General features: G+C 70.2%; 96 protein-coding genes, 2 tRNA genes and 2 pseudogenes (2 of these 100 running past the window's edge). 51 read left to right on the top strand and 49 right to left on the bottom strand.

Going from position 1 to position 115,343, the window contains the following annotated elements:
* From ABZS58_RS03385 to ABZS58_RS03365, 5 genes are all read right to left on the bottom strand, one after another.
* Positions 1–319, bottom strand: the 5' end (the start) of a protein-coding gene (locus ABZS58_RS03385) for a hypothetical protein (protein ID WP_354777087.1). 347 nt of this gene lie to the left of the window's left edge; only the first 319 of its 666 coding nucleotides appear in the window; it begins with the start codon at positions 317–319; its stop codon lies beyond the left edge, outside the window.
* Between the two features lie 69 nt (positions 320–388).
* Positions 389–757 carry a hypothetical protein gene (locus ABZS58_RS03380; RefSeq protein ID WP_354777085.1) on the bottom strand — a complete coding sequence of 123 codons (369 nt, stop codon included), beginning with the start codon at positions 755–757 and terminating at the stop codon, positions 389–391.
* 11 nt (positions 758–768) lie between these two features.
* Positions 769–3,363 carry an ATP-dependent chaperone ClpB gene (gene clpB / locus ABZS58_RS03375; RefSeq protein WP_354777428.1) on the bottom strand — a complete coding sequence of 865 codons (2,595 nt, stop codon included), beginning with the start codon at positions 3,361–3,363 and terminating at the stop codon, positions 769–771.
* Positions 3,364–3,436: 73 nt separating this feature from the next.
* Positions 3,437–4,591 (bottom strand): sialidase family protein, encoded by a 1,155-nt coding sequence (locus ABZS58_RS03370; protein ID WP_354777083.1) that lies wholly within the window; start codon positions 4,589–4,591, stop codon positions 3,437–3,439.
* Complete coding sequence (locus tag ABZS58_RS03365) at positions 4,579–5,133, bottom strand: DUF1707 domain-containing protein (RefSeq protein ID WP_354777081.1); 555 nt, start codon at positions 5,131–5,133, stop codon at positions 4,579–4,581. The genes ABZS58_RS03370 and ABZS58_RS03365 overlap by 13 nt, the downstream gene beginning before the upstream one ends.
* A gap of 202 nt (positions 5,134–5,335) precedes the next feature.
* Here ABZS58_RS03365 and ABZS58_RS03360 point away from each other — a divergent pair, with 202 nt between their 5' ends.
* Complete coding sequence (locus ABZS58_RS03360) at positions 5,336–5,767, top strand: hypothetical protein (protein ID WP_354777079.1); 432 nt, start codon at positions 5,336–5,338, stop codon at positions 5,765–5,767.
* A 124-nt stretch (positions 5,768–5,891) separates the two neighbouring features.
* On the opposite strand, the gene ABZS58_RS03355 is transcribed toward ABZS58_RS03360, so the two are convergent.
* From ABZS58_RS03355 to dnaK, 4 genes are all read right to left on the bottom strand, one after another.
* The gene (locus tag ABZS58_RS03355; protein WP_354777077.1) at positions 5,892–6,329 is read right to left on the bottom strand and encodes a helix-turn-helix transcriptional regulator; all 438 of its coding nucleotides are present in this window, start codon (positions 6,327–6,329) and stop codon (positions 5,892–5,894) included.
* A 150-nt stretch (positions 6,330–6,479) separates the two neighbouring features.
* Positions 6,480–7,718, bottom strand: coding sequence for a molecular chaperone DnaJ (gene dnaJ, locus ABZS58_RS03350; protein WP_354777075.1), 1,239 nt, complete (start codon positions 7,716–7,718; stop codon positions 6,480–6,482).
* 24 nt (positions 7,719–7,742) lie between these two features.
* A complete protein-coding gene (gene grpE, locus ABZS58_RS03345) occupies positions 7,743–8,486 on the bottom strand; it encodes a nucleotide exchange factor GrpE (protein WP_354777073.1) in 744 nt (247 codons plus the stop codon).
* A complete protein-coding gene (gene dnaK, locus ABZS58_RS03340) occupies positions 8,483–10,360 on the bottom strand; it encodes a molecular chaperone DnaK (RefSeq protein WP_354777071.1) in 1,878 nt (625 codons plus the stop codon). The genes grpE and dnaK overlap by 4 nt, the downstream gene beginning before the upstream one ends.
* A gap of 239 nt (positions 10,361–10,599) precedes the next feature.
* On the opposite strand from dnaK, the gene ABZS58_RS03335 reads away from it, so the two are divergent.
* The 10 genes from ABZS58_RS03335 to ABZS58_RS03290 all read left to right on the top strand — a co-directional run bounded on the left by ABZS58_RS03335 (position 10,600) and on the right by ABZS58_RS03290 (position 24,136).
* Positions 10,600–12,420, top strand: coding sequence for an ABC transporter (locus ABZS58_RS03335; RefSeq protein WP_354777069.1), 1,821 nt, complete (start codon positions 10,600–10,602; stop codon positions 12,418–12,420).
* A 58-nt stretch (positions 12,421–12,478) separates the two neighbouring features.
* On the top strand, positions 12,479–14,137 hold the full coding sequence (locus ABZS58_RS03330) for a GTPase (RefSeq protein ID WP_354777067.1): 1,659 nt from the start codon (positions 12,479–12,481) through the stop codon (positions 14,135–14,137).
* Entirely contained in the window at positions 14,100–14,543 is a 444-nt protein-coding gene (locus ABZS58_RS03325; protein WP_354777065.1) for a hypothetical protein, read from the top strand. The genes ABZS58_RS03330 and ABZS58_RS03325 overlap by 38 nt, the downstream gene beginning before the upstream one ends.
* Complete coding sequence (locus ABZS58_RS03320) at positions 14,543–15,409, top strand: fructosamine kinase family protein (protein WP_354777063.1); 867 nt, start codon at positions 14,543–14,545, stop codon at positions 15,407–15,409. The genes ABZS58_RS03325 and ABZS58_RS03320 overlap by 1 nt, the downstream gene beginning before the upstream one ends.
* Positions 15,410–15,440: 31 nt before the next feature.
* On the top strand, positions 15,441–16,472 hold the full coding sequence (moaA, locus tag ABZS58_RS03315; RefSeq protein ID WP_354777061.1) for a GTP 3',8-cyclase MoaA: 1,032 nt from the start codon (positions 15,441–15,443) through the stop codon (positions 16,470–16,472).
* A 225-nt stretch (positions 16,473–16,697) separates the two neighbouring features.
* Positions 16,698–16,943, top strand: coding sequence for a MoaD/ThiS family protein (locus tag ABZS58_RS03310; RefSeq protein ID WP_354777059.1), 246 nt, complete (start codon positions 16,698–16,700; stop codon positions 16,941–16,943).
* A 4-nt stretch (positions 16,944–16,947) separates the two neighbouring features.
* Entirely contained in the window at positions 16,948–18,471 is a 1,524-nt protein-coding gene (locus tag ABZS58_RS03305) for a metallophosphoesterase (protein WP_354777057.1), read from the top strand.
* A gap of 36 nt (positions 18,472–18,507) precedes the next feature.
* On the top strand, positions 18,508–21,726 hold the full coding sequence (locus ABZS58_RS03300; RefSeq protein WP_354777056.1) for a UvrD-helicase domain-containing protein: 3,219 nt from the start codon (positions 18,508–18,510) through the stop codon (positions 21,724–21,726).
* A 458-nt stretch (positions 21,727–22,184) separates the two neighbouring features.
* Positions 22,185–22,619 (top strand): hypothetical protein, encoded by a 435-nt coding sequence (locus ABZS58_RS03295; protein ID WP_354777054.1) that lies wholly within the window; start codon positions 22,185–22,187, stop codon positions 22,617–22,619.
* A 308-nt stretch (positions 22,620–22,927) separates the two neighbouring features.
* Positions 22,928–24,136: an ATP-binding protein gene (locus tag ABZS58_RS03290; protein ID WP_354777052.1), complete on the top strand. Its 1,209-nt coding sequence runs from the start codon at positions 22,928–22,930 to the stop codon at positions 24,134–24,136.
* Here the strand turns inward: ABZS58_RS03290 and ABZS58_RS03285 are convergent.
* The 5 genes from ABZS58_RS03285 to ABZS58_RS03265 all read right to left on the bottom strand — a co-directional run bounded on the left by ABZS58_RS03285 (position 24,133) and on the right by ABZS58_RS03265 (position 32,093).
* Entirely contained in the window at positions 24,133–25,290 is a 1,158-nt protein-coding gene (locus ABZS58_RS03285; RefSeq protein WP_354777050.1) for a VWA domain-containing protein, read from the bottom strand. The two genes, ABZS58_RS03290 and ABZS58_RS03285, sit on opposite strands and share 4 nt — an antisense overlap.
* A complete protein-coding gene (locus ABZS58_RS03280) occupies positions 25,283–28,021 on the bottom strand; it encodes a DUF5682 family protein (RefSeq protein ID WP_354777048.1) in 2,739 nt (912 codons plus the stop codon). Before ABZS58_RS03280 ends, ABZS58_RS03285 begins: the two co-directional genes overlap by 8 nt.
* Positions 28,014–29,111, bottom strand: a complete 1,098-nt coding sequence (locus ABZS58_RS03275; RefSeq protein ID WP_354777046.1) for an AAA family ATPase — start codon at positions 29,109–29,111, stop codon at positions 28,014–28,016. The genes ABZS58_RS03280 and ABZS58_RS03275 overlap by 8 nt, the downstream gene beginning before the upstream one ends.
* A complete protein-coding gene (locus ABZS58_RS03270) occupies positions 29,108–30,628 on the bottom strand; it encodes a DUF5691 domain-containing protein (RefSeq protein ID WP_354777044.1) in 1,521 nt (506 codons plus the stop codon). Before ABZS58_RS03270 ends, ABZS58_RS03275 begins: the two co-directional genes overlap by 4 nt.
* Before the next feature lie 106 nt (positions 30,629–30,734).
* The gene (locus tag ABZS58_RS03265) at positions 30,735–32,093 is read right to left on the bottom strand and encodes an SWIM zinc finger family protein (protein ID WP_354777042.1); all 1,359 of its coding nucleotides are present in this window, start codon (positions 32,091–32,093) and stop codon (positions 30,735–30,737) included.
* A 54-nt stretch (positions 32,094–32,147) separates the two neighbouring features.
* Here ABZS58_RS03265 and ABZS58_RS03260 point away from each other — a divergent pair, with 54 nt between their 5' ends.
* Entirely contained in the window at positions 32,148–32,711 is a 564-nt protein-coding gene (locus ABZS58_RS03260; protein WP_354777040.1) for a DoxX family protein, read from the top strand.
* A 60-nt stretch (positions 32,712–32,771) separates the two neighbouring features.
* Here the strand turns inward: ABZS58_RS03260 and ABZS58_RS03255 are convergent, their stop codons facing one another.
* The 4 genes from ABZS58_RS03255 to moaC are packed head-to-tail and all read right to left on the bottom strand — an operon-like array spanning position 32,772 to position 35,351.
* Entirely contained in the window at positions 32,772–33,194 is a 423-nt protein-coding gene (locus ABZS58_RS03255; protein ID WP_354777038.1) for a molybdenum cofactor biosynthesis protein MoaE, read from the bottom strand.
* Positions 33,191–34,393, bottom strand: a complete 1,203-nt coding sequence (locus tag ABZS58_RS03250; RefSeq protein WP_354777036.1) for a molybdopterin molybdotransferase MoeA — start codon at positions 34,391–34,393, stop codon at positions 33,191–33,193. Before ABZS58_RS03250 ends, ABZS58_RS03255 begins: the two co-directional genes overlap by 4 nt.
* Before the next feature lie 17 nt (positions 34,394–34,410).
* Positions 34,411–34,893, bottom strand: a complete 483-nt coding sequence (locus ABZS58_RS03245) for a MogA/MoaB family molybdenum cofactor biosynthesis protein (protein WP_354777426.1) — start codon at positions 34,891–34,893, stop codon at positions 34,411–34,413.
* On the bottom strand, positions 34,875–35,351 hold the full coding sequence (moaC, locus tag ABZS58_RS03240) for a cyclic pyranopterin monophosphate synthase MoaC (RefSeq protein ID WP_354777034.1): 477 nt from the start codon (positions 35,349–35,351) through the stop codon (positions 34,875–34,877). Before moaC ends, ABZS58_RS03245 begins: the two co-directional genes overlap by 19 nt.
* Before the next feature lie 351 nt (positions 35,352–35,702).
* Between moaC and ABZS58_RS03235 the strand changes: the two genes are divergently transcribed.
* From ABZS58_RS03235 to ABZS58_RS03225, 3 genes are read left to right on the top strand one after another with little or no spacing between them, the layout of a single operon-like run.
* Complete coding sequence (locus ABZS58_RS03235; RefSeq protein ID WP_354777032.1) at positions 35,703–38,231, top strand: bifunctional diguanylate cyclase/phosphodiesterase; 2,529 nt, start codon at positions 35,703–35,705, stop codon at positions 38,229–38,231.
* Complete coding sequence (locus ABZS58_RS03230) at positions 38,219–39,847, top strand: glycosyltransferase 87 family protein (protein WP_354777030.1); 1,629 nt, start codon at positions 38,219–38,221, stop codon at positions 39,845–39,847. Before ABZS58_RS03235 ends, ABZS58_RS03230 begins: the two co-directional genes overlap by 13 nt.
* A gap of 9 nt (positions 39,848–39,856) precedes the next feature.
* Positions 39,857–40,486, top strand: a complete 630-nt coding sequence (locus ABZS58_RS03225; protein ID WP_354777028.1) for a phosphoribosyltransferase family protein — start codon at positions 39,857–39,859, stop codon at positions 40,484–40,486.
* Positions 40,487–40,868: 382 nt separating this feature from the next.
* Here ABZS58_RS03225 and dnaB read toward each other — a convergent pair whose 3' ends face one another.
* Positions 40,869–43,601, bottom strand: coding sequence for a replicative DNA helicase (dnaB, locus tag ABZS58_RS03220; protein ID WP_354777026.1), 2,733 nt, complete (start codon positions 43,599–43,601; stop codon positions 40,869–40,871).
* Positions 43,602–43,887: 286 nt separating this feature from the next.
* Between dnaB and ABZS58_RS03215 the strand changes: the two genes are divergently transcribed.
* Complete coding sequence (locus ABZS58_RS03215) at positions 43,888–44,364, top strand: hypothetical protein (RefSeq protein ID WP_354777024.1); 477 nt, start codon at positions 43,888–43,890, stop codon at positions 44,362–44,364.
* Positions 44,365–44,508: 144 nt separating this feature from the next.
* Positions 44,509–46,011, top strand: a complete 1,503-nt coding sequence (locus ABZS58_RS03210) for a von Willebrand factor type A domain-containing protein (protein WP_354777022.1) — start codon at positions 44,509–44,511, stop codon at positions 46,009–46,011.
* Positions 46,012–46,066: 55 nt separating this feature from the next.
* Here ABZS58_RS03210 and rplI read toward each other — a convergent pair whose 3' ends face one another.
* From rplI to ABZS58_RS03185, 5 genes are all read right to left on the bottom strand, one after another.
* Positions 46,067–46,516: a 50S ribosomal protein L9 gene (gene rplI, locus ABZS58_RS03205; RefSeq protein WP_354777020.1), complete on the bottom strand. Its 450-nt coding sequence runs from the start codon at positions 46,514–46,516 to the stop codon at positions 46,067–46,069.
* A 12-nt stretch (positions 46,517–46,528) separates the two neighbouring features.
* A complete protein-coding gene (gene rpsR / locus ABZS58_RS03200; RefSeq protein ID WP_033359945.1) occupies positions 46,529–46,768 on the bottom strand; it encodes a 30S ribosomal protein S18 in 240 nt (79 codons plus the stop codon).
* Positions 46,769–46,788: 20 nt separating this feature from the next.
* Positions 46,789–47,328: a single-stranded DNA-binding protein gene (locus tag ABZS58_RS03195; protein WP_354777018.1), complete on the bottom strand. Its 540-nt coding sequence runs from the start codon at positions 47,326–47,328 to the stop codon at positions 46,789–46,791.
* A 111-nt stretch (positions 47,329–47,439) separates the two neighbouring features.
* Positions 47,440–47,730 (bottom strand): 30S ribosomal protein S6, encoded by a 291-nt coding sequence (rpsF, locus tag ABZS58_RS03190; RefSeq protein ID WP_033359943.1) that lies wholly within the window; start codon positions 47,728–47,730, stop codon positions 47,440–47,442.
* Between the two features lie 222 nt (positions 47,731–47,952).
* Positions 47,953–48,747: a hypothetical protein gene (locus ABZS58_RS03185; protein WP_354777016.1), complete on the bottom strand. Its 795-nt coding sequence runs from the start codon at positions 48,745–48,747 to the stop codon at positions 47,953–47,955.
* 223 nt (positions 48,748–48,970) lie between these two features.
* Here ABZS58_RS03185 and ABZS58_RS03180 point away from each other — a divergent pair, with 223 nt between their 5' ends.
* Both ABZS58_RS03180 and ABZS58_RS03175 read left to right on the top strand, forming a co-directional pair.
* Positions 48,971–49,744, top strand: coding sequence for a deoxyribonuclease IV (locus tag ABZS58_RS03180; protein ID WP_354777014.1), 774 nt, complete (start codon positions 48,971–48,973; stop codon positions 49,742–49,744).
* Positions 49,741–52,002, top strand: coding sequence for a hypothetical protein (locus ABZS58_RS03175; protein WP_354777012.1), 2,262 nt, complete (start codon positions 49,741–49,743; stop codon positions 52,000–52,002). Before ABZS58_RS03180 ends, ABZS58_RS03175 begins: the two co-directional genes overlap by 4 nt.
* A 74-nt stretch (positions 52,003–52,076) precedes the next feature.
* Here the strand turns inward: ABZS58_RS03175 and ABZS58_RS03170 are convergent, their stop codons facing one another.
* The 4 genes from ABZS58_RS03170 to ABZS58_RS03155 all read right to left on the bottom strand — a co-directional run bounded on the left by ABZS58_RS03170 (position 52,077) and on the right by ABZS58_RS03155 (position 58,267).
* Positions 52,077–53,531: a glycosyltransferase 87 family protein gene (locus ABZS58_RS03170; RefSeq protein ID WP_354777010.1), complete on the bottom strand. Its 1,455-nt coding sequence runs from the start codon at positions 53,529–53,531 to the stop codon at positions 52,077–52,079.
* Positions 53,532–53,535: 4 nt separating this feature from the next.
* The gene (locus ABZS58_RS03165; protein ID WP_354777008.1) at positions 53,536–54,729 is read right to left on the bottom strand and encodes a glycosyltransferase 87 family protein; all 1,194 of its coding nucleotides are present in this window, start codon (positions 54,727–54,729) and stop codon (positions 53,536–53,538) included.
* A gap of 81 nt (positions 54,730–54,810) precedes the next feature.
* Positions 54,811–57,384 (bottom strand): transglycosylase domain-containing protein, encoded by a 2,574-nt coding sequence (locus ABZS58_RS03160; protein WP_354777006.1) that lies wholly within the window; start codon positions 57,382–57,384, stop codon positions 54,811–54,813.
* Positions 57,385–57,832: 448 nt separating this feature from the next.
* The gene (locus ABZS58_RS03155; RefSeq protein WP_354777004.1) at positions 57,833–58,267 is read right to left on the bottom strand and encodes a DUF5318 domain-containing protein; all 435 of its coding nucleotides are present in this window, start codon (positions 58,265–58,267) and stop codon (positions 57,833–57,835) included.
* Positions 58,268–58,451: 184 nt separating this feature from the next.
* Here ABZS58_RS03155 and ABZS58_RS03150 point away from each other — a divergent pair, with 184 nt between their 5' ends.
* Both ABZS58_RS03150 and ABZS58_RS03145 read left to right on the top strand, forming a co-directional pair.
* The gene (locus tag ABZS58_RS03150) at positions 58,452–59,051 is read left to right on the top strand and encodes a PadR family transcriptional regulator (RefSeq protein WP_354777002.1); all 600 of its coding nucleotides are present in this window, start codon (positions 58,452–58,454) and stop codon (positions 59,049–59,051) included.
* A 23-nt stretch (positions 59,052–59,074) separates the two neighbouring features.
* On the top strand, positions 59,075–60,154 hold the full coding sequence (locus ABZS58_RS03145) for an inositol-3-phosphate synthase (protein WP_354777424.1): 1,080 nt from the start codon (positions 59,075–59,077) through the stop codon (positions 60,152–60,154).
* A 53-nt stretch (positions 60,155–60,207) separates the two neighbouring features.
* Here the strand turns inward: ABZS58_RS03145 and ABZS58_RS03140 are convergent, their stop codons facing one another.
* Positions 60,208–60,690 carry a methylated-DNA--[protein]-cysteine S-methyltransferase gene (locus ABZS58_RS03140; RefSeq protein ID WP_354777000.1) on the bottom strand — a complete coding sequence of 161 codons (483 nt, stop codon included), beginning with the start codon at positions 60,688–60,690 and terminating at the stop codon, positions 60,208–60,210.
* A gap of 90 nt (positions 60,691–60,780) precedes the next feature.
* Between ABZS58_RS03140 and ABZS58_RS03135 the strand changes: the two genes are divergently transcribed.
* From ABZS58_RS03135 to ABZS58_RS03125, 3 genes are all read left to right on the top strand, one after another.
* A complete protein-coding gene (locus tag ABZS58_RS03135; RefSeq protein ID WP_354776998.1) occupies positions 60,781–61,287 on the top strand; it encodes an NfeD family protein in 507 nt (168 codons plus the stop codon).
* A gap of 12 nt (positions 61,288–61,299) precedes the next feature.
* Positions 61,300–62,817: an SPFH domain-containing protein gene (locus tag ABZS58_RS03130; RefSeq protein WP_354776997.1), complete on the top strand. Its 1,518-nt coding sequence runs from the start codon at positions 61,300–61,302 to the stop codon at positions 62,815–62,817.
* A gap of 67 nt (positions 62,818–62,884) precedes the next feature.
* Complete coding sequence (locus ABZS58_RS03125; RefSeq protein WP_354776995.1) at positions 62,885–64,252, top strand: MFS transporter; 1,368 nt, start codon at positions 62,885–62,887, stop codon at positions 64,250–64,252.
* 5 nt (positions 64,253–64,257) lie between these two features.
* On the opposite strand, the gene ABZS58_RS03120 is transcribed toward ABZS58_RS03125, so the two are convergent.
* Entirely contained in the window at positions 64,258–65,190 is a 933-nt protein-coding gene (locus ABZS58_RS03120; protein ID WP_354776993.1) for a hypothetical protein, read from the bottom strand.
* A 182-nt stretch (positions 65,191–65,372) separates the two neighbouring features.
* Between ABZS58_RS03120 and ABZS58_RS03115 the strand changes: the two genes are divergently transcribed.
* Positions 65,373–66,512 carry a glycosyltransferase gene (locus ABZS58_RS03115; RefSeq protein ID WP_354776991.1) on the top strand — a complete coding sequence of 380 codons (1,140 nt, stop codon included), beginning with the start codon at positions 65,373–65,375 and terminating at the stop codon, positions 66,510–66,512.
* Between the two features lie 131 nt (positions 66,513–66,643).
* On the top strand, positions 66,644–67,921 hold the full coding sequence (locus ABZS58_RS03110) for a peptidylprolyl isomerase (RefSeq protein ID WP_354776989.1): 1,278 nt from the start codon (positions 66,644–66,646) through the stop codon (positions 67,919–67,921).
* Here ABZS58_RS03110 and ABZS58_RS03105 read toward each other — a convergent pair.
* On the bottom strand, positions 67,908–69,410 hold the full coding sequence (locus tag ABZS58_RS03105; RefSeq protein WP_354776987.1) for a CCA tRNA nucleotidyltransferase: 1,503 nt from the start codon (positions 69,408–69,410) through the stop codon (positions 67,908–67,910). The genes ABZS58_RS03110 and ABZS58_RS03105 overlap by 14 nt on opposite strands.
* Before the next feature lie 181 nt (positions 69,411–69,591).
* Here ABZS58_RS03105 and murJ point away from each other — a divergent pair, with 181 nt between their 5' ends.
* The 7 genes from murJ (at position 69,592) to ABZS58_RS03070 (ending at position 77,542) form a co-directional block, all read left to right on the top strand.
* On the top strand, positions 69,592–71,406 hold the full coding sequence (gene murJ / locus ABZS58_RS03100; RefSeq protein WP_354776985.1) for a murein biosynthesis integral membrane protein MurJ: 1,815 nt from the start codon (positions 69,592–69,594) through the stop codon (positions 71,404–71,406).
* A 338-nt stretch (positions 71,407–71,744) separates the two neighbouring features.
* Complete coding sequence (locus ABZS58_RS03095; RefSeq protein WP_354776983.1) at positions 71,745–73,280, top strand: protein kinase family protein; 1,536 nt, start codon at positions 71,745–71,747, stop codon at positions 73,278–73,280.
* A gap of 37 nt (positions 73,281–73,317) precedes the next feature.
* Complete coding sequence (sigM, locus tag ABZS58_RS03090; protein WP_354776981.1) at positions 73,318–73,950, top strand: RNA polymerase sigma factor SigM; 633 nt, start codon at positions 73,318–73,320, stop codon at positions 73,948–73,950.
* Positions 73,947–74,858 carry a hypothetical protein gene (locus ABZS58_RS03085; RefSeq protein ID WP_354776979.1) on the top strand — a complete coding sequence of 304 codons (912 nt, stop codon included), beginning with the start codon at positions 73,947–73,949 and terminating at the stop codon, positions 74,856–74,858. The genes sigM and ABZS58_RS03085 overlap by 4 nt, the downstream gene beginning before the upstream one ends.
* A gap of 98 nt (positions 74,859–74,956) precedes the next feature.
* Positions 74,957–75,883 carry a thioredoxin-disulfide reductase gene (gene trxB, locus ABZS58_RS03080; RefSeq protein WP_354776977.1) on the top strand — a complete coding sequence of 309 codons (927 nt, stop codon included), beginning with the start codon at positions 74,957–74,959 and terminating at the stop codon, positions 75,881–75,883.
* Between the two features lie 32 nt (positions 75,884–75,915).
* A complete protein-coding gene (gene trxA, locus ABZS58_RS03075; RefSeq protein WP_354776975.1) occupies positions 75,916–76,251 on the top strand; it encodes a thioredoxin in 336 nt (111 codons plus the stop codon).
* Positions 76,252–76,387: 136 nt separating this feature from the next.
* On the top strand, positions 76,388–77,542 hold the full coding sequence (locus tag ABZS58_RS03070; RefSeq protein ID WP_354776973.1) for an N-acetylmuramoyl-L-alanine amidase: 1,155 nt from the start codon (positions 76,388–76,390) through the stop codon (positions 77,540–77,542).
* Between the two features lie 87 nt (positions 77,543–77,629).
* On the opposite strand, the gene ABZS58_RS03065 is transcribed toward ABZS58_RS03070, so the two are convergent.
* The 11 genes and pseudogenes from ABZS58_RS03065 to rpmH all read right to left on the bottom strand — a co-directional run bounded on the left by ABZS58_RS03065 (position 77,630) and on the right by rpmH (position 88,084).
* Positions 77,630–78,307 (bottom strand): GNAT family N-acetyltransferase, encoded by a 678-nt coding sequence (locus tag ABZS58_RS03065; RefSeq protein WP_203848189.1) that lies wholly within the window; start codon positions 78,305–78,307, stop codon positions 77,630–77,632.
* A 137-nt stretch (positions 78,308–78,444) separates the two neighbouring features.
* Positions 78,445–79,218 carry a hypothetical protein gene (locus ABZS58_RS03060; RefSeq protein WP_354776970.1) on the bottom strand — a complete coding sequence of 258 codons (774 nt, stop codon included), beginning with the start codon at positions 79,216–79,218 and terminating at the stop codon, positions 78,445–78,447.
* A 399-nt stretch (positions 79,219–79,617) separates the two neighbouring features.
* Entirely contained in the window at positions 79,618–80,667 is a 1,050-nt protein-coding gene (locus tag ABZS58_RS03055) for a ParB/RepB/Spo0J family partition protein (RefSeq protein WP_354776968.1), read from the bottom strand.
* Entirely contained in the window at positions 80,664–81,926 is a 1,263-nt protein-coding gene (locus tag ABZS58_RS03050) for an AAA family ATPase (RefSeq protein WP_354777422.1), read from the bottom strand. Before ABZS58_RS03050 ends, ABZS58_RS03055 begins: the two co-directional genes overlap by 4 nt.
* A 430-nt stretch (positions 81,927–82,356) precedes the next feature.
* A pseudogene (gene rsmG / locus ABZS58_RS03045) lies at positions 82,357–83,034 on the bottom strand (16S rRNA (guanine(527)-N(7))-methyltransferase RsmG); the annotation flags it as partial.
* A 156-nt stretch (positions 83,035–83,190) separates the two neighbouring features.
* On the bottom strand, positions 83,191–84,057 hold the full coding sequence (locus ABZS58_RS03040; protein WP_354776966.1) for a tetrahydrofolate dehydrogenase/cyclohydrolase catalytic domain-containing protein: 867 nt from the start codon (positions 84,055–84,057) through the stop codon (positions 83,191–83,193).
* A gap of 1,241 nt (positions 84,058–85,298) precedes the next feature.
* The gene (locus tag ABZS58_RS03035) at positions 85,299–85,958 is read right to left on the bottom strand and encodes a R3H domain-containing nucleic acid-binding protein (protein WP_354776963.1); all 660 of its coding nucleotides are present in this window, start codon (positions 85,956–85,958) and stop codon (positions 85,299–85,301) included.
* Positions 85,959–86,069: 111 nt separating this feature from the next.
* Positions 86,070–87,113, bottom strand: coding sequence for a membrane protein insertase YidC (gene yidC / locus ABZS58_RS03030; protein WP_354777420.1), 1,044 nt, complete (start codon positions 87,111–87,113; stop codon positions 86,070–86,072).
* Positions 87,114–87,124: 11 nt separating this feature from the next.
* Positions 87,125–87,396: pseudogene (gene yidD, locus ABZS58_RS03025) on the bottom strand (membrane protein insertion efficiency factor YidD).
* Positions 87,393–87,911, bottom strand: a complete 519-nt coding sequence (gene rnpA / locus ABZS58_RS03020) for a ribonuclease P protein component (RefSeq protein WP_354776961.1) — start codon at positions 87,909–87,911, stop codon at positions 87,393–87,395. Before rnpA ends, yidD begins: the two are co-directional and overlap by 4 nt.
* A 26-nt stretch (positions 87,912–87,937) precedes the next feature.
* Positions 87,938–88,084, bottom strand: a complete 147-nt coding sequence (gene rpmH / locus ABZS58_RS03015; RefSeq protein ID WP_203849339.1) for a 50S ribosomal protein L34 — start codon at positions 88,082–88,084, stop codon at positions 87,938–87,940.
* Between the two features lie 475 nt (positions 88,085–88,559).
* On the opposite strand from rpmH, the gene dnaA reads away from it, so the two are divergent.
* From dnaA to ABZS58_RS02990, 5 genes are all read left to right on the top strand, one after another.
* Positions 88,560–90,260: a chromosomal replication initiator protein DnaA gene (gene dnaA / locus ABZS58_RS03010; RefSeq protein WP_354776959.1), complete on the top strand. Its 1,701-nt coding sequence runs from the start codon at positions 88,560–88,562 to the stop codon at positions 90,258–90,260.
* 918 nt (positions 90,261–91,178) lie between these two features.
* Positions 91,179–92,309 (top strand): DNA polymerase III subunit beta, encoded by a 1,131-nt coding sequence (gene dnaN / locus ABZS58_RS03005; RefSeq protein WP_354776957.1) that lies wholly within the window; start codon positions 91,179–91,181, stop codon positions 92,307–92,309.
* 18 nt (positions 92,310–92,327) lie between these two features.
* On the top strand, positions 92,328–93,200 hold the full coding sequence (gene gnd, locus ABZS58_RS03000) for a phosphogluconate dehydrogenase (NAD(+)-dependent, decarboxylating) (RefSeq protein WP_354776955.1): 873 nt from the start codon (positions 92,328–92,330) through the stop codon (positions 93,198–93,200).
* A gap of 2 nt (positions 93,201–93,202) precedes the next feature.
* Positions 93,203–94,333: a DNA replication/repair protein RecF gene (gene recF / locus ABZS58_RS02995; protein ID WP_354776953.1), complete on the top strand. Its 1,131-nt coding sequence runs from the start codon at positions 93,203–93,205 to the stop codon at positions 94,331–94,333.
* Between the two features lie 163 nt (positions 94,334–94,496).
* Complete coding sequence (locus ABZS58_RS02990; RefSeq protein ID WP_354777418.1) at positions 94,497–94,973, top strand: DciA family protein; 477 nt, start codon at positions 94,497–94,499, stop codon at positions 94,971–94,973.
* Here the strand turns inward: ABZS58_RS02990 and ABZS58_RS02985 are convergent, their stop codons facing one another.
* Positions 94,974–95,531, bottom strand: coding sequence for a hypothetical protein (locus ABZS58_RS02985; RefSeq protein ID WP_354776951.1), 558 nt, complete (start codon positions 95,529–95,531; stop codon positions 94,974–94,976).
* Positions 95,532–95,982: 451 nt separating this feature from the next.
* Here ABZS58_RS02985 and gyrB point away from each other — a divergent pair, with 451 nt between their 5' ends.
* From gyrB to ABZS58_RS02955, 6 genes are all read left to right on the top strand, one after another.
* The gene (gyrB, locus tag ABZS58_RS02980) at positions 95,983–97,926 is read left to right on the top strand and encodes a DNA topoisomerase (ATP-hydrolyzing) subunit B (protein WP_354776949.1); all 1,944 of its coding nucleotides are present in this window, start codon (positions 95,983–95,985) and stop codon (positions 97,924–97,926) included.
* Between the two features lie 29 nt (positions 97,927–97,955).
* The gene (gene gyrA / locus ABZS58_RS02975; RefSeq protein WP_354776947.1) at positions 97,956–100,466 is read left to right on the top strand and encodes a DNA gyrase subunit A; all 2,511 of its coding nucleotides are present in this window, start codon (positions 97,956–97,958) and stop codon (positions 100,464–100,466) included.
* A gap of 3 nt (positions 100,467–100,469) precedes the next feature.
* On the top strand, positions 100,470–101,330 hold the full coding sequence (locus ABZS58_RS02970; protein ID WP_354776945.1) for a DUF3566 domain-containing protein: 861 nt from the start codon (positions 100,470–100,472) through the stop codon (positions 101,328–101,330).
* Positions 101,331–101,448: 118 nt separating this feature from the next.
* Positions 101,449–101,522, top strand: a tRNA-Ile gene (locus ABZS58_RS02965).
* A gap of 1 nt (position 101,523) precedes the next feature.
* Positions 101,524–101,652, top strand: a complete 129-nt coding sequence (locus ABZS58_RS02960) for a DLW-39 family protein (RefSeq protein WP_239136238.1) — start codon at positions 101,524–101,526, stop codon at positions 101,650–101,652.
* A gap of 29 nt (positions 101,653–101,681) precedes the next feature.
* Positions 101,682–101,757 (top strand) — tRNA-Ala (locus tag ABZS58_RS02955).
* A gap of 357 nt (positions 101,758–102,114) precedes the next feature.
* On the opposite strand, the gene ABZS58_RS02950 is transcribed toward ABZS58_RS02955, so the two are convergent.
* Positions 102,115–102,840, bottom strand: a complete 726-nt coding sequence (locus ABZS58_RS02950; RefSeq protein ID WP_354776943.1) for a DUF4184 family protein — start codon at positions 102,838–102,840, stop codon at positions 102,115–102,117.
* A gap of 369 nt (positions 102,841–103,209) precedes the next feature.
* On the opposite strand from ABZS58_RS02950, the gene ABZS58_RS02945 reads away from it, so the two are divergent.
* The 3 genes from ABZS58_RS02945 to ABZS58_RS02935 all read left to right on the top strand — a co-directional run bounded on the left by ABZS58_RS02945 (position 103,210) and on the right by ABZS58_RS02935 (position 106,215).
* Positions 103,210–103,902: an arginase family protein gene (locus tag ABZS58_RS02945; protein WP_354776941.1), complete on the top strand. Its 693-nt coding sequence runs from the start codon at positions 103,210–103,212 to the stop codon at positions 103,900–103,902.
* Positions 103,903–103,993: 91 nt separating this feature from the next.
* On the top strand, positions 103,994–105,700 hold the full coding sequence (locus ABZS58_RS02940; RefSeq protein WP_354776939.1) for a substrate-binding domain-containing protein: 1,707 nt from the start codon (positions 103,994–103,996) through the stop codon (positions 105,698–105,700).
* Positions 105,700–106,215, top strand: a complete 516-nt coding sequence (locus ABZS58_RS02935; protein ID WP_354777416.1) for a YbaK/EbsC family protein — start codon at positions 105,700–105,702, stop codon at positions 106,213–106,215. Before ABZS58_RS02940 ends, ABZS58_RS02935 begins: the two co-directional genes overlap by 1 nt.
* 125 nt (positions 106,216–106,340) lie before the next feature.
* Here the strand turns inward: ABZS58_RS02935 and ABZS58_RS02930 are convergent, their stop codons facing one another.
* Both ABZS58_RS02930 and ABZS58_RS02925 read right to left on the bottom strand, forming a co-directional pair.
* On the bottom strand, positions 106,341–106,769 hold the full coding sequence (locus ABZS58_RS02930; protein ID WP_354776937.1) for a SufE family protein: 429 nt from the start codon (positions 106,767–106,769) through the stop codon (positions 106,341–106,343).
* Positions 106,770–106,778: 9 nt separating this feature from the next.
* Positions 106,779–107,204, bottom strand: coding sequence for a CBS domain-containing protein (locus ABZS58_RS02925; RefSeq protein WP_354776935.1), 426 nt, complete (start codon positions 107,202–107,204; stop codon positions 106,779–106,781).
* 14 nt (positions 107,205–107,218) lie between these two features.
* Between ABZS58_RS02925 and ABZS58_RS02920 the strand changes: the two genes are divergently transcribed.
* Both ABZS58_RS02920 and ABZS58_RS02915 read left to right on the top strand, forming a co-directional pair.
* The gene (locus ABZS58_RS02920) at positions 107,219–108,118 is read left to right on the top strand and encodes an SGNH/GDSL hydrolase family protein (RefSeq protein ID WP_354776933.1); all 900 of its coding nucleotides are present in this window, start codon (positions 107,219–107,221) and stop codon (positions 108,116–108,118) included.
* Between the two features lie 4 nt (positions 108,119–108,122).
* Complete coding sequence (locus tag ABZS58_RS02915) at positions 108,123–108,962, top strand: sulfurtransferase (protein WP_354776931.1); 840 nt, start codon at positions 108,123–108,125, stop codon at positions 108,960–108,962.
* 60 nt (positions 108,963–109,022) lie between these two features.
* Here the strand turns inward: ABZS58_RS02915 and ABZS58_RS02910 are convergent, their stop codons facing one another.
* From ABZS58_RS02910 to ABZS58_RS02900, 3 genes are all read right to left on the bottom strand, one after another.
* Positions 109,023–109,973: a hypothetical protein gene (locus ABZS58_RS02910; RefSeq protein ID WP_354776929.1), complete on the bottom strand. Its 951-nt coding sequence runs from the start codon at positions 109,971–109,973 to the stop codon at positions 109,023–109,025.
* Positions 109,963–112,416, bottom strand: coding sequence for a glycosyltransferase (locus ABZS58_RS02905; RefSeq protein WP_354776927.1), 2,454 nt, complete (start codon positions 112,414–112,416; stop codon positions 109,963–109,965). Before ABZS58_RS02905 ends, ABZS58_RS02910 begins: the two co-directional genes overlap by 11 nt.
* 149 nt (positions 112,417–112,565) lie before the next feature.
* A complete protein-coding gene (locus ABZS58_RS02900; protein WP_354776925.1) occupies positions 112,566–113,516 on the bottom strand; it encodes an ADP-ribosylglycohydrolase family protein in 951 nt (316 codons plus the stop codon).
* On the opposite strand from ABZS58_RS02900, the gene ABZS58_RS02895 reads away from it, so the two are divergent.
* Positions 113,515–114,744, top strand: a complete 1,230-nt coding sequence (locus tag ABZS58_RS02895; RefSeq protein ID WP_354776923.1) for a hypothetical protein — start codon at positions 113,515–113,517, stop codon at positions 114,742–114,744. The genes ABZS58_RS02900 and ABZS58_RS02895 overlap by 2 nt on opposite strands.
* A gap of 43 nt (positions 114,745–114,787) precedes the next feature.
* Positions 114,788–115,343, top strand: partial view of an HSP90 family protein gene (locus ABZS58_RS02890; protein WP_354776921.1) — the start only. It continues 1,211 nt past the right edge of the window; 556 of the gene's 1,767 nt are visible here — the first part of the coding sequence; the start codon lies at positions 114,788–114,790; its stop codon lies off the right edge, out of view.

Genomic DNA, 115,343 nt, shown 5'->3' with positions numbered 1-115,343 from the left:
GCCCACCGAGGACCCAGGTGAGGATGCGGGCGATCTGCTTGCCCTTGCCGATGAAGACTGCCAGCACCACGAACAGCGCGATGAGCAGCACCCCGACGACGAGGCTGATCGTCCCGTTGAGGGCCTGGTTGTCGGCCGAGCCCGCCTGGGACGTGCCGGCCACGGCCTTCTTCGCGCCCTCGGTGATCTTGCTCGAGTAGACAAGGCCGATGATGACGTTGATCAGTTCGATCGCGGCCGCCGCGTAGAGCAGGTAGACGGCCAGGTTGACGGTGGACGGTCGGGCACGCGGCCCAGACGCTGGGTCGGCGAATGCCATCGGATCTCCTCCCAGGAAACCTTGGGGACCAACCGTATCGACGTCGGGGCGTTGCCGCAGGACAAGGGCTCAGGTGTTGAGCCGATCTTGCGAGTACCGGGTGAGCGTGGTGCTGCCCATCATGCAGCCGCTGAAGGTCGTGACCTCGGCGTCCTGCCTGGCGAGGCGCTGCCAGGCGGCCCGGCCCGCCTCGGCGTCGATGTGGGTCAGCAGCTCGGCCGCGTAGAGCCGGCCGGCGGGCTTGGCGTGGTCGAGGAGCCGCTCCAGCTTGGGCCGCAGCTCGGCCCCGTGCTGGCGCAGACCCTCCTCGACCGCGAAATACGCCTTGGTGGCCGGCAGGAGCGTGCCGGCGATGCCGACCCCGCCGAACGCCAGTGTCTCGGCGTCGGCGAGCTGGCGCAGGTCCTCATCGAACGCACCGCTCTTCTTCCACAGCATCGCCCACGTCCCTATCCGGCGCTGACAGTGAGCGCCTTCTTGTCGTCCGCCAGGTCCACCACGACGCGGTCGCCGTCGCGGATCGTGCCGGCCAGCAGTGCCTTGGCGAGTTGGTCGCCGATCGACGTCTGGACCAGGCGCCGCAGGGGTCGGGCGCCATACACCGAGTCATACCCAAGACTGGCGAGCCAGTCACGTGCCGCATCGGTGACCTCGAGCGTCAGCCGCCGGTCCGCCAGGCGCCGGCCCAGGGCCTGGAGCTGGATGTCGACGATCAGGCGCAGGTCGGCGGGCGACAGGGCGTCGAACACGACCATGTCGTCGAGCCGGTTGACGAACTCGGGCTTGAAGTGGCCCCGCACGGAGGCGATCACGGCGTCGCGCCGCTGCTCCGCGGTCAGCGTCGGGTCGTCCGCGAGCACCTCGGAGCCCAGGTTGGAGGTCAGGATGAGGATGGCGTTGCGGAAGTCGACCGTGCGGCCCTGCCCGTCGGTGAGCCGGCCGTCGTCGAGCACCGCCAGCAGCACGTCGAACACGTCGGGGTGCGCCTTCTCGACCTCGTCGAGCAGCACCACCGAGTAGGGCCGGCGGCGGACGGCCTCGGTGAGCTGGCCGCCCTCCTCGTAGCCCACGTATCCGGGCGGCGCGCCGACGAGCCGGGCGACCGTGTGCTTCTCGCCATACTCGCTCATGTCGATACGGACCATGGCTCGCTCGTCGTCGAAGAGGAACTCCGCGAGCGCCTTGGCCAGCTCGGTCTTGCCGACGCCGGTCGGGCCGAGGAAGAGGAAGCTGCCCGTGGGCCGGTCGGGGTCGGCGACCCCGGCGCGGGCGCGGCGCACCGCGTCGGAGACGGCCTGCACCGCGGCCTCCTGCCCGACGACCCGGCTGCGCAGCGACTCCTCCATCCGCAGCAGCTTCGCCGTCTCGCCCTCCATGAGGCGGCCGGCGGGGATCCCGGTCCACGAGGCGACCACCGCGGCGATGTCGTCGGCGGAGACCTCCTCCTTCAGCATCGACCCGGAGGACTGGAGCTCCTCCAGCTCCACCTCCGCCGTGCGCAGCTCCTGCTCGAGGTCGCGGATCCGCCCGTACCGCAGCTCGGAGGCCTTCGCGAGGTCGAGGTCGCGTTCGGCGCGGTCGGCCTCGCCGCGCAGCTGCTCCAGCTGCTCCTTGATCGAGGAGACGGCGGAGATGTGCTGCTTCTCGTTCTGCCAGCGCTCGGTCAGGGCGGTCAGGTGCTCGCGGCGGTCGGCCAGCTCGGCGCGCAGCCGCTGCAGCCGCTCCGCGGAGGCGGCGTCGGGCTCCTTCGCCAGCGCCATCTCCTCGATCTCCAGCCGGCGCACGATCCGCTCGACCTCGTCGACCTCGACGGGCCGCGAGTCGATCTCCATCCGCAGCCGGGACGCGGACTCGTCGACCAGGTCGATGGCCTTGTCCGGCAGGAAGCGGTCGGCGATGTACCGGTCGGAGAGCGTCGCCGCCGCGACCAGGGCCGCGTCGGTGATCCGCACGCCGTGGTGCACCTCGTAGCGCTCCTTGAGGCCGCGCAGGATGCCGATGGTGTCCTCGATCGAGGGCTCGCCGACCACGACGGGCTGGAAGCGGCGCTCCAGCGCCGGGTCCTTCTCGATGTGCTCGCGGTATTCGTCGAGGGTGGTCGCTCCGACCATCCGCAGCTCGCCGCGGGCCAGCATGGGCTTGAGCATGTTGCCCGCGTCCATGGAGCCCTCGCCCTTGCCGGCGCCGACGATCGTGTGCAGCTCGTCGAGGAACGTGATGACCTGCCCGTCGGAGCTCTTGATCTCCTCCAGGACGGACTTGAGCCGCTCCTCGAACTGGCCGCGATACTGCGCGCCGGCGACCATGGCCGCCAGGTCGAGGCTGACCAGCCGCTTGCCGCGCAGCGACTCGGGCACGTCGCCGGCCACGACCCGCTGGGCGAGGCCCTCGACGATCGCGGTCTTGCCGACGCCGGGCTCGCCGATCAGCACGGGGTTGTTCTTGGTGCGGCGCGACAGCACCTGGATCACCCGGCGGATCTCGGAGTCCCGGCCGATGACCGGGTCGACCTTGCCGTCGCGGGCGGCCTGGGTGAGGTCGACGCCATACTTCTCCAGCGCCTGGAAGGTCTGCTCCGGGTCGGCCGTCGTGACGCGCCGGTCACCGCCGCGGACCTGCGGGAACGCGGCGACGAGCGTCTGCTCGGTGGCCCCGGAGTCCTTGAGGCGGGTGGCGACCGCGCCGCCGACGCGGGCGAGGCCGGCCAGCAGGTGCTCGGTCGAGGTGTATTCGTCGCCGAGCGGGCGGGCGATCTGCTCCGCGGCCGCGATCGCGTTGGCGAACTCGCGGGCGACATTGGGCTCGACGACACTGGACCCCTTAGCGCTGGGCAGTCTCTCGACGGCGTGCAGCGCCGCGCGGCGGATGTCGGCCGGGTTGGCTCCGACGGCGCGCAGCAGGCCCGCGGCGGTCGAGCCGCCCGTGTCCAGCAATGCCAGCAGCAGGTGCCATGGCTCGACGGTCGCGTGTCCGCGCTGGCTCGCCGCGTCAACGGCGGCCTTGATGACCTCGCGACTCTTGGTGGTCAGGCGTTCGGCGTTCATCGGCTCCTCGTTCCGGTCCATACCTGTGCACCAGGTACGACACTCCCGAGGTTGAGTCTATTCCACTCAAGTCTTATCGCGCAGAGACAGCGACCCTCGACCACTCACAAATCTTGTCTTTCACCTCGCACAGCCACACCTCACCCGACTGCTGCGCCGGATAGCCGAGGATCATCGTGTCCGAGAGCCTGCGGAGCCGGAAGACCAGCCGGCCGCCCTGGTCGCGGGCGCGCCGGTCCTCGTCGACCATCAGGACGCCCTGGCCGGTGGCCGCCAGCAGAGTGCCTCCGGGCAGCACCTCGGCGCTGTACACATCGGCGATCTCGCGCATCGCGGTGGCCTCGACCCACGCCCCACCGGCGTTGCGGCGGGCGGCGAACTGGTTGGCGGCGAGCCACACGTCGGAGCCGTCGGGGGCCACCACCACGTGCGGCTCGACACCGCTGTGCTGCGGCAGCCGGGCCGAGCCCTCGGCGCGCCAGGCCCGGCCGTGATCGACGCTGCTCCACACCGAGACCGTGATCGTCGGCGACGCGGAGCCGGAGGTCTCGACGGCCTGCGCGGTCAGCCACAGCTTGCCGTCCGGCTGCGCGACCAGGCTCGTGAAGCGCTGGTTGCCGGCGGGCTGGCTGGGCAGCGCCACCCGCTTGCCCTCGTCGGTGACCTCCATCGGCCGCCGGGCCGCGCAGTCGACCGAGCCGTCGAGGCAGCCGATGCTGAAGCGCGGCTCGGTGAGGTTGAGCTCCGGCGGCGCGGGCAGGATCGGAAACTGCTTGAAGGTGTGGCCGGTGTCGCGGGAGATGTACCAACCGCCTGGCACCGTGCGCAGCAGCAGCACGTTGCCCCGGCCGAGGCGCATCTCGACCTCGGTGGCGTCGTCGAAGGGCACCTTGCGGGGCACCCACGACTGCCCGCCGTCCAGGGTGATGACCAGGCCGACCTGGCAGGCCAGCCCGCTGACGCACGAGCTGAAGAGGGCATAGCCGGTGTCGGCGTCGGCGAACTCGACCGCGCGCGGCGAGGTGCCCTTCGGCACCTGGACCACCGACACCCGGTTGCGCGGGTCCTCCGGGCCGGGCGGCGCGGGCGGCGGCTCCTCCTGGTAGGACACGTCCGAGGTGGGCTCCGCCACCGGCTCCTCATCGGGCTTGCAGGACCCGGCGGTCAGCGTCATGGTCAGCGTCACGGCCAGAGCGGACGCGAGCGCGCGGCGCCTCACCAGTGCCACCGCCAGAACCTCCGCTGATAGCGCACCTTGACGCTGCTGCTCTTGACCTGGCCACCGATGTGGAAGGTGACCCCCTGGCCCGACGGCTCGACCCGCGACCGCACGTTGCTCGCGTAGGCGTCGATGCTGTCGAGGTCGGCGGTGGCGCCCGCGGGCAGGATGAGCTCGACCGAGCTGGACTGCGCGTCGAGCGCGACGTCCACGACGGTCGCGGCGAAGACCGCCTCGGTGAAGTCGATCTTCACGGATCCGGATCTGGTCGTGATCGACAGCACGCGGGGGACCGTCCAGCGACCCTGGCGCTTCAGCGACGACGACCGGTTACGGATCTCGACGACCTTGGGCGCCGTGATCTGCTGCACCGGCAGGTCCATCACATACGGCTCGATCTCGCCGAACGTGCGGGACCGCAGGACGCCGTCGACGCGCTCCTCGAACTCCGCAAGGGTGAGCCGACCCTCGGAGACCGCCGTGTTCAGCTGTGCGACCACCCGCTCGCGCTCCGCGTCGGAAATGCGCATGCCGCGATGGTCCGTGCTCACGACGACACTGTAGACCCAGCCGGGAACCCATTGATATAAGCCCAGATCCAGGGGGACTTATCACCTTAAAGACACCCGTATGGCGGTATCCGGAGAGTAACCGGTCCCTTCGGCTCTTCCGCTGTCGCCAGGTGGCGGGCTAAGTTGTCGCCGACTCCAGGACCTCTGGCGATCACATACCCGCTGGCCACGGGAGCTGACGGTGAGCGTGCAACAAGCGGGATTCCGAGGCTTTGCGAATCCGGTTGACCCTACTCCAGCAGAGCTGCGTGCGTGGGCCTACCACCCCGATGCGTCAGTGCTGCAGACCATGCCGCCCGACTGGGACCTCCTGGTCGCCGGTGACCGGCTGATCGGCACGCTGTTCGACCTGGCGATGGACCCGGCCTGCCCGGCCCGCCGGTTCGCTCTGCACTGCCTGTACATCTACGCCGCCGATGGGATCCGCACGCACTTCCGCGCGCACCCGAAGCGGCGGCTCCGCAAGTTCGTCGAGCAGGCCGAGGAGCACGGCGACGACCAGTTGACCACCTGGGCGCACAACGCCCGGATGCTGCTGGCCCGGCCGGAGCTCTTCGAGTATCACGACTGGTGTGAAGGCGGCCTTACCCGCGCACCACGCAGAATCAGCTGAGAGGGCGCCGTCAGTGACGGCGCCCTCTCGACTTGACCACACCCTGCGAACATCCGGTCAGCCCTCCGGATGACCACACCATTCCCTGCGCACCTGATGCCCTGTGGCGCGCCGCGGCAAACGCCTATTTCTGGGTCGGCCGCCACACCACGAGCGCGGTCGGGTGCTGATGGGTCGGCACCAGGTCGCGGCGCGGGAAGCCGGTCGCTTCCATCTGCGCCAGCCGGTGCCGGGTGCGGATCAGCTCGTCCTCCAGGTCCGCGACGCGCTGTCGCAGGTCGCCGACCTGGCCCTCGAGCTCGATGATCCGTTTGATACCGGCGAGGTTGACGCCTTCCTCCTGGCTGAGCCGCTGCACCTCGCGCAGCAGGGCCACGTCGCGCTCGCTGTAGCGGCGGCCGCCACCGGAGGTCCGGCCGGGCTGCACCAGCCCCATGCGGTCATACTGCCGCAGGGTCTGCGGGTGCATCCCGGCCAGCCGGGCAGCGATCGAGATGATCAGCACCTTGGCGTCCGAGACCGCCTCGAAGCTGATGAAGATCTCGTGCTCCTCATCCTTCATGGCTGCGCTCCCGTGCGACGTGCTTGCTCATCGTTCATGGCTGCTGCGCTCCTGTGCGATGTGCCTGCTCATCGTTCATGGCTGCCGCGCTTCCATGCGACGCGCTCCCTCGTCGTTCATCGCTGCCGCGCTCCCGTGCGACGCGCTCCCTCATCGTTCATAGCTGCTGCGCTCCCGTGCGATCGCGTCGAGCCGCTCTCTCGGCGCCGGCGGCGCCGCGGCCGCGAAATCGGACAGTGCCTGCCGGGCGGCCTCGGACAGCTCCGCCGGCACGTGGACGTCGATCGTGACGAGCAGGTCGCCGACCTTCCCGTCGCGCCGGGCGACCCCCTTGCCGCGCACCCGCAGCGTCCGCCCGCTCGGCGTGCCCGGGGGCACCCGCAGCGTCACGGCCGCGTCGAGGGTCGGCACCCGCAGGTCGGCGCCGAGCGCCGCCTCCGCGAAGGACACCGGCACCGTCAGGGTCAGATCGTCGCCGCTGCGGCCGAAGACCGAGTCGGGACGCACCCTGATCAACACGAACAGGTCGCCGGCCGCGCCACCACGCGTGCCCGGCTCACCGCGACCGCTCAACCGGATCCGCTGACCCTCGGCGACCCCCGCGGGGATGCGGACGTTGATCGTGCGGGTCTTGGTCACGCCGCCACTGCCCACGCACTCCGGGCACTTCTCGTCGACGATCGTGCCCACGCCCTGGCACTCGCGGCACGGCTCGGTGAAGCTGAACGAGCCCTGGTTGCTGCTGACCACGCCCTGACCCCGGCAGTTGGGGCAGGTCCGCGGCGTGGAGCCGGGGGCGGCGCCGTTGCCGTGGCAGGTCTCGCAGGTGCCGGGCGTGCGCAGCGTGATCGGCAGCGTCGCGCCCTGCACCGCGTCGGCGAAGTTGAGGACAACCTCGGTCTCGACGTCGCGGCCGCGGCCGCGGCGCCCGGGAGCCGCGCCCGGAGCACCCGCGCCGGGTCCGCCACCACCGGAGAAGATCGAGCTGAACAGGTCCGAGAAACCCGCGCCGCCGAAGCGGCGGTCACCACCGGCGCCGGCACCGGGACCGGCCCCGCCGCCCTGCGCACCATTGGCGAACAGGTCGGAGAAGTCGAAGCCGGGACCTGCTCCGTGGTTGCCGGCCCGCGCGTTGCGCCGGAACGCACCCGCGCTGAAGAGCGACCGCATCTCGTCGTATTCCTTGCGCCGGCCGGCGTCCGACAGCACGTCATATGCCTCCGACACCGACTTGAACCGCTCCTCGGCCGCCGCGTTGTTGGGGTTGCGGTCGGGGTGCAGCTCACGCGCGAGTTTGCGGTACGCCTTCTTGATCTCGTCGGTGGAAGCGGATTTGGTGACGCCCAGAACCGCGTAGAAATCCTTTTCCAACCAGTCCTTCGAACTCATTGCGCCACCTCCTCCAGGCGTCTCTTACTCCGGGTCGGCAACGGCGACCAGAGCCGGTCGCAGCAGCCGCTCGCCGAGGAGATAGCCGCGCCGCATCACGTCGATGCAGGTCGGCTCGGTCACCTCGGCCGAGGTCAGGTGGGCCACCGCCTCGTGACGGGTCGGGTCGAACGCGTCGCCCTTCGCCCCGAACACGGTCAGCCCGAACTTGGTCAGCGCCCCGGTCAGCTGCTCCGCGACCGCGCCGAACGCCCCGACCAGGTCGCCGTGGTCACGGGCCCGGTCGAGGTCGTCGAGCACCGGCAGCAGAGCGCCGAGCACGTTGGCGCTGGCCTGCTCCACCACCTGCGCCCGGTCACGGTCGACCCGCTTGCGGTAGTTGGCGTATTCGGCGGTGACCCGCTGCAGGTCCCGGGTGCGCTCTTCGAGGTCGGTGCGCAGCGCGGCCAGCTCGGCGCCGAGGCCGTGCTGGTGCGCGTCGTCGGTGGTGCCCTGCGCGGCGGCCTCGCCCGGTGCCCCGCTCGAGGGCGCGTGGACCGTGAACGCCTCGTCCACGATCTCGCCCTCGACCGGCTCCTCTTCGGTCGCCACCCCGGCCTGTTCGGCTACGGTCTCGGTCTCCTCGACCTCCACGTCCGCCTCCTCCGCGGTGTGTCCGGCGTCAGGTGTGCCGGCCGGCTTGCCATTGGCCGACACCTTCCGCTTGTCCTTGATCACAACGCGCTCCGCCGGCCCTTCCGGGCCGGCGGCGCGGGCTTCGTCGGTCACTTCTTGTTGTCCTCGTCGATGATCTCGGCGTCGACGACGTCATCCGGGCCGTTGCCCGTGGCGGCACCGGCCTGCGCGCCGGCCGTGTCGCCGCCGGCGAACCCGGCACCCGGGGCCTCGCCACCGGCACTCTGCTGCCGCTGCTGCTCATAGAGCGCGCTGCCGGCCTGCTGCGAGACCTGCGCCAGCTTCTCGTGCGCCGCCTTGATCCGCTCGGTGTCGTTGCCGCCGAGCGCGCTGCGCAGGTCGCCCAGCGCCTCGTTCATCTGGTCCTTGGCGTCGGCCGGGATCTTGTCGCCGCTCTCGGCGAGGAACTTCTCGGTCTGCCACTGCAGCGCCTCGGCCAGGTTGCGGGTCTCGGCCTCCTCGCGGCGACGCTTGTCGTCGTCGGCGTGGTCCTGCGCGTCGCGCATCATCCGCTCGATGTCGTCCTTCGGCAGCGACGAGCCGCCGGTGATCGTCATCGACTGCTCCTTGCCCGTGCCGAGGTCCTTGGCGGACACGTGCACGATGCCGTTGGCGTCGATGTCGAAGGTGACCTCGATCTGCGGCACGCCGCGCGGCGCCGGCGGCAGGCCCGTCAGCTCGAAGGTGCCGAGGCGCTTGTTGCCCGCGGCCATGTCCCGCTCACCCTGGAAGACCTGGATGAGCACCGAGGGCTGGTTGTCGTCGGCGGTGGTGTAGACCTCGGAGCGCTTGGTCGGGATGGTCGTGTTGCGCTCGACCAGCTTGTGCATGATGCCGCCCTTGGTCTCGATGCCCAGCGACAGCGGGGTGACATCGAGCAGCAGGACGTCCTTGACCTCGCCCTTGAGGACGCCGGCCTGCAGGGCGGCGCCGACGGCGACGACCTCGTCCGGGTTGACGCCCTTGTTGGGCTCCTTGCCCGTGAGCTGCTTGACCAGCTCGGTCACGGCGGGCATACGGGTGGAGCCACCGACGAGGATGACGTGGTCGAGCGCGCCGACCTTGATGCCGGCGTCGCGGATCGCGCTCTCGAACGGCACCTTGGTGCGGTCGAGCAGGTCCTGCGTCATCCGCTGGAACTCCGCGCGCGACAGCTGGGTGTCCAGGTGCAGCGGGCCGTCGGCACCGGCCGTGATGTAGGGCAGGTTGATCGAGGTGGTGGTCGCGGCCGACAGCTCGATCTTGGCCTTCTCGGAGGCCTCGCGCAGCCGCTGCATCGCCATCTTGTCGGCGGACAGGTCGATGCCGTGCTGGCCGCGGAACGTCTTGACCAGGTGGTCGATGACCCGCTCGTCCCAGTCGTCGCCACCGAGGTGGTTGTCACCGGAGGTCGACTTGACCTCGACGACGCCCTCGGCGAGCTCCAGGACCGACACGTCGAACGTGCCGCCGCCGAGGTCGAAGACCAGGATGGTCTGCTCCTTCGGGCCCTTGTCCAGGCCATAGGCCAGGGCGGCCGCGGTCGGCTCGTTGACGATGCGCAGCACGTTGAACCCGGCGATCTCGCCGGCCTCCTTCGTGGCGGTGCGCTGCGAGTCGTTGAAATATGCCGGCACGGTGATGACCGCGTCGGTGATCTGCTCGCCCAGGTAGGCCTCGGCGTCGCGCTTGAGCTTCATGAGCACCCGCGCGGAGATCTCCTGCGGGGTGTACTTCTTGCTGTCGATGTCGATGGCCCAGTTGGTGCCCATCTCACGCTTGACGGAGCGGATGGTCCTGTCCGGGTTGGTGACCGCCTGGCGCTTGGCGACCTCGCCCACCAGCACCTCGCCGTTGCGGGCGAACGCGACGATGGACGGCGTCGTGCGCGCACCCTCGGCGTTGGCGATGACGCTGGGCTCGCCGCCCTCCAGGACACTGACCACCGAGTTGGTGGTTCCGAGGTCGATGCCGACCGCACGTGCCATAGCTGCTTGACCTCCAGGATGCAGTCGGTGCGAAACGCCCCGACTGCGAAGTTGAGTGAATGTCACTCAATAGTGCCACGCAAGTCTCGATCGTCAAGTCCAACCTTGAGTGAGCCCGGCGCAACTTGTCACACCCGTGGGCGTCCCTGTGGTAGGTCCTGGGTGAGATTGCGCTGGTTGACATCGATGCTTCCGGCCATTGCATGGCGCTGGACAGCGACATCGTGCACGCTTTACCCGTGACCACACAGGGCGAGTCGGTGTCCGCCCGGTCGGCGGCCGCCAGCCCTTCAGCTGATGGCCCGTCCACCGGTCGGCCCCCGCGCGCCCGGGAGCCGGAGCGGTCCCCGGTCGCCGACCTCGTCACCGCGCTGGTCGATCTGCGCGATCTCGGCAAGGCGACCCGCTTCGCACTGCCGCTGCCCAGCGCCGAGCGGGCCGCCACGGTCGCCGCGGCCATGGTCGACCAGCTCGACGACTATCTGCTGCCCCGGCTCGACCGGCTCGACGCGCCGCTGCTGGTCGTCGTCGGCGGCTCGACCGGCGCCGGCAAGTCGACCCTGGTCAACAGCCTGATCCGGACCCCGGTCAGCCCGGCGGGTGTGCTGCGGCCCACCACCCGCGCACCGGTCCTGGTCTGCCACCCCACCGACATGTCCTGGTTCTCCAAGGCCAACGTGCTGCCGTCGCTCATGCGCACCAGCGGCGCGAGCAGCGACACCGGCACCCTGCAGGTGGTGTCCGCTCAGGCGCTCACCGCCGGGCTGGCGCTGCTCGACGCGCCCGACATCGACTCCGTCGTGGACGCCAACCGGCAGCTCGCCTCGCAGCTGCTCGCCGCCGCCGACCTGTGGCTCTTCGTCACCACCGCCGCCCGCTACGCCGACGCCGTCCCGTGGGGGATGCTGCGCACGGCCCGCAGCCGGGGCACCGCCATCGCACTGGTGCTCGACCGGGTGCCCGGCGGCGGCGCGGCCGACGAGATCGGCCCGCACCTGACCTCCATGCTGCAGGAGCAGGAGCTCGGCGGGGTGCCGCTGTTCATCCTTCCCGAGGCCCGTCTCGACAGTCAGGGGCTGCTCAGCGAGGCGCAGGTCGCGCCGCTGCGGGACTGGTTCGGCAAGCTGGCCCGCTCCGCCGAGGCCCGCGCCGCGGTGGTCCGCCAGACCGTCGGCGGCGCCGTCGACGCGCTGACCATGGACGTGGGTGTGCTCGCCTCGGCGGCCGAGGACCAGGTCACCGCCGGCAAGTCGCTCGACGACGCCGTCCGCGGGTCCTATCGGGCCGCCACCTCCTCGGTGGAGCAGGGCATCCACGACGGCGCGCTGCTGCGCGGCGAGGTGCTCGCCCGCTGGCAGGAGCTCGTCGGCACCGGCGACATCATGCGCGCGCTGCAGGCCCGCGTCGGGCGGGCCCGGGACCGGATCGTCGCCGCGATCACCGGCCGACCGGCGCCCGGCGAGCGCTTCAAGGAGGCGATCGGGTCCGGTCTGGCGATCCTGCTCAAGAGCGCCGCGACCGACGCCGCCGAGCGGGCGGGCCTCGCCTGGAAGGCACACCCCGCCGGCGCCGCGCTGCTCGCCGCCGCGCCCAACCTGACCCGCCCCTCCGAGGACCTCGACGAGCGGATCGCCCGGCTCACCCGCGACTGGCAGCGCTCGGTCCTCGACCTGGTGCGCACCGAGGCGGGCGACAAGCGGGTCCTCGCCCGGGCCAGCGCCTATGCGGTCAACGCGACCGGCCTGCTGGTGATGGTCTCGGTCTTCGCCGCCACCGCCTTCATCCCGACCGGCCTGGAGATCGTGGTCGCCGGCGGCACGACGGTCACCGCGCAGAAGGTCCTCGAAGCGATCTTCGGCGACCAGGCGGTGCGGTCGCTCGCCGAGCGGGCCAGGCAGGATCTGCTGGAGCGGGTCGCCGCCCTCTTCGAGGAGGAGGCGGGGCGCTACCGTAGCGCGCTGGCCGGCGCCGGGATCGACGACGACTTCGCGGGCAGGTTGCGCGCCGCCAGCACCGCCGTGCAACTCGCCCGCGCCGACGTCCGGCTGGAGCCGCAATGAGCAGTCACGAGCACAGGTTCGGCCCGGGCCGGCGCCGGAGCGCAGCGGAGGCGACGGCATGAGCCTCGTGGACAAGATCAAGCAGGCGATCCCCCGGCAGGGTGGTGCGGTGGACGCGGATCGCCTGGCCGACCGCGTGGAGGCGCTTCGGCGGTTCGTCCAGGCGGCCGAGGACCACGTGCCGGACGCTCAGCTGGTCACGGCGCGCACCGTCATCGACCGGGCGGGCGAGCGGCTCGCGCTGTCCCGGGCGCACACCGTCGTCGCCCTCGCGGGGGCCACCGGCAGCGGCAAGTCCAGCCTCTTCAACGCGCTGTGCCGCTTCCAGCTGTCTCGGGTCGGGGTGCGCCGCCCGACGACCGGCGTCGCGCACGCCTGCGTGTGGGGCGTGCAGGGCGCGGGCCCGCTGCTCGACTGGCTCGGCGTGCCGCCCAACCGGCGCTTCACCAGGGAGAGCGCCCTCGACGGCGACGACGAGGCCGGCCTGCGCGGCCTGGTCCTGCTCGACCTGCCCGACTTCGACTCGATCGAGGCCCGGCACCGGCTCGAGGTCGACCGGCTGCTGCGCCTGGTCGACCTCGTGGTGTGGGTGCTCGACCCGCAGAAGTACGCGGACCGGGTGGTGCACCAGCAGTATCTGGCGCAGTTCCAGCGGCACCGGGACGTGACCGTCGTCGTGCTCAACCAGGCCGACCGGCTCAACCGGGGCGACAGCGAGCGGCTCGTCGCCGACCTGCGCCGGCTGCTGGAGGCCGACGGGCTCGGCGGGGTGCCCGCGTTTGCGACGTCCGCGAAGGGCCAGCCGGGGCTCGACACGCTGCGCGTCACGCTGGAGCGCACGGTGGAGCATCGGCAGGCCTTCCTGCAGCGGCTCGCCGGCGACGTGCGCGGCGCGGTCGGCGAGCTGGAGCCGCTGGTCGCCGCCGATGTGCACGGCGAGCGCATCCAGCCCGCCGCGGTCGACCGGCTCGCCGACTCGCTCGCGGTCGCGGCCGGTGTCCCGATCGTCGTCACCGCGACCGAGCGCACCTACCGGCACCGAGCCACAGGCGTCCTTGGTTGGCCGGTTGCCCGATGGGTCCGCAAACTGCGCCCCGATCCGTTGCGGCGACTCCATCTTGATCAGCCTGTAGGCGGTACACCCGCCGCATCCTCACTCCCGGAAAGCACCGCTGCCCAGAAGGCCGCGGTGGCGCTCGCCTCCCGGGAGGTCGCCGAGCAGGCGGGTGCCGGACTGCCGGAGCCGTGGCCGGCCGCGGTCACCGCCGCCTCCCGCTCCCACCTCGACGACGTGCCCGACGCGCTCGACGTCGCGGTCGCCTCGGCGGACCTCGGCATGACCCGCCGGCCGTTCTGGTGGCGGCTGGTGGGGGCGCTGCAGTGGCTCGGCGCCGCGACCGCGCTGGTCGGGCTGCTGTGGCTGACGGTGCGGGCGGTGCTCGCGTTCCTCGGACTGCCGGACATCGCCGCGCCGCACGTCGGGCGACTGCCGCTGCCGACCACGCTGCTCGCCGGCGGGCTGCTCTTCGGGGTGCTGCTGTCGATCGTCGTCCGCCCGATCGTCGGTCTGGCCGCCCGCCGGGCGAAGGCGCGCGCCGACCGCCGGCTGCGGGGCGCGATCACGCAGGTCGCGGACGTGCACATCGTGGCGCCGATGCGTGAGGTGCTGCGCTCGTACGATGACGCGCGTGACGCTCTTCGCACTGCTGCCCGCTAGCCGGCGTTTCGGATTTTTCGCCATTGCTGCGATAAATACGGCTTGGGGCTTCTGGGCGGTTTCGGCGCCTCACAGGTTCTTCGCCACGTTCCCGGGGTTCGGGCTGCACTGGACGGCCGCGTACCCGCCGTACAACCAGCATCTGATCGTCGACCTGGGTGCCACGATGCTCATGATCGCGGTGCTGTGCGGCACCGCGGCAGTGCTCGACCGACCGGCGACCAGCTGGATGGCCGGGGCGGCCACGGCGGTCTTCGGCACGCTGCACTTCGGCTATCACGCGCTGCACGCCGGGCACATGGGCGCCACCGACCGGGTGCTGAGCCTGTTGAGCCTGGTGGCCGGGGCGGTCGTGCCGCCGGTGCTGGCCGCGACCCACCTTCCTTTCATGCAGAGGCGGCGCTGATGGACCTGGAGTATCTGAAGGAGCATCCGGGGCAGCTGCCGATGTTCATCAAGCATCAGCGGATCCGGGAGACGCCGGTGCCGGGCGGGTCCATCTGCGCGGCGCAACGGCTCACCCTCGACGACGGCAGCTCGATCTTCTGCAAGTCCCTCGACGATCCGCCCGCGGGGTTCTTCGCCACCGAGGCGGCGGGCCTGCGGTGGCTTCGATCGTCGGCCACGGTGTCGGTACCTGCCGTGATCGCCGAACTGCCCTCGATGCTCGCCCTGGAGTGGATCGAGCACGGCGAGGCGACCCCTTCGGGTGCCGCGCGGCTCGGGCGGCAGCTGGCGGCGATGCACCGGTCGGGGGCGCCGTCATTCGGGGCCGGCTGGCCCGGCTTCATCGGCACGGCGCCGCTGCCCAACGACCCCACCGACGGGCCGTGGGCGCCCTGGTTCGCCGAGCGGCGGCTGCGGCCCTTCCTTCGCACCTCCGTCGACAACGGTGCGCTGACCAGCTCCGATGTTGCCGGGGTCGAGCGGGTGATCGCCGGCATCTCGTCGTTTGGCGGGGACGAGCCACCCTCCCGCATCCACGGCGACCTGTGGCCCGGCAACGTGCTGTGGGACGTCTCCGGCGAGGGTTGGCTGGTCGACCCGGCCGCGCACGGCGGGCACCGGGAGACCGACCTGGCGCTGCTCGGACTGTGGGGAGGGGCGCCGCACCACGACCGGATCCTGGCGGCGTACCGCGAGGCGTGGCCGCTGCAGGACGGATGGCAGGACCGGGTGGCGCTGCACCGGCTGCACCTGCTGCTGGTGCACACCGCCCTGTTCGGAGGCTCGTATCGGGAGTCGGTGCGCTCCACGCTGCGAGCTCTCTGAGTTGTCATACCGCTGGGGTACCGTTTCGAGCATGACGCCTTCGGAGCCGCCCGGTGCCGGTCTTGCCGACCGTCATGGCCGCGTGGCGACCGACCTGCGGGTGTCGCTGACCGACCGGTGCAACCTGCGCTGCACCTATTGCATGCCCGCCGAGGGGCTCGACTGGCTGCCGAGCCCGACGCTGCTCACCGACGACGAGGTCGTCCGGCTGATCGGGGTCGCGGTCACCCATCTCGGGGTGACCGAGGTCCGCTTCACCGGCGGCGAGCCGCTGCTGCGCCGGGGGCTGCCCGGGATCGTGCGGGCCGTCGCCGCGCTTTCGCCGCGCCCGAGCACCATGCTGACGACCAACGGGGTCGGCCTGGCCCGGCTCGCCGGGACGCTCGCCGAGGCAGGGCTCGACCGGGTCAATGTCTCGCTGGACACCGTCGACCCCGCCCGCTTCCAGACCCTGACCCGCCGCGACCGGCACGCCGACGTGATCGCCGGGCTCGCCGCGTCGGCGGCGGCCGGGCTGGTGCCGGTGAAGATGAATGCGGTGCTGCTGCGCGGGGTCAATGACAACGAGGCGGTGCCGCTGCTGCGGTTCGCCCTCGAGCACGGCTATGAGCTGCGGTTCATCGAGCAGATGCCGCTCGACGCCGGGCACACCTGGCGGCGCGAGGAGATGGTGACCGGCGAGGAGATCCTCGGCCGGTTGCGCTCGGCGTTCGACCTGCTGCCCGATCCCGTGGCGCGCGGCGGGGCACCCGCCGAGACCTGGCTGGTCGAGGGGCACGCCGCCGTCGGCGGCGGGCCTGCGCGGGTCGGCGTGATCGCGAGCGTGTCGCAGCCCTTCTGCGGCGCCTGCGACCGCACCCGGCTGACCGCCGACGGGTCGGTGCGCTCGTGCCTGTTCAGCCAGGACGAGACCGACCTGCGCGGCGCGATGCGGTCCGGGGCGACCGACGGGGAGCTGGCCGACCTGTGGCGCAAGGCGATGTGGGCGAAGCCGGCCGGGCACGGCATCGACGACCCGAAGTTCCTGCAGCCCGCCCGTCCGATGTCGGCGATCGGGGGATGACCGCGGTGCTGCTCGCGCACTGCTCCGCCGGGGGCCACGCGGCCGCCGGCATGGCAAGGATCGCGGCCCGCGCTGTCTTCAGCGTGGCCGGGATCGGGGGATGACCGCGGTGCTGCTGGTTCGCTGCTCTGCCGGGGGCCGCACGGCTTCTGGCGTGACCGCGGTGCTGCTCGTGCGCTGTTCCGCCGCGGGCCACGCGGCCGCCGGCTTGGCCGGGATCGGGGGATGACCGCCGTGCTGCTCGTCCGTTACTTCGCCGGGGCCCGTGCGGCCGCAGGCCTGGCCGAGGAGAAGGTCGAGGCGGCGACGCTCGGCGAGCTCGTGGCCGCCGTGACCGACGGCCGGCCGAAGCTGGCCTCGGTGATCACGGCTTGTTCGTTCCTGGTCGACGGCACGTCCTGGCGGGACCGCGACGCGGCCCTGCCCTCGGCGGCGACCGTCGACATCCTTCCACCATTCGCGGGCGGCTGAGCACGTGTTCATCGCACTCTTCCTGGTCATCGTGCTGCTGCTGGCCGCAATCCACTGGTATCTGTGGAAGCGGCTGGTCAAGGACGTGGCGACCACCCGGCGCGGCCGGCGGATCGGCGCACTGGTCGTGGTGCTGCTCGGGGTGCTCATCCCGGTGACGCTGGTCGGGTCCCGGGTGCTGCCGCTGGACCAGCAGCCGGTCCTGGCCTGGCCGGGCTTCCTGTGGCTGGCCCTGATGTTCTACCTGCTGGTGACGCTCGCACTGCTGGAGCTGCCGCGGCTGGCACTGCGCCGCTGGACCCGCCGCCGGGCGCCGCAGGGCGACGGGTCGCTCGGTGACCCGGCCCGCGGCGCCGGGTCGCAGGACGCTGTGCCGGCGGCTGTGCACACTGCGGCGCAGGCTGTGGATAACGCTGTGGACAGTGGTGTTGGGCCTGTGGACAAAGGTCTCCGACCTGTGCAGGGTGCTGTGGACGATGCGGATCGGCCTGTGGACAACCCGGCCGGCCCCGCAGCGGCGGCGACCGGGGGTGCGGGCGGTTCAGCAGGCATGACAGGGCAGTCGGCGGGGGGTGCGGGCCGGCCTGCCGGGGCTGTGGACGACCGGGCTGTGGACGACGGAGTTGTGGGCGGTGCCGGGGTCGACGTGCCGGCCCGGTCGCCGGCTGAGCCGTTGCCCGCGCCGGGTGCGGTGGACGAGCGGTTCGATCCGCGGCGGCGGCTGCTGCTCGGGCGGTCGCTTGCGGCGACGGCCGGGGTCCTGTCGGTGGCGGCCGTCGGCATCGGCACCTGGCAGGCGAAGAGCGCGCCGCAGGTGAAGCGCGTGCCGATCCGCCTGGCGAAGCTGCCGGCGAGCATGGCCGGGTTCAAGATCGCGCTGGTGTCCGACATCCACCTCGGGCCGCTGCTGGGCAGGTCGCACACCGAGCGGATCGTCAGGATCATCAACTCGGTCGAGGCGGACATCGTCGCGATCGTCGGTGACCTGGTCGACGGGTCGGTCGCGGAGCTCGGACCGGCCGCCGAGCCGCTGCAGGATCTGCGGGCGCGGCAGGGCAGCTTCTTCGTGACCGGCAACCACGAGTATTTCTCCGGCTATCAGGAGTGGGTCGACGAGGTCACCTCGCTCGGCGTCCGGGTGCTGCGCAACGAGCGGGTCGACATCCAGGGGCTGGACCTCGCCGGGGTCAACGACGTGACCGGCGAGGACGTGGGCGACGGGCCCGACTTCGGCAAGGCGCTCGACGGGCGGGATGCGTCCCGGCCGGTCGTGATGCTCGCTCACCAGCCGGTGCAGGCGCACGAGGCCGCGAAACACGGCGTCGACCTGCAACTGTCCGGCCACACGCACGGTGGGCAGATGGTGCCGTTCAACCTGCTGGTGGGTCTGGAGGCGCCGGTGGTGGCCGGGCTCGGCAACGTCGACGGCACGCAGGTCTACGTGACCCGTGGCGCAGGGTTCTGGGGGCCACCGGTGCGCTTCGGGGCACCGCCGGACATCTCGGTCGTCGAGCTGCACGGCGCGTAGCGGGCGGTGGCCGGGCGGCGTGTGACAGGATGCGGCGTGCCTTCGAACGTCTCCGACCACTCGTTCGTTGCCGACCTGCACATCCACTCGAAGTATTCCCGGGCGTGCAGTCGCGACCTCAGCATCGAGACGCTCACCTGGTGGGCCCGGCGCAAGGGCATCACGCTGCTCGGCACCGGCGACTTCACCCATCCGGCCTGGCACGACCACCTGCGCGAAGCGCTGGTCCCGGCGGAGCCGGGCCTGTTCCGCCTCCACCCCGACCGCGAGGCGGAGATCCTGCGCCGCCTGCCCGGGCGGCTGTCCGACGCCGCCGACGGATCGCCGGTCAGGTTCATGCTGTCGGTCGAGATCTCCACGATCTACAAGCGCGGCGACCGGACCCGCAAGGTCCACCACCTGATCTACCAGCCCGACTTCGAGGCGGCGGCCCGCTTCAACACCGCACTCGGCAGGATCGGCAACCTCGGATCCGACGGCCGGCCGATCCTCGGCCTCGACTCCCGCGACCTGCTCGAGATCACGCTGGAGGCGAGCCCCGACGGGTTCCTGGTCCCGGCGCACATCTGGACGCCGTGGTTCTCCGCGCTGGGCTCCAAGTCGGGGTTCGACGCGATCGCCGACTGCTACGCCGACCTCGCCGAGCACATCTTCGCGGTCGAGACCGGGCTGTCCTCCGACCCCGCGATGAACTGGCGGGTGTCGTCGCTGGACCGGTACCGCTTGGTCTCCAACTCCGACGCGCACTCCCCGCCGGCGCTGGCCCGTGAGGCGACGCTGCTGACCAGTGAGCTGGACTACTTCAAGGTGCGGGACGCGCTCCGCACGGGCGACGGTCTCGCCGGCACGATCGAGTTCTTCCCCGAGGAGGGCAAGTATCACGGCGACGGGCACCGCGCCTGCGACGTGAACTGGCTGCCGGCCCAGACCCGCGAGGCCGAGGGCCTGTGCCCGGTCTGCGGCAAGGCACTCACCGTCGGCGTGCTGCACCGGGTCGAGGAGCTCGCCGACCGTCCCGACGGGTACGTGCCGCCGGGTGCCCCGCAGGTCACGCACCTGATCCAGCTGCACGAGATCCTCGGCGAGATCCACGGCGTCGGCCCGAAGTCCAAGACCGTCGACACCCAGCTGGCGTCGCTGGTCGCGGAGCTGGGCTCGGAGCTGGCGATCCTGCGCGAGGTCCCGATCCACGAGATCACCCGCGTCGGCGGGGAACTGCTCGGCGAGGGCATCGCCAGGCTGCGCCGTGGCGAGGTCAGCCGCACGCCCGGCTACGACGGCGAGTACGGCGTCATCAAGCTCTTCGCACCGGACGAGCTGCGCTCGCGCGGCGTCCAGGAGGACGTGCTGTTCGACGTACCGATGCCGCAGCTGCCGAAACAGCGCAAGGCCGAGGCCGCTCCGAAGGCGCCGCCGAAGCGCCGCCGACCCGCTCCCGCTTCGCTGCCCGAGCCGCCACCGCCGATCTCGGCGCCCGCGTCGCCGCACGAGCCGCTCGAGCCGATGCTGGCCGGGATGGAGGAGGTCGGCACGGGCCTGCTCGACCGGCTCGACGCGCTGCAGCGGGTGGCGGCGTCCGCGCCCGGCGGCCCGCTGCTGATCGTGGCCGGTCCCGGCACCGGCAAGACCCGCACGTTGACGCATCGCATCGCGTACCTGTGTGCCGAGCTGGACGTGTATCCGGAGGAGTGCCTGGCGATCACGTTCACCCGGCGGGCCGCGGAGGAGCTGCGGGATCGTCTCGAAGGGCTGCTCGGACCGGTGACCGAGGACGTGACGGTGTCGACGTTCCACGCGCTTGGGCTGTCGATCCTGCGGGAGCACGCGGGCGCGTTCGGATTGACCCCGAAGTTCCGGATCGCGGAGGAGGCCGACCTGCTCGCGGCCCTCGATCCGCTGTCGGAGCGGGAGGCGCGGCGGGCCCTGGCCGCGATGGAGCCCTCGACCTCGGAGGCCCTGGCCAAGGCGCTGCGGGCGAAGGACATGGTGTCGCTCGACGAGCTGCTGACGCTGAGCGTGCGGCTGCTCACCGATTCTCCGGCGCTGGTCGACCGCTACCGGGACCGGTGGCAGTGGATCTTCGTCGACGAGTATCAGGACGTCGACCCGGTGCAGTACAACCTGCTGCGGCTGCTGTGCCCGCCCGGCGGCAACCTCTGCGCGATCGGCGACCCTGACCAGGCGATCTACTCGTTCCGCGGCGCCGAGGTCTCGTTCTTCCTGCGCTTCGCCACGGACTTCTCCACCTCCGAGATCGACGCCCGGTTGGTCCGGCTCACGCGCAACTACCGCTCGTCCGCGCCGATTCTCGCCGCGGCGGTACAGGCGATCGCACCGACGACCCTGGTGCCGGGACGGCGCCTCGACCCGGCCAGGCTCGACCTGGAAGCGCCGATGGTCGGGCTGTATCCGGCCACTTCGGTCGCCGACGAGGCGGACTTCGTCGTGCGCACCGTCGACGAGCTGGTCGGCGGCCTGTCGCACCGCTCGCACGACAACCGGGTCGACTCGCGGGCGACCGTCGGCGCGATGTCCTTCTCCGACATCGCCGTGCTCTATCGCACCGACTCGCAGGCCGCGCCGATCGTGGACGCGTTGTCGCGGGCCGGCGTGCCGGTGCAGAAGCGCTCGCACGACCGGCTGCTGGACCGGCCGGGGGTCGCCGCCATCGCCCGTGAGCTGCGCTTCGCGACCGGGCTCGGCGGGTCGATCGCCGCCAGGGTGCGGCTGTCCGGGCAGGTCGTCGCGGGCCGCTGCGGCCAGCTCGACACCGACGTGATCGGGCTGACCGAGGCCGACGTGTGGACCGCGGTCGAGCTGATGACGCCGCCGGCGCTGCGGGCCGGCAGCGACCTGGACGAGTTCCTGGGCGCGCTGGCCACCGGCGCCGAGGTCGACGGCTGGGATTCGCGCGCCGACCGGGTGACGCTGCTGACGCTGCACGCGTCGAAGGGGCTCGAGTTTCCCGTCGTGTTCATGGTCGGCTGCGAGGACGGCCTGCTGCCGCTGCGGATGCCCGGCTCGCAGGGCTTCTCGGAGGACAGCGTCGCGGAGGAGCGCCGGTTGTTCTTCGTCGGGTTGACCCGGGCGCAGGACCGGCTCTTCCTGTCGCACAGCAGGACGCGCTTCAGGCACGGGTCGGAGCGGGACATGGCGCCCACCCCGTTCCTGTCGTCCATCGATCCCGGACTGCTGGAGCGACGCGGCCCCGCCGCACCCCGTAAGCCCAAGGACCGTCAGCTTCGCCTCATCTGATCCGCGTTTGAACAGGGACCTGGCGCGAAACCGTGAGGTGGAACTGTCGGGGGGTGGCGCTACCGTTGCTGCATTGACGCAACTAGGCTGCCTGGAGCTTCGCGGAGCAGGAGGATCACATGTCGGGTTACGGACCGCCGGGCCCGTACCAGGGCCAACCCCAGGACCCCTGGCAGGGCGGCCAGCAGGATCCCTACGGACAGCCGGACCCTTATGGTCCGCCGCCCGGACAGTATGGGCAGCAGCCTGACCCCTATGGCCAACCGCCGCAGTGGGGTCAGCAGCCGCAGTCCGGGGGCCCCTATGGGGGCAACTACGGGCAGACGGGCACCTATCAGCAGCCGGCCTATGGCCAGCCGCCCGGCCCCGGTGGGCCTGGTGGACCTGGTGGGCCCGGTGGCGACCAGTGGGGCCCGCCAGCCGCACCGCCGCCGCGGCGCCGGGGGTCCGGTGGCACGGTGGCGCTGGTCATCATCCTGGTGCTGCTGCTGTGCGGCGGTGGCGCCGCCGGCATCTGGTATGTCCTGAAGGACAACAAGAGCACCCCCACGACGACGTCGCCGACCACGAAGGCGAGCACCTCGGCGAAGCCCTCCACGAGTGCCGCACCGAGCACCGCGCCGAGCGGCGGCGCCTCATCGCCGGCCGGCGTCTCGCCGGGCGACGCCAAGAACGTCAAGGTCGGGGAGTGCCTGACCAACATCGGCTCGGCCACCGCCCCGGTGATGCAGAAGACCGCCTGCGGCGCCGGCACGTTCGAGGTGCTGAAGAAGTACGAGGGCACCTCCGACAAGGAGAAGTGCAACGGCGTCACCGGCTACACGCACAACTACTTCTACAAGGCCACCCCGGAGACCTTCTCCTTCGTGCTCTGCATGAAGCTCCGGAGCTGACCTGCGCCGGACACGCTGAGACGGGCACCCTGGGCAGGCTTCCGGGGTGCCCGTCTGGTGTCTTCGGCATACTGGCCGTCGTTGGGAGATCGTCCGCGGGTGCGCCGCCACGCCATGAGGACCCCCCTTGCGCGGGGCCCCTCGGAGCCTGTAGTACATTAGTTCGAGCTTGGCGGACAGGTGTTCGATCGCCTGATCTAAGGCTCTCTTGCGTGTGCCCTAGACTTTGCTAGAAAAGGCACGACACGCCACAAGGGATCTCTATGCGGTTCTAGCGTTTGGGCTAGAGACGCCGATACTGTGCGATCGTGGATCCCGTTCGCAACCCGTATGCGCCCGGCGCCGGGCAGCGGCCGCCTGAGCTCGCCGGCCGCGACCGTGAGCTGCATGCCTTCGAGGTGGTCCTGGAGCGTGTCGCCCGTGGGCGGCCCGAGCGCTCGCTGATGCTCACCGGTCTGCGCGGCGTCGGCAAGACCGTCCTGCTCAACACGCTGCGCTCGCAGGCGATCTCGCGGTTGTGGGGCACAGGCAAGATCGAGGCCCGGCCCGACCAGTCGCTGCGCCGGCCGATGACGGCGGCGCTGCACATGGCGATCCGCGAGCTCGCCCCGCACCACCGGGCACCCGACCGGATCGACGAGTTCCTCGGAGTGCTGAAGGCGTTCGCGGTGCGCGAGGATCCCAACAAACCGCCGAGCAAGCTGCGCGACCGGTGGCAGCCCGGGATCGACGTGCCGGCGGCGACCGGCCGGGCCGACTCGGGCGACATCGAGATCGACCTGGTCGAGCTGTTCACCGACGCGGCGAGCGTGGCGACCGACGTCGGCACCGGCGTGGCGATCTTCATCGACGAGATGCAGGACCTGTCCGCCGACGACATCTCGGCCATGTGCGCGGCCTGCCACGAGCTGTCGCAGACCGGCGCGCCGCTGATCGTGGTCGGCGCCGGCCTGCCGCACCTGCCTGCCCTGCTCACCGCGTCGAAGTCCTACTCCGAGCGGCTCTTCCGCTACCAACGCATCGACCGGCTCGACCGGATCGCGGCCGACCTCGCCCTCACCGCGCCCGCGATGCGTGAGGAGGTCGAGTACGAGGCCAAGGCGCTCGACGCGCTCTACGAGGCCTCCGGCGGCTACCCGTACTTCGTGCAGGCCTACGGCAAGGCGACCTGGGACCACGCGCCGCACTCGCCGATCACCGCGGCGGACGTCAGGGTGGCGGCGCCGGAGGCCGAGGCGGAGCTGGCCGTCGGCTTCTTCGGCTCCCGCTACGAGCGCGCCACGCCCGCCGAACGCGAGTACATGCGCTCGATGGCGACCCTGCTGCCGGCGGTCGACGTGTCCGAGGCGGTGCCGACGGCGGAGATCGCCCGATCGCTCGGGCGCCGCCCGGCCAGCCTCTCCCCGGCGCGGGACGCGCTGATCAAGAAGGGCCTCATCTACTCCGGCGAGCGCGGCACCGTCGCCTTCACGGTGCCGCACTTCGCCCGGTACATCCGCTCGCAGCCCGCCGACTAGGCCTTCGCCCTCTCGATGACGGCGCGCAGGTCCCGGCGCTCGATGGCGGCGGCCATCAGGTCGGGGAAGACGTCCGGTGTACAGGCGAACGCCGGCACCCCGAGCGCCGCCAGCGCAGCGGCGTTCTCGTGGTCGTAGTCCGGCGCGCCCTCGTCGGACAGCGCCAGCAACGCGATCACCTGCACGCCCGCGGACGTCATCGCGGCGACCCGTCGGAGCATCTCCTCGCGCACGCCGCCCTCGTACAGGTCGCTGATCAGCACGAAGATCGTGTCGCGCGGACGGGTGATGAGCTGCTGGCCGTACGCGATGGCCCGGTTGATGTCCGTGCCGCCGCCGAGCTGGGTGCCGAACAGGACGTCGACCGGGTCCTGCAACATGTCCGTCAGGTCCACCACCACCGTGTCGAACACCACGAGCGACGTCTTCAGCGACCGCATCGACGCGAGCACTGCGGCGAACACGCCCGAGTAGACGACGGACGCCGCCATCGAGCCGGACTGGTCGACGCACAGCACGACGTCGCGCTGCACCGATTGCGCCCGCCGCCCATATCCGATCAGCCGCTCCGGTACGACCGTGCGATGCTCCGCCTGATAGTGCTTGAGATTCGCCCGGATGGTCCGGTTCCAGTCGATGTCGTGGTGCCGGGGCCGGTTGATCCTCGCGGCCCGGTTGAGCGCGCCGGCGAGCGCCGTCCTGGTCGGCTGCGCGACGCGCCGCTCCAGCTCGGCGACGACCTTGGCCACGACCTTGCGCGCGGCGCGTTTGCTCTTTTCGGGCATGACCCGGTTCAGCGACAGCAGCGTCCCCACGAGGTGCACGTCCGGCTCGACAGCGTCGAGCATCTCGGGCTCGAGGAGAAGCCTCGTCAGATCGAGGCGCTCGATCGCGTCGGCCTGCATGACCTGCACGACCGTCGACGGGAAGTACTGCCGGATGTCCCCGAGCCACCGGGCGACCCGCGGCGCCGAGGCGCCCAGACCCGCGCCGCGCTGGCTGCCGGTGCCGTCGCCGCCGTCGTACAGTGCGCCGAGCGCGGCATCGATCGACACGTCGGCGCCGGTGAGGCCATGTCCGGTGCCTTCGCCCCCTTGTGCGCCGCCCAGGGCGAGCCGCCACCTGCGGAGCCGCTCGTCGTTGTCGTCATCCATGGTGCGGCTCCTTGCCGAGGAGACGTGCCACGACCGGAAGCAGCAGGGTGCCGCGGTCGGGGTCGACCTGGTCGTCATGGTCGCCGGTGCGGGTCCGGCCGGTGGTGCCGATGGTGGCGGCCCGCTCGCCGATCATGCGGCGTTGCGGGGCCGGGTAGCCGCTGAACGTTCTTCGCAGCAGCGGTAGCACCTCCACGAATCCGTCCGCGGGAATGCCGGTCAGCCACCCGTCGACCAGGGCCAGCAGCCGCTCGTCGTGGACCAGCAGCAGCCCGTCGCCGGCGAGGAAGCCCTCGATCCAGGCGGCCGCCTTGGCCACCGGTACGCCGACCGTCAGCACCAGCGCCATCCTGGCCCCGATGTCGTCGGCGTCGACGGTGCCCGCGTCGAGCAGCAGCCGGCTCATCCGCCCGGTGAGCAGGCCGTGCAGGTCGTCGCGGGTGGACAGGCCGCCGAGCAGCGCCTGCCACCGCCGGCTGGCATCGTCGTCGTCGATCAGCGCGAGCGCGCCCTGCACCCCGTCGATCCGGTCGCGCATCACGGTGGCCGCCGCGTCGTCGAGCCCGCCGACCGCCGCGGGCAGCCCCACGCAGACACGGGTGATCATGCCGAGGGTCACCGACCGCAGCGCCGACAGGTCGGTGCCGCGCACGTCGCCGTACCGCAGCGTCCTGGCCAACGCGGGCAGCGCGTCCATCAGGTGCGCGACGTCGGCGTCGAGCGCCATCCGCTCGTCGAGCGCGTCGAGCACCCCCGGCAGCGCGTCCGGCAGGTCGGCCAGCAGGCACCGCTCGACCAGCGCGGTCACGTCCGCGAGCGTCTCGGCCTCGGCGGCCTGCTCAGCGACCCGTGCGGTCGCCGCCTCGCGGACCGTCGTGCCGTAGACACCGGCCTCGACCAGATCGACCGCGAACTCCGGCTGCCACGCGATCTGCCACGACTCCCAGAACGTGCCGCGCCCCTTGCGGTTGGCCAGCACCTGCCCCCAGTCCACGCCGAGCAGCCGCAGCCGGTGCAGCAGCTGGCTGCGCTGCAGGTCGAGGTCTCTGCGCAGGTCCAGGTCGATCTCCCGGCTGCTGACCGCCGGCTGGAGCCGCAACCGGCGCTGGCTGCCGGCCACGTCCTTGGCGATCGGCACGCCCGGCGTCTGGTCCGGCACCCGCCCGAGCCGGTCGCCGACGACCAGCCGCCGGTTGATCAGGCTGAGCCGCAGGTCGTCGCCGTCGCAGAGCACCGCGTGCGCGGCGTCGGTCACCTCGGCGAGCCCGGCCAGCGGCCGGCCCCGCATCGTGGCGAGCGCCTCGGCCAGCCGGGTCGCCTCGATGACGTGGGCGCTGGAGACGGGGACGCCGTCCTTTCGCAGTACACCGGCGGCCTTCACCAACCAGCGCGCCACGACGTGCTCGTCGACCGCCGTGAACAGGTGGTGATACCAGCCCGGCGACCGGACACCCGCGCCATACCCCTGCCATGACGCCAACCGCGCGTGCGTCCAGGGCACCCAGGTCATCGACACCTTGACCTTCGGCAGCCCTTTGAGCACCGCCGCGTCGGACGCCGCGCTGGGCAGCGGCGCGGCCAACGCCGGCACGTGCCACGCCCCGCACACGACGGCGACCCTGTCGAACTCCTTCATCGCCGCCCGCAGCGCCTGCCGCATGTGTGCCTCGCGCCGCTCCTCGTCGACCCGCTCCGCCTCGGGCGGCGCCGGCGTGTGTGCCCTGACCACGGTCATGGCCTCAGCGATCGCCGCGAACGGCGCCACCGCCTCCGCCAACCGCTCAGCGTCGATGTCCTCTTCCACGGCGAACAACGTCCCCGCCGCAGCAAGCCGCTCCGCGAGCACATCGCCACCGCGGCCTTCCCCGGCACCGTGCCCTCTCTCGCGGCTTTCCCCCACGTCGCGCCTGTCCGCAGCACCGAGCCCTCGGCCGCTGCCTTCCTCGGCCTTGCGACCTTCCTCGACACCGTCCTCCGCGTCACGCCCATCCACAGGACCGCGCCCGTCCACAGCGCCGAGCCCTCGCCCGCGGCCTTCCTCGACACCGTCCCCCGCCTCGGGGCCCTCCGCAACGCCGCGACCTACCGGACGACCACTCCCCGCACCGCGAGGCCCGCCGCCATCCCCTGCGCCGCCATCCCCTACGCCGCGATCCCCCGCACCGCGAGGTCCGCCGCGGGCCTCACCTGCACCGCGAGGTCCGCCGCGGGCTCCCTCGACGGTGTGCCCTTCACCCGTAGCGCCCGTAGCGCCCGTGGCGGGCGGCAGCGGCTCGCGGCGGTGTTCGACGACGTCTTCCCACCAGCGCTCCGGGTCGTCGTAGCCGGCGGCCTCGGCCAGGGCGCCGATCGGGTCGACGCGGACCGTGTCGTCGGCGGGTGTCGGCACGGACGGCGTGCCCGAGGCGAGACGGATCGCGGCGGGCAGGTCGATGAACCGGACCGGGATCTCGCACGCCACGGCCCAGCGGATCGCCTGCCACTCGGGGGAGAACTCGGCGAACGGCCAGAACGACGCCCGCAGCTTCGGGTCGGGGTTGTCCGCCGGATACGCCAGCAGCGCCACAGGTGCGCGCATGTCCTCGTCGCCCGCGAACGGCACCAGAGCGTCGGCCTCCGGCGGGCCTTCGATGAGGATCACGTCGGGGCGGAAGGCCGCGAGGGCGCGGCGCACCGCACGGGCCGACCCCGGCCCGTGGTGACGCACGCCGAGCAGCAGCGGATCACTCACCGCGACGGGCCGCCCGGTAGAAGTCGCGCCAGCCCTCGCGCTCCCGGATCACGGTCTCCAGGTATTCCTGCCACACGACCTGGTCGGAGACCGGATCCTTGACGACCGCGCCGAGGATGCCGGCCGCGACGTCGCCGGCGCGCAGGACCCCGTCGCCGAAGTGCGCGGCGAGCGCCAAGCCGTTGGTGACCACGGAGATCGCCTCGGCCGTCGAGAGCGTGCCGCTGGGCGACTTCAGTTTCGTGCGCCCGTCCTCGGTCGCGCCGTTGCGCAGCTCGCGGAAGACGGTGACGACCCGCCGGATCTCGTCGACCGCGGGCGGCAGCTCGGGCAGCTCGAGCGCCTTGCCGAGGGCGGCGACCCGGCGCGACACGATGTCGACCTCCTCCTCGACCCCGCTCGGCACCGGCAGGACCACCGTGTTGAACCGGCGCCGGAGTGCGGACGACAGCTCGTTGACGCCGCGGTCGCGGTCGTTGGCCGTGGCGATGACGTTGAACCCCTTGCGCGCCTGCACCTCCTCACCGAGCTCGGGCACCGGCAGCGTCTTCTCCGACAGGACCGTGATCAGGCTGTCCTGCACGTCGGACGGGACGCGGGTCAGCTCCTCGATCCGCGCGATCCTGCCGTCGGCCATGGCCCGCAGCACCGGACTGGGCACGAGCGCGGCTCGGCTGGGCCCTTCGGACAGCAGGCGGGCGTAGTTCCACCCATACCGGATCGCTTCCTCGGGTGTGCCCGCGGTGCCCTGGACCAGCAGTGTCGAGTCACCGCTGACGGCGGCCGCCAGATGCTCCGACACCCAGGTCTTGGCCGTGCCTGGCACGCCGAGCAGCAGCAGTGCCCGGTCGGTGGCGAGCGTCGCGACGGCCACCTCCATGAGCCGCCGCGAGCCGACATACTTCGGGACGATCACGGTCCCGTCCGCGGCGACCCCGCCGAGCAGATACGTCACGACGGCCGTGGGGGACAGCAGCCACCCGGGCGGGCGTGGCCGGTCGTCCCCGGCGGCCAACACGGCCAGCTCGGCGGCGAACTCGTCCTCGGCGTGCCGCCGCTGGACTGCCTGCGCTTCGACTGTGCTGGTCACGCGAGCTCCTCGAGCATGTCTTGTCGGAACCGGAGGGTGTCGGCGAAACGGCCGACGATGGAGGACATCGGATCGTCGGACGCCAGCCCGGAGGCGAGCTTCGCGGCCCGGTCCGCGGCGTCCGCCGGCAGTCGCAGCGCCGCCAGCTCGCACAGCCCGGCGAGCCGCCACCCCGCCGACCGCCGACCGCCGAGGTCGTCGAGCGCGGCGAACACCGCATCGAGCAGGGCCGGTGGCCATGGGCGCGGGCACAGCTCCAGCACGTGCTCGACCCCGACGGCGGCCGCGCCGGCGAGCCCGCGGCGCAGGACCTCGACCGCGATCGCCGACAGGGCGTCGGAGGGCAGCGCGTCATACAGGGCTTCGAGCAGCAGCCGGTCGTCGGGCCGCCCACCGGCCGCGACCTCCTCGGTCAGCTGCCCGGTCAACGCGGTCGCCCACAGCGCGTCGCGCTGCCCGGCCGCCGCCCGGGCCAGGCCGCGACGCACGACAGCCGCCCACTCGTCGGTCACCGGCAACCGCAGGAACTCGTCGGGCTCGCCCCAAACCCGCAGTGGTGTCCTGGTCAGCAGCTCCTCCAGCCACCAGGCCCGCTCACCGACCCCGACCGGCGGCCGCGGCGTGATCCCATCCCGGCGCATCGCCTTGTCACAGGCGGCCGGCGGGGTCACCACGATCCGCCCGCCACCGACCTGCACGCAGGCCGTCGAACGCTCCGCCATCCGCCGCGCATATGCACTGCCGGGCAGCAACGCGAGCAGCTCGACCGCGGCGGCGCGCACCTCCTTGCGCCGATCGTCGAGCGCGGTCTCCAGCACCACCTCGTCGGCCTCGGACAGGCCGGTGGCCATGGCGCCGAGCAATGCGGCCCGGTCGTCGGGCGTCTCCGTGGGCCACGCCGCGCGCAGCAGGTCCCGCGCCGCGTCAGGATCCCGCCGCCGCAACGCGGTCAGGAAGCCGACCCGCCGCCCGATCGACCCCAGCTCCCACGCGCTGCTGTCGGCGGCGGGCGCGTCGATCGTGGCCGTGACCAGGTATCCCCAGTCGGGCCGCTGCGCCGCCAGCCACTCCGCCCGTGGGCCGCCCACCGAGGCGATCAGCGTGCGCAGAATCCGATGCCGGCGCCCGACCTCGAGCAACGCGGGCAGCAGCTCCCCCGGCACCCTTCGCGCGCCGACCGCACCCAGCCACTCCGCGAGCAGCTCCAGTCGTCCATCAGCGTCGCGCACGGGAGTGGCATTGCTCGACCCATACCCCGCGGCGTCGACCGCCAGCAGGTCAGCCGCCCGCGCCGACGCCGGCCACGGCACCAGCGGAATCCCGGAGTCATCGGGCGCCGCCGACGGCACCGCGACACCGGCCCGTGCCGCGACACCGGCGCGCCTATACATCGTCAGCGCGGCCGCCGCGTCGAGCAGCACCTCGGCGGGGTCACCGTCCCCGGCCGCAAGGTGCCGCCGCTGCGTCCCGACCAGCGCGGTCGCCAGGACATCGCCCCACTCCGGAAGCCCGCTCACGACACCTCCCCCTCGAACCTCATGACCGCCGGCGATCGGGAGACAGCCGGGCGGTGCGATCGTGCGCACTGCGGGCGGTGCGGCGAAACCGCCACTGCGAAGCGGGTCATAGGCGCACCAGCCTGCCCTCGGACCAGGCGCCCAGGGGGCGGAGGCCGCCGGCGGACCATTCGCCGGTGACGGTGGTCGGGTGGCCGCCGGTGATGGCGAGCAGCCGCCACGGGTCGCCGGAGGCGGGGTCGAGAGGGAGGGCCAGGCCGGTGGGGTCGACCAGGTGCCAGGTGCCGCCGTCGCGGGTGGGGCAGACCGCGTCGACGGTCATCGGCCAATAGTCCAGCCAGGGGTCCTCGGCGAGGGCGGCGGCGTGGGCGCGCAGGCCGGCCTCGATGCCGGTGGCGCCGGCGACGGTGTGCATGCGGGCGGGTGGGCCGTGGCGCTTGGCGATCAGGGCGCGGGCCGGCTGGCCGCCGGGATAGAGGCAGACGTCGGCGTCGATCTCGGTGCCGGGGAGGAGGTCGACCGGGAGGGACTGGCCGGCGACGGCGAAGGACAGGATCAGCAGGGGGCGCTGGGTCGAGGCGCCGCGCAGCCAGGCGCGGCGGACGGTGAGCTGGTCCTCGATCTCGTCGCGGACGCCGTGGATCTGCCACCGGTCGCGCAGGACGGGACCGGCGAGGACGGTCTCGGTCGCGATCGGCAGGCCGACGCGCATGCGGACACTGGCGGCGAGGTCGTCGGGCAGGTCGGCCAGGCGTCGATAGCCGCCGACGAGCAGGTGGAGCCGGGCGAGCTCGCCCAGGAGCCGCTCGGGCGAGCCGGTGACCGCGGACGTGCGGCGCAGGATGCCGGCCGCGCCCGCGGCCTGGGCGTCGACGAGCCTGGCGGCCATCGTGTCCCAGTGCGCATAGCCGCTCTTGGCGACGCTCGCCAGCCCGGCGCGGGCCTGGTCGGCCAGCCAGCGGTCGAGCTCGTCGAGCCCCGCGGAGATCCGATCGGCGCGACGGGCCTGCGCTTTCTCCCCGGGAGCAGCACGACCGCCACCGCCGCGACCGCCACCACCCTCGGCGGAGCCGTCATCACCGGAGGGAGCAGGGGCAGCACGCCGGGAAGCGCGGGAGGACTGCCACTCCTGGACCCAGCCCGGCGGGTTGGCGTCGGCGACGCTCCCCGATGACCAGCGCAGCAGCAGGGCGAGGGCGTGTTTGCAGGGGAACTTGCGGCTCGGGCACGTGCACTTGAACGCGGGCTCGGTGAGATCGACGGCGGTCTGATAGGGGGTGCGGCCACTGCCCTGGCAGAGGCCCCAGATCGTCGGCGGGACCTCGTCGGTGGCGCTGAGCCCGGACTCCAGCCAGGCACGGTCGCCGGCCATGCCCCTGGCGGCCCGCTGGGCGGACGCGTCGGGTGCGAGGGCCATGACCTGGTCGGTGGTCCAGACCGTCGTCTCCGTCGAAGTTTCGGCCATGCTGCGAAGCGTAGTGATGGGGTACGACATTCCGTGGCTGGGTATGAACCCGGCATGAGACCCGTGCGCACCGCGGCCCGTTCGATGCTCGCCGCGATCTTCGTGATTCAGGGCTGGGCCGCGTTCCGTGACCCGGCGAAACTCGCTGAGAAGGCCCGGCCGGTCACGGACCGGTTGGAGCCGAGGCTGAAGGCGGTGCACCCGAGCCTGCCGACCGACGCCGAGACGTTGGTGCGGGTCAACGGCGCCGCGCAGGTCGCCGGTGGCCTGCTGCTCGCGACCGGGCACGCGACGACGCCGGCCGCGCTGGTCCTGGCGGGGTCGCTGGTGCCCACGACGCTCGCGGGCCACGCGTTCTGGGAGATCGACGACCCGGCGCAGCGCAACCAGCAGCGGATCAACTTCCTGAAGAACCTCGGCCTGATCGGCGGCCTGCTGTTCGCGGCGCTGGACAACGAGGGCCGCCCCAGCATCGCCTGGCGCGCCCGGAACACGGCCCGCATCGCCCGCCGCGAGGTCGGCCACACCGCAGGCACGGCACGACGCGAGGCCCGCCACGTCCTGCACGCCGCGCAGCGAGACGCACGAATCGCCCGCCTGGCGAGAAGACTGCCGTAAGAGCGAGAAGACTGCCGTGAGAGCGGGCAGCCCGTAACGACGAGCAGGCTGCCTGAACGCTCAAGGGCAGTTGACCCACTCCTCCTCGCCGTCGGTGAAGACCTGCCGCTTCCACACCGGCAGCCTGGCCTTCACCTCGTCGACGAGCCGCGCGCAGAGCAGAAAGGCATCGGCCCGGTGCGAGGTCGAGATCGCCGCCGCGAGTGCCACGTCGCCGATCTCCAGCCGCCCCACCCGGTGCGACACGGCGAGCGCGTGCACGACGGGCTCGGCCGCGATCTCCGCGGCGATCTCGGCGAGCACGTCGCCGGCGCTGGGGTGGCCCTCGTATTCGAGCTCGACGACGCCGCGCCCGCCGTCGTGGTCGCGCACCACGCCGGCGAAGGACACGACGGCGCCCGCCGCGCGGTCGGAGACGGCCAGCTCGTGCGACGTCACGTCGATCGGCTCGCCGGTCACCAGGACCGTGATTCGGTCGGTCACACTCGCTCCCCATCCAGGATCGGCAGTGGCACGAGATGCGCCGGCGTCCCCGCGAGGCCCCGCCCTCCGGGCGGGATGACGGCGAAGCCGATGGAGTTGGCCAGGCCTCTCAGCATCGACGACCCCGCGTGCGCGACCGGATAGGCCAGCCCGTCGGATGGGTCGCGGCGCACCAGCGCGAGATGCGTGAAGTCGCCCCGGCCGGGGATGTCGGCACCGAGGCTCACCGTCGAATGGCCCGGTACTGGGCGGCCGCCCAGTCCGGCGAGCAATGGCAGTACCAGCGACACCAAAGCAACGAAGGTGGACTGTGGGTTGCCAGGCAGGCCCGCGACGAACTGTCCCCCGGGCAGTCGCGCCACGAGCATCGGGAACCCGGGCCGCACCGCCACCGTGTTGACGACATAGGTGGCGCCGAGCTCGGCGAGCGCCGGGTGCAGGTGGTCGACGGGCCCGTGCATGGTGCCGCCGGTGGTGCAGATGACCTGCGCCCCGGCGTCGACAGCGGTCCGGAGCGCGGCGACGTGGTCCTCGAGCGTGTCGGCGACGGGGGCGCGGTGGTGCACGACGTCGGTGCCGGCCCGGCGCAGCCATGAGGGCAGCGAGGGACCGAGCGCGTCGCGGACCTGACCGGCGCCGGGGACGCCCGCGGTCAGCAGCTCGTCGCCGAAGACCAGCAGCGCGCTGCGCGGCTTCGGCCGGCAGAGGAGGGTGTCATACCCACAGGCGGCGGCGAGACCGATGACGCCAGGCGTGATCGGGGTCCCGGCGGGCAGCAGCTCCTCGCCGAGGGCGGCCTCCTCACCGGTCAGCCGCCAGTCGGGGATCTTGCGGGGCTCACCGGCGACGACCTGCCCGCCGTCGACCGTGGCGTCCTCGACGCGGATGACATACAGGGTGCCTTCGGGCACCATGCCACCGGTCGCGATCTCCACGCAGGTGCCGTCGGCGGTCAGCGGCTCGGCGACGTCACCGGCGAGGACCCGGCCGACGATCCGCCAGGGCGCGGCGCCGCGGACGGCCCAGCCGTCGACGCTGGAGGTCGGAAACGCGGGCAGGGCGGTGAGCGTGGTCAGCGGCCCGGCGAGCGTCAGCCCGTCGGCCTCGGCGAGGGGGACGGGCACGGGGCTCGACGCGACCGCCGCGCCGGCCTCGAACACGGCCTCGCGGGCGTCGGCCCACGCGATCGGTAACGTCACGCGTCGAGCCTAGACCGTCAGTGATCGCCGCCGCGGAGCTGGTCGACAGCGTGCGAAAGGACCGGTCCGAGCACGGCGAGACCGTCCTTCGCGCCACCCTTCGAGCCGGGCAGGTTGACGATGAGGGTGCGCCCGGCGACCCCGCTCAGCCCGCGGGACAGGATCGCGGTCGGCACCTTCGCCGCACCCGCGGCGCGGATGGCCTCGGCGATGCCGGGCACCTCGTAGTCGAGCACCCGCCGGGTCATCTCGGGGGTGGCGTCGGTGGGTGTGACCCCGGTGCCGCCGCTGGTCAGGATCACGTCGGCGCCGCCGGCGACCGCCGCGCGCAGAGCCTCCTCGACCGGCGGCCCGTCCGGGACGACGACCGGGTCACCGACGTCGCAGCCCAGCTCGCGCAGGCCGGCGACGAGCAGCGGGCCGCTGGTGTCGGCGTAGACGCCGGCGGCGGCCCGGTTGGACGCGACGATCACGACGGCCTTCACGAGGCGCGCTCCCAGAGGCCGGTCTTGCCGCCTTCCTTGCGCAGCACACGGACCCCTTCCAGGGAGGCGGCCGGGTCGACCGCCTTGATCATGTCGATGAGCGCCAGCCCGGCGGCGGCGACAGCGGTGAGCGCCTCCATTTCGACGCCGGTGCGGTCGGCCGTGCGCGTGGTCACCTCAATGTCTACCGTCTCGTCACTCAGAGTCAAGTCGACCGTCACCCCATGAAGGGCGATCGGATGACAAAGGGGGATGAGATCGGGTGTGCGTTTGGCACCCATGATTCCGGCGATCCGCGCGACGGCCAAGGCGTCGCCCTTGGGTAACGCCCCGCCGTGCAGCAACGCTATTACGTCGGGGGTGGTGTGCACGGAACCAGCCGCAACCGCACGCCGGGCGCTGATTTCCTTGCCGGCGACGTCCACCATCCGGGCCGCACCGGTCCGGTCGACATGGGTCAGTTCATGTGCCACGAGTTCACCCTATCGATCGCCGCGTGAAGTTCGATTTGATCATGCACGCTAGTGAGAAGGTGCGTCGATTCCGCTACACGGAGAGTAACTTTCACGTTACCAAAATATGACAAGCCGTGCCCTTCTTCGCAAACTATGAGTCGACGGACAAATAGGGATGGGCAACCTGCGTTATGCACCCTAGGCTTCGTTCAACGCCAAGCAATTCGATGACATTCGATGGCTTGGATCGAACGGGGGTCGTTAACCGCGAAACGACCAAGGGGGCAGCAATGCGCGTTCACGACTGGCTCTGAAATTTCCGGCCTTGACAGGGACACACCGCCATCGGTCACGATGAGCGGAACCGCGATGCAAAGACCACTGGGTACCGACGACGCGACCAACCGGCGCCTCTGGCGTCTCGTTGGTCCCGTCGTCGTCGGTGCGGGCATTGCCGTCGTCGCAGCGTTGTTGCTGATCAACGACTACGGCAGCCTGATTCCCTTCCTGCCCGCGCCAATGGCGCTGGTCACCATCTGCGGATATATGCGGATCCAGATGCGGATCCGCTCGGCGATCCACGGCTCGTCACCCGTATCGGCCGTCATCATCGCGACAGCGGTCTTCCTGCCACCTCCGTTCGTGATTCTTGCCGTCGCCGTCGGCAAGCTCATCGACCAGTTGCTCAACGTGGCGCACGTGCCGGTGAAGATCAGTTTCAACGTCGGCAAGGAAGTGCTCGCCGGCGCCGCAGCCAGCACGGCCGTCGCCGCCATCGGGTTCACCCCGATCCTGGCCACCCCGGACCGCACCGGACGGCTCGGCACGGCGCTAATCGCCAGCGTGGTCGCCTGGATGGCCTACACCATCGTCGACGAGCTCGTGTCACAGGCGCTGTTCGCCATGCTCACCGGCACGCCGTACCACCAGCGGCTGATCGCCGACTGGGGCGCTCTCACCGTCGTTCGCATCGGAACGTTCGGGATCGCCGTCGTCACCGTCGTCGCGTACGACATCAGCCAATGGCTGCTGGTGATCCTGCCGCTGCTGCTGTGGTGCATCCACCTCGCCTCCGGCAACCGGATCCGCGCCCGCCAGGGCAACGAGGCCTGGCAGCGGCTCGCCGAGGCGACCGACGAGTTCAACTCCGTCGACCAGACCGCCGTGCTGCACGCCGCCGTCCGCAAGGCCGCCGCCCTCTTCTCCACCGACGAGGTCGAGGTGCAGATCCGCCCCCCGACCGGCGAGACCCGCCTCGTGCGCAGCAACGGCCGCGACATCCTGTACGACGGCGACCCCGACGAAGCGCCCCCGGCCGGCGGATTCGTCATCCCGATCGGCCTGGAGAGCTACCGCGGCGACGCCGACCTCGGCGAGCTGCGTCTGCGCTTCCGGGCGCCGGTCAAGCTCACCGAGCGCGAGGGCTACACGCTGCACACCTTCGCCGCCGCGCTGTGCACCGCGATCCGCAACGCCTCCACCTTCGCCGAGACGCAGCGCCTCGCCGACAGCCACGCCCGCGCCGCCGCCCAGGATCCGCTCACCCAGCTGGCCAACCGGCGCAAGCTGCAGCAGTACGGCGACGAGGTCCTCGCCACCGGTATCGTCGGCGTCCTGCTCATCGACCTCAACCACTTCAAAGAGGTCAACGACACCCTCGGACACTCCGCCGGCGACCGCGTGCTCACCACCGTCGGCGAGCGCCTCTGCGCCGCCGTACGGGAGGACGACCTCGTCGCCCGGTTCGGCGGCGACGAGTTCGCCGTCATCCTCGCCAACCTCAGCGCTCCGGCCCTCGCCGAGATGCGCGCTCACGCGATCCTCGACGCCCTCGCCCCACCCATCCAGCTCGACGACATGCGCATCAGCGTCGAGGCCAGCTGCGGCGTCACGACCGGCAGCGGCGGCACCATCGGCGAACTGCTCCGCCGCGCCGACGTCGCCATGTACCAGGCGAAACAGGACGGCCAACGGGTCGTCGTCTATGCGCACGCCCGCGACACCGCCGACATCGGCACCCTCACCCTCGGCGGCGACCTCGCCCGCGCCGTCGCCGAAGGCCAGTTCGTGGTCAACTTCCAGCCGATCGTCGATCTCGCCACCGGCCAGGTCATCGGCGCCGAGGCGCTCACCCGCTGGCACCACCCCGACCGCGGCGACCTCGCGCCCGACCGGTTCCTGCCCGCGATCGAACGCTCCGGCCAGCTCTCCGCCTTCGCCGACGCCGTCCTCGACCAGGCCCTGATCGCCGTCTCGATGTGGGCCGACGCGGGTCACGCCGTCCCGGTCGCCGTCAACGTCTCCCCGCGCAGCCTGCTCGACCCGTCGTTCCCCGACGCCGTCGCCAGGCGCCTCGCGGCCCGCGGCGTGCCGTCCTCGTCGCTCGTCATCGAGCTCACCGAATCCGTGACGCTCAGCAAGCTCGAGGTCGTCGACGACGTCCTCGCCGCCCTGCGCGACCAGGGCATCCGGCTCGCCCTCGACGACTTCGGCACCGGCTTCTCCTCCCTGGCCACCCTCGCCCGCGTCGCCGTCGACGAACTCAAGATCGACCGGAGCTTCGTCGCCGCCATGAACACCTCCGCCCCCGGCGCCGTCGTCCGCTCCACCATCGACCTCGGTCGCAGCCTCGGCCTGGTCGTCGTCGCCGAAGGCATCGAACGCGAAGAGCAGCGTCAGCAGCTCTGGGAGCTTGGCTGCCCCGCCGGGCAGGGCCACCTCTTCGCCCGCGCGATGCCCGCCGACCGGCTCCTCGCCGCACTGCGCCGCGGCCACGACGGCCAGCCCGGCTGCCTCGCGCCACCCCTGCACGACACCGACACCGTGATCCGCCTCCCGCGCAACCGCCGGTCCCGCCGTTTCGGCGCCGCCGAGCCCGGGCAAGAATGGGTGCCATAGCCACCACGCCACGCATTTCCGTCAGCGACGCCGTCCTCTACGGGCTGTCCGCCGCCTTTGCCCTCATCACCGCCTTCACGTCGACCCTGCCGCCACACCGCGCGTGGGGCTCGATCGCCTGGTGGGGCTACGCGGCCGCGTTCCTGATCACGCTGGTCGTGCTCCGGCGCCTGCTGCTCACCGCCCTCGTCTTCGTCGCCGTCACGCTGGCGCCCCTCATCACACAGGCCGTGCAGCGCGCCGGCGGGCGCACCGACCGGGCGCAGGAAGAGGTCCTCGTCGTCGAGCAGATGGGCCGGCGCCTCCTCGACACCGGCACGCCCTATCTCGACCGCCCGGACATCGCCGCGCTCCCCTTGTCCGAGCGGCTGCTGGGGTACTCGCCGTACCAGCCCGGCATGTCGATCTTCGGTCTGCCCCGAGCGGTGTTCGGCTCCTTCTGGTGGACCGACGCGCGCGTCTGGTTCGCGGTCGCCACCGTCGTCGCGATGCTCTGGACCCTGCGGCTGCTCGCCGACCTGGTCGCCCCGCCCGGCCTCGTGCTCGTCGCGCAGTCCGTCGCCGTCCTGCCGATCTGCACTCTCACCCTCACGACCGGCGGCGACGACCTGCCCGTGGTCAGCCTGGCACTGCTGGCGATGGCCTTCACCGCACGCCACCGCTGGACCGCCGCCGGCCTCGCCATCGGCCTCGCCGGCGCGCTCAAGCTCTTCGCTCTCCCTGTTGCGCTGGTACTGCTGGCGCTCGCCTTCTTCGTTTCCCGGCGCACGCTCGCCTTCGCCGCCGGGGCGTTCGGCCTGCCGCTGCTCGTGATGCTGCCGGCGCTCGCCGTCGCACCGTCCGCCTTCGTCGAGAACGTCCTGCGCTTCCCCGCCGGCCACGGGCTGGTCACGAGCCCTGCCCAGTCGCCGCTGCCCGGTCAGCTCATCGCCTCCTCAACCGGCGCCGGGCGGACCATCGCACTGTCGCTGCTGGCTCTTGCCGGGATCGCCATCGGCGTCTGGCTCTTGCGCCGTCCCCCAAGGTCCACGCAGGCCGCCGCGCTCGTCGTCACCGTCGGGCTGACGGCGGCCATCATGCTGATTCCGTCGACCCGCTTCGGATACCTCCTGTACCCGGCCGCCTTCGCCGCCCTCTGGTGGGCGCTGCGCACGTCCGACTCGCTTTCCGATCCCACCTCGCTTTCCGATCCCACCTCGCCTTCCTCGCCCACCTCGCTTTCCACGCCCACCTCGCCTTCTGCGGCTCCCTCGCCGGGCGGTCACGGGTCGGTCTCCGGGGGCGCTTCGTCCGGCGGGCCGGAGTCCGAGGCTCCTTCGTCCGACGGCCGCGAACCGCCGGATCCCGGGGCCACTCCGTCCGGTCATCAGGCTGCGTCATCTGACGACCCAGCTCCGGAACCCGGGGGCGCTCTGTCCGGTGCCGCTGACCGCGGGCCGGGGTCCGAGACCGCGTCATCTGACGGCCGTGAGCCGGATTCCGAGGGCGCTCCATCCGGTGAGGTCGGATGCGGGCCGGATTCCGAGGGCGTTCCGTCCGGTGAGGTCGGACGCGAGCCCGGTTCCGGGACTGCCCCGGCCGGCGGTCGCTGGCCGGGTCCCTCACCAGCGGCGTAAACAGGAAGCATGGCTTTCCGGGACCGCCAAGAAGGCGGCGCCGCCCTCGCCGCGCTCCTCACCGGCTACACCGACCGGCCCGACGTAATCGCTCTCGGCCTGGTCCGCGGCGGCATGCCTGTCGCCGCCGAGGTCGCCACCCGGCTCCACGTCCCGCTCGACGCTCTGGTCGTGCGCAAGCTCGGCGTACCTTGGGCCCCCGAGGTAGCCTTCGGCGCCATCGGCCCCGGCGGCGTCCAGGTCCTCAACTCGGAGATCAGCCTCAAACCCCACGAGATGGCTCCCGTCCTCCGCCACGAGACCGCCGAACTCCGCCGCCGCGACCGCCTCTTCCGCATCGGCCGCGACCCGCTCGACCTCACCGGCCGGACCGCGCTCATCATCGACGACGGCCTGGCCACCGGCGCCACGGCGGGTGCCGCGGTCGCGGTCGCCAGAGCCCTGTCCGCCACCCGCGTCGTCCTGGCCGTCCCCGTCGGCGCCACCCCCGCCGTCCAACGCCTGTCCCACCTCGCCGACGAGGTCGTCTGCCCACTGACCTCCGACCGGTTCGGCGCCGTCAGCCGCTACTACGACGACTTCCGCCAGATCCCGGATGCCGAGGTAGCCCGAATCCTGAACGCCCACCTCACGTCCTGAGCGCCTCCTGAGCCCCTACTGCCAGTTCCCCGCATCGTCTGAGCGCCCACTGGGCCGCCCCGGCCTCAGGCCACCTGCGTCCTGAGCGCCTACTGTTCTGGCCCCAGGTCTCCGCGTTCTGACCGCTCGCCGCGCATCTGATCCACACGGAGCTCGCCACTGATCCTCGACCCTGCCGCTCAGCGATCCCCGCCCGCCCCTCGACCACGCCGGATCCAGGCACAGCGCGGCCCGCCAAAGGCGACGCAAGCCGCAGCCCGCCGTGCCGGCGCAAAGCAGCGGCCATCAGATGGAGGCGCCCAGCGAGAACCAAACAGACCTGGCACAGACCGACCCGGCTCCGCGCCGCGCGCTGATCACACCCAGACTCGCCGGGGCGGTCCTAAATGGCCATGTCGACGAAGCGCGACAGGTGAAGCTGCGCCGCGACCGTGATCGTGTCGGTCGGACCGTTTCGGTGCTTGGCCACGATGAAGTCGGCCTCGCCCGCTCGCGGAGACTCCTTGTCGTAGTAATCGTCACGGTGCAACAGGATGACCACGTCGGCATCTTGCTCGATCGAACCCGATTCACGCAGGTCAGACAGCTGTGGGCGCTTGTCGGTGCGCTGCTCGGGTCCACGGTTCAGCTGGCTGACCGCGACCACGGGGCACTCGACCTCCTTCGCCAGCAGCTTCAGGCCACGCGACAGGTCCGCGACCTCCTGCTGCCGGCTCTCGGTCCTCTTCGGGCTCGTCATCAGCTGCAGATAGTCGACGATGATCAGCTTCAGGTCGTGCCGCTGCTTGAGCCGCCGTGCCTTGGCCCGGATCTCCATGAGGTTCATGTTCGGCGTGTCGTCGACGAACAGCGGCGCTTCGCTGATCTCGCCCATCCGCCGAGCCAGCTTGGTCCAGTCGTCGTCCGACAACTGCCCCGACCGCAGCACATGCAGTGGCACCCGCGCCTCGGCCGAGAGCAGTCGCATGACGATCTCGACCTTGGACATTTCCAGACTGAAGATCGCACTCGCCATGTTGTGCTTCACCGACGCCGACCGGCTGAAGTCCATCGCAGCGGTGGAGTTGTGGGTCGGGATCATCGAACGACCGGCCAGGTAGAGGTGGTCGTCGTTGTCGACCTGAACGCAACGGACCGGAACGCTCGCGACGGGCCGGACGTCGACGATGTACCTGGAACCGGTCCTCGACGTGCCGACGGACCGTCGGCACTCCTGGTGCGCGGACAGCTTCCGTCCGAGCCGGAACACGTCGTCGATCGTGGTGAAGTTCAAGGTGTAGGCGACAGGGCTGGCCGAGATCCGACCGTTGATCTGTTTCGTCGTCACCGTGCACCGGTAGCCGAGGCTGACCACCAGCTCGCGGACATCGGCCGCGAGCCGTGCCGAGGTCGACGTGAACTGTGCGGTGCCGGTGGGCGTCACGGTGCCGTCGGTGTCCAGCAGACCGGCGAGCAGCGCGCGGCGCTGCTGCTCGGAGCCGCGCAGATAGACCGGCGGGATGTGCTTGTCGTTGAGAACGCCGAGCACTCGCAGGTCGTGCACCAGCGGATGCTTGCCAGACCTGCCGATGCCATAGAGCGTCGGATGCGCCGAGCTCGGCCTGATCTCGAACCCGTCATCAGCGATGAAGGCGACGATCTCCGGATCCGCGGTGGTGATGCGACCCGCCGCGGAGTGCCCGTCCCCGAGCCACGCGCCGAGCGTGTAGGGCGGCACCAGCAGGTCCTGCTCGGGAAGCTGCAGCGGCCGGCAATTTTCGACGGCGTGGTTGGGGCGGCCGTCCATCGGGTGCCGAAGGGTCTCGGCAATGTACTGGGTGGTGACGACCCCGTCGTCCATGGTCCTGTTGACCCGCCGGTCCAGCGCCGTCAGCAGTGCGTGGGTGGAGTGGGCCTGGATCGAGCGACGCCACGGCTTGCCCGCCCGGTGGTGTTCCTCACCGCCGACGACGTGCAGCACGTGCCGGAAGCGGGGGCCGGCCAGACCGGCCGCCTCGCCGAACGTCACCAACGAGTCCGGCCCCGCCATCACACTCGCCAGGGGCGACGCCACCTGGGCGCGGGCGGCCTCAGGCAACTGCGGCGAGAAGGTGTTTTCGGAGTGCTGGCGTCGCGCGGCCCTCGTGGTGGTCTTCCAGAGGTGCTCGGCATCGGCGACGATCACGCTGCCGTCGGAGAACTCCACCTCGAAGCACGGCCGGTCGTGCAAGACGTCGAACGCGTTGACGATCGTGGTGGGCCGGCCGTCGGCACCCAGCAGCTGATCGCCGGCCTTCACCTCCCCCATCGTCGTCCAGCCGCCGGGCGTCGGCAGCGGGGTGTCGAGCGCCAGCGCCTTCCCGAGACCAGGTCGGCCGGCGACGATCACCAGCTGGCCGGGGTGCAGGCCGTTGAGGAGTCGGTCGAGGTCGCTGAAGCCGGTGGGGACGCCGGTCATGACGCCGCCCTGGGCGCCGACGGCTTCGATCTCGTCGAGGGTGGGCTGGAGCATCTCGGCGAGGACGGCGAAGTCCTCGCTGACGCGCTTCTCGGTGACGTCGTAGATGGCCTGCTGGGCGAGGTCGACCACGTCGTCGACGTCGCGGCCGCCGGGGCCGGCGGAGCCGTAGCCGAGCTGGACGATGCGGGTGCCGGCCTCGATGACGCGGCGCAGGACGGCGCGCTCGGCGACGATGCGGGCGTAGTAGGACGCGTTGGCGGCGGTGGGCACGGCCGCCATGAGGGTGTGCAGGTAGGCGGCGCCGCCTACCTTGGCGATCTCGCCCGCGTCGGTCAGGGCCGCGGCGACGGTGACGGCGTCGGCGGGCTCGCCGCGGCCGTAGAGGTCGAGGATCGCGTCGAAGACGACGGTGTGGTTGGGCCGGTAGAAGTCGTGGGACTTGAGGATCTCGACGACGTCGGCGACGGCGTCCTTGGACAGCAGCATGCCGCCGAGGACGCTCTGCTCCGCGGCGACGTCCTGCGGTGGGGTGCGCTCGAAGGCCTCGGCGCCGCCGGATGGGCGCTCGGATCCCTTGTCCTTGTCCTTCGGCGGCTGCCGGCGCGGCTCGGCCGGGGTCGCGTCGTCCCACGAATCGCTTGGTCTGTCTTCGGTGATCGACACTTGCCCCTCCAACGTCGTACCCCCATGGGACCAGTAGACCTCTTGGGTACGACAAAAACTCGCGGTGCGCTCCGGAACACGTGGAGCGCCCCGCGCAACGGTATGGAGCGGCTGGCGTTCGTCAAAATCAGCCGGTGGACAACCCTTGGGACAACCTGTGGACCACCGTCCACAAACGGGGGATCAGCTGTGCACAGGCCTGTGGAAAACTTCGCCGCCGGGATCCACAAAGCGGTCCTGAGCTGGCTTTTCTTCATCCACAGCCTGTGTGGGAAAAATAGTCGCCTGATCGAGTGACATGAAGGCCGGACGTTTTCCGGCTGGACGGACGATGGCGGACGTCCGACCGAAGAGTGACGCTGCGGCCGTGACTTACCCGGAGTGGGACAGATCACGCGCGCGGCCGATCCGGCGGCGGGACGAGGAAGAGGACGAGCCCACCGATTACGCGGGCGCGTTCATCGCCACGGCCTGCTGGTACGTGGTGCCGATCATCGGCTATGTGATCTGGGCGGCGACGATGTCGTCGGAGCCTCGTGCCGGTTGTGTCAACGCGTTCGGGGTGCCGTGTCCGGCGCCGCGATCGGAGGCGTTCACCAATCTTCTGGACGGCGTGCCGCAGATCGCGGTCGCGTTGGCGCTGGGCATCGCGGTGGCGATGTTCCTGGGGTGGGCGACGTCCGGCTGGCGCGCCTGGACGATCGGGTTCGCGTCTGCGGTACTGGGTGCCGGCATGGCAACGGTGATCTTCGCGGTGCTCGCGACGCAGCTCTGAGCGGATCGGTTCCCGTCGAAGGGTCACAGCATCCTTGCGGGACGATCACCGATGCTCACGCTTGGGTCTCTGTCCGGTTACGCTCGGAGCCGATCACGGGCAGGTCGTCGTCTGACTGGCCAGACACCTTTCAGGGAGGCTTCCATGGTCAGTCGGTTCCGTGTCACCGCCGTCGCCGTGATCGCGGCGTTGAGCCTGGCAGCATGTGGCGCATCAAGCGAGGACAGCCCGAGCAGCTATGAGCGGGCGCAGACGGTGAACCCCGAAGGCGGACGGCCCGGTCCGCCCGCGACCGGCGAGGCCGCGGACGAGGCGGCGGCCGGCGAGCAGGAAGCGTCGAGCCAGCCGGTGTCGACGTTCGCGGTCGACGTCGACACCGCGTCCTACGGCTACGCGAAGCGGCAGCTCATGGCGGGTCAGCGTCCGGCGGCGAGCTCGATCCGTCCCGAGGAGTTCGTGAACTCGTTCCAGCAGGGGTACCGGCAGCCTTCCGGCGACGGTTTCGCGGTGTCCGCGGACGGCGCCCGGCTGCCGAAGACGCACCAGAACAGCGGTGACACGGCCCGGTTGCTGCGGGTGGGGTTGCAGACGAGGGATGAGCCCGACGGACAGCGGCTCGACGCGTCGCTGACGTTCGTCGTCGACGTGTCCGGTTCGATGGCTGAGCCCGGCAAGCTCGACCTGGTCAAGAGCGGGCTGCATACGTTGGTCGACCAGTTGCGTACCACGGACTCGGTGGCATTGATCGCCTACTCCGACGAGGCGGAGGTGCTGCGGCAGATGACGCCGGTCCGGGACCGCTCGGCGCTGCACGGGGCGATCGACCGCTTGCGCGTGGCCGGGAGCACGAACCTGCAGGCTGGGCTGCGGCTGGGGTACGAGACGGCGCGCAAGGCCTTCCGGTCGGGTTCCACGAACCGTGTCATTCTGCTCTCCGACGGCCTTCCGAATGTCGGCTCGACGAACGCCACGTCCCTGGTCCGCGAGGTGCAGGAGGCGGCGGCGAAGCAGATCACGATGATGGGTGTCGGGGTCGGCAGCGACTACGGCGACAAGTTCATGGAGGAGCTCGCCGACAAGGGCGACGGTTACGTCGTGTATGTCAGCGACTCCGCCGAGGCGAACAAGGTCTTCGTGGAGCAGTTGCCGGCGACGCTCGCGGTCCGGGCGCTGGACGCGAAGGCCCAGGTGGAGTTCGATCCCGCGGCGGTCGTGTCGTACCGGCTGATCGGCTACGAGAACCGCACGCTGTCGGCGTCGGCGTTCCGCAACGACCGGGTCGACGGCGGCGAGGTCGGCCCCGGTCATGCGGTGACGGCGCTGTACGCGCTGCACCTGCGCCCGGGCGCCGAGGGTCACCTGGCAGATGTACGCGTGCGCTGGCAGGACCCGCGCACGCGTGAGGCGAGCGAGCAGAACCTATCGGTGACGGTGGCGTCACTCGATCGGGAGTTCGCGTCGGCGACGCCGCCCGTGCAGGTCTGCTACACGGCGGCCTACTTCGCCGAGGTGCTGCGGGCCAGCCAATACGCGGGCGAGGTGCGGCTCGACGATCTGCTGCGGCTCGCGCAGCGCCAGGCGGAGGGGGACAGGCAGGTCGCGGAGCTCGCCGACGCGATTCAGGCGGCGATGAAGTTGTACCGGTAGGGGGCAGCGAAAAGGGGCCCGTCCGTCGGACGGGCCCCTTTTCGTGCACAGCGTCTTACTTGGCGGCCGTGACCCTCAGCGTGAAGCTGGCGGCGACCTCGGGGTGCAGCTTGATCTGCACCTTGTAGTCACCGACGGACTTCACGTGGCCCGGCAGCTCGAGGCGGCGCTTGTCCAGGGTCGGACCGCCGGCCTTCTGCACCGCGTCGGCGACCTCGGCCGGGGTGACCGAGCCGTAGAGCCGGCCGCCTTCGCCGGCACGGACGGCCAGCTTGACGGTCAGGTTCTCCAGCTGGGCCTTGACCTCGTTGGCGTGGCCCAGGTCGCGGATCTCACGGGCCCCACGGGCCCGCTTGATCGTCACGATCTGCTTCTCGCCGCCCTTGGTCCAGCGGATCGCGAAGCCCTGCGGGAGCAGGTAGTTACGGCCGTAGCCGTCCTTGACCTCAACCACGTCGCCGGGGGTCCCGAGACCGGTGACCTCCTGCTTCAGGATGATCTTCATGTCAGCCTCCCCTTATCGCGCAGTCGCGGTGTAGGGGAGCAGCGCCATCTCGCGCGCGTTCTTGACGGCACGCGCGATCTGCCGCTGCTGCTGAGCGGTCACGCCGGTCACCCGCCGAGCGCGGATCTTGCCGCGGTCGGAGATGAACTTCCGCAGCAGCGCGGTGTCCTTGTAGTCGATGTAGGCGATGCCCTCCTTGTCGAGAGGGTTCACCTTCTTCTTGGGTTTGCGCAGGGCCGCAGCCTTCGCCATTGCTCTTGCTCCTGATGCCATTAGAACGGGGGCTCGTCGTCGAAGGATGAGCTCGACCTGCCGCCGCCGCCACCACTGTTGGCGGTTGCCGGCGCTGAGCTGGCCCACGGGTCATCGCTGAACCCGCCGCCGCCGCCACCGCTGTTGCCGCCGCCGCCGCCACCAGAGCCGAAGCCGCCACTGCCACCGGAGCGCTGCATCTTCTGCACCTTGGCAGTCGCGTTGCGCAGCGAGGGGCCGATCTCGTCGACCTCAAGCTCGATGACAGTGCGCTTCTCACCCTCGCGAGTCTCGTAACTCCGCTGCTTCAGGCGGCCGGAGACGATCACGCGGGTACCACGCTGCAGCGACTCGGCGACATTCTCAGCCGCCTGACGCCACACCGTGCAGGACAGGAACAGCGATTCGCCGTCCTTCCACTCGTTGGTGGTCTTGTCCAGGAACCGGGGGGTGGATGCCACCCGGAACTTGGCCACGGCCGCCCCAGACGGAGTGAAGCGCAACTCGGGGTCGTCGGTCAGATTGCCGATGACCGTGATCGTGGTGTCTCCTGCTGCCATATTGAGTCAACTCCTCGCGCACTGGTGTATGGCCCACCATGACACAGGGGTATGACAATTCCCCGGGTGCCAGGTGGCCGGCCAAACAGGTCGATCTCGCCCGGAATCCGCTTAGCGGACCTCGGGCCGGATGACCTTGGTGCGCAGCACGGACTCGTTGAGTCGCAGCTGACGGTCCAGCTCTGCCACCGACTCCGGCGATGCCTGGAGGTCGATGACGGCATAGATGCCCTCGGTCTTCTTGTTGATCTCGTACGAGAGGCGCCTACGGCCCCACACGTCGAGCTTCTCCACCGAGCCACCCGACGTCCGGATCACGTTCAGATACGTGTCGAGCGACGGTGCGACGGTGCGCTCCTCGAGACTTCCATCGAGGATCACCATGATTTCGTAATGACGCAAGACGTTCTCACCTCCTACGGGCTGAGCGGCCGCGGTCCATCCGCGGCAGGAGGTCGTGCGTCGTCTGCCATCCGACGGATAGCAGACCGAGCTAGGGTACACGGTGCGCGTGCACAAAAAGACCGCGGGGCGCGTCATCCGCTTCTCTGGGTGGGACCTGGGGAGGAACGACCACACCGGTGCGTTGGATGACGGCGCCCCGCGGAGCTACCTAATTGTACCTTAAGCGTAGCTAGCGCGTGATGACCGCTGCGCAATAATAGCCCGAATTGCGGCGATTCCAACACCCACCACGCAGACGGTTGCGACCAGAGCCAGCAGCCCCGTGGGGGCGTTCGTGGCCGGGCCGCTCGCCGCGACGGGCTCTTCCACATATACCCGCTCGTCTGCCGACGCACTCGGGTTCGCGTTGGCGGCCGCGCTGGGCGACGCGGTCGCGTCCGGGCCGAGCAGCGACGGGTCGACCGGCTCGGTGCCGGTCCCGTCCGCCTCGCCGGTGCTGCCCGACGCGTTCGTCGACGGCTTGCGGGTCGAGCGGCCGTTCGGCGACGCGATCGCGTTGTTGGCGGCGGCCGCGGCGGCACCCGCGGGCCCCTGCGAGCTCGCCGGCTTGCCGGCCTGACCGCCCTGGCCGGCAGCGGGTGCGGCCGGCGGCGCGGTGACCCCGACGGAGACCGGCTTGAACTGCTCGACCACGCCGACGCCGCAGGAGAAGGTCATCGCGACGTCGACCGGGCCCTTCTTGAACACGACCGGCACCGCCTGGTTGGGCTGCACCGTGGAAACGGGCTTGCCGTCGACCTTGAGGGTCGCGCCCTGGCCGAGGCGGTTGACGAAGTTGACCCGCGACTCGGCCGGCACCGAGACGCTGCCGGTGTTGGGCTCCGACTTGCACACCAGCAGGCTCAACACGCTCCCGCCGCTGAACTCGACGGTCGGGGTGGAGGGTGCGGCGTGCACGGGGCTGGCGCCCACGGTCAGGGCCGCGGCGACAAGCGCGGCGGCGGCTGCCGCCACGCGGAGTGCCGGTCGGTGTCCAGACAAGGTAGCCATCCAAGGTTGAGGATTGATCAGATGCGGTTCCATCGAGGCCGCGCGATCACGGCGACCCAGTTGCGTAACGACGCGGCCGACTGGACGGTGACGGAACCCCGGCATTCCGGACCCTTCGGTCGGGTTACCGCCGAGGCCAGGCCCTGGGTCGCGCAAACTGTCGGTGCCACGTCGTAGGCTCTGCGGCATGCGAATCGGTGCTCACGTCGACCCCGCTCAGCCACTGGCCGAGGCAGCGGCACGCGGCGCTGACCTGGTCCAGTTCTTTCTGACCGACCCGCAGGCCTGGGCCGATCCCAAAGACCGTCCCGACGCCGAGGCGCTCATCGCCTCCGACGTCGACATCTACATCCACGCGCCCTATCGGATCAATGTCGCGTCGTCCAACAACAAAATCCGCATCCCCAGCCGCAAGCTGCTCTTCAGGCACGCGGCGGGCGCGGCGAAGGTCGGCGCCAAGGGCCTGATCGTGCACGGCGGGCACGTCGAGACGGCCGACGGCCTCGACGCCGGCTTCGACAACTGGCGCAAGACGTTCAAGTTCGCCTCCGACGAGGGCGGCTTCGCGACGCCGGTCCTGATCGAAAACACGGCCGGCGGCGACAACGCGTGCGCCCGGCGCTTCGACGCGCTGGCCCGGCTGTGGGACGCGGTCGGCGAGTATGAGGTCGGCTTCTGCCTGGACACCTGCCACGCCCACGCGGGCGGCGAGGACCTCCTCGACATCGTGGAGCGGGTCAAGGCCATCACCGGCCGGATCGACCTGATCCACGCCAACAACTCCCGCGACGGCTTCGACTCGGGCCGCGACCGCCACGACAACCTGACGGCCGGCGAGATCGACCCCGAGCTGATCGTCGCGGTGATCCGGGCCGTCGGCGCGCCCGCGCTGGTCGAGACGCCCGGCGGGGCCGACGGGCAGACCGCCGACATCACCTACCTGCGGGAGCGGCTGGCGTGAGCAATTTGTCCGAGACCGAGAAGGATCCGGAGGCGGAGCCTGAGGAGCCGCCCGCTCCGACCTCGGGAGAGCCTGCGTCCGACAACGGCAAGTCAGTCGCCGCCCTGGATGCGGCCTCGTCCGGTGGCACTGCGGACGCCACGCCCACCAGCACCAGCCGCGCCGCGGACACGGCCGTGACGGCCGGTGCCACGGGTCATTCGGCCGAGGACAAGCCCGGCGACGGCAGCGGTGCCCAGCCCGGCGACGCCAAGCCCGACGACGCGGAGGCCAGCGCCAAGACCGACGCGGCCAAGACCGACGACGCGGAGGCCAGCGCCAAGACCGACGCGGCCAAGACCGACGACGCGAAGGCCAACAGCGCGAAGGCCGACGACGCCAAAGCGGCGGGCGGCGACGGGGCAGGCGAGGCGGCGGAGGGTGCGAAGCGGGTCAGCCTGGTCAAGGCGGATCCGTTCGGGTCGTTCGCACCGGTTCCCGAGGTGGTGCCCGGCCGGGGGCGCAGGGTGGCGACGCGGGTCGGCAACGCCGTCGGGGAGTTTCTCGGGCACGAGTGGACGATGGCCGCCATCGGCTCGGTGCTGCTCGCCGCGTTCATGACCTGGCCGACGCTGAAGCATCCCGGGACGACGATTCCGCAGGACACGGCGGACCCGACGCTGCAGGCGTGGCAGATGGCGTGGGGCGGGCACATCCTCACGACCGACCCGACGCAGTTGTGGAATGCGAACGCGTTCTTCCCCTCGAAGTACAGCTACGCGTTCTCGGACACGCTGCTCGGCTATGCGCCCGCCGGCATGATCGGCAGCGGGCCGGTGGCGGCGCTCGTGCGGTACAACGTCATGTACGTGCTGATCTTCGCGCTCGCGTTCTTCGGGGCGTATGTGCTGGCCCGGCAGCTGGGGGCGAAGCCGACGGGGGCGATCGTGGCGGGGGCCGCGTTCGCTTACGCGCCGTGGCGGCTCGGGCAGGCCGGTCACCTGCACGTGCTGTCGGTCGGCGGGATCGCGCTCGCGCTGGCGATGCTCGCCCGCGGGCACGGGTTCTCGTTGCGGGACGGCTATCAGCCGGACAAGCGGCGGTGGGGCTGGGTCCTCGCCGGGTGGCTCGTCGCGGCGTGGCAGATCAGTCTGGGCTTCGGCATCGGGATCCCGTTCGTATATGCGCTGCTGCTGATCGTGGTGGCGACCGCGGTGTCGTGGGGTTACCGGCACGTGCGGAAGTGGGCGGTCACGCGGCCCTTCGGCTGGAAGCTGTTCTTCGCCAACCTCGGCGGCGGGACGGTCTTCGCGGCGGTCGGCGCATTGATGGCATACCCGTATCTGCAGGTGCTGAAGGATCACCCGTATGCGCGGCGCAGCGAGGAACTCGTCGGGCTGTTCTCGCCACCGTTGAAGGGGTTCTTCATCGCCCCGCCGGAGTCGTGGCTGTGGGACGAGGCGTATGCGGGGGCCCGCGCCACGCTGACCTGGGCTCCGGAGATGGCGCTGCTGCCGGGCTTCTTCCTGTACGGGTTGGCCTTCGCCGGACTGTTCGTCTCGACCTGGCGGCTCAAGCACCGGCTCTGGATGCTGGTCGGCGTCGTCGCCTCGGTCGCGCTGGCGATGGGCACGAACGGGCCCGGGAAGGGCGAGTTCGGCTACCTGGCGCTGTACCGTGCGCTGCCCGGCTTCGACGGCATCCGCACGTCGGGGCGGCTGGTGGTGTGGACGACCCTGTTCCTGGGTCTGCTCGCGGCGGGGGCGGTGAGCGCGTTCGCGGAGCGGGCGGTGGAGCTGTTCGCCGACCGGACGCAGTCGGAGCCGGGCGACCGGGCCGGGTTCCTGCCGCGCATGGCCACGCTGATCCCGGTGATGCTGGTGCTGTTCGAGGGCGCGCACAAGACGCCGCACCCGGTCGTGCCGAACACGCCGATAGCGATGAGCTCGGTGCAAGGTCCCTTGATGGTGTTGCCGAGCCATGAGCTGTTCGACATGAACGTCATGCTGTGGAGCACCGACGGGTTCCCGAAGATCGTCAACGGGGGCAGTGGCTTCACGCCGATGGACCAGCAGGAGCTGCGGCTGACGATGCAGCAGTTCCCCGACGCGCAGACGGTGGCACTGCTGCGGGAGCGGCGCATCCGCACCGTCGTCGTGGTGCGCAGCCAGGCCCTCGGCACCGCATACGAGCGGGCGATCGACGCGCCGATCGACGGCCTCGGCCTGACCCGCACCGAGCAGGGCGACGTCGTGCTCTACAAGGTCGAGGACAGCTGACAGACAAACCCACGAACGAAAGAGCGAGCCAAGAACAAAGCAAGGGCCGGCGGGGAGAACCCCGCCGGCCCTTTTCATGCAGCCGTTTTGACCAGTGGTGGCGGTTCGATGAGTGGTCGTTCGACGTCGTCGCGGTTGAAGACGCCGCCGTCTGGGTCCTCGCCTTCGTACGTGTCGCGGACGACGTCCATCTCAGGGTGCCGGATGTCGCGGATCACGTAGCCGACCAGCACGGCGAGCGTGACCAGTCGCAGGATCGAGGCGAGCACGAACACGCCCTCCGGGAACACCTGCCGGCCTGAGGCGCCCATGAGCTCGCCGTAGAACGACACGAAGTAGAGGACCTCGGCCACCTGCCAGGCGAGGAACGCACCCCAGCGGGGACGGGCGAGGACCGCGAGGGGAATCAGCCACAGCACGTACTGCTGCGACCACACCTTGCCGGTGAGCAGGAACGCCGCCACGATCAGGAACGCGAGCTGCGCGAGGCGCGGCGGAGTCGGCGCGGTGAGGCCGATGACGAGGATGCCGACGCAGCTGAGCAGGAACAACCCGAGGTACAACACGTTCAGCGTGGAGTGCTCAGGGTCGGTGTCGAGGTTCTGGAAGAAGGGGAACCCGTACTGGCCGGAGCCGCGCGGGAAGTGTGCCCCGATGTACCAGAGCGTGCCCCAGTCGATGCCCCGCTGGGAGTTGAAGTCCCAGAACTTGGCCCAGGACTCCCAGTAGAGGGCGGCGACGGGCACGTTGATCGCGAGCCAGGTGCCCGCGCCCACGCCGAAGGTGGCGAGGGCCTCCTTCCACTTGCCGGTGCGCAGGCACAGGACCAGCAGTGCGCCGAGGATCAGGACCGGATAGAACTTCGCGGCCGTTGCCAGGCCGAGGAAAAGACCGGCGAGCAGTGGTCTTCGGCGGGCCCAGAACGTGATCGCGATCGAGGCGAGACCGACGCAGAAAAGGTCCCAGTTGACGGTCGCGGAGACGAAGAGAGCGGGCGCCGCGGCGAACATCGCGGCGTCCCAGGGCCTTCGCCGGCGTACGGCGATCGTGGCGGCGACCGCGGCGATGCCGAACGCGCTGAGCACGACGGCGTTGAGGTCGTAGAAGGTCTGACCGGGGTTGTCGATCCGCTCGGCCTGGCCGAGGGAGTACACGGGCAGGCCGAGCACGCCCATGAACGCGCCGGTCAGGACCGGATACTCGACCTGGTGATCGGCGTAGGGGACCTGACCTTCGTTGAGCCCCTCGGCGTAGTAGAGGGCCAGCACGTCGGTGTAGCAGAAGTACTTGTACTGCTTCATGTCCGCCCACGCGCCGTCGCGACAGGGGGACTTCTGCATCCACGAGAAGCTGAGCATGGCGCAGATCAGCAGCAGGACCACCCGCGCGGGGGTCCAGAAACGGCTCGACGTCCGCACAGCGTGACTGCCCAGCGGCCCACCGATCGACTCGGAGAGGCCACCGACGAAGCGGTCGGAGTTGGCGGGCTCGTCACTCAGGCGGTGCTCGGGTCGCACAGTCGGCGGCATCGCATCACCGTACCGTCGCGACCTCCGAGACGGATGCACCACCCGACGTGGTTTGCTCGCCGCGACGCCGGATCGGCAGCGCGAACAGCAGCGCGAGGCCGAGCAGCACATACCAGTTCTCGATGAAGAAGCCGAGGACGCCCTTGCCCCACGGATCGACGGGCAGGCCCTGGTCGTACAGCGACACCATCCCGATGCCGACGGTTACCGCGATCAATACGGCCAGCCACCGCCGACCGGCGTCGACGAGGACGACGATGGCGGGCACGAACCAGTAGATGTGGTGGATCCAGGTGATCGGGCTGGCCAGGCAGCCGACGAGACCGGCGATGGTGAGGCCGACGAGGTCGTCGCCGGCGAGCGCGGCCCGGCGGGCCCGCCACAGTCCGACGCCGACGACGGCGATGACCAGCAGCACCCACAGCCAGCCGGGCGCGTCGTAACGGGCAAGGAGGCCGCGCAGCGACTGGTTGGGGATGTAGGCCTTGTTGCCGATCCCGTCGCCCTTCCACAGGGTGTCGCTCCAGAAGTCCCACGAGGCGCGGGGCGCGACCGCGGCGGCGACCAACGTGGCCACGGCGGCGCTCACGATCGCCGTAATGCCCGCCCTGTACCGCCGGCTGACCAGCAGATACACGATGAAGATCGCCGGGGTCAGCTTGATGGCGGCGGCGAGCCCGATCAGCACGCCCGCCCACCGGCTCTCCCGCGGCAGCAGGATCAGCAGGTCGGCCAGGATGAGCACGATCAGCAGGACGTTGATCTGCCCGAAGCTGAACGTTTCACGGATCGGCTCGAGGGTGCTGAACACGACGGTCGACAGCACCAGCATGAACGGCAGCGACCAGCCGTGCCGGCGTGCCACCGGGGCGACCAGCCAGTAGCTGGTGACGAGCAGACCCGCGATGGCGATGACCGCGTAGACGGTCACGGCGGCGTTCTTGCTCAGCAGCGCGTACGGGACCAGCACCATCGCGCCGAACGGCGGGTACGTGAAGCCGAGCGCGCCCTGCGTGTCGTCGGGCTTGGTGAACGTGTAGAGGTCGTTCCCGTCGAGCCACCAGTCGATGGCCATCCGGTAGATCGTGAGGTCGTAGAAGTGGTGCCGGATGCCGTACCACCAATGGGCATAGCCGACCAGCGCCACGAACAGCGCGAGCAGCCCCCACCGAACGGCTTTCAGCCTGCCCGCTTCCAACGCAAACCCCCAACGACAGCGGCCACGGTCCCGGCGAACATACCGCCGTTACCGTGGCCGCACATCTTCGGCCTACCGGGATCAGCGCCTTCGTGTCGGCGTGATGGTCGGAATGATGCCGCCGCCGTTGCCGCCGCCGTTGCCCGGGCTCTGGCTGTTGTTGCCGCCGGGGCCGCCGCCGGGGCCAGGGCCGCCGCTCGGGATGTTCGGGTCGACCGGGAGGCTCGGCTGCGGCGAGACGCCGGTGCCGACCTCCAGGTTGCCGACGTTCTTCGGACCCGGGAAGTTGATCTTCGGCTGCTTCATGATGGCCTCGGCCTTGTCCATGAAGTCCTGCCAGATCGGGCCGGGCAGGTTACCGCCGATGATGCCCTTGCCGCTGCTGTCGACGATCTTCTGTTCCTCGGCCTTGTTGCCGACCCACACCGCGGCGGCCAGGCCCGGCGACTTCTTGCCCGGGTCGTAGGCGGTGTAGCCGACGAACCACGCGTGCGCGTTGGACGTGGTCTGGCCGAGCTGCCAGGTGCCGGTCTTGCCGGCGATCTGGCGGCCGTCCTTGAGCTTCAGCCCGTAGTGCTTCGGCACGCCCTGCAGGACGGTGTTGAGGTCGTCGGCCATCTGGTCGGTGAAGCCCGGGATGCGCTTCGGGTTGATCACTTCGCCGTAGGTCTTCCTGCCGCCTTCCCACACCTCTTTGAGGAAGTGCGTCTTGGCCGCGACGCCGCGGGCGGCGAAGGTGGCGATGCCGCCGGCGTGCTCCAGGACCGTCACCGGGTACTGACCGAAGGCGACCTCGGTGTTGAAGTACTTCGGGAACACGTCGGCGCCCTTGTTCTTGACCAGGTCGATCTTCGTGGACTTGCCGTCGACGTTGGCCCACATGTCGGTGATGCCGGCCGCCCGGGCGGTGTCGATCACCTTCGCCGGGCCGACCTTTTCCGCGAGCGCGAAGAACGGCACGTTGAGCGACATGACGGTGACCTCTTCCAAGGTGCACCACTTGCCGTCGCCGGACTTGCACTTCGGCGAGGAGACGTTGCCCTCACCGGCGTTCTTGACCGGGTTCTTCGCGGTACGGCCACTGGCGGGGAACTGCTGCGGGGAGTCGCCGTTCCAGTAGGAGTCGATCGTGTAGCCGGCCATGAGACCGGTCGCGAGCGTGTAGACCTTCATCGTCGAGCCCGGCGGGTGGCCGCCGCAGCAACTGTCGGAGCCGTCGCTGAGCACGGGGTCGTTGTAGTAGCCGGCGAAGTCGCCGCCGGTGCCCTTGTCGCCGCCGTAGTAGGCCTTGACCGCGCCGGTGCCCGGCTCGACCGCGACGAGGGCGGCCTGCAGGTTCTGCGGATACTTGTTGATCCGCGACTCCGGGTTGCGGCTGGCCTCCTGGACCGCGGCCTGCTGCAGCTTCTGGTCGATCGTGGTGACGATCTTCAGACCACCGTTGGCGATCTTGTCGAAGTTCTTGCTGCCGTCGGGGTCGACGCCCTCGTACAGCAGCGCGCCGGTCTTCGGGTCGGTCAGCGCCGCGACCTCGTCGAGCACGTGGTGCACGATCAGGCCCTCGGGCTTGTCCATGCTGCCCTGCGTCTTGATCGCGTTGGCTCGGGACTCGGCCGGCGTGATGACCTTCGCCGGGTAGGCCATCTTCGTGTCCGCCTCTTCGGGGTTCACGAACTTCAGGCTGAGCATCCGGCCCTTGATGTAGTTGAACCGGTCCGTCGCCTGGGACTTGTCGATGTTCGGGTCGAAGGGGCTGCCCTTGGCGTTGTTGCCCTCAGGGTTCTTGATGATGCCGGCGAGGACCATGCCCTCGGCCATGGTGAGTTCCTTCGCGGGCTTGTTGAAGTACGCGATGGAAGCCGCCTGGATGCCGTACGCCCCACGTCCGAAGTAGACGATGTTGAGGTACATCTCCAGGATCTTGTCCTTGTCGAACTCCTGGTTGAGCTTCAGCGCGATGACGGCCTCGCGCAGCTTCCGCGCGTAGGTGACGCCCTCGAGGTCGGCCCAGTGCCGCGCGTACTGCTGGCTGATCGTCGACGCACCCTGCCGGTCACCGCCGGTGACGTTGTTCCACGCGGCGCGGACGACGCCTTTGTAGTCGACGCCGTCGTTGGTGTAGAAGCTGTTGTCCTCGGCCGCGACGACGGCGTGCCGGACGTCGGGCGGGATGTCGTCGATCGTGATGACGGTGCGGTTCTTGTCGCCGATGCGGCCCATCGGGGTCACGCCGTCGGCGTAGAAGATCGTCGTCGACTGCTCCATGGCCAGGTCCTGGGGGAGCGCGACCTGGTCGAAGTAATACGTGCCGCTGACCATGCCGATGCCGGCGATCATGATGAACGCGGCGATCGAGGCGATGACGATGTTGCGGCGGCGCCGGCGCTTGGCCTTGGCGCTGGACTTGCCGCGGCCGGAGCCGCTGCCGTCGGGGCCGCCCGGACCGCCAGGGCCCCCAGGACCGCCGGGCCCGCCCGGACCGTCGCCGAAGCCCTCGGCGCCCATCGACACGGAGGCGCGGCCGACCGTCGCCCGCCCGACCGTGGCGCGGCCGGCGGAGGACCCGGGCACCGACGCGGAGCCCGACACGGACGCCGAGCCGGAGACGGACGCGGACCCAGAGACGGATGCGGAGCCGACCGACGCCGAACCCACGGACGCGGACCCCGAAGCGGGGCGCACGGGCACGGAGGCCCGCCCGGTCCGCGGCTCGTCAGCGGAGGAGGCCGGCGGGCCGCCTACGCTCGCCCGGCCCACCGTCGCCCGGCCGGCCGCACCGGCGCTGGGTGCCGGCGGCGGCAGGGGAGGCGGAGGTGGCAGCGGGGGACCACCGAAGGGGTCGTCACCGTCCGGTCCCGGGAAGGATCCAGGAACCTGCGCCCGGCCCGGGGGGGAATTGGTCGGGTCACCGTAGTTCATTCGTCCCACCTTGCCGGTTGCGTCGTTGTCGCATGCTCCGTCGCCACCATGTCTGTGAGCTGAGGCACTCGTCGGTCAGGGTCCAAGTCTGCGGTCTCGGCGGTCAAGCGGCCGTGAGGCCGCCACTCGTCACCACCTGTCAGGGCATCGATGCAAATCGGCCCGCCACGGTCGCGGGCCAGCTTCACTCCGCCGCCCCTCCTCGGACCCGCGTCGACGACCGACCAGCGGCTCCATCGTCCGATCCGGCCGCAAGGCCGTCCCGTCCCAGCAGATATTGCTCCACGAGGTGATTCCAGCCGCAGTCGCGGCAGACCTCCACCACGTAGACGTGAAACTCACTCAGCGTCATGGCCAGAAGCGACAGCTCCGTCAGGCGGCGGGCCTGACCGGACGACTGCCGCAGCTCATCCCCATAGATGTAATGCACATGGGTGAGGTTCTCCCGGCGGCACACCGGGCACAGCTCGTCCGTCGGCTCGCCGTGGAATTTCGCTGCGCTCTTCAGGTATGGCGACGCGTCGCACACCTCATAGGTGCCGACGCGCCCGGAATGCACCTCACGCAGCAGGGCGCGTCTCCGCAAGGAGAAGTCGACCACCTGGCGCTGGGTACGCATGCGCCGAGGGTACGCGGTCCCGCGCCGCTCGGCGACATCGGTCACGATCGGTAACCGTCGGATAGACGATCAGCGGTGTGTTCCAGGTCATTCGGTCATGCGCGTTGCGTCCGTTCGGTCATGCGCCTACCGTTGCGATGTATCGGACCGATACATCGGCCGGGTAAACGGAGGGAGGCTGGGAATGCTCGAACTGGCGATCCTCGGTCTTCTCCACGAGTCCCCGATGCACGGCTACGAGCTGCGCAAGCAGCTCACCACCAAGCTGGGCGCGTTCCGGGCCGCGATCAGCTATGGCTCGCTGTACCCCACACTGCGTCGTCTCCAGACGGACGGCTGGATCTCCGAGGGTGCGCCGCCGGCGGGCATGCCGGCGTCACCCGATGAGGTCCCATTGCTGACCGGCAAGCGCGGCCGCGTGGTCTACACGATCACCGCCGAGGGCAAGGAGCGCTTCCAGGAGCTGCTCACCGCCGCCGGCCCCGAGACCTACGACAGCGAGGCGGGCTTCGGTGTCCACTTCGCGTTCTTCGCGCGCACCGACCCGGCGACCAGGCTGCGGATCCTCGAGGGCCGCCGCCGCCGCGTCGAGGAGCGCCGCGAAGGTATGCGCGACGTGCTGAGCAGGGCCGCGGAGCGGCTCGACGCCTACACCCTGGAGCTGCAACGCCACGGCCTGGACGCGTGCGAGCGCGAGGTCCGCTGGCTCGAAGAGCTCATTGCGAACGAACGCAATGGCACCACCCCTCAACCGCCTTCGGCAGATCCGGAGCGGTCATCGTGAACAACAAGAAGGAGGCATCCGCGATGGGCTCCGTCCGCGTTGCCATCGTCGGTGTAGGCAACTGCGCCTCGTCCCTGATCCAGGGCGTGGAGTATTACCGCACCGCCGACCCGAATGACCGGGTACCGGGTCTCATGCACGTCAAGTTCGGCGACTACCACGTCGGCGACGTGCAGTTCGTCGCCGCGTTCGACGTCGACGCGAAGAAGGTCGGCCAGGACCTGGCGGCCGCTATCAGCGCCAGCGAGAACAACACCATCCAGTTCGCCGACGTGCCGCCCACCGGCGTGACCGTCCAGCGCGGCCCGACCCTCGACGGCCTGGGCCAGTATTACCGCGAGATGGTCGACGAGTCCGACGAGCAGCCGGTCGACGTGACGGCCGCGCTGCGCGACGCGCAGGTCGACGTGCTCGTCTGCTACCTGCCGGTCGGCTCGGAGCAGGCGGCGAAGTTCTACGCCCAGGCCGCGATCGACGCGGGCTGCGCCTTCGTCAACGCGCTGCCGGTGTTCATCGCCTCCAACCCGGAGTGGGCGCAGAAGTTCACCGACGCCGGGCTGCCGATCGTCGGCGACGACATCAAGAGCCAGGTCGGCGCCACGATCGTCCACCGCGCCCTCGCGAAACTGTTCGAGGACCGCGGCGTCGAGCTGCTGCGCACGTATCAGCTGAACTTCGGCGGCAACATGGACTTCATGAACATGCTGGAGCGCACCCGCCTGGTCTCGAAGAAGATCTCGAAGACCCAGTCGGTGACCTCGCAGATCCCGCACGAGATGGCGAAGTCCGACGTGCACATCGGTCCCTCGGACCACGTGCCGTGGCTCGACGACCGCAAGTGGGCCTACATCCGCCTGGAGGGCAGGTCCTTCGGTGACACCCCGCTCAACGCGGAGCTCAAGCTCGAGGTCTGGGACTCCCCCAACTCGGCCGGTGTCATCATCGACGCGCTGCGCGCCGCGAAGATCGCCAAGGACCGCGGTATCGGCGGCCCGATCCTGTCCGCGTCGAGCTACTTCATGAAGTCGCCGCCGGTGCAGTACAACGACCACGACGCGCACGCGTCGGTCGAGCAGTTCATCGCCGGCGAGATCGAGCGCTGATCTCGTTCCTTATTATCTAGGGCCCCTTCCGTCGGGAGGGGCCCTAGATATGTTCAGAGCAGGCCGAACTCGCGCTCGATGCGCACCTTGGCCTCCAGCTCCAGCAGCACCTTCTTGCGCCAGATGCCACCGCCGAAGCCGACCATCTTGCCGTCGGCGCCGACCACCCGGTGGCACGGCACGATGATCGGCAGCGGGTTGCGGTTGCAGGCGACCCCGACCGCCCTGGCCCCGTCCGGCTCGCCGACCGCGGCGGCGATCTGCCCGTACGTGCGCATCTCCGCATACGGGATCGCCCACAGCGCCCGCCAGACGGCCCGCTCGAACTCCGAACCTCCGCGCACCGACAGCGGCACCGTGAACGACCCCGACGCTCCGCCGAAGTAGCGGGTCAGCTCCTCGACGGCCTGATCGAGCACCGGATCTTGAGAGGTCAACGGCCCGGCCGCGCCGCCGAAGCGCACCGCGCACACTCCGGTGTCGTCCACCGCGATCCCGACCGCGTCGATCGGTGCTTGCATTTCCGCCCAGCGCACGCAAGCAATTGTGCCCGATAACCCGAGTGTCAGATTTGCGTCCGATCGATACCCTCCAGTTGCCAGGCGGGACGGGGGAGGGGGCCGGCGATGGATGTCGTATTTCTGGTCATCGGCGGCATCGGCGTGCTCGTGCTGGCCCTGTCATTGCTCGTCGGCGACCTGCTGCATTTCGACGTCGACCACCCGGACGCCGGCGGTGTGTTCTCCCTGCCGGCCATCGCCGGGTTCATCGGCGCGTTCGGCTTCGGCGCCGCGATCGTCTCCGCGGTCGGCGTGCCCGGCGGTCTGCTCGTCGCGGTGATCGGTGGCGTCGTCGCCGCCGTCCCGACCGCCTGGCTGGCGACCCGGCTCGCCCGGATGGCGATGAACATGCGTACCGACGCGACACCGACCCAAAGGGACATGATCGGCACCACGGGTGTCGTCGTCACCCCCATCACCGTGAACGGTTTCGGCGAGGTGCGGATCTCCCTCGGCGGGCAGCCGGTGAAGCTGAGCGCCCGCGCCGACCATCCGATCGCGCTCGGCACCCGGATTCTTGTGGTGGAGGCGACGAGCTCCACCAGCGTGATTGTCGAAGAAACCCCTTTATAGAAGGGCGGACATATGAATACGGTCCTGCTCATCGCAATCGGTGGCGCGGTCCTGCTGATCCTGTTCCTGATGCTGTTCGTGGTGTCGCGGATCAAGGTCGCCGGCTCCAACGAGGCGTTCATCATCACCGGCCGCAAGGGCAAGTCGGTGCAAGCACTGGACGGGTCGCGCTCGACCGACCTGTCCGGCCAGAAGGTCGTCATGGGCGCCTCGGTGTTCGTGATGCCAGTCGTGCAGCGGCTGCAGGTCCTCGACCTGTCCAGCCGCCGCATCCACGTCGAGATCACCGGCGCGGTGTCCAAGCAGGGCATCCGCGCCAATCTGCAGGGCGTCGCGATCGTCAAGGTCGGCGGCACCGAGGACGCGATCCGCGCCGCCGCCCAGCGGTTCCTCAACCAGCAGCAGGGCATCGACCTGTTCACCAGTGAGGTGCTCGCCGGTGCGCTGCGCTCGATCGTCGGCCGGCTGACCATCGAGGAGATCATCCGGGACCGGACGGCGTTCGCCAGCGCGGTCGCCGAGGAGGCGGAGCACTCGCTGACCAACCAGGGTCTGGTGCTCGACACGTTCCAGCTGCAGGACATCTTCGCCGAGGGGTCCTACCTGCAGGACCTCGGCCGCCCGGAGGCCGCCCGGGTGCTCCGCGACGCCGCGATCGCCGAGGCGCACGCCCGCCAGGCCGCCGAGTCGGAGCGGCTCAAGGCGGAGGAGGCCATCGCCGAGGCGAACCGGAACCTGTCGCTCAAGCAGGCCGGCATCCAGGCCGAGATCGACGCGGCCAAGGCCCGCTCCGCCGCGGCGGGTCCCCTCGCCCAGGCCGAGCGGGAGCAGATCATCCTGGCCGAGCAGCAGAAGGTGGCCGAGCGCAACGCCGAGCTCAAGCAGCGGCAGCTCGACACCGAGGTCCGCAAGCCCGCCGACGCCGAGCGCTACCGGGTCGAGCAGGAAGCGGAGGCGGCCAAGAACGCCGCGATCTTCAAGGCCGAGGCGCAGCGGCAGTCCGTCATCGCCGCCGCGCAGGGCTCCGCCGAGCAGGCGCGGCTCACCGGTGAGGGCGAGCGGTCCCGCCGCGCCGCGCTCGCCGAGGCCAACGCCATCGAGGGTGCCAAGGAGGGCGAGGCCGAGCAGCGCCGGCGCGTCGCGATCGCGGAGGCGCTGGAGCGTGAGGGTGCGGCCGAGGCGACCGCGATCCTGGCCCGCGGCCAGGCCGAGGCAGAGGCGATGAAGCTCAAGGCCGACGCGTTCGCCACGTACGGCGAGGCCGCCATCCTCGACCTGCTGGTGCGGGTGATGCCCGAGGTGGTCAAGGCGGCGAGCGCGCCGATGTCCAACATCGACAAGATGACCGTGATCTCCACCGACGGCGCGTCGTCGCTCACGAAGTCGGTCGCCGGCAACGTGGCGCAGGGCCTGCAGCTCAGCAACGACCTGACCGGCATCGACCTGGCGAAGCTGCTGGGCAGGATCACTGGCACGACGGTGGACGAGCCGATCAACGGTCGCGCCGCGGTCGAGCCGCCGAAGGCGTAGGGGCATATCTCGGGCCCGGTGGAGGCAGAAGTCTTCACCGGGCCTGAACGAGCCGTAGGCTTTTGCGGTGTCCACCGCCACCGCAGCCGCCCATCCGCAGTCACATTTCGTGCGGGCAGTCCTGCGGCAACGGGGCTTCCGCCGCCTGCTCGGCGTGCGGATGGTGGCGCAGATCGGCGACGGCCTCTTCCAGGGCGCCCTGGCCGGCACCGTGCTGTTCAATCAGGACAAGGCCGCCGACGGCATGGCGATCGCGGCCGGTTTCGCCGTGCTGCTGCTGCCGTATTCGCTGATCGGGCCCTATGTCGGGGTGTTCCTCGACCGGTGGCGGCGGCGCACGATCATCTCCCGCGCCAACCTCCTGCGCGCCGTGCTGGTGCTGCCGATCGCGCTGTACATCTGGCAGGGTCACGACTCGCCGGCGCCGTTCATCCTCGCGCTGGTGGTGACCGGGCTGAACCGGTTCTTCCTGGCCGGGCTGTCCGCGGCGACCCCGCACGTGGTCGACGACCACATGCTGGTGACCGCCAACTCCTTCTCGGCGACGCTCGGCTCGCTGAGCTTCTCCGTCGGCATCGGCGCGGCCGGCGCCCTGATCAAGACGGTGCTGGCCGCCTCGTTCCACGGCTATGCACCGGTCGCCGCGCTCGCCGCCGGCTTCTATCTCGTCTCCGCGCTGCTGGGCCGGTCGTCGTTCACCGCCGACGAGCTCGGCCCCGACACCGCGCAACGGGCCAGGAGCTCGATCCGGCAGGCGGTCGGCGAGGTCAGCCGGGGCACGATCGCCGGGGTCCGGCACCTCGCGGCCAAGCGCGGCGCCGCCTATCTGGTGCTGGTCCAGGCCGTGTTCCGGCTCCTGTACGGCGTCGTGCTGCTGGCCAGCCTGTTGCTGTTCCGCACCGTGTTCAACAACGGTGAAGACGTCAGCGGCTCCTTCGGTACCATCGCCAACGCCTTCATCGCGGGCGGCATCGGGATGCTGCTGGCGTCCTTCGTGACCCCGCCGGTGGCCCGCCGGATGGGCGGCTGGCGGTGGGTGACGGCCGTGCTGGCGGCCACGGGCGCGGCGATCCTCGGCTTCGGGCTGCCCTTCGACCCTGTGCTGCTGCTCGGGGCGGTGTTCTTCACCAACCTCGCGGCCCAGGCGATCAAGATCGTCACGGACACGTCACTGCAGCACGAGTGCGCCGACGACTTCCGGGGGCGGGTGTTCAGCATCAACGACACCGCGTTCAACATCATGCTGGTCGCCGGCATGTACATCGGCGCGCTGACCCTGCCCTACACCGGCCGGTCGGCGGCGGTGCTCAGCGTGGTCGCGGTCTGCTACGTCCTGGCCGCCGCCGGCTATGCGGTGCTCGGCGGCCGGTGGGCCCGCCGGGTCGGCGACGACATCGCGCAACCCGGCGGGAAACACCTCACGTCGGTGACCTGACGCTTCTAGCTGGTCTTCTTCGCCTTCGCCTGGGTCGACGAGGAGTTGAACGACAGGGTGTCGCCGTTGCAGGTGTACTTGGCCGGAGTGTCGTCGGGCTCGAACGGGTCCTCCTGGCTGTAGCCGATCGACGGTGCCGTCGTCAGCATCTTGCCGGTGGCCTTCGCGTTCTCGTAGACGATGCTGCCGCTGGTGGTGTGGACCGTCGCGGTGACGGTCGCGTTGACCGTGACCGTGATCGCCGTCGCCGTGCCGGAGATCGTCGGGTTGGCCTTGTACACGCTGTTCTCGTACGTCTCGGTGTAGGAACCGTCCGAGCCGAACTTCAGCTTCGAGCCGTTCTTGTCGAGCGTGAGCTTGAGGCCGCCCTCGACGTTGGCCATCGGCGCTTCCTGGCTGTAGCTGGTGGTCGTCCAGCTGCCGATCAGGCACGTGTCGATCGCCGCGCTCGGCTTGGCGCTCGCGCCGGCGCTCGTGCCCGTCGTCGCGCCGGTGTTCTTGCCGGGGTCGGCGACGGTCTTCGGGTCGTCGTTGCCGCGCAGGGCGACCACCGCGACGATCGCGATCACGAGGATCACGACCACGCCGGACAGCGCGATCAGCGGCATCATGAACTTGTTGCGGCGCGGCGGGGGCGTCGGTGACGCGCCGTACTGGCCGCCGTAGGTGGTCGGCGGGAACGCCGGCGGTCCACTGACCTGGCCCGGGTAGGCCGGCTGGCCGCTGACCTGGCCGGGGTAGCCGGGCTGACCCGGGTAGCCCGGGCCGCTGACCTGCTGGTCGGGGAACGAGGGTCCGCTGCTTTGATAGCCGGCATAGGGCGCGCCACTGTACGGGTCGCCGCTGTAGGGCGAGCCGCTCACGGGCGGTTGCGGCGCCTGCGGGACGCCTCGATAGGTGCGGCACTGCGTGCAGTAACCGTTCGTATCAATGCCCATGCCGCCGCAGTTGGGACACGGCTGCATGTCTTCCTCCAGGGTTTCAAGGGGGGATCGCTTAGCGACGGTAGCTGAACGCGTCTACGTGCAGAACCGACCGAATCGCCACATGCACGACGCATCGGTGGTCAAAGTTCCGACAGCGTTGAACCCGCCACGCGTCCTCCGGAAGAATGTGCGTTGTGTCTCAGCCGCTGGTCGTCGTCTTCGCCGGAACGTCGTGGGACGGGGTGACCGGCTCTGACCGGCTCCTCGCCTCGGCGCTCACCCCTCATGCTGACATCCTTTGGGTCGATCCGCCGATCTCCGCGGCGACCCCGGACCGCTACCGCTACGGCGCCTCGCGTCTCGGCGTCGCGCCCCAGATCCGTCAGGTCTCCGACGGTGTGACGCGGCTGACGCCGCGGGTGCTGCCGCTGCACACCAGGCCCTACATCAAGGTCAGCACCGCGGCGCTGATCCGCTCGCAGACCCGCTGGGCGCTGCGCAAACTCGACCGGCGGCCGGCCGCGGTCATGGCCTGCAACCTCGTCGACGTCCTGCGCAGCTGGGGACCCGGGGTCGCCAAGGTGCTCTACGGCACCGACGACTATGTCGCGGGCGCCGAGCTCATGGGGCAGGACGCGGCACGGGTCGCCGAGGACGAGCGCCGTCAGATCGACAACGCCGATCTGGTCGTGGCGGTTTCGACGGTACTGGCGGAGCGCTGGACCGGCCTGAACGCCAAACGGGTCGAGCTGATCCCGAACGGGGTGCAGACCTCGGCGTACCGGACGCCCGGCGAGCCCGCGGCGCTGCCCAAGCCGCTTGCCGGGCCGGTCGCGGGGGTCATCGGCCAGTTCTCCGACCGGACGGATTTCGAGCTGCTCACCGCCCTGGCCGACGACGGCGTGTCACTGCTGCTGGTCGGGCCGCACGACGCGCGCTGGGAGCCGGAGCGCTTCCCGGCGCTGACCGAGCGGCCGAACGTGGTCTGGGTCGGGCGGCAGCCGTTCGAGTCGCTGCCGACGTTCCTGCGGCACATCGACGTGGGCGTCACGCCGTACAAGGACACGCCCTTCAACCGGGCGTCGTTCCCGCTCAAGACGCTGGAATACCTCGCGGCCGGGAAACCGCCGGTGAGCACCGACCTGCCCGCGGTGCACTGGCTCGACTCCCCGCTCGTGCGGGTCGCCAGCACCCCGAAGGCGATGGTCGCGGCGGTGCGGGAGGCGGCGGCCGAGTCCCACGACCCCGACCTTGTCGCGGCCCGGCAGGCATTCGCCGAGCAGCACTCGTGGGCGGAACGAGCGAAGGCGTTGGCGGCGACACTACCACTTTGAGCTGTATGTAATCGTATGATCACATAATGTCATCGCCTCCACCGCCTTTGTCTGCTTCGCCTCCGGATCCCGATTCCAGCCGCGGACCTCGCCGGTTCGAGCTGGAGTCGGGGCCGCCGGCGCGGCCGTCGTTGCCGTCCCGCGCGTATGAGCCGCCGGACGAGCCGCAACCCGACGAATACGAATACCGCGAGCCCATCTACGGGTTGACTGCCCGTGGTGACGTGCCGGACTACGAGCCGCCCCGGCCCGGGGCGCCACGGCCGCCGGAGCTGGCCGAGCCGCTGCCGCCGCAGGCGCCGGATCCGACGCTGCCCGCGTGGCTGCGTCCGGCGTCACCCGCGGAGGACGTGCCGGACATTCACCCGCCGGGCGAGCCCGCTTCCGGCCGCGGCGCGGGCGCGCATTCGGCCGCACCACACGAGGAGGCCGCCCCCACCGGCTCCGGCAGGCCGGGCCCCGGCTTCGGCACGGGCGGCGGTCCGGGCTTCGGCGCGGGCGGGGGGCCGGGCTTCGGTGCGGGCGGCTCGGCCGGTGGCTCCAACATGCCCGGCGGCAGGCCCGGCGCGCCGCAACCGCCCGGCATGCCCGAGCAGCGTCAGCGGCGGTGGTGGGTGCTTCCGGTCGTCGGCGGCCTTGCCGCGCTGCTGATCCTCGGTGGGGCCGGCACCGTGCTGCTGTACATGCGAGCCAACGACTCGGTGGACACCAGCGCGGGTCCGGTCGTTTCGGCGGCGGCGTCGACGGCAGAGACGGGCCCCGCCGCGCCGCCCGGCGCCGACGACGGCACCAGTCGCGGTCCCGCGGCCGGCCCGACCGGCGGTGGAGCGCCGCAGGCCGGGACGGGTGTGCCGTGTGCGTATTCGTCGGCGGACCGCGGCGGCGGCGACCCGCGCCTGGTGGCGACGCCCGCGCCGCGGTCCACACTGTCGGGCAAGCCGACGGCGACCCTGGAGACCAACCTCGGTGTGATCGGCGTGCAGCTGTACGCGGACCGGGCGCCCTGCACCGTCAACTCCTTCGTCCACCTGTCCAGGGACGACTTCTACAGCGACACGCCGTGCCACCGGCTGACCACCGAGGGGCTGTGGGTGCTGCAGTGCGGCGACCCGGGCGGCACCGGGACCGGCACGCCGGGCTACCAGTTCGGCGAGGAGAACCTGCCGACGACGCTGCCGCCGTACCCGCGGGGAACGCTCGCGATGGCCAACGCCGGCCCGGGCACGAACGGCTCGCAGTTCTTCATCGTCTACAAGGACAGCGACATCCCGCCGGACTACTCCGTGTTCGGCCAGGTGACGAGCGGCCTGGACCTGCTGGACCGGATCGCCGCCGTCGGCACCACCACGGGGGGTGCCGACGGTCCGCCGAAGCTGGCCGTGCAGATCACGGAGATCAGGGTTTCGTGAGGCCCTCGGCGGCAGCCCAGCGCAGCAGCTCCGCCTCGGCCTCGTCCCGGTCGAGCGGACCGCGCTCCAGCCGCAGCTCCTTGAGGTGCCGCCAGGCCCGACCCACGAGCGGGCCGGGCGGCACCCCGAGCAGTTCCATGATCGCGTTGCCGTCGAGGTCGGGCCGGACGCGGGCCAGGTCCTCCTCGGCGGCGATGCGCGCGATGCGGGTCTCCAGCGCGTCGTAGTCGGCTGCCAGCTGTGCCGCCTTGCGTCGGTTGCGGGTCGTCACGTCGGAGCGGGTCAGGCTGTGCAGGCGGGTCAGCAGCGGCCCGGCGTCGGTCACGTAGCGACGCACCGCCGAGTCGGTCCACTCGCCGCGGCCGTACCCGTAGAAGCGCAGGTGCAGCATGACGAGCTCGGAGACGTCGGTGATCACGTCCTTGGGGAACTTGAGCGCCTTCATCCGCTGCTTGGTCAGCCGCGCGCCGACGACCTCGTGGTGGTGGAAGCTGACCCCGCCGTCCGGCCCGACCGCCTTGGTCGCCGGCTTGCCGACGTCGTGCATCAGGGCGGCCATGCGCAGCGTGAAGTCCGGCCCGTCGGTCTCGTGCCCGATCGCGTTGCGGACCACGATCAGGGTGTGCTCGTAGACGTCCTTGTGCTGGGCGTGCTCGTCGATCTCCAGCTTCAGGCCGGTCACCTCGGGCAGGAACGTCTCGGCCAGCCCGGTGTCAACCAGCAGCCGCAGGCCCGTGATCGGGTCGGCGCCGCACATGAGCTTCACGAACTCGTCGCGGATCCGTTCGGCGGTGATCCGTGCCAGGTCGCCCGCCATGGCGGTCATCGCTGCCCGTACATCAGGCGAAACGGCGAACTGCAGCTGCGCGGCGAACCGTGCGGCCCGCAACATCCGCAGCGGATCGTCGGCGAAGGAGTCCTCCGGGGCGCCCGGCGTGCGCAGCACCCGGTCGGCGAGGTCGGCGAGGCCGCCATACGGGTCGGTGAACTCGTGGCCCGGCACCGACACCGCCATCGCGTTGACCGCGAAGTCGCGGCGGCGCAGGTCGTCGACGAGGTTGTCGCCGTACTGCACGATCGGGTTACGGCTGACCCGGTCGTAGGCGTCGGCGCGGAACGTGGTGACCTCGATGCGCAGACCCCGGCGGGCGAGCCCGATCGTGCCGAACTCCTGACCGGTCGTCCACACCGCCTCGGCCCAGCCGTCGATGATCCGCAGCGTCTGCTCCGGCCGGGCGTCGGTGGTGAAGTCCAGGTCGTCGCCGAGGCGTCCGAGCAGCGCGTCGCGCACCGAGCCGCCGACGAGGTGCAGCTCGTGCCCGGCCGCTGCGAACCGGCGACCGAGCTCGTCGGCGACGGGGGAGACGCGCATCAGCTCGTGCACGGCACGGCGCTGGGCGTCGGTGAGGGCGCGCGGGGATTCAGCGCGTGCGCTCTCGGCGCGTGCGTTCTCAGCGCGGGTGGATTCGGCGCGTGTGGTTTCGGGCATCGGTCGGTGAGCCTATCGCGAGGGCATGAGCGGTGAGCAAGGAGCGGACACCGAGGGTAGTTGCCGTGTCGGGGTCGGTGCGCGCGATTTGTCTGCTCGTCGGTGGGGCGGCAGGAATGTCGGGGGGTGCCACTATGGTCTGTGCTGCGAGCGGAAGCACGGCCGAGTTGGGGTGTGGCGGATGGACCCGGCAGACGACGGGCGCTGGAGCAACGAGCCGACGGCGGTGCTGCGTCCCGTGGGCGAGGGTGCCCACAGGGCGCATGACCCTGCCAACGCGCCCACGGTCAGCCTTCCGCTGATCACATCCACGCCTGAGATGACGGCGGACGCTCCCGTCGTCGAGGAGTCGGCGCCGCCGCCCGGGCCGGGTGACGACGAGAGCACCGGCACCGTCGTGCGCAACAGCAGCACGATGGCGATCCTCAGCCTGGTGAGCCGCGCCACGGGCTTCGTCCGCGCGGCGGCCATCTCGGCGGCGATCGGCGGGTTCGCGGTCGGCGACGACTACACGCTGGCCAACAATCTGCCCAACCAGATCTATGAGCTGTTGCTCGGCGGCGTCCTGGCCAGCGTGCTGATCCCCACCCTGGTGCGGGCGCGCAAGCAGGACCCCGACCGCGGCGAGGCCTATGCGCAGCGCCTGCTGACCCTGGCGGTGGTCGCGCTCGGCGCGGCGACGCTGGTGGTGGTCCTGGCGGCGCCGCTGCTGACCGCGGTCTACACACTCGGCAACGACAAGGTCACGACGACCGACCGCGACCTGATCACGCTGCTGGCATATCTGCTGCTGCCCGAGATCTTCTTCTATGGGCTGGCCGGCATCTTCGCCGCGATCCTCAACGTGCGGGGGCACTTCGCCGCACCGATGTGGACCCCGATCCTCAACAACGTCGTGATCATCGCCACGGCCGGCGTGTTCGTGATCCTCCCCGGGCCCAACCTGCCGACGCCCGAGACGATCACGCTGGCGCAGGTCCTGGTGCTCGGCATCGGCACCACGCTCGGCATCGTGATCCAGTCGCTGGGGCTCTGGCCGGCGATGCGCAAGACGGGCTTCAAGTGGAAGTGGCGCTTCGACTTCGGCAAGCTCAACCTGCGGGAGCTGGGCCGGCTCGGCGCCTGGATGCTGCTCTACGTCGGGGTCAACCAGATCGGCATCACGGTCGTGATGGTCCTGGCGAAGAACAACTCGCTGCGCGGCGGCGACGGCCCCGCGATCTTCAACAACGCGTTCCTGATCTTCATGATGGCCCACGGCATCGTGGCCGTCTCCGTGATCACCGCGCTGATGCCGCGGATCTCGTCCGCGGCGGCCGACGGCCGGTTCGGCGACGTCACCGAGCAGTTGTCGCAGGGCACCCGGCTGGCGTCGGTGATCCTCATCCCCGCCGCCACGATCTATCTGGTGCTGGGCCAGCCGCTCGCGGTGACGCTGTTCAACTGGGGGCAGTATGACTACGACACCGCTCTCGCGACCGGCTGGGTGGTGAGCGCGGCGGGCCTGGGCCTGCTGCCGTTCGCGCTGAGCCAGATGCAGACCAGCGTGTTCTATGCGATGCGCGACACCCGCACCCCGGCACTGGTCAACATCGGCGGTGTCGCCGTCCGGCTGCTGCTGGACGTGGCGTTCTACTTCATCCTGCCGATCGCGGCCGTGACGGCCTCGCTGATGGTGGGCACGGCGTTGTCCTTCGTCGCCGCGCTGCTGATGGGCTATTGGCTGCTGCGGGCGCGGCTCGGGCGGCTCGGCCTGGCGAAGGTCGCCGACACCCTGGGCCGGCTCGCGGCCGCGGCGGCGGTAGGTGGTGTGCTGGCGCTGGCCGTCGCGTGGGGCGTCGGCAAGGTGCTCGACCCCGGCAAGATCACCAGTTTCGTGCAACTCGTCACAGGTGGCGCGGTCCTGCTGGTCGCCTACGCGGCGGTCGCCCTCGCCCTTCGCGTGCCCGAGGTCCGCCAGTTCGCGGGTCTGATCAAGGGCAAACTCGGCCGATGATCACGTCGACCAGCGGCCATGCGCACATGTGGCGGGACGGTGGACGGCCGGACGGTGCGACAGTGCCGGACGGGCGGCGCTCATGCTTCGCCGGACGGGCGGTTCCGGGGTCGGGCATGCCGGTGAAACATGGGTGAAAGGTATATGACCGCTATGTCCTGGCATGGGTGATCAATTGGCCTCGCCGCGGGTGGTCCGGAGAAGATGACGTGTCGGAACCCTTAGAGCTGACCGGTAAGGTCAACCTCGACGCCTCGCCGGAGCGCTTAGGCTTAGTGACTGCGACTCGCGTTACGACGGACGCCATAGGTGAGCACACGGATCGGAAGGGAGGACGGGTGGCTGAGCTCGACGAAGGGCTGGAGACCGCGGGAGGAATTCCGCAGGTCCTGACCTTCGGCACCCCATCCGTCGGTGAAATCCTTGCCGAGCGATACCGGCTCGAAGACCACATCGGCAACGACTCATTGGGCCGCCGGCTGTATCGCGGGATCGACGTGATCCTGCGCCGGCCGGTCGCGGTCGTCCTGCGCTATCCCGGTGGGGAGAGCGCCAAGGAGATGCTGGGCGCTGCCGTGGCCGCGAGCCGGATCGTCCACCCGCACCTCGTCGGCGTCTATGACGCGATCGACGAGGGCACCCGGGCCTATGTGGTCCGCGAGTGGGTCGACGGAATCGCGCTTCGCGAGATCGTCGCGCAGGGTCCGCTGGACGCGGGGCGGTCGGTGGCGATCGCGTGGGCTGTCACGGACGCCGTGGCGTCGCTGCACGGGACCGGGATGGCGCACGGCAACGTGCACCCCGGGACGGTGCTCGTCGCACACGACGGGCGGGTCGTGCTGACCGACGCCCGAGCCGACGACCTGGCGACCCCCGAGACCGACATCCGGGCCATCGGCGCGGTGCTCTATTGCGCGCTGACCGGCTACTGGCCGCACCGCGAGGCCGGCACCTATTCGGTGCCCGACGGCGTGCGGGACAACTCCGGCGCGCTCGCCGCGCCGCGGCAGGTCCGCGCCGGCGTGCCGACGCACCTCGACTCGCTGGTCACCGACCTGCTCAACCCCGACCTGCCGCTGCCGTCGGCGGAGTCCCTCGCCGGCGAGCTCGCCTCGTTCGGGCAGTTCGAGGATGGCGACCTCGCCGACGCGGGCAGCGGTGGCGGGGAGCAGCTCGACTTCGAGGCCTTCGACTCGGCGTCGCAGTCCACCGCGCCGCCGAAGCCCGCCGGCCGGAAGCTGGCCGTGGGCGTGGTCGGCCTGCTGGTGCTCGCCCTCGCCGGCACGCTCGCCGCGGCGAAGGTGCTGGGCGACCCGACCGTGCCCGGCGAGACCACGCCGTCGGCGACGACCAGCGGCGCGCCGCAGCAGGCCAAGCCGCCGGCCGGGCAGCCGACGGTGCTGACGATCGACGGTTCCAAGGTCCGGATCGTGAGCCCGAAGGGCGACCAGGACAACGCCAAGGACGTGGCGAAGCTGGTCGACGGCAATCAGGCGACGACCTGGAGCACCGACCGCTATTCCGGCAAGGCCAACTTCGGTGGTCTCAAGGACGGTATGGGCGTCTGGATCGACCTCGGCGAGGCCAAGAAGGTCGTGTCGGTGCAGGTCGACCTGGCCACCCCGGGCGCCAGCGGTGAGCTGCGCACCGGCACGGCCGACCTCGGCAGCGGCACCGCGCAGGACCAGCAGACGGTCGAGCAATACAAGGTGGTCGAGGGCACCACCAAGGACGGGATGGGCCCCAACACCCTGTATGCCGGCCCGGCGGAGCCGACCCGCTACCTGCTCGTGTGGATCACGAAGCTGCCGAAGGAAAACAGCAGCGGCAAATACCGGGTTTCCATCGCTGAGATAACCGTTCGAGTCCAGTAGTCCCCACAGGTCGCTCGCGGTCGATAGGGTGCCAGCCGTGGAGGCGGAGCCGGGCGTGCGTCAGACGCCGGATGACACCGCCCTTCTGCATGCCCACGCCGCGGGCGATCCATACGCGTTCGCCGAGATCGTCCGGCGGCACCGCGACCGGCTGTGGGCTGTCGCGCTGCGGACCCTCGGCGACCGTGAGGAGGCCGCTGACGCCCTCCAGGACGCGCTGCTGTCGGCGTTCCGTGCCGCGGGCAACTTCCGGGGCGACTCGGCCGTCACGACGTGGCTGCACCGCATCGTGGTCAACGCGTGCCTCGACAGGATCCGGCGCCGGCAGTCACGGCCGACCGTGCCGCTGCCCGAGACCGACGTCACACCCGCGCCGGTCACCGACCGCGACACCGCGATGGACGTCCAGCACGCGCTGCAGCAGCTCGCCGTCGACCAGCGGTCAGCGCTCGTGCTCGTCGACCTCCAGGGGTATTCGGTGGCTGAGGCGGCGGTGATGCTCGGCGTCGCGGAGGGCACCATCAAAAGCAGGTGTGCGCGTGGGCGCGCCCGCCTCGCTGTGATGCTCGGCCACCTGCGGAACCCGGTCGGCAGTGGCGGCGTCCCATCACCGGACGGCACAGAGGCGGCGACCGGGGCCGCGGCGATCAGGAAGGAGGGCGGCTCGTGACGATGTTCTCCGACGCCGACTTCGACCTGCTCGCCGACTTCGTCGGTGGGGCGCTCGACGGCACTCCCGAGGCGGACGACGTGCGCCGCCGGGTCAGCACGGACCAGAGCTGGGCAGAGGCGTATGCCGCTCTCGTCACCGCTGAGGTGGCCGTCCGGGACGAGCTGACCGCGCTGGGCGCCGAGCCGATGGTCGTGCCGGCGGATGTCGAGCAACGGCTGAACGCAGCGCTGCAGGCCGCGCTGATCGCTCCTCAGCCGAACGCCGCGGTGCACGACCTCGCGCGGGCCCGTGAGGCGCGCCGGCACCGGCGGCAGCGCTGGGCGATCGGCCTGGCGACGGCGGCCGCGGTGCTGATCTGCGGTGGTTTCGGCGTATCCCTGGTCGTCGGCGAGCAGGCCGGCAACAAGGACGCGGCGACCTCCTCGGCCGACGGCGGCAACGGCGCGGTGGCACCGCAGCTCGAGTCCAACGGCTCCGCCGGGTCCGCCAACGGCTCCAGGACGTCCACACGGGCCGACGCGGCCGTTGTGGCCTCCGGCCAGGACTACGGGCCGGGCACGGTCGGACAGGTCATCCAGGCGTCTCCACAGGCCCCCGCGATGGTTCAGGACGGCAGCAGCGACAGCACGACCCTGAGCAGGTCCGCGAAGCCCGGCAGCGTGCCGGAGCCGCTGCGCCGCCTGCTGGACCCGGTGGCCAGGGCCGCCTGCCTCAGCGCGGTCGTCAGGGAATACGGTGGTCAGGTGGCATTGGTCGACTACGCCCGTTTCGAGGGGCAGCCGGCGCTCGTCGTCATCGTCGACGGCACCCGGGTCGGCGCCGGCAAACGACTGGTCATCGTGGTCGGGCCGGACTGCGGGATCGGCGGCGCGATCGCCGACGAGCTCTACCGCGGCACTGCCTGACGGTAGTGGTGATGTGGCACACGCGTCACCCCGCAACGGGAATCATCGGTTCGTAGGATGACGTTTTGCTGGCACAGGCTTAACTCGAGGAGTCGACCGTGGACGAGGTCCGCAACCTGATCATCGTGGGGTCCGGCCCCGCCGGGTACACGGCTGCCGTCTATGCGGCCCGGGCCAACCTCAAGCCACTGGTGATCGAAGGCGTCACATCAGGTGGCGCGCTGATGACAACCACCGAGGTGGAGAACTTCCCCGGCTTCCCGGACGGAATTCTCGGCCCGGAGCTCATGGACAACATGCGCAAGCAGGCCGAGCACTTCGGGGCGGAGTTCGTCACCGACGACGCGACTCGCGTGGCCCTGGAAGGCCCCGTGAAGAGCGTGTGGGTCGGCGAGACCGAATACCGTGCCCGCGCCGTCATCCTGTCCACCGGGTCCGCCTGGCGCCCGCTCTCCGTCCCGGGGGAGCAGGAGCTGCTCGGGCGGGGCGTGTCGTCCTGTGCCACCTGTGACGGGTTCTTCTTCCGCAACGAGGACATCGTCGTTGTCGGTGGTGGCGACTCGGCGATGGAGGAGGCGACGTTCCTCACCCGCTTCGCCAAGACGGTGACCATCGTGCACCGGCGTGAGTCGTTCCGCGCCAGCAAGATCATGGCGGAGCGGGCTCTCGCCAACGAAAAGATCAACGTCCGGTGGAACAGTGTGGTCACCGAGGTCCTCGACCGGGGCGGCCGCGTCGGTGGTCTCCGCGTGCAGGACGTCAACACCGGCGAGGAGGCCGACCTCGACGTCGCGGGCGTGTTCGTGGCGATCGGCCACGACCCGCGCAGCGAGCTGTTCCGCGGTCAGGTCGAGCTGGACGACGCCGGCTATGTGAAGGTGGCCGCGCCGAGCACCCGCACCAACGTCGAGGGCGTGTTCGCCGCCGGCGACCTGGTCGACCACACCTACCGGCAGGCGATCACCGCCTCCGGCACAGGTTGCGCGGCGGCGCTGGACGCCGAGCGCTACATCGCGACGCTGTAGTTCAAGACGCTTGAGAAGTAGAGGGAGTGCGTATGGGAGCCATCCAGCCGGTCAGCGACAAGACCTTCGAGGCTGACGTCCTCAAATCCGAAATTCCGGTTTTGGTGGACTTCTGGGCTGAGTGGTGCCAGCCGTGCCGGAAGATCGAGACGATGCTCAACGAGATCGCCGTCGGTGACCTCGCCGACAAGGTGAAGATCGTCAAGGTCGACATCGACAGCAACCCCGAGACGGCCCGCGCCTACCAGGTGCTCTCCGTCCCGACGCTCACCGTCTTCAAGGACGGCGAGCCGTTCCGCTCGGTCGTCGGCGCCAGCCCGAAGAGTGCGCTGGTGCGGCTCATCGAGTCGGCGCTCGAGCCCGCCTGAGCCCAGCCGAGAGCATCGACGCGCCCCGCCTTCAGGTAAGGCGGGGCGCGTTTTCGTCAAACACCGCGTGATGACGCGTCCCTGAGCGGTGAGCGGTACGCTGCGGTGCAATCGCAGGCATTTTCAGGAGGACCACATGCGGGCAATCCGGCGCGGAGCGCGGGGCGCGGCAGTAGCCGAGATCCGCAGCATTCTTGTCGTGCTGGATCTGTTGGCTGACGTCTCACAGACCGATCCCGAGTTCGACGAGGACACCGAGCGCGCGGTCCGCGCGTTTCAGCAGAGCCACGGCCTCACCGTGGACGGCGTGGTCGGCGACGAGACCTGGCGGTCCCTGGACGCGGCGCGGTGGCGGCTCGGGCAGCGGGCGCTGTTCCACACGGTCGGCGACCCGTACATCGGCGACGACGTCCGTCAGCTCCAGGAGCGCCTGCTGGAGATGGGCTTCAACCCCGGACGCGCCGACGGCATCTATGGCAGCCGCACCGCGCACGCCGTCGCCCAGTTCCAGCGCGAGGTCGGGCTGCGTCCCGACGGCGAGTGCGGGCCGGCGACCGTCGGTGCGCTGCGCCGCCTCGGCCGCAAGGTGATCGGCGGCCGCCCGCAGCTGCTCCGCGAGGCGGAGACCTTCCGCGACTCGGGCCCGACACTGCTGGGCAAGCGCATCGTCATCGACCCGGGCCACGGCGGGCCCGACACCGGGCACGTCGTGCCCGACGGGCCGCTGCGGTGGGCGGAGGCGGACCTCGTATATGACCTCGCAGCCCGCCTGGAGGGCCGTCTGGCGGCCGCGGGCATGCGGGTGAACCTCACCAGGGGTCCGCAGCCCACAGCGGCTCTCAGCGACCGTGACCGGGTGCAGCTGGCCAATGAGCTCGGCGCCGACCTCCTCATCTCGATCCACCTCGACGGCTACCGCAACCCCGAGGCCGAGGGCGTCGCCACCTATCACTACGGCACCGTCTCCGGGCCCACCTCGATCGTCGGCGAGCGCCTGGCCAAGCTCGTGCAGCGCGAGATCGTCGTGCGCACCGGGCTGCGCGACTGCCAGACGCACGCGAAGACGTGGGAGCTGCTGCGGCTCAGCCGGATGCCCGCCGTCCGGGTCGACGTGGGCTATCTGACGTCGCCGACCGACCGCGAGCGGCTCATCGACCCGGCGTTCCGCGAGAAGGTCGTCGAGGCGATGATGGCCGCGGTGCAGCGGATGTATCTGCCGGTCGAGGTCGACGTGCCGACCGGCTCGATCGACGTCAGCCTGCTACGGGCGCTGACCAACAACTCGGTCTGAGCTCCGCAACAAAAAAGAGGCCCCATCCGGGGCCTCTTTTTTGTTGGTCAGCTTCTCTTGCCGGTCAGCTTCTTTTGCCGGTCGGCTTCAGGGCTGCATGCTGCGTGTCGCCGGCCGCACCGGGAGCACCGGGCGCAGCAGCGACTCCGGGCTCATCGAGCCGAGCAGCTTCTCCAGCGCGTATTCCACATCCGACTTCCACGACAGCGCGGTGCGCAGCTCCAGCCGCAGCCGCGGATAGCGCGGGTGCGGGCGGACCGTCTTGAAGCCGATCGAGGTGAAGAAGTCCGCCGGCGCCAGGCAGCCCTGCTCGTTGCGGCCGGCCTCGTCGACCTCGCCGAACTTCGCGTCGCCGAACGCCTCGATCGCCTTCACGCCGCGCTTCGTCAGGTCACGCGCAACGCCCTGGACGAGCATCCGGCCCAGCCCACCGTCGGCGAACGGCTGCACCACGTGCGCGGTCATCAACAGCACCGCGTCGGGGGAGACCGGTGAGGTCGGGAACGCCATGGACCGCGGCACGTACGCCGGGGGAGCGAACATCACGAACCCGGCCGGCATGCCGTCGACGTAGACGAGCTTGCCGCAGGAGCCCCACTCCAGCAGGGTCTGCGACACCCAGGCTTCTTTTTCCAGTCCTGGGTCGCCGTTGGCGCAGGCCCGGTCGGCAGCGACCGGGTCGAGCTCCCAGAAAACGCAGGCACGGCACGATCGAGGCAGATCCTCGAGGGTGTCGAGCGTCAAACTCACGAGACGTCGCGACATTGGCCCATCTCCGCGCGCTGCTTACTTACGGTCAACCGTGATGATGCTACGCACCCATCACCGGCCATGGGGGTCATCCGGCCAGAGTTCCTCACCCGGCACCGCCTCCGCTGCTCACCTTCGTGTCACCGTGGGTCCTACTGCGCCGTTTCCGCCTGCTCGTTCGTCCCCTTCACCAGCGGCGGCGGTTGTTCATGTACTGCCTTTTGTTCCTGTGCCGGCGTCGGCTCGGCCGGTGCCGGATCTGCGGGCGCCGCCGGCTCGGGGGGTTCCACGTGAATCCCGGCGTCGCCGACATCCGTCCGGGCCTCCTCTCGGAACCTCGCCGGCGCCGTCCAGTTGATCCGCGGCGGCTCGGCGAGCGGCCGGCCGCCGAACTCCGCGAGCCACGCGGCGACCAGTGCCAGGTTCTCCCGCCACTGGTCGTCCGGGATCGGCGGGAGGATGTCGTCCCACAGAGCGAGGAACGTGCCCTGCAACTGCAGTCGTCCGTACGGCCGGGCCAGGAACCACAGGTGCAGGTGCGCGGCACCGTCGCCCCACCGGTTCACGTGGACCCGTGCGACGCCGTCGAGCGAGCGGATCGCGCGCTCCAGCCGCACGGTCATCACGCCGAGCTCGGCCGCCAGCATGTTGGGCAGGTCGCCGAGATCCAGGTGCGACCGAGACTCGAGGATCAGCACGGCCGGCAGCCCGGTCGGCCGGTCGAGGCTCCGCACGCGCCACCGATCACTCACCCAAATGTAGGCCTCGTCCGGCGCCCCGCACGCCCGGCACTCGGCCGGGTTGTCACCGTGACGCGGCGGCTCGATCGGCACTGGGTCGAGCAGACGCTTCACCCGGAGGTCACCCTCGAACGGGAACGTCGGCCAATAAGTAAACGAGGGCAGCTGCGATGGCGTCTCGGACACGAGCCGACCCTAGCCCACCCCGGCGCCGGTGTCCGCACCCTGTGGACAGTGCACCCGTCGGGACCTTCGTCCACAGGCTCTCAACGCCCCTACCACGCGGTTTCACGTGAAACGCGATGCCTGTGGATAACCCCTGTGGATAAAGTTCGCCCAGAGCCATTCTCAGAGCAAAACAAAACGGCCGGACTTTTGCCGTCCGGCCGTTCTGATCGCCGTTTTCCGCGTTGGTACGACTAGCGCCACCCCGACATCAGCGACGGGGCCATTCGAGGAGGGCTTCGCCGTCGTTCGGGGCTTGCCGGCCCATCCACTGCCATCGGCCCGGTGCCGCCAACGCCGCTCTCGCTGTTACCCGAGAAGCCCCCGCCCGCTGCTGCTCTCGCTGTTGCCCGCGCTCGCTTACTGCTCTCGCTGTTGCCCTCGCTCGTCGACGCCGATGATGCCGACGATCCGCTCGAGGTCGTCGACGGTCGCGAACTCGATCGTGATCCGACCCTTGCGCTGACCGATGTCGACCTTGACCCGGGTGTCGAACCGGTCCGACAGCCGATCCGCGAGATCCGACAGCGCGGGCGCGTGCGGCTTCGCGCGACGCTGCGGTGCCGCCTTCTTCGCCGTCGCCCCCTCCGCCACCGCGAGCGAGACCATCTCCTCGGTCGCCCGGACCGAGAGCCCCTCGGCAACGATGCGGTGCGCGAGCGTCTCCTGCTCCTCAGAGTTGTCGAGGCCGAGCAGCGCCCGGGCGTGTCCTGCGGACAGCACTCCCGCCGCGACGCGACGCTGCACCTGCGCTGGGAGGTTCAGCAGGCGGATCGTGTTCGAGATCTGCGGCCGGCTCCGGCCGATCCGCCGCGCCAGTTCCTCGTGCGTCGCGCCGAACTCCTCAAGGAGCTGCTGATACGCGGCCGCCTCTTCCAGCGGGTTGAGGTTCGCGCGGTGGATGTTCTCGAGGAGCGCGTCGCGGAGCATCGCGTCGTCGCGCGTCTCCCGGACGATCGCCGGGATGGCCTCCTTACCGAGTGCCTGTGCCGCGCGCCAACGACGCTCGCCCATGACGAGCTCGTACTTCTTCGGCCCGCCCGTGCTGCCGTCGCCTTCGCCGGCCTCGATCGGCTCGGGAAGCTCGCGCACGACGATCGGCTGGAGGAAGCCGACCTCCTGGATCGAGGTCTTCAGCTCCTCGATGGCGTCGTCGTCGAACACCTGCCGGGGCTGCTTCGGGTTCGGGACGATCGACGTCACCGAGATCTCGGCGAAGCGCGCACCGGGGACCGGGGCGAGCTGCTCCATCGGCTCGGCGGCAGTCACGCCGTTCGTCGGAGCGTCGATCGAGGCCGGAGGAGTCGCCAGCGCTGTGGCGGTGCCACCCGCCGCGCTCTCGGCCGGCGCGGCGGTGGGGATGAGGGCGCCGAGCCCTCGTCCGAGCCCTCCACGTCGGTTGGACTTCATGCCACTCCTCCAACCTGCGCATCATGCGCACCGCGCAGCGCGATCTCCTGCGCCGCCTCGAAATAGCTCACCGCACCGCGGGAGCCCGGGTCATACGTCATCACGGACTGGCTGTAGCTCGGCGCCTCGGACACGCGCACGTTGCGGGGGATCACCGCGTTCAGGCACTTCTCCCCGAAGTGGTTCCGCACGTCCTGCTCGACAAGGTCCGCGAGACGGGTGCGCCGGTCGTACATCGTCAAAAGCACCGTCGAGATGTCGAGCTTCGGATTCAGGTGCGACCGGACGAGCTCGATGTTGTTCGTGAGGGCCTGCACACCCTCCAGCGCGTAGTACTCGCACTGGATCGGGATCAGGACTTCCTCCGCGGCGACGAGCGCGTTGACGGTGAGCAGGCCGAGCGACGGCGGGCAGTCAATAAAGATGTAGTCGTAGTCGCTCCCGCCGGCCTCGATGGCGCGCTTCAGACGCGACTCACGGGCGACGACCGAGACCAGCTCGATCTCGGCGCCGGCGAGGTCGATCGTCGCGGGCACGGCCCACAGGTTCGGGATGCCTTCGACCTGCTGGGTGACCGCGTCGAGCGGCGCACCGTCGATCAGGCAGTCGTAGACGTCCGGCACGCCAGAGTGGTGGGGGACGTTCAGCCCCGTGGAGGCATTGCCCTGCGGGTCGAGGTCGATCACCAGGACGCGGTTGCCGTGCAGCGCCAGGGCAACCGCGATGTTGACCGCCGTGGTGGTCTTTCCCACCCCGCCCTTCTGGTTCGCCACACACATCGTGCGTCGCCGTGGTGGGCGGGGCATGGTGATCTCCCCGCTCGGATTGAGGATCTCCACGGCGCGCTTTGCCTCCTGTGCCAGCGGGGGGTCTTCGGTTTCACGTGAAACATACGCGTCTGTCATGGCGCCCTCGGTATCCGCGGTGACGACGGACGGGTGTGGCCGGGGGGACGGAGTGCCCCGTCGCTCGGACCTCATGTCGGCTCTCGTCTCGGCTTTCGCTTCGTCTGCAGCGGATTGTGAATCGGCTCTGGGCACGACCGGTTTTCCGCCCCGGCCGTAAACAGTACCGGTAGTCGTGCGATCGATCGGCCCGCTGGCGCGAAACTCCACCGTGGCGCCGCGTGTCGTTTCGGCTGGGTTCTCGGCGCGGGGTTGGGGGACCGGCCGCGCCGGCGGGCGAACGCCCCACCCCTCTATCCCCTGACCTTCTTCAGGCCCATTCGCCGCTTGAGGAGCCGGTGCCCCGGGAGTCATCGGTGGCGCTGGGGTCGCCGGAGTCGCCGTTTCACGTGAAACATAGGGGTTGTTATCACCGCTGTCGCGCACCATGTCAGTCCCGTCCCGCTCGGAAAGCTGTGCACTACTGGCCGTCAGCGACGCGGTGCCCAACTCCGACGCGCCGCATTCTTGCTTGGCCACGACCGCCGGCGCCGGGAACGCAAGAACGGCGCGCGGCCAGCCTACGGCGCACAGGCGACCTGAGCTATGGCTCACCGGCGCGTCGTCGCTCTTGTCACTCTCACCCGGCCGTAGGAAGACCAAAAAGCCGTCGACTCGGCGGAGAAGACCGCCGAGTCGCTTCGCCGGAGCGGCCGGCCAGCCGCTGCCGCAGTTTCTGATGTCCATCGTCGAACCCCCGCGTTCCCCGTGACCGGAGGACGCTTTCGGCCCGCCCCCCGGTTTACCGCCCGCGCTTGCCGCTCTTACGGCGCTGCGCGACTTCCCGTTCGCGCACGATCTCGACGACCGTCGTCGGCTCCGCAAGGACGGTGTCCCCGCAAAGGCGTACCGACGGCGTGCCCGCTCCGAGCCGGCTCAAGGTCTCCGCGTGCTCGGCAATCTCGGCCGCAGCGGAGGCCCCTTTGAGCGCAAGCAGTCGCCCGCCGACGGCGGTGAGGGGGAGACACCAACCGGCAAGCCGGTCCAGCGGTGCGACTGCTCTGGCGGTGACGACATCGGCGAGAGGGAGCTTCCCGACGCACTCCTCGGCCCGCGCCCGGACCACGGTGGTCCGCTCGAGGCCGAGCGTCGTCACCGCTTCGGAAAGGAACGCGGTACGTCGTGCGAGCGGCTCGACCAATGTGACGACCAGGTCGGGACGAGCCACTGCCAGCACCATACCGGGCAGCCCAGCCCCGGAGCCGACGTCAACGACCGTGGCGCCCGATTGGATGAGATCGCCGAGGACCGCGCAGTTGAGCATGTGCCGTTCCCAGATCCGCGGCGCCTCCCGCGGCCCGATCAGCCCCCTGACCACACCATCGGTGACAAGCAGCTGAGCGAACCGCTCCGCCAACGGCAGCCTCTCGCCGAACACCTTCTCAGCCGCACCCAACACCTCAACCGGAACAGCACCATCCATACGCCAAGCAAATCACGCCCCTTCCCCCCACCACGAACGAGCGACTCTGACGCCCGTGTTTCACGTGAAACACGGGGCACCCGCCGGCAGCCGGTACGCAAAAAACCGGGTGCCCGCTCCATGTGCGGAGCGAGCACCCGGTTTTCGATCCTTGGTCTATGCGGACTTGAGCTCGGCCGCTGTGACCGCATTACGGAAGAGCATGGCAACCGTGGTGGGGCCGACGCCCCCGACGCGGGGCGTGATAGCTCCGGCGACCTCGGCGCAGGACTCGTCCACATCCGGCAGAAGGCGGCGGCCGGAGTAACGGACACCGCCGCCGATGACGACCGCGCCGGGCTTGACGTGCTCCGGCTGGATGATGCCGGGCACGCCGGCGGCGGCGATCAGGATGTCGGCTCGCTGGGTGTACCTCGGCCAGTCCGCGACACCCGTGTGGACAACCGTCACAGCGGCGTTGGCTGTCGGGCGCTTCTGGGAGAGGAGCATGGCCAGGGGGCGTCCGAGTGTCGCGCCGCGACCCAGGATCACGACCTCGCGGCCACTGACCGGGATCTCGTAATGCGCGAGGAGCGCCTCGATGCCGGCGGGAGTGCAGGGGAGCGGGCCTGGCATGCCCGCGGCAAGCCGGCCCAGGTTCAGGGGGTGCATGCCGTCGACGTCCATGTCGGGGTCGACCCGCTGCAACGCGGCGTCGTAGTCGAGGTGCTGCGGCGTCGGGTACTGAATGAGCAACCCATGCACGTCCGGGTCCGCGTTGAACCGGTCGATGACGGCGTGGAGCGCGTCCTGCGTGGTGTCGGCGGGCAGGTGCTCGTGGGGCGACGCAAATCCGAGCTCCGCCGCCTGGCGCTGCTTGATCCGGATGTATCCAGCGCTCGCATCGTCATCGCCGACCAGAATCGTGGCGAGGGAGGGCACGACACCCTTCGCACGCAGCGCCGCGACGCGGGTGGCGACGTCGGCGAGGATCTGCTCGGCGACAGGGGCTCCGGGCAGGAGCACGGCAGTGGTCGTGGACATACGACTCCTCGACGTGAGGACCCAGGCGGTCGACCCTCACAACTCGAGCTCCCCGATGGTCCGTCCCATCCCGGTGCCGCCAGTCGCATCTACCACCCATTGTCCCCGATCCCACCCCCGCCCGCCCACGCGGGGACAAAGGCAGGAGAAGGAATGGACAAGGCAGGCGCCAAGGGCAGTACCCCAGGCGCCACGCGAAGGCGGGGGACAACGCAGGGACCAAAGGCGGAGGCCGGCGACACGGCCCGCGAGGCGCGAAGCCACAGCCACGAGGCGAAGGCACCCGAACGAAGGCGGCCTGAGGAAGGCGGCCTGAGATAGGCGCACGGCGAAGGTGTGTAGCGGAGACGTGTGGCGAAGGCGCGTGGAGAGCCATGTGGAGAAGGCCCAGGGCGGAGGCGCGCGGGGAAGACGGCACGGGGAAGGCACACGGCGAAAACGCGTCGGAGAGCTATGTGGAGAACGTTCAGGGCGGAGGCGCGTTGGGAAGACGGCACGGGGAAGACGCGTGGGAGAGCCATGTGGAGAGGGCCAAGGCGGAGGCGAGTGGAGCAGCGCGGGGACACGGACGCGAGGTGGAGACGCGGACGCGAAGCTAAGGCACGGGCGCGAGACGCGTGCGGAAGGCGCAGACACAAGTGCGGAGATGCACGGACGCGAGCACGCGCGGGCGGCGCAGCCGCGAGGTGGAGATCACACGGGCGCGGCGCACGGCACAGACTCGAACGCCACGAGCGCGAGCTGGAGGCGCGGACGCGAAGCGAAGGCACATCGGCGCGAGGCACATGTGGGAGGCACACGGCACAGGCTCGAACGCACGAGCGCACCGCACGAGCGCACCGCACGAGCGCGAGGCGGAAACGCAGAGCCGAAGCGAAGGCACATCGGCGCGGGACACTTGGGCGCGGCGACGGCGAGCGGGACGCAACCAGCGGAAGGGCGCACGCAAGGCAGAGGCGCACGCGCCCGCCGCTGTATTCGTCGCGGCCGCCGAGGCAGGACGCCTGAGACGCGGACACGACGCGGACACGCGGACACGACGCCGAGACGCGGACACGAACCGGAGACGCCGAAACGAAGCGCGTGAGGGAAGGCGCGTGAGGAAGGCGTGTGAGGGAAAGCGCGAAGCGAAGGCGCGTGGGACGCGAAGACGAAGACGCGGGGCAACGGCACGTGGGTAGCCTGCCGAGACACGAAAAAGCGGGGCGTCCCCAAGGGCGCCCCGCTTTCGTGAAGAACAGTCAGGCGACCGGTCGCACCACGATCCGGCGGGCCGGCTCGACGCCCTCGGACTCGCTCTCGACGCCCGGGAGGGCGTTGATGACGTCGTGGACGCACTTGCGCTCGAACGCGCTCATCGGCTCGAGTCTGACGGCCTCGCCGTACTCCTTCACCTTCTCGGCGGCGTTCTTGGCGATCGCACCGAGCTCTTTGCGGCGCAGGGCGCGGTAGCCGCCGACGTCGAGCAGCAGCCGGCTGGGGGAGCCCGTCTGCCGGAAGACCGCGAGGCGGCTCAGCTCCTGCAGCGCTTCGAGGGTGGCGCCGCGCTGGCCGACGAGCGCCTGGAGGCGGCGGCCGGAGCCGTCGCCGCCCTCGACGACCTCCACGACGGGGCGGCCGCTGACGACGAGCTCGTCGATGTCGCCGTCGTAGTCGAGGATGTCGAGGAGGCCCTCGACGTAGTCGGCCGCGATCTCGCTCTCCCGGAACAGGTCGGCCGCAGCTCGGCCGTTGCCGCCGGAAGCCGCCGGAGCGGCGTCGCCGTCGCCCTTAGGAGTGTCAGCAGCATCTCCGGCGTCGTCGCCGTCCTCGACCTCGTCGAGGTTGGCGTCCTGATCCAGAGCGTCGCCCTCGGTGCCGCGCGCGTCGAGATCACTGGTGGTGTCGGTCACGAAACTCATCTCCGCTTGTTTGGGGCGCCGAGGCGCCGTCACAGGTCGTCGGTGAGGGGTGGTGGTGCACAGGGAGCGCCGCTCGCCGGTCCGGAGGAGGGGTGGACCGGCGGGGTCGCGTCAACCCGACTGCCGCTTCGCGGCGCCACCCTTCTTCGGGTTGATCGGCTTGGCGCCGGGCTTCGGGGCGAGTGCCCGGCCGTTGGCCTTGGCGGCGGCCGCCTCGGCTGCTGCGGCCTGCTGCGCCGCGGCCTCGTCCTTGGCCTTACCCAGCAGCGCCCGGAACCCACCGGCGGGCTTCGCGGCGGGAGCGCCGGCCTTCGTCAGCGACGGGCCGCCCTTGCCCTTGTACGGCGTGGTGTTGGTGGTCGCGCTCGCCGGCGGCGGGTACTTGTGGAGCACCCAGTACTGCTGGCCGAGGGTGATGGCGTTGTTGGTGACCCAGTAGATGATGACGCCGATCGGGAAGTACCAGCCGGAGGTCAGCGTGAAGAACGGGATGCCGTAGAGCATGAACTTCTGGATCATGCGCTGCTGCGGGTCGGTGTTCCAGCCGGTCTTCATAATCATCTGACGCTGGGTCAGGTAGGTCGTCGTGATCATCAGAGCGACCAGAATGGCGGCGACGACCTTGACGGTGGTCGAGTTGGCCTCGATCTTCGACAGCTCGGAGGCGCTGCTGCTGAACTTCGCGACGATCGGGGCGTCGAACAGCCGCGCGTCGACGGCGCCCATGAACTCCGGGATGCTCCAGCCGTACAGCTGCATCTGGTGGTCCGAGGTGCCGGGCTTCAGGTGGCGCAGGACGTGCAGCAGACCGATGAAGACCGGGATCTGGAGGAACATCGGAAGGCAGCCCATGAGCGGGTTGACCTTCTCCTCCTGATACAGCTTCATGACCTCCTTCTGGAGGGTCTCCCGGTCGCCCTTGTGCTTCTCCTGCAGTTCCTTCATCTTCGGCTGGATCGCTTGCATCGCGCGCTGCGACTTGATCTGCTTCACGAAGATCGGGAACAGCACGACCCGGACCGTGATCACCAGGAAGACGACCGCGAGAACCCACTGCCAGTTCGTGCCGAGCGTGCGGTGGTCGGGCACGACCTTGTCCCACACGGTGTGCCAGAACAGCATCACCTGCGAGATCAGCCAGTAGATCCCGCCCATCAGCTTGCTAATCACGACACTGCTCCAGTCACGTCGACTCGGGCTCGGGCGAGGCTCCCCGGCGCGGTGGCACCGGATCGAACCCACCGGGGTGGAATGGGTGGCAGCGCAGCAGCCGCCAGGTCGCGAGACCGATTCCCCGGATCGCGCCGTGAGTGCCGACCGCCTCCAGGGCATAAGCGCTGCACGACGGGTAGAACCGACAACGCGCCGGCAATGCCGGGCTTATCCAACGACGGTACGCGACGATGGGAGCGGCAACGACCCGGGCTCCGGCGTTCATCGACGTCCCTCCCGGCTCTTGGGACGGCGCGCGGCCGTCAACGCTGCCTCGAGATCATGGCCGAGGTCTTCGTAGCTAGCTGTCGCCGAGGCGGGGAGCGCTCGGACGACGACCATCGTGTCCGGCGGGAGGTCTGCCAGGTGCGGCCGGACCAGGTGCCGGAGCCGGCGCTTCACCATGTTACGAACGACGGCATTGCCGACGGCCTTGGACACAACGAAACCGGCACGCGGCGGAAAAGCACCAGTGGCATCAACCAGCGGCGAAGGCCTCGAAGCCGAACCGTCCGAACCGTCGACGGCCGGAGCCTCGACGCCGGCACCGACAACCGGATGCCCGGAGTCGGCGGCAGACACGACGAAGCCGGCGCGCGCAGATGGTTGATCTGCTGGCGCCGGCTCGACAGTCGACTGCAGGAAATGCACCACGAGGGCTCCGCGACCGGCGCGGCGACCGTTGCGAATGGTGGCGGCGAAGTCTTCACGCCGCCGCAGACGCTGAACGGCCGCAAGCACGCTGCCTCCGGAGGGCCCGCGCCGGCTCAGGCCGAGCCGGCCGCCAGGCGGTCGCGCCCCTTGGCGCGGCGCGCCGACAGGATCGAACGGCCGGCACGGGTGCGCATGCGCAGCCGGAAACCGTGGGTCTTCGCGCGCCGGCGGTTGTTCGGCTGGAAGGTGCGCTTGCTCACGTCGGGCTCCGTCTTCGTAGCGGCGTAGGGCTGGTCACTGGAGTTTATCAGGGAAACCTTCTCCAGCCGAACCAGGGTACGCGCGGCCCTACAGACCGTCAACGATGCCACGAAACGCCCCGAAATCCACAGGCCACTTGTGGACAACGGTTGAGTGGTTGTGGACAACGCTGTTAACGTGCCCGGTTGCCGGTAGACACCGCGACGACCGGCGACGGGACACAAAGGATTTCCGCGACCAATCGGATGCGCCACAGGGGGCATGGCACCGCATCCGACCTGCACAACCTCTACAGCCCGGTCGGGACACCGCCAGGTCGACACGGAGCAAGAGGGAATCAGGACGATCCGTCCACGGCACATGACTCGTTGATACACAGGTTGTGGAAAACCTGTGGACAATGGGGCCGGGGCGGGCGGAACTTCCGGCGCACGGTCCGCTCGCGGTGGGGGCGACGATGGGGGTGCGCGAACGGTGACTGACACCGACCTCGCAGCGGTATGGCATGCCGCGACAGACGAGCTCGCAGACGAGATCGTCTCGGCGCAGCAGCGTGCCTATCTGCGGCTGACGAGGCTACGGGCCATCGTCGAGGACACCGCGCTGCTCTCCGTGCCTGACGCGTTCACCCGTGACGTCATTGAGTCGCGCCTGCGCCCGGTCATCACCGAGGCGCTGTCCAGGCTGCTCGGCCGGGCGATCCAGGTCGCCGTCACGGTCCGCCCGCCGGAGGACGCGCCGCCGCTGCCCGCGCCGTCCGCATCGCACTGGTCCAACGGCACCGCCGGCCAGCTCGTCGAGCCGGCGTCGGCGCCACCGTTCCGTGACCAGGACCAGCTGCCCTATCAAGGACAGGGCCGGCCCCAGTATCAACAGCCGGCGCCGCCCGTACGTGAGCAGCAGGAGCAGCAAAGGCCGACCGCGCGCGAAGGCAGCGACCGCCTCTTCGACCTGCCGACCGAGCCCACCTGGACGCCCCCGGAGCGCACCGAACACTCCGGCACCGCGTTCGAGGCGGCCCGCGACGAACGGTTGCGCCGCTCACCGCAGCAGGACGATGAACCGCTGCCACCGCGCCCGCCGTCGAACCCCGGCACGGGCCGCGACGACCGGCGCAGCGCGCAGACCCCTGCCGGGGACTCGGCCGGCAACCGGCTGAACCCGAAGTACACCTTCGAGACCTTCGTCATCGGCTCCTCGAACCGCTTCGCGCACGCCGCATCGGTCGCGGTCGCCGAGTCGCCGGCGAAGGCGTACAACCCGCTGTTCATCTACGGCGACTCCGGGCTGGGCAAGACGCACCTTCTGCACGCCATCGGGCAGTACGCCACGATGCTCGGCAATGCTCGTTTCGTGCGGTACGTGTCGACGGAGGAGTTCACCAACGACTTCATCAACTCGCTGCGGGACGACAAGACGCAGGCGTTCCAGCGGCGGTACCGCGACGTCGACATCCTCCTGATCGACGACATCCAGTTCCTGGAGACGCGGGAGCGCACGCAGGAGGAGTTCTTCCACACCTTCAACACGCTCCACAACGCCAACAAGCAGATCGTGATCAGCTCCGACCGCTCGCCGCGGCAGCTGGCGACCCTCGAGGACCGCCTGCGGACCCGGTTCGAGTGGGGGCTGCTCGCCGACATCCAGCCGCCGGACCTCGAGACGCGTATCGCGATCCTGCAGAAGAAGGCGGCGCAGGAGCGGCTGTTCGCGCCGCCGGACGTGCTGGAGTTCATCGCCTCGCGGGTGGCGTCGTCGATCCGCGAGCTGGAGGGCGCGCTCATCCGCGTCACCGCGTTCGCCAACCTGACCCGCGCCCCGGTCGAGCTCGGTCTCGCCGAGGAGGTGCTGCGCGACTTCATCCCGGACGGCTCCGGGCCGGAGATCACCGCGGACCAGATCATGGCGTCGACCGCGGACTACTTCGGCGTCAGCCTGGAGGACCTGCGTGGGCACAGCCGGTCCCGGGTGCTCGTCAACGCGCGTCAGGTCGCCATGTATCTGTGTCGTGAGCTGACCGACCTGTCCCTGCCGAGGATCGGCCAGGCGTTCGGCGGCCGCGACCACACCACCGTCATGCACGCTGACCGCAAGATCCGGCAGCAGATGGCGGAGCGGCGCTCGCTGTACAACCAGATCGCCGAGCTGACGAACCGCATCAAGCAGACGACGTAAGGGCCGCAACGCTTCGGAAGAGGGTCGGGTCATCCGGCCCTCTTTTTGCGTCTTCGGCAGGTGTACGACCAGTGCCGGCGCACCTGTGGACGGACCAAACGCGAGTAATTCTCATCAACGGCCTGTGGATACCGCTGTGGGAAACTCGGCATCGGCCGGTCGATATGCGAAGTATGTACTGTCCACCGGCGTTACCCACAGCCTGTGGACCGTGAAAGTTATGCACTGTTTCCACAGGCCCCCGACCTGGGATCCGGGCACTTATGGTCACATGATGTCCACAGCGTCATCCCCAGGATGTCCACAACTTGTGCGCATATACCCCCGAGGGGTTTGTCCAAGTTATACACAGCCTTTATCCACACAACCTGTGGATAACTTCGTTTGTGCCAACTCTTCGGCACGCTCAGTGATCGAGCGATCACAAGTAACTGGACGACTACGGATTGTGCACAGTCGTCGTCCACAGTCTGTGGATAACCCCTGGGGAGAAGTTGTGGAAGACGTGTGGGCATATCCGAAGAGTGATCGTTGGAGCGACGGAACGTGAGCGCGGCTCGGGACAAGTTATCCCCAGATGGTGGACGAACCCTGTGGATTACCGGTGGATAGCCGGTGGACAACGCCTGTGGATGACCGCTTATCCACAATCCACAACCTTGTACACAGGGGGTTATACACAGTCCATACCCAGAGACATAAGTGCTCTGAGCTGCTAAAACGAAGGTTGTCCACAGAATCCACAACACCTATGACTACGAAGTAAATCTCTTTAAAAGAGAGAAAAAAGCAATCATCAGCTGGTGGATAACTTCTGGGTTCGAAATTTGGTGGGGTCGGTGCACGGCACCGGCGTGCAAGCCCTAAGGTTCGATGCACAGCACCACGCTTGAGACGAGACGACGCGGGAGGACCGCGATGAAGTTCCGAGTCGAGCGCGACGCGCTCGCCGATGCCGTCGCCTGGACAGCCAAGAGCCTGCCCAGCCGCCCTTCTGTGCCGGTGCTTGCCGGTGTTCTGCTGAGAGTCGGTGACGGCCGCCTGCAGGTGTCCGGCTTCGACTACGAGGTGTCCAGCCAGGTGACCGTCGAGGTCCAGGCAGACGCCGACGGTGCGACGCTCGTCTCCGGGCGGCTGCTCGCCGAGATCACCAAGTCGCTGCCGGCCAAGCCGGTCGACGTTGCCGCCGTGGGGTCGCACGTCGAGATCACCTGTGGCAGCGCCCGCTTCACCCTGCCGACGATGCCCGTCGAGGACTATCCGACGCTGCCGGAGATGCCCGAGCTCGCGGGGACCGTCGACGCGGCCACCTTCGCCGGTGCCGTCTCGCAGGTGGCGATCGCCGCGGGCCGCGACGACACCCTGCCGATGCTGACCGGTGTCCGGATCGAGATCGAGGGCACCAAGCTGACGCTGCTCGCCACCGACCGCTACCGGCTCGCCGTGCGCGAGCTCGAGTGGCGGCCCGACGAGCCCGACGTGAGCCTTGCCGCGCTCGTCCCGGCGCGGACCCTCGACGACACCGCCAAGACGCTCGGGCCGATCGGTGGCTCGGTGTCGGTCGCGCTGTCACGCGGCAAGCTCGGCGAGGGGATGATCGGTTTCGCCGGCGGCACCCGCCGCACCACGTCCCGGCTGCTCGACGGCGACTTCCCCAAGGTGCGGGCGCTGCTGCCCGACACGCACAACGCCCAGGCCCGCATCCGGGTCTCCGCGCTCAACGAGGTGGTGCGGCGCGTCGGCCTGGTCGCCGAGCGGTCCACCCCGGTGCGGCTGTCCTTCAGCACCGACGGTCTCGTGGTCGAGGCCAGCGGCAGCGAGGACGCGCGGGCGAGCGAGGCGATGGACTGCACCTATGAGGGCGAGCCGATGACCATCGCCTTCAACCACCAGTATCTGCTGGATGGGCTGAAGGCGCTGGACGCTCCGATCGCCGTGCTGTCGTTCACTGACCCGAAGAAGCCTGCGGTCATGTCCCCGGCCAAGGATGATGGAGAAATCGTCCCTGGGTACTGGTACTTGATCATGCCGGTTCGCATCGGCAGCTGAGTTTCGGAGGCACCAGAAATGCAGCTCGGTCTCATCGGCTTGGGTCGGATGGGCTTCAACATGCGCGAGCGGCTGCGGGCCGCCGGGCACGAGGTCATCGGCTACGACCACCACCCTGACGTCACCGACGTGTCGTCGCTCAAAGAGCTGGTCGAGAAGCTTGCCGCGCCCCGCGTGGTCTGGATCATGGTTCCGGTGCAGTTCACCGAGCCGACGATCGACGAGCTCGCCGATCTGCTGTCCGAGGGCGACATCGTCATCGACGGTGGCAACTCCCGTTTCAGCAACGACCGCCCCCGGGCGGAGCGGCTCGCGACGAAGGGCCTCGGCTATCTCGACGTCGGCGTGTCCGGCGGCGTCTGGGGCAGGACCAACGGCTATGCGCTGATGGTCGGTGGCGACAAGAAGCACGTCGAGCACTGCATGCCGATCTTCCAGGGCCTCAAGCCCGACGGCGAGTTCGGCTTCGCGCACGCGGGCGGCGTCGGCGCCGGCCACTACGCGAAGATGGTCCACAACGGCATCGAGTACGGCATGATGCACGCCTATGCCGAAGGCTATGAGCTGCTCGAGGCCTCCGAATACGTCGACAACATCCCCGAGGTGTTCAAGTCGTGGCGGTCCGGCTCCGTCGTGCAGTCATGGCTGCTGGACCTGATGGACCGGGCGCTGGACGAGGACCCCAACCTCGACGGGCTGCGCGGCTATGCCGACGACACCGGTGAGGGCCGCTGGACGGTCGAGGAGGCCATCCGGCTCGCCGTCCCGATGAACGTGATCGCGGCGTCGCTGTTCGCCCGGTTCGCGTCGCGGCAGGACGACTCGCCCGCGATGAAGGCCGTTGCCGCGCTGCGCAACCAGTTCGGCGGCCACGCGGTCAAGAAGGGCTGAGTTTGTACGTCCGGGGTCTCGAGCTCGTCGACTTCCGCAGCTACGAGCGGGTCGTCGTCGAGTTCGGGCCCGGGGCGTGCGTGCTCGTCGGGGCCAACGGCGCGGGCAAGACCAACCTGGTCGAGGCCCTCGCGTATGTGGCGAGCCTCGAATCGCACCGGGTCGCCACCGACGCTCCGCTGGTCCGCTTCGGCGCGACCCGTGCGGTGGTCCGCTGCGCGATCGTCCACGACGAGCGCGAGCTGCTCGTCGAGCTGTCGATCGAGCCCGGCAAGGCCAACAAGGCACGACTGGGTCGGTCGCCGGTGGCTCGTACCCGCGACATCCTCGGCGCACTGAAGCTCGTGCTGTTCGCTCCGGAGGATCTGTCGCTGATCCGCGGTGATCCCGGCGAGCGGCGCCGGATGCTCGACGAGCTGCTCGTGACCCGGCAGCCGCGGTTCGCCGGCGTGCGCTCCGACTACGACCGGGTGCTCAAACAGCGCAACGCCCTGCTGCGCAGCGCCTATCTGGCCCGTAAGACCGGCGGCAGCCGCGGCGGTGACCTGTCGACGCTCGACGTCTGGGACACGCACCTGGCGCAGCACGGCGCCCAGCTGGTCCGGGCCCGGCTCGACCTCGTCGCCGCGCTCGCGCCGCACGTGGCGAAGGCGTATGCGTCGGTCAGCGCCAGCCGGTCCGACGCGCGTATCGCCTACAGTCCGTCCTTCCCGGTGCCGGCGACATCGTCGGCACCGGCGGATCTCGAGCAGGCGCTAATGGCCGCGCTCGGCGAATCCCGCAAGCAGGAGATCGAGCGCGGGGTGACGCTGGTGGGGCCGCACCGCGACGAGCTGACGCTGACACTCGGCGAGCTGCCCGCGAAAGGGTACGCCAGCCACGGCGAGTCCTGGTCGTATGCGCTCGCGCTGCGCCTGGCGGCCTACGATCTGCTGCGGGACGACGGCGTGGAGCCGGTGCTGGTGCTGGACGACGTGTTCGCCGAGCTCGACGTGGGCCGCCGGGAGCGACTCGCCGAGCTGGTGGGCGACGCGAGCCAGGTCATCGTGACGTGCGCGGTCGACGACGACGTGCCGCGGGCGCTGCGCGGCGCGCGGTATGAGGTAGGCGGAGGTGAGGTGCGACGTGGCTGACGACAATCCCCGCGGCGGCGGTCCCGCGGCTGGCGGCGCCTCTGCCGGCCGCAGTGCTTCGCCTGGCCGCGGCGCCTCTGCCGGCCGCGGTGCCTCGTCTGGCGGCGGTGCTTCGACTGGCGGCGGTGCTTCGACTGGCGGGCCGGAGAAGACCGGGCCGGAGCTGGCGCGGGCCGCGGTCGAGGCGGCCCTCGCGAAACGGAAGGCGGCGCCGCGCCGCAAAGCCGTCGGGGAACCTGGCGATTCGCGGCGGCGCCGGGGGTACACCGGCCCAGGACCGGACCCGAGAGATCCACAGCCTTTCGGGTCGCTGCTCGAACGGATCATGAAGGCGCGAGGGTGGCATCGCCCGACCGCCGAGGCGACCGTGTTCGGCGAATGGGAGCGGGTCGTCGGCGCCGACGTCGCGGCGCACTGCCGGCCGATCAAGCTGGAGGACGGCGAGCTGACCGTCGAGGCCGAGTCGACCGCGTGGGCGACGCAGCTGCGGATGCTCGCCGGCCGACTGATCGCCCGGATCGCGGGTGAGGTAGGTCACAACGTCGTCAAGAAGCTCCACATCCAGGGGCCGAGCACGCCGTCGTGGAGCCGCGGCCCCCGTCGCGTGCGCGGGCGGGGCCCGCGCGACACATACGGCTAGCTAGAAATCCGCATAGACGGCGAAGCCGCGGTTGGCGCAGCGGCGGTAGAACTTCGCGAGCACGTCGACCTCGGCGATCGTGTAGCTCCACTGCGGCGCGTTGCCGGTGTCGTCGCGCAGCGCGTCGAGGCGGCTCTGCAGCCACCGCAGCTGCTGCTCGGCCAGCCGGGAGCCCTCCAGGGCCCGGCGCAGCACCGTGCTCACGGTCTCGAACGTGATCTCGTCGCCGAACTCCTGGTGGCCGTTGACGAAGCGCTCCAGACCGCCGGCGATCCAGGCGCAGTCGTCCGGGCTGATCACCGGATCCTCGTCCTCGGCGGCCGCATCGGTGGCGAACAGCACGCCGTTGAGCCCGAAGAGCAGGTCGACCAGCTCCGTATATCCGGTGACGCGCACCGTGCCGGTCTTCGCCACATGGTCCGCCAGCGCCGCCGCCGGCCCGGCGTGCAGCGGCAGCTTCTCGGCGAGCCCGGCGAAGTCGACGAACTCAGCCGGCGCCACCGGGTCGTAAAACCGTCCGGTGCGCGGCCACTGCACGGCGACGTTGTCCAACCCCATCGCGGACCCCTCGCTCTCACACACTTACCCCGCCCCGCGGCGGGGAACATACGGCACGAACGGCCGCTTGCGCGACCCCCGCAGGTGCCGAACCCGGGGACAGCATTCCAGCGCTCGCCGTGCCGCCCATCATCGCCCGCCGGAACCCCTCCCGCGTGGGGGGACCTTCAGCCCGTACCGTTCGGGCCGCTACGGGGACTACAGCGCCGTCCCGATGCGAAAATGTCGTACGGGCACAGTAGGATTGCCGCAGGAGCGAAGGCTCTGAGAACCAGCCGACACAACCCGCGTGCACGCGTCCGCGGTGTCGGCCCGCCGGTGGTCGCGGCGCCCGTTCGGTAGGGCGCAGGACACCGGCGTGCCTGCGCCGCGACTGTAGTGCTCGCACGACTCCGCACGAGACCCGGGGCGCCGAGCGGCGCGGCCGGCCAGTGCGAGAAAGCGACCGAGGGTGGCAGTAAACAAGCCCGAGCAGTCCTACGACTCCTCGTCGATCAGCGTGCTCGAGGGGCTCGACGCGGTCCGTAAGCGGCCAGGCATGTACATCGGCTCGACCGGCGAGCGTGGCCTGCACCACCTGGTGTGGGAGGTTGTGGACAACGCCGTCGACGAGGCCCTGGCGGGCTACTGCGACACCATTGAGGTCTCGCTCCTCGATGGTGGCGGGGTGCGGGTCGTGGACAACGGTCGTGGCATCCCGGTCGACATGCACCCGAAGGAGAAGCGGCCGACCGTTGAGGTCGTCCTCACGATGCTGCACGCCGGCGGCAAGTTCGGCGGCGGAGCCTATGCGGTCTCCGGTGGTCTGCACGGCGTCGGCATCTCGGTCGTCAACGCATTGTCCACGCGGATCGACCTGGAGATCCACAAGGACGACTTCGTCTGGCGGCAGACCTATCGCAACACCGTTCCTGACCCGCTGCAGAAGGGTGAGGCGACCGATCGGACGGGCACCAGCGTCACGTTCTGGCCCGATGGCGCGATCTTCGAGACTCTCGATTTCAACTACGAGACGGTCTACCGGCGCATCCAGGAATATGCCTTCCTCAACCGGGCCCTCAAGATCACGCTGCGCGACGAGCGTGCCGACGCCCCGGAAGAGAAGAAGGAGGTTGTCTTCTGCTACGAGCACGGCATCGCCGACTTCGTCCGCCATCTCAACGCGACGAAGACGCCGATCCACCGCTCGGTGGTGGAGTTCGGCGCCGACGGCGATGGCATCTCGGTCGAGATCGCCATGCAGTGGAATGAGTCGTATGGCGAGAGCGTCTACACGTTCGCCAACACGATCAACACGCATGAGGGCGGCACCCACGAGGAGGGCTTCCGCAGCGCGCTGACCTCCGTGGTGAACAAGTACGGCGCGGACAAGAAGTTCCTCAAGGGCGACGAGAAGCTCACCGGTGAGGACATCCGTGAGGGCCTGGCCGCGATCATCTCGATCAAGCTGACCAACCCGCAGTTCGAGGGTCAGACGAAGACCAAGCTCGGCAACACCGAGGCGCGCAGCTTCGTGCAGAAGGTGTGCAACGAGTGGCTGGTCGACTGGTTCGACCGTAACCCGGCCGAGGTCAAAATGATCATCACCAAGGCCTCGCAGGCCGCGCGGGCCCGCCTGGCCGCCTCACAGGCGCGCAAGCTGGCCCGGCGCAAGTCGCTGCTGGAGTCGGGCTCGATGCCCGGCAAGCTGGCCGACTGCCAGTCCAACGACCCCCGGGTCTCCGAGCTGTTCATCGTCGAGGGCGACTCCGCCGGCGGCTCGGCCAAGCAGGGCCGGGACCCGCGGGTCCAGGCGATCCTGCCGATCCGCGGCAAGATCCTCAACGTGGAGAAGGCGCGCATCGACCGCGTCCTGAAGAACAACGAGGTCCAGGCGCTGATCACCGCGCTCGGCACCGGCATCCACGACGAGTTCGACATCGAGAAGCTGCGCTACCACAAGCTGATCCTGATGGCCGACGCCGACGTCGACGGCCAGCACATCCAGACGCTGCTGCTGACGCTGGTGTTCCGGTTCATGCGTCCGCTGATCGAGCTCGGCCACGTGTATCTCGCGGCGCCCCCGCTGTACAAGATCAAGTGGAACAAGAAGGGCGACGACGCGCAGTATGCGTACACCGACCGGGAGCGTGACGGGCTGATCGCGCTGCGCCAGCAGACCAAGCCCAATGCGAAGCCGGATGACATCCAGCGGTTCAAGGGCCTCGGCGAGATGAACTACCCCGAGCTGTGGGAAACCACGATGAACCCGGAGACCCGCATGCTCCGTCAGGTGACATTGGACGACGCTGCAACCGCCGACGAGCTCTTCAGCGTCTTGATGGGCGAAGACGTGGAAGCTCGTCGCTCGTTCATCCAGCGCAACGCCAAAGACGTCCGGTTCCTCGACATCTGACTCGTCGATACTGAGAAAAGGGATAAAGAGTGACGGAACCGACTTCCACCCCGGAGATTCCAGACGAGGGTGGTTCAGCGGTCGCGAGCCGGATCGAACCGATCGGTATCGAAGTCGAGATGGCACGGTCCTATCTCGACTATGCGATGAGCGTCATCGTCGGGCGTGCCCTTCCGGACGTGCGCGACGGCCTCAAGCCAGTTCACCGCAAGATCCTCTACGCGATGTACGACGGCGGCTACCGCCCCGACCGTGGCTATGTGAAGTGCGCCCGCGTCGTCGGCGACGTGATGGGTAACTACCACCCGCACGGCGACGCCTCGATCTACGACGCCATGGTCCGCATGGCGCAGCACTGGTCGCTGCGCTACCCGCTGATCGACGGCAACGGCAACTTCGGCTCGCCGGGCAACGACCCCGCCGCCGCCATGCGGTACACGGAGGCGCGGCTCGACCCGCTCGCCATGGAGATGCTGCGGGACATCGACGAGGACACCGTCGACTTCCAGCCCAACTACGACGGCCGGGCCCAGGAGCCCACGATCCTGCCGTCGCGCATCCCCAACCTGCTCGTCAACGGCAGCACCGGCATCGCCGTCGGCATGGCGACCAACATCCCCCCGCACAACCTGCGGGAGATCGCCCAGGCCGTGCAGTGGTGCCTGGACAACCCCGAGGCCGGCGAGGAAGAGACGCTCGACGAGCTGATCAAGATCGTCAAGGGTCCCGACTTCCCGACCAAGGGCCTCATCGTCGGCACGTCCGCGATCATCGACGCCTACCGGACCGGCCGCGGCTCGATCCGCATGCGGGCCGTCGTCGAGGTCGAGGAGGACACCCGCGGGCGGACCATCCTCGTCGTCACCGAGCTGCCCTATGCGGTCAACCCCGACAACCTGGCCGAGCGCATCGCCGACCTGGTCAAGGAGGGCAAGCTCGCCGGCATCGCCGACATCCGCGAGGAATCCTCCGGCCGCACCGGCATGCGCCTGGTGATCGTGCTCAAGCGTGACGCGGTCGCCAAGGTCGTGCTCAACAACCTGTACAAGCACACGCAGCTGCAGGAGACGTTCGGCGCCAACATGCTGGCGCTGGTCGACGGCGTGCCCCGCACGCTCAACCTCGCGCAGTTCGTGCGGCACTACGTCACGCACCAGATCGAGGTCATCGTCCGGCGCACCGCGTATCGGCTGCGCAAGGCCGAGGAGCGGGCCCACATCCTGCGGGGTCTGGTCAAGGCACTCGACATGCTCGACGAGGTCATCGCACTCATCCGGCGCTCCCCCAGCGCCGAGGAGTCGAAGAACGGCCTCATGAACCTCCTGGACATCGACGACATCCAGGCCACCGCCATCCTCGACATGCAGCTGCGCCGGCTTGCCGCACTGGAGCGCCAGCGCATCTTCGACGAGCTGGCCAAGATCGAGATCGAGATCGCCGACTACAAGGACATCCTGGCGAAGCCGGAACGGCAACGGCAGATCGTCTCCGAGGAGCTCGCCGAGATCGTGGCCCGCCGCGGCGACGAGCGTCGGACCCAGATCATCCCGTTCGACGGCGAGGTCTCCATGGAGGACCTCATCGCGCGCGAGGACGTCGTGGTCACGATCACGCGCACCGGCTATGCGAAGCGCACCAAGGTCGACCTGTACCGCTCGCAGAAGCGCGGCGGGAAGGGCGTCTCCGGCGCGACCCTGCGGCAGGACGACATCGTCAGCCACTTCTTCGTGTGCTCCACGCACGACTGGATGCTGTTCTTCACGAACAAGGGCCGCGTCTACCGGGCGAAAGCCTATGAGCTGCCCGAGGCGAGCCGGGTCGCGAAGGGTCAGCACGTCGCCAACCTGCTGGCGTTCCAGCCCGAAGAACACATCGCCCAGGTGATCGAGATCCCGAACTACCAGGTGTCGCCATACCTGGTGCTCGCCACCAAGGACGGACTGGTCAAGAAGACCAAGCTGGAGGAGTTCGACTCCAACCGGTCCGGCGGGATCATCGGCATCAACCTGCGCGACGAGGACGAACTCGTCGGCGCCGCGCTCCTCGGCCCCGAGGACGACCTTCTCCTGGTGAGTAAGCAGGCGCAGGCGATCCGCTTCACCGCCAACGACGACACTTTGCGCCCCATGGGACGCGCGACGTCGGGGGTGATCGGCATGCGCTTCGCCGAGGGTGATGAACTGCTGGCGATGGAAGTTGTGCGCGAAGGGATGGACCTGGACGTATTGGTCGCCACCGACGGTGGTTTTGCCAAGCGGACGCCCATCGAGGAATATCCGGTGCAGGGGCGCGGCGGCAAGGGCGTCCTCACCGCTAAAATCACTTCTCGGCGTGGCGGCCTGGTGGGCGCCGTGGTGATTGATCCGGATGACGAGCTCTTCGCCATCACCTCAAATGGTGGCGTGATCCGGACTCCGGTGAAGCCTGTACGACGCACGCGGGATCGGAACACAATGGGGGTCAAGCTCATGGACCTGCCGGAGGGTGTGACCATCGTCGCGATCGCCCGTAACGCCGATGAGCCCGACGAACAGGACTAGTTGATGACAGACACACAGGCGAAGTCGGGGACCGCCTCGGCAGCAACCGATGAGGCCAAAGAGGCCGGAGAGGCTGCCATGACGGGATCTGACTCGGGGGCGCCTGCCGCCGGCGGTGACGCCGGCGTGGTCAACGGGACCAGCACGCCCGGTGAGACGACCATCGGCGGCACGCCGAAGTTCCAGCGTGCCCCGGGCATGGCGCCGCCGCCCGACTCGTTGACGGTGCCGATCCAGGCGCCGCCGTCGGTCGCGAAGGGCAAGGCGGGGGTCGTGACGCCCCCGCCCGTGACGCTGGGCTCGGCCGCGCCCACCAGCGGCGCGGCCACCGGCACGGCCAGCGTCGCCGTCGCGCGCGCTTCCGTGCGCCCGACCAACGCGGGCGCCACCCAGGCGCTGAACACGCCCGCGGCCGCGCCGGCGGTGAGCGGCTCCGCCCGCGTCACCGAGGCCGTCCGGGCCGCCCGCAAGACGGTCAGCTCCGCGGTCGGCCGCGGCCCGCGCCGGGCCCGGCTGCACCTCAAGCGCATCGACCCGTGGTCTGTGATGAAGTTCGCGTTCGCGGTCTCGTTCGTGCTGTTCGTCGTCGTGATCGTCGCCACGTCGGTGCTCTACCTGGCCCTCGACGCGATGGACGTCTTCAACAGCGTCAACAAGGCCCTCTCCGACATCGTCAGCTCCACCGGCGGTCAGGCCAACAGCACCTTCCGCATCACCGCGAAGGGCGTCATCGGCGGCGCCGCCCTGCTCGGCGTGGTCAACGTGGTCCTCTTCACCGCGCTGGCCACCCTGGGCTCCTTCATCTACAACGTCTGCGCCGACCTGGTCGGCGGCATCGAACTGACGCTGGCGGAGAAGGACTGAAACGTCTCCCCGGTTCCCCCACGGCGCGCCATGGGGGAACCGGTTTGAGGCTTGGGTGTGCGGTGCGGTAACCTTCATCGTCGCGCTGATACGCCGCTTTGGCGGGGATCGGTGTAGCGGGGCTATAGCTCAGTCGGTTAGAGCGCAGAGCTGATAACTCTGAGGTCGCTGGTTCGATTCCAGCTAGCCCCACATGTGGAAAAAGGTGCTCCTGGTGGTCGCAGTCGTCGGTGCCGCCGCCTACGTCGCCAAGCGCGTGAAGACCGCGAGCGAAGAGCGCGCACTCTGGCACGAGGCGACCACCGCCCCGGACCTGCGCTAGTCACAAACCCGAGGGAGTTCCCCTCGCCCGGGGGCGTAGCTCAACTGGCAGAGCACCGCCTTTGCAAGGCGGGGGTTAGGGGTTCGAGTCCCCTCGCTTCCACCAATTGGCTCACCCTGTTCGCAGCCCTGATGGGCTGCTCCCCGTGGTGGTGTCAGCATTCCTCGCGCGGCCCGGAGGGCCGCTCGCCAGTGGGGGAGCTTTGCTCCACCCACGCCCCCCTCAAGACCGCAATGGGCTGGTCTTGTCTGGCGGCTCGTATGCGTATCGCATCGCATCGAAGTTGTTGCCGCCGTGGCGCTTCTCCCGCTGTGCGATTCCAATTGGTCCAGGGTTCGGGCCATCGATCCGGCGGTCTGGTGCGGGAAGCTTGCATCGCTGGCGCCGCCGCCGCCTGGATTCTTTTGTTTCACGTGCAACATAATCCGGGCGGGCGTTGAGGTGGGTCAGCCGGCGAGCAGCTCAGGTGAGGACGCGGGACGCCGCGCGGGCACGAGTGGTCAGGGCGCCTGCCAGGAGCGCCAGCATCAAGGATGCGATCAGGCGGACGCCGACGATGTGGGGGCCGTGGTAGCCCAGGTGCCAGGTGATCGCCGCGCCGGCGCAGAACACCACGGCTGCGGCCAGCCAGAATCGGGCCGGCGAGAGCGGAACCGCCGGAGAAGGACCGTGCCACGTGCGTAGGAGGTGGCGGCTTCCCACGTACCAGAGGAGCAAGGGCATCGCGAGCAACGAGGCATAGTCGCTGGTCTGGCGGATCTCCCACCACGAGTCGACAGGGCCGGGGTGGGTGACGAGGTCCCACAGCAGGTGGCTCGCGACGCCGATCATGGCCGAGGTCACGGTGATCCACCACCGATGGCGGACCCGGCCGAGCACTCCGTATTCACCGATCCAGGCACCGAGACCGGCGAGGTGCGCGGCGACCGCCGGTGCGCCCAGGCGGAGCAGCAACGTGATGAGCAGCGCGACCGGCACGCTCCACCAGAGCGCGCCCAGCAGGTGCCCGGTCGTGTACCCCCACTCGTGCACGGCGTGCCGCGGCGGCAACGTGGTGATGCGGTCGAACAGGTACGCGGTGTCGGGGGCGGCGGCGCCGGCGACCAGGGCCACTCCGTCGAACCATCGCGGGCGCCATAGCTTCAACGGCAGCACGGCGAGCGGGTGCGTCGGGAGGGTCGATGGCACGGTGGCGATCATGCCAGGCGGTCAGGAGTCTCCGCGGACGAGACCGAGGACGCGGGCCGGGCCGTCGCTGCCTGCCGGAACGTTGACGACGCCAGTGACGATGGCGGCGCCCGGCGGCCGGGAGGACGGCCAGGTTGGTGAGGGCCGGCGCCCCGGTCGATGCGGCCACCTGCTCGCGCAGGGCATGCAGGGCGTCGGCCGGAAACCTGGCTCTTTGCCGACGCCGGACGGGCCCGTCAGGACAGTGACCCGGGCAGGCCGGCCGCGCACCGCGGCAGGAAGCCGGGAGAGACTGGGGGTATGACCACCATCTACGTTCCCTACCACCTGGACGAGCGGCTGGACGGGCTGGTCGACGAGCCGGCGGACGTGACCGTCACCGTCGACCTCCCCGAGGATGGTGATGTCTGGGGGCGGTTGGCGGTGCTGTACGACCGCCTCGCCGACGAGGTCCGCGGGGCCGAGGCGCCCGTGGTCATCTCCGGGGACTGCACGACGGCGCTGGGGACGGTTGCCGGCCTGCAGCGGCGCGGCGAGGACCCGGCGGTCGTGTGGTTCGACGCGCACGGCGATGTGCAGACGCTGGAGACGACGACCTCGGGGTACATCGGCGGGATGCCGTTGCGGATTCTGGTGGGGTACCGGCCGGAGCTCATCGCCGACCGGCTCGGCCTGCGAGCGCTGCCGGAGGAGCGGGCGGTGCTCGTCGACGCCCGGGATCTCGACCCGGCCGAGGCCGATTACCTGCGGGGGTCCGGGATTCGCCAGTACCAGCTGCAAAACCTCGAACTGCCGGACGGTCCCTTGCTGGTCCACGTGGACCTCGACGTCGTGGACGCGGTCGAACTGCCGGGGCTCCTCTTCCCGGTGCCGGGCGGACCGTCGCTGGGCGCGGTGCTGGCGAAGGTGGAGGAGATCATCGCGACGGGAAGGGTCGTCGCGGTGGATCTGGCGTGCACCTGGCGGCCCGGAAACGGCGCCGAAGCGCGGGCCTTCGTCCAAACCGTCTGCAAAGCATTCCGAAAGGATCCGAACAGCTTTCGGACTCAACGTGATCATTGAAGTGCGGAGTGTACTCGTGTCCGGCGAACTCGTGTGACGAATACCCGAACGCGGGACCCATTTAGCGGGTATCTAGGGAATATTGGTACCCGTGAGAGGACGGCACGCAGCGGCGGACCTGAGAAGTAACGGGTTCGTCGCACTCGCGGCCGGCATGATCCTTCCCCTCGTCGTCATCGGTGCCGTGTATACGGGCTATCAGGTGATGTCGTCGAGCGGGTGCTCGGGCACGGTGCGGCTTTCGGTCGCGGCGAGTCCGGAGATCGCGCCGGCCATCAAGGATGCCGCGGCCCGGTGGATCAAGACCGAGCCGCGGGTCGACAACGAGTGTGTCGCGGTCGATGTGGTCGCCGTGGATTCCTCCGAGGTCGCGTCGGCGATCGTCGGCGAGCACGGCGTCAAGATCAACACACTCGGACAGGCCGACGGCAAGACGCAGGTGCCGCACGTGTGGATCCCGGACTCCTCGATCTGGCTCCAGCGCATGCGCGCCGCCCGCGAGGACCTGGTGCCGCAGGCCGCGCCGTCGCTGGCCCGCAGCCCGATAGTGCTGGCGGTGCCGGAGCCGACGGCGAAGTCACTCGGCTGGCTGGAGAACAAGCTCACCTGGAAGCAGGTCCTGCAGCAGATCGTCGGCGACACCCGGATCACGCCGGGCATCGTCGACCCCAACCGTGATGCCGTCGGCATCTCCACGATGGTGGCGATGGCGTCGGTACGAGATCAGTTCGGACCCGAGGGCGACGCGCTGACGGTCGGTGCGATCAAGGCGCTCACCAGCGGCAAGTCGGAGCAGCAATCAGGGCTGATGGCGCGGTTCCCGCGGGACGCCGACCCCCGGACGCTGTCCACCGCGGTGACGCTGGCGCCGCTGTCGGAGCAGGCGTTGCACGCGTACAACGGGACCGGGCCGGCCGTCCCGCTCATCGCGGTCTATCCGGATCCGGCGCCGATCGCGCTGGACTATCCGTTCGCCGCGATGCCCCGCCTGTCGCCCAACCGCGCCGCCGCCGCGGAGCAGTTCCGGACCGTGCTCGCCGGCGCCGACTTCCGCAACCTGCTGTCGTCGCACCAGCTCCGCGCGAACGACGGCACCGTCGGCGCCAACATGACCCTCGGCCCGAGCGCGTCGAGCGGTGGGAAGGTCACTCCGGTGCCCGACCCGAAGGTCATCAACATGGCACTGCAGATGTGGATCGAGATCACCCAGCCGTCGCGGATGCTGGCGGTCGTCGACGTCTCCTCGGCGATGAAGACGACCGTCCAGTCCGCCGGCGGGCTGAGCAAGCAGCAGATCGCCGTCCAGGCCGCGCTGGGGGGCCTGGACATGTTCCCGGAGAGCTGGGCGGTCGGGCTCTGGTCCTTCTCCACGGGTCACCAGCAGCTGGTGCCGATCGGCCCGCTGAACGCGCAACGCGACCAGCTCCGCGGCGCCCTGGGCGGGATGAAGCCCAACCCCAAGGGCGGCAGCGGCCTCTATGACACGGTCCTGGCCGCGTACCAGACGGTGCAGCAGGGCTGGGACCCGACCCGGGGCAACTCGGTCGTGGTCATCACCGGCGGCCGCAACAACAGCCCGGGCGGCACGTCGCTCGACACGCTCGTCGGCTCGTTGAAGAAGGCGGAGATCAAGGACCAGCCGGTGCAGATCATCATCATCGGCGTCGGCTCCGAAGTGAACCAGGGCGAAATGCAGAAGATCGTCGACGCCACCGGCGGCGCCGTCTTCGTCGCCCAGGACCCGTCGAAGATCGGAGACATTTTCATGAAGGCGCTCGCCCTGGACGACGGCCGTTGATCGGCAAGCTCGAAACCGTCCCGGCCCTGTCCGCCCTTGAGCTGCTGGCCGCTCCCGTCGCCGCAGCCCTGCACGACCCGGCCGTCCTGGTCGCCCCGATCGACCCCACCCTCGCCGACACCGCGGAGTTCTGCGCCGCGTACGACGTCGGCCTGGAGCAGTCCGCCAACTGTGTCGTCATCTCCGGCAAACGCGACGGCGTGACCCGCTACGCGGCCTGCGTGATCCTCGCGACCACCCGCGCCGACGTCAACGGCGTGGCCCGCAAGCGCCTCGACGTCCGCAAGGCCAGCTTCGCCCCGATGGACGACGCCGTCTCGCTGACCGGCATGGAGTACGGCGGCATCACCCCCATCGGCCTGCCCGCCGACTGGCCGGTCCTCATCGACTCCCGTGTCGTCGACGTCCCCTGGGCCATCATCGGCAGCGGCCTGCGCCGCAGCAAGATCCTCCTCCCGGGCGCCGCCCTCGCCCGGCTCCCCACCGCCGAGGTCATCCCCGACCTGGCCCGCTGACCCGCGAAGGCACGCGGGAGCCCGCGGGTGACGACCACCGATGTTGCACGTGAAACCGGCGCGACCCGGAACTCTAGGACCGCCTGCTCGGCGAGTTCCCGACGTGGATCCCGGAAGTCAGAAGGCTAGGCATCCTTCGATGAGCGGACCTGGCGCTGCAGGCGGTTCAGGATGGCGGTGCCGCCCCGGACGCGCAGCGGGCTGATCGCCGTGGCCAGGCCCATGCGCTGATACAGGTCAGACGGCACGGCCAACACTTCGGCGGCGGTGGCACCTTCGAGGCCTTCGCTCAGGATGCCCGCGAAGGCGCGGGTCGTCGGCGCCTCGGGCGGGCAGTCGAAGTAGAGCTCGACCTGGTCCGAAGGTGTCACCACCGCCTTCAGGAAGAACGGTGTCTGGCATTCGGGCACCTGCTCCATGCCCTCGTGGCCGTCGAACGACGCGGGCAGGGGGCGGACCGCGTCGGCGAACTCGAGCAGCATCTCCAACACCAGGTCGCGCGGCGCGGAGGCGAACTCGCCGACGATGGTGGCCAGCTTTTCAGGCATTTCCATGCCCCAAATCTAGTTGTTGGGTTCGGCCCTGCTGATGCCGCCGAGGACGGAGTCGGGGTCGATCTCCTCGGCCAGGTCGCCGATGGACACGATCCCGACCAGGCCCTGGGTGTCGTCGCAGACGAGGACCCGGCGCACGGCCTGGTCGCGCATGAGCAGGGCGGCGGTGTGGATGGAGTCGTCGGGGCGGACCGTGACGAGGTCGCGGGTGACGATCTCGCCGATGGTGGTGGCGGCTGGGTCACAGCGTTCCGCGACGGCGCGCACGACGATGTCCCGGTCGGTGACCACGCCGGTGAGACCAGGGCCGTCCGCCACCACGACGTCGCCGATGTCCTGCTCGCGCATGGTGCGGGCGGCCTCCGCGAGGGTGGTCTCGCTCGGGAGATACACCACATTGGTGGTCATCACGTCACGGACGGTTTGCATCGTCATGGTCATCCTCCCAGATGTTCGATATCCGTTTGGTACCCCTGGGTGGAAAGGCTGAACCAGGTGTGGTGTGCGGCAAAGTCGCTTCCAACGCCCCGGGTGCCCTGAAAGGATGCGGGGCAGGCAGCAGACCATGGGGAGGTTGTGCGGTGGCGCGGTGGGCGAGCTACGTCGCGGTCGGTGACAGTTTCACCGAGGGGATGGACGATCCGAGACCGGATGGCAAGGGCTACCGCGGGTGGGCCGACCTGGTCGCCGGGTGCCTCGCCCAGGACCAGCCGGACTTCCGTTATGCCAATCTCGCGGTGCGGGGGCGGCTGTTCGACAACATCGTCGCCGAGCAGGTGCCGCTCGCCACGGCGATGAAGCCGGATCTGATCAGCTTCGCCGGCGGCGGTAATGACGCGCTCCGGCGTGGGTTCGATCCCGATGTACTGGTGGCGCGGTTCGACAAGACGATCGAGCGGCTGCGGGCCACCGGCGCGGACGTGGTCCTGTTCCGGTGGGCCGACCTGACCGGCAGGATGCCGGGCGGCAAGATGCTCCGTCCGCGGGTCGACGCGCTCAACACCGCGATCGACGGCATCGGCGCCAAGCATGGCACGCACGTGGTGGACATGTGGGACGACACCGAGTTCGGCAACCCGCGGCTGTGGGGGATCGACCGGCTGCATCTGTCGCCGGCCGGGCACCGCAGGGTCGCCGGGCACGTGCTGACGGCGCTCGGCGTGACCTGCGATGCGTCGTGGCTGGCCGCGCCGCCGCCGCCGGAGGACCTGTCGTGGATGTCGCGCACGGCGGCCGACGCACTCTGGGCGACCCAGCACCTGGGCCCGTGGGTGAAGCGGCGGCTGACCGGAAAGTCGTCCGGAGACATGGTGACCGCCAAACGACCCGAGCTCGCGCCGCTAGATTGAGTTCATGAAACTCGTCACGACGGAGTGGCTGGCGGAGCACCTTCAAGAGCCCAATTTGGTCATCGTCGAGTCCGATGAGGACGTGCTGCTCTACAGCACCGGCCACATCCCCGGCGCCGTGAAGGTGGACTGGCACACCGAGCTCAACGACCAGGTCACCCGCGACTATCTCGACGCGGAGGGCTTCGCCGCACTGTGCGAGGCCAAGGGCATCGGCCCCGACGACACGATTGTCTTCTACGGCGACAACTTCAACTGGTGGGCGACCTACGCGCTGTGGGTCTTCTCCCTCTTCGACCACCGCGACCTGCTCATCCTTGACGGCGGACGGGCCAAATGGATCGCCGAGGGGCGCGCGATCTCCAAGGACCTGCCGGCCCGGCCGAAGACCAGCTACCCGGTGCCGGCCAGGGACGACGCGGGGATCCGCGCGTTCCGCGAGGACGTCCTCGCACACATCGCCGCGGACCGGCCGCTCGTCGACGTGCGCTCGCCCGGTGAGTACACCGGCGAACTCCTCCACATGCCGGACTATCCGCAGGAGGGCGCGCTGCGCGGCGGGCACATCCCCGGTGCGGTCAGCAAACCGTGGAAGCAGGCCACGCAGGAGGACGGCACGTTCAAGCCGGTCGACGAGCTGCGCAGGATCTATGCCGATGAGCTCGGGCTCGCACCGGACGACGACATCATCGCGTATTGCCGCATCGGTGAGCGGTCATCCCACACCTGGTTCGTGCTGACCCATCTGCTCGGTTATCGGCATGTACGAAACTACGACGGCTCCTGGACGGAATGGGGCAACCTGGTCCGGGTCCCGGTCGTCAAAGGCAGCAGCCCGAAGTGAGGGCGAAGCAGAACGGCGGCCCGCTGCACGGGGCCGCCGTTCTGTTGATCCAAGAAAACTCTATTCATTCTCCGGCGGCAGGCTCACCAGGTAGTCGACCACCTCGGAGAAGCGGGCGCTCGCCATCGCGACGCACAGGTCGGCCGCACCGTAATACAGCCGCAGCTCGTCGCGAGCCTCGTCGTGGACGAGACCGGTGGGGAAGACGACGTTGGGCACGTCGCCGACCCGCTCGTATTCGGCGTCCGGTCCCAGCACCCAGCTCGGCGTCCGCCGGATGATCTTCGTGGGATCGTCCAGGTCGAGCATGACCAGGCCTACGCGGTACAGCGACGTCGCGACCATCTGCTTGACGCCGTGGTAGACGCAGAGCCAGCCGTGCGGGGTCTCGATCGGCGGCGGTCCCATCCCGATCCGGGTGGCGTCCCACCAGGGCCCGGAGCGCGACTGCATGACCGGCTCGGGCGTCGTCCACGCCTGAAGGTCCGCCGACTTCGACAGCCACACGTCGGCCCGCGCCGACAGCACGGACACCGGCCGGTGGAAGAGCACGTAAAGCCCGTCGATCCTGCGGGGCAGCAGCGAGGCGTTCTTGTCCTCCGGTGGCATGACGATGCCGAGCGGCTCCACGGACTCGAAGTCCTCGGTGCGGGCCAGCGCCACACACGGACCGCTGGGCCCGTACGCGGTGTAGGCGATCACGTAGCCGCCGAGCTCGTCGACATACGTGACCCGGGGATCCTCGACGCCCCAGCAACTGTGCTGGTCGGTGGGGTCGTCGGCGATCAATGGCTTGGCGTCCACGACCCAGTTGGTGCGGCCGTCCTTGCTGCGGGCGGCCGTCAGGTGCGAGATGCCCCGCCGGTCCTCGATCCTGCAGAGCAGGACGGTGTCACCGTTGTGCAGGCAGGCGCCCGGATTGAAGACGCTGTTGATCGGATAGGGCCAGTCCCCTGCGGTGAGCAGGGGATTCGTGGCTTCCCGGTGGAACAGCTCCGCGTCAAAGTGCATCAGGTTGGCCCTCCGTGGTGCGCAGGCGGGGCGGCTGGGCGGTCGCGCTGAACCCTGCCGAGGCCCGTCCGACGGCCCGGGTGCCCGTTGGTGCCTTGTTCGGTGTCGTCCGTGAGGGTCCGGTTACCGGCAGTGATGTCGGCACCGGTGTTGTGGCGACCACCGGGTGGGGCAGGGCGGCCAAACCGGCCTTGAGCAGGCTGAGTAGCGCTTGGTAATAGGCTAGCGTGGACTCGGCGCCCTGGTTCCCATTTGGTTCAGTGGCGGACAGACCATCGTGGCAGGCGCCCGTCGCATCGACGTAGAGCCGCGCGCCGGCCCGGTTCCTGCCGAGGAACCAGGAGTAGCCCCAGCCGGCCAGCCGCGCCGACGTCGGGTCCGCGGTGTGCTGCCAGGCGTCGACCATCGCCTCGGTGATCGCGGCCGCGTCCAGCGGCTGTTCGTCACCGTCGTCGGCGAGCCAGACCGCCGGGGACTCACCCCGCCGGTGCCACCGGTTGCCGACGCACCGCAGCGTGCCGTCGGCGAGGCCGACGTGCTGGGCGTACCAGTCCAGCGCCGCGATCGCCCGCGCCGCCACCGCGTCGTCCTCCAGCAGCGCCGCGCCCAGCAGCATGGCCTGCGGCAGGCGGGCGTTGTCGTAGGTCAGCTCAGGCTCGAACCAGCGCCACGACGGATCCGTCGCGGACGTCGTCACCAGCGCCTCGTCGAGCCGGTGCAGCAGCGGCGCGGCCTGGTCGGTGCGGCCCGCGCGGGCCAGGCCGATCAGCGCGTACGCGGCGGTCCGCAGCCCGATGTCGGGCAGCTGGTGGGTGCGCGGCCCGAGATCGTCGAGCAGCGCGGCCGCCGGCCGGCGGATCTCGTCCGGGACCGCGGGCGTGCCGACCAGGACGCCGAGCGCCCACACGGCCCGGCCGACGTGGTCGCCGTGGTGCGGCCAGTCCTGCCACGTGCCGTTGTAGCTCAGCACGTTGTGCATCGCGCCCGACGGGTCGTAGGCGGCGGTCAGGAAGCGGACCGACTGGCGCAGCCAGCGCGTGGCCTGCGCCGTCTGCTTCGTGTCGATGCCGACCGCGAGCAGGTCCGCCGCGACGATCGCGAGCCGGGCGACGTCGTCGACGCAGTAGCCCGACGCCAGCTCCGGGCTGGCCCCGTGCGCGAACTGGATGATGCCGATCTCGTCGGTGAGCCGGTCCAGGTGCGTGAGGTTGAGCAGTGGCGCGGTCGCGGTCGAGTGACCGGGACGGGCCGTCGCCGCCTGCGTCTGGCGCACCACGTCGGCGACCAGCTCGGCCTCCCGGGCGGCGACCGCCGGCCAGGGCAGCCACGCCGCGCACGCCTCCGCCACCGACTTCGCGGCGGCGAGCGCCTGCCCGTCGGTGAGCAGGTCGTTGATCTCCACCGCGAGCGCCGCGTCGTCGCCGCACGGCACCACCCGTCCCGCGCCGCCGGCCAGCATGTCCTCGGCGTAGCTGTACGACGTCGACACCGCGGGCAGCCCGGCGCCCAGCGCGAACGTCAGCGCCCCCGAGCAGATCTGCTCCGGCGAGCGGTACGGCGTGACGAACAACGTGCTCGCGTGCAGGATCGCCGACAGCTCGTCGAGCTCCAGGAACGCGTCGACGAAGTGCACGTTGTCGGAGAGCCCGAGCAACTGCACGCGGGACTGGAGGCTCTCCCGGTAGACCTCGCCGTCGCGGCGCTTGATCTCCGGATGCGTCGCTCCCGCCACGACGTATTGCGTGTCGGGGTGCTCCTTGACCACAGCGGCCAGCGCGTCGATCGCGATGTCGATGCCCTTGCCCTCGCTGAGCAGGCCGAACGTGGTGAGGGTCGGCTTGTCCGCGACCTTGTCGAGCAGCTCGCGCAGCTCGGTGCGCAGCGTCGCCGGGTCCGGCGGGTGGCGCATCGCGTCGGGCGCGCCGTGCGGGACCACGACCAGCTGGTGGCCGGCGGCCACCCCGGTGCGGATCGCGACCCGGCGGGCGGTCTCGGTGAAGACCGTGACCCTCGCCGCCCGTGCGCACAACGCGCGCAGCGTCGCCGCCTGGCCGGGTGATGGCCGCGACAGCACCGTGTGCAGCGTCAGCAGGTAAGGAATGCCGCACGCGTTGAGCGCGCGGGTCAACTCGAGCAGGTGAGAGCCGTCGGTGCCGCCGAAGATCCCGTACTCGTGCTGGATCAGCACGACCTGGACGCCGGCCTCACGCATGGCGCGGGCCGCGGCCGAGTAGTCCTCGATGCGGTCGTGGTTGATGGTGACGACGACCTCGTCACCGTAGCTGTGCCCGTCACGGTCGATGGCCACGACGACTGTTTCCAGATCGTCAGTGGCGACACCAAGTGCCTGCCGCAGGTCCGCGGTGTACGTCGCGAGCCCGCAACGGCGAGGCAGATAGGTCGACACGATACCGAGGCGATAGGTCGCGGCAGGGTGTGACATGAGCACATTGTTACCCCCGTGCCTGCCAAAAAACCTTGATACGCCCGGATGGGACTCTGGGTCGAATGTGCTGCTCAGTCCTGCTTCGCGAAAACCTTTCCGGACGTGATCGTTTGGGTGAATTATCGTTCAGTCGTGACGTAGAGTATTCAGGCCCAGCTCGGCAGCTGCTCACGGTGCTCGATCCACTGCGGTGGCACGCCGATCGTGCCGCGGGCGGCGTCGTCCCCGGTCCCGGTGTGCGCGGCGATGATCCCGCCCGCGATGGCGCACGTCGAGTCGGTGTCGCCGCCGGCCTGTACACAGGCCGCCATCGCCGCCGGATAGTTGTCGAGATGCGTGGCCGCGACCCACAGCGCGAACGGCACGGTGTCCTGCGCCAACGCGTGCGAGCCGTTGCCGAGGTCCGCCCCGACGTCGCGCGGATCCGACTTCTCCGACATGCGCGAGGCGCGACCGATGCCGTCGCGCACGTCGGACGGTGGCAGCTGGTTGAGCACCATGCGCAGCAGCGACCCGCGCGGCGTGTGCCGGGCGGTCAATGCCGCCGCGAGGGCCACCGCGACGGCGCCCGAGATGCCTTCCGGGTGCTGGTGGGTGACCTCCGCCGACAGCGCCGCCTGCCGGGCGGCGACGTCGGGATCGTCGGCGAAGAACGCCCCGAGCGGCGCGACCCGCATCGCCGCGCCGTTGCCCGCCGAGCCCCGGCCGGCGAACAGGGCGCCGGCCGCGGTCCGCCACGGCACGCCCTCGTTGATGCTGGTCAGCACCGACCGCGCGCCGCGGCCGTAGCCCCGGTCGGCGCTCCAGCGCTGCGCGAACGCGCCGGCCAGCCAGTCCTGGTCGACGCGGCCGTCCTGCCGGAGCCCCTGGAGCAGGGTGCAGGCCATCTCGGTGTCGTCGGTCCAGCGCCACGGCGGCGGTGGCGGGGCGAACACGGCGCCGTCCTCGAACGGCGGGTGCATCTCGAAGGGTGCGGCGAGCGCGTCACCGACGGAGAGACCGGTCAGGCTGTCGACTGCGGCGCGGAGATCCACCTGCCGAAAATAGTCGATGCCGAGCGGGAACGGCGCCCGCGGATCGCGGCTCGTGTCGGGCATGAAGCGTCGTGAACTGCTCGGCCTGGGTGGGGTCGTCCTTGTGGCCTCCTGCGGGTCGGCCGGGAAGCCCCGCCCGGTCGACCCCGGCGAACTGCTCGCCGTCTCCGTCGGCGACGGCCTGACGGTCGTGGAGTCCGGCACCGGCCGCCGGGTCGTGGCGCCCGCGGCGACCCTCGCGACCGCCGACGGCAGGCGGCTCATCGGCACCGTCGCCGAGGCCGGCGCGTCGCGCGTCGTGACCCGCGACGCGCGCACCGGCGACGTGGTCGCGCAGACGACGGTGCGGGGCGCCGGGCGGCTGGCCGCGGTCGCGCCGGACGCGGGGCTCGTCGCGCTCGTCGACGGCGACCCCGACGGGCGGACCGAGACCACGATCGTCGTCGCCGGTCCGGCGGGAGAGCGGCACCGGCTGAAGCTGCCGGGGTTCGTCCAGCCGGAAGCGTTCTCCTCCACCGGTACGAGCCTGTTCGTGCTGGACATGCTGCCGCCCGAGCATCCGGACCACTACCGGGTGCGGGTCCTCGACCTGGCCATGGGGCAGCTCACCGCGCTGAACCTGCCGGGGGAGAACGCGGGCGTGAAGGTCCTCGTGCCCGAGGGCGCCGAGGAGGAGATGCGCGGCGAGGGCCGGCAGGCGGTGTTCGACGCGATGCGGGAGCGGCTGTTCACGCTGTACAGCCACCAGCCGGACCACCTGCACGTCAGGGACCTGCTGCACCCTTCGCCCCAGACCAGCGCCCGCGACGGCAAGCCGGAGGTGCACGCGTTCGTGCACACGCTCAACGTCGCCGACGCCTGGGCGGTCTGCGTCGACCTGCCGTCGTCGTTCGGCACCGGCGCGGTCGAGGGACTGACCATCGCGCAGCACGGCGACGAGGTGTGGGTCGCCGACGCCGGCAAGGGTGCTCTCGCTGTCATCTCCGCTGATGTACTGGCCGTCACGCAGGACGCCCGTTTCACGCCTTCCTCGGGCCGGGCACGGCTGGCGGTGTCCGGGTCCTCCGCATACCTCGCCGTGGGGCGGCAGGTGCACGTCTTCGACGTTGCGTCGAAGTCGCCGCGGGCGACCTGGGCCCTGCCCGGCGACGCGCGCGGCGTCGCGGTGTCCGGCACGCACCTGTACGTCGGGCAGGCGGACGCGGTACACCGGCTGCATCCGGAGACCGGAGCGCTGACGGCGACCGTGGCAGTGCCGGGGCTCACCGCGGTGGAGCAGGTCCTCGGGTGAGAACGGGGCGGAAAGTGTCGGTGGGTCGCGGTAGCGTGCCCGCGTGGATCGGACGTTCCAGGTAGACCTGCGCGGGGTTGTGGACCTGCTCAGCCACCACCTCTACGCGAGCCCCCGCGTCTATGTGCGGGAGCTGCTCCAGAATGCCGTCGACGCGATCACCGCGCGGCGCGCGCTCGACCCGGCGGCGCCGGCGCGGGTGCGCATCGAGCCGCCCGACGTGACCGGCGACGGCACCCTTCGCGTGTCCGACACCGGCATCGGGCTCACCGAGGAGCAGGTCCACCAGTTCCTGGCCACGATCGGGCGCAGTTCCAAACGCGACGACTTCGGCTTCGCCCGGCACGACTTCCTCGGCCAGTTCGGCATAGGCCTGCTCTCCTGCTTCCTGGTCGCCGACGAGATCCGCGTGCTGACCAGGGCAGAAGGCAGCCCGACCGTGCTGTGGCGCGGCTTCGCCGACGGTCGCTACAGTGTCGCCCCCGCCGGCGAGGACCGCCTGCACGTCGGCACGACGGTGACGCTGGTGCCGCGGCGGGACGCCGACCAGTGGCTGCTGCGCAGGACCGTGACCGAGCTCGCCACGCTGTATGGCTCGC

The organism is Dactylosporangium sp. NPDC005555 (genome assembly GCF_040605635.1).
Taxonomy (GTDB): Bacteria; Actinomycetota; Actinomycetes; order Mycobacteriales; family Micromonosporaceae; genus Dactylosporangium.
Note: the sequence above shows the minus strand (reverse complement) of the source record. Positions and strands in the feature narration are given on the sequence as shown.

Bases quoted from the DNA above. Each gene is read 5' to 3' on its own strand.
- ABZS58_RS03380 (WP_354777085.1), bottom strand. From the start codon at position 757: ATGCTGTGGAAGAAGAGCGGTGCGTTCGATGAGGACCTGCGCCAGCTC.
- clpB (WP_354777428.1), bottom strand. From the start codon at position 3,363: ATGAACGCCGAACGCCTGACCACCAAGAGTCGCGAGGTCATCAAGGCC.
- ABZS58_RS03355 (WP_354777077.1), bottom strand. From the start codon at position 6,329: ATGAAGGATGAGGAGCACGAGATCTTCATCAGCTTCGAGGCGGTCTCG.
- dnaJ (WP_354777075.1), bottom strand. From the start codon at position 7,718: ATGAGTTCGAAGGACTGGTTGGAAAAGGATTTCTACGCGGTTCTGGGC.
- dnaK (WP_354777071.1), bottom strand. From the start codon at position 10,360: ATGGCACGTGCGGTCGGCATCGACCTCGGAACCACCAACTCGGTGGTC.
- ABZS58_RS03330 (WP_354777067.1), top strand. From the start codon at position 12,479: ATGAGCCTCGTGGACAAGATCAAGCAGGCGATCCCCCGGCAGGGTGGT.
- ABZS58_RS03325 (WP_354777065.1), top strand. From the start codon at position 14,100: ATGACGCGCGTGACGCTCTTCGCACTGCTGCCCGCTAGCCGGCGTTTC.
- ABZS58_RS03320 (WP_354777063.1), top strand. From the start codon at position 14,543: ATGGACCTGGAGTATCTGAAGGAGCATCCGGGGCAGCTGCCGATGTTC.
- moaA (WP_354777061.1), top strand. From the start codon at position 15,441: ATGACGCCTTCGGAGCCGCCCGGTGCCGGTCTTGCCGACCGTCATGGC.
- ABZS58_RS03310 (WP_354777059.1), top strand. From the start codon at position 16,698: ATGACCGCCGTGCTGCTCGTCCGTTACTTCGCCGGGGCCCGTGCGGCC.
- ABZS58_RS03285 (WP_354777050.1), bottom strand. From the start codon at position 25,290: ATGGATGACGACAACGACGAGCGGCTCCGCAGGTGGCGGCTCGCCCTG.
- ABZS58_RS03265 (WP_354777042.1), bottom strand. From the start codon at position 32,093: ATGGCCGAAACTTCGACGGAGACGACGGTCTGGACCACCGACCAGGTC.
- ABZS58_RS03260 (WP_354777040.1), top strand. From the start codon at position 32,148: ATGAGACCCGTGCGCACCGCGGCCCGTTCGATGCTCGCCGCGATCTTC.
- ABZS58_RS03235 (WP_354777032.1), top strand. From the start codon at position 35,703: ATGCAAAGACCACTGGGTACCGACGACGCGACCAACCGGCGCCTCTGG.
- ABZS58_RS03230 (WP_354777030.1), top strand. From the start codon at position 38,219: ATGGGTGCCATAGCCACCACGCCACGCATTTCCGTCAGCGACGCCGTC.
- ABZS58_RS03225 (WP_354777028.1), top strand. From the start codon at position 39,857: ATGGCTTTCCGGGACCGCCAAGAAGGCGGCGCCGCCCTCGCCGCGCTC.
- ABZS58_RS03215 (WP_354777024.1), top strand. From the start codon at position 43,888: ATGAAGGCCGGACGTTTTCCGGCTGGACGGACGATGGCGGACGTCCGA.
- ABZS58_RS03210 (WP_354777022.1), top strand. From the start codon at position 44,509: ATGGTCAGTCGGTTCCGTGTCACCGCCGTCGCCGTGATCGCGGCGTTG.
- rplI (WP_354777020.1), bottom strand. From the start codon at position 46,516: ATGAAGATCATCCTGAAGCAGGAGGTCACCGGTCTCGGGACCCCCGGC.
- rpsR (WP_033359945.1), bottom strand. From the start codon at position 46,768: ATGGCGAAGGCTGCGGCCCTGCGCAAACCCAAGAAGAAGGTGAACCCT.
- ABZS58_RS03195 (WP_354777018.1), bottom strand. From the start codon at position 47,328: ATGGCAGCAGGAGACACCACGATCACGGTCATCGGCAATCTGACCGAC.
- ABZS58_RS03180 (WP_354777014.1), top strand. From the start codon at position 48,971: ATGCGAATCGGTGCTCACGTCGACCCCGCTCAGCCACTGGCCGAGGCA.
- ABZS58_RS03170 (WP_354777010.1), bottom strand. From the start codon at position 53,531: ATGCCGCCGACTGTGCGACCCGAGCACCGCCTGAGTGACGAGCCCGCC.
- ABZS58_RS03155 (WP_354777004.1), bottom strand. From the start codon at position 58,267: ATGCGTACCCAGCGCCAGGTGGTCGACTTCTCCTTGCGGAGACGCGCC.
- ABZS58_RS03150 (WP_354777002.1), top strand. From the start codon at position 58,452: ATGCTCGAACTGGCGATCCTCGGTCTTCTCCACGAGTCCCCGATGCAC.
- ABZS58_RS03145 (WP_354777424.1), top strand. From the start codon at position 59,075: ATGGGCTCCGTCCGCGTTGCCATCGTCGGTGTAGGCAACTGCGCCTCG.
- ABZS58_RS03135 (WP_354776998.1), top strand. From the start codon at position 60,781: ATGGATGTCGTATTTCTGGTCATCGGCGGCATCGGCGTGCTCGTGCTG.
- ABZS58_RS03130 (WP_354776997.1), top strand. From the start codon at position 61,300: ATGAATACGGTCCTGCTCATCGCAATCGGTGGCGCGGTCCTGCTGATC.
- ABZS58_RS03120 (WP_354776993.1), bottom strand. From the start codon at position 65,190: ATGGGCATTGATACGAACGGTTACTGCACGCAGTGCCGCACCTATCGA.
- ABZS58_RS03105 (WP_354776987.1), bottom strand. From the start codon at position 69,410: ATGCCCGAAACCACACGCGCCGAATCCACCCGCGCTGAGAACGCACGC.
- murJ (WP_354776985.1), top strand. From the start codon at position 69,592: ATGGACCCGGCAGACGACGGGCGCTGGAGCAACGAGCCGACGGCGGTG.
- trxA (WP_354776975.1), top strand. From the start codon at position 75,916: ATGGGAGCCATCCAGCCGGTCAGCGACAAGACCTTCGAGGCTGACGTC.
- ABZS58_RS03070 (WP_354776973.1), top strand. From the start codon at position 76,388: ATGCGGGCAATCCGGCGCGGAGCGCGGGGCGCGGCAGTAGCCGAGATC.
- ABZS58_RS03065 (WP_203848189.1), bottom strand. From the start codon at position 78,307: ATGTCGCGACGTCTCGTGAGTTTGACGCTCGACACCCTCGAGGATCTG.
- ABZS58_RS03055 (WP_354776968.1), bottom strand. From the start codon at position 80,667: ATGAAGTCCAACCGACGTGGAGGGCTCGGACGAGGGCTCGGCGCCCTC.
- ABZS58_RS03050 (WP_354777422.1), bottom strand. From the start codon at position 81,926: ATGACTCCCGGGGCACCGGCTCCTCAAGCGGCGAATGGGCCTGAAGAA.
- ABZS58_RS03040 (WP_354776966.1), bottom strand. From the start codon at position 84,057: ATGTCCACGACCACTGCCGTGCTCCTGCCCGGAGCCCCTGTCGCCGAG.
- ABZS58_RS03035 (WP_354776963.1), bottom strand. From the start codon at position 85,958: ATGAGTTTCGTGACCGACACCACCAGTGATCTCGACGCGCGCGGCACC.
- yidC (WP_354777420.1), bottom strand. From the start codon at position 87,113: ATGGGCGGGATCTACTGGCTGATCTCGCAGGTGATGCTGTTCTGGCAC.
- dnaN (WP_354776957.1), top strand. From the start codon at position 91,179: ATGAAGTTCCGAGTCGAGCGCGACGCGCTCGCCGATGCCGTCGCCTGG.
- gnd (WP_354776955.1), top strand. From the start codon at position 92,328: ATGCAGCTCGGTCTCATCGGCTTGGGTCGGATGGGCTTCAACATGCGC.
- ABZS58_RS02985 (WP_354776951.1), bottom strand. From the start codon at position 95,531: ATGGGGTTGGACAACGTCGCCGTGCAGTGGCCGCGCACCGGACGGTTT.
- ABZS58_RS02970 (WP_354776945.1), top strand. From the start codon at position 100,470: ATGACAGACACACAGGCGAAGTCGGGGACCGCCTCGGCAGCAACCGAT.
- ABZS58_RS02960 (WP_239136238.1), top strand. From the start codon at position 101,524: ATGTGGAAAAAGGTGCTCCTGGTGGTCGCAGTCGTCGGTGCCGCCGCC.
- ABZS58_RS02930 (WP_354776937.1), bottom strand. From the start codon at position 106,769: ATGGAAATGCCTGAAAAGCTGGCCACCATCGTCGGCGAGTTCGCCTCC.
- ABZS58_RS02925 (WP_354776935.1), bottom strand. From the start codon at position 107,204: ATGACGATGCAAACCGTCCGTGACGTGATGACCACCAATGTGGTGTAT.
- ABZS58_RS02920 (WP_354776933.1), top strand. From the start codon at position 107,219: ATGTTCGATATCCGTTTGGTACCCCTGGGTGGAAAGGCTGAACCAGGT.
- ABZS58_RS02915 (WP_354776931.1), top strand. From the start codon at position 108,123: ATGAAACTCGTCACGACGGAGTGGCTGGCGGAGCACCTTCAAGAGCCC.
- ABZS58_RS02910 (WP_354776929.1), bottom strand. From the start codon at position 109,973: ATGCACTTTGACGCGGAGCTGTTCCACCGGGAAGCCACGAATCCCCTG.
- ABZS58_RS02905 (WP_354776927.1), bottom strand. From the start codon at position 112,416: ATGTCACACCCTGCCGCGACCTATCGCCTCGGTATCGTGTCGACCTAT.
- ABZS58_RS02895 (WP_354776923.1), top strand. From the start codon at position 113,515: ATGAAGCGTCGTGAACTGCTCGGCCTGGGTGGGGTCGTCCTTGTGGCC.
- ABZS58_RS02900 (WP_354776925.1), bottom strand. From the start codon at position 113,516: ATGCCCGACACGAGCCGCGATCCGCGGGCGCCGTTCCCGCTCGGCATC.